The following is a 114,938-nucleotide window of genomic DNA, read 5'->3' as shown; positions in this document are numbered from 1 at the left end:
GCGGCAACCTGCTGGATTAGCTGCTGCCATACCTGCCAGTTTTCTTTATAGTCTGCCTTGATTTGCGGAATGCTTTCAGGCTGGTATTTTTTAAGCTGGGAAAACTGGAAAAAAGGGATATTGAACAAATCGCAACTTTTTGGGGTCAGCATAGTGTATTCCTTGAGACGATTGTTTCAGACGACCTTATTTGCGGCGGCGTGCGGCCATAATTTCGCCGATTTCGGTCAGTTTTTCTTTGGGAATAAAGGTTTTGCCCATATCAAACAGCGGCTCTTCAATCGCCAGATGAACATCATATCCTGCGACAAAGCGTTTGAACGTTTCCGCATCGGGGACATAGGCGTTGTCCGCTTCAAGCTTGGCAAATTCAGCCGCTACGCCGTCCCAGTTGTTGTGCAGGCTGATATGTTGGCGCAAAAGCTCGTCAACGCTTTCTTGAGCTTGCGGCGCATATTGCAATAGAAGCGGGAAGAAATTTTCCTCTTCGTCTTCATGGTGCAACGGCGCGGCAACATTAAAATATTGGGCAATCTGGCAGATGGTTTGCAAAACGATTTGATTGCAGCCGTTTTCGGCAATATAGTCCGACAACATGGCAACCTGGCTGCAGAAACGGCGCACTTTGCCATGACAGGCGTACAGCATTTCAATGGGTTCGGCAAAAGTAACGCTTTTGGTTTCAAACGGATTCATGGTTTTGAGGTTTTATTCTTAAATTAATGTTTCCAGATTATAACAAAACAGCCTGCGCAAGGCAGGCTGTCTGTTTTCGAGCTTTAGACGGATTAGTCAACCAAAGTAACTTTACCGTTCATCAAAGCGCCGTGACCTGGGAAGGTACAAGCGAATTTGTATTCGCCGCCAGCCAATTTAGCAGGATCCAGAGTCAGGGAAGCTTCTTCGCCGCCGCCAACCAGTTTGGTGTGAGCAACAACGCGTGCGTCGTCAGGTTTAACGTAGTCAGTTGCAGCAGCACCGGCACCGTCTTTGAAAATACCGTCCATGTCTTCGGCTTTACCGATGACGATGTTGTGACCCATGCTTTCTTTAGGTTGGGTACCGGTGTGTTTCAAAGTGATGGTGAATTCTTTACAAGCTTTGCTTACTTGGATTTCTTTAGTGTTGAACTGCATAGCGTCGTTGGCTTCAACAGTAGCTGCGCAGTTGCCGGCAGCAGGAGCGGCGGCAGCATCGGCTGGAGCAGCTTCAGAGGCAGGAGCGGCATCGGCAGGTGCAGTAGTTTCTGCAGGAGCAGCTTCAGAAGCAGCGGAAGCAGCAGGTGCTTCAGCAGGTTTTGCAGCTTCTTGAGAGCATGCAGCCAAGCCGATAACGGCAGCGGAAATCAGAGCCAGATAAGCTTTCATTGATGTATCTCCTAATGATGAGAGTCTTGTTAAGTTCCATTAATAGAACCCGCGCGAATATATTAACAAAGGCAAATGTCAAACTTAAACTTATTCACGCAGAGTGATAAGAAATTCAGGCGTTATTTTGCTACAAACTTCACACGAAATCAAAATTTCAGGCCAAGTTTACATCAGTTTACCTAAAAGAAAACAGTTACTGTTTAGGTCGTATTTCTTTAGTATTAGATGCTATCAGTCAAATGAAATAAATTTTAACATTTATTAACCATAACCTCATTCAGCATGATTTTAGCGGCTGTGTTTGCGTACCAATTCTGCCAATGCCGCTGCCAATTCGGGATGCCTGCCTTCCAATTTGGCCGCAGCTGCATCGAAGCTGTCCAAAGCAGCCTCGCTCAATCGCAAGCTGTTGGTTTTCGGCTGAGGAGGCGGTTTGGGGACCACCCTGACCGCCACTTCGCGTATTCCGTCATGCAATGCTTGCAACTTAGGCAACATGGCAGGCAGGATCATTTTTAAACGCGAAGCAGCCATATTGTTGGCAGCAAGCAAAACCAATCTTTCGTCTTCTACGCAGGCCGTCTGAAAATGCGGATGCAGGTTGGCCGGCAAAACCGTTTTGACTTTTGCATCCAATTTCCGCCATTGTTGCGATTGTTGCAACAAACCCGCCAGTAAATGATCGCGCTTGCCCAATTGTGCTAAATCCATATATTTCAGACGGCCTTTCAGTAAATTAACCAAACAATTACAATTGAAATACAGCAAAACCGCCTTTATTTCAAACAGCATTACCGCGTTATACAAGCGCTTGTGTTAAAATCCCAATTTCGCCCACTATTATATCAAGGCGCAGGAATTATTCATGCTGACAAACATTGCTAAGAAAATCTTCGGCAGCCGCAACGACCGCCTGCTGAAACAATATCGTAAATCCGTTGCTAAAATCAATGCACTCGAAGAACAGATGAAAGCGTTGAGCGACGCAGATTTACAGGCCAAAACCGCCGAATTCAAACAACGCCTCGCTGACGGACAAACGCTAGATGATATTTTGGTTGAAGCCTTTGCCGTCTGCCGCGAGGCATCCCGCCGCGTATTGGGCATGCGCCACTTCGATGTACAGCTGATCGGCGGTATGGTCCTGCACAACGGCAAAATCGCCGAAATGCGTACCGGTGAAGGTAAAACATTGGTGGCCACCCTTGCCGTTTACCTGAATGCATTGTCAGGAAAAGGTGTACACGTCGTTACCGTCAACGACTACCTCGCCTCCCGTGACGCAGGCATTATGGAGCCGTTGTATAATTTCTTAGGCTTGAGCGTCGGCGTGATCGTAGCCGATTTGCAACCTTTCGAACGCCAAACCGCTTATGGTGCCGACATTACTTACGGCACCAACAACGAATTCGGCTTCGACTACCTGCGCGACAATATGGTTACCGACCAATACGACAAAGTTCAGCGCGAATTGAACTTTGCCGTTGTCGACGAAGTGGACTCCATTCTGATCGACGAAGCGCGTACGCCGCTGATTATTTCCGGCCAGGCAGATGACAACATCCAGCTCTACCGCGTAATGGATGCCGTTCCTGCCCACCTTATCCGCCAAGAAACCGAAGAAGGCGAAGGCGATTACTGGGTAGATGAAAAAGCACACCAAGTTATCCTGAGCGAAGCCGGTCACGAACACGCCGAGCAAATCCTGACCCAAATGGGCTTATTGCAGGAAAACGATTCGCTCTACTCTGCAGCCAATATTTCCCTGATGCACCACCTCATGGCTGCATTGCGCGCGCACACCCTGTTCCACAAAGACCAACATTACGTCATTCAAGACGGTGAAATCGTGATTGTGGACGAATTCACAGGCCGTCTGATGGCCGGCCGCCGTTGGTCCGAAGGCTTGCACCAAGCCGTTGAAGCCAAAGAAGGCGTAGAAATCAAACGCGAAAACCAAACGCTTGCCTCTATTACCTTCCAAAACTACTTCCGCCTGTACAGCAAACTGTCCGGTATGACCGGTACGGCCGACACTGAAGCCTTCGAGTTCCAAAGCATTTACAACCTCGAAACCGTCATCATCCCGACCAACCGTCCTGTACAACGCAAAGACTTCAACGACCAAATCTTCCGCTCAGCCGAAGAAAAATTTGAAGCTGTTGTCAAAGATATCGCCGAATGCCATAAAAACGGCCAACCGGTTTTGGTCGGTACAACCAGCATCGAAAACTCCGAACTGGTTTCTGACTTGTTACGCAAAGCAGGTCTGCCGCATAACGTTCTGAACGCAAAAGAACACGAGCGCGAGGCATTGATTGTGGCCCAAGCCGGTAAAGTCGGCGCAATTACCGTTGCCACCAACATGGCCGGCCGCGGTACCGATATTGTCTTGGGCGGCAACCTCAAACATCAAATCGAAGCCATCCATGCCGATGAAACCCTGAGCGAACAGCAAAAACAAGCGCAAATTTCTGCCCTTGAAAGCGGTTGGCAAGCCGAACACGACCAAGTTGTGGCCGCAGGCGGTTTGCACATTATCGGTACAGAACGCCATGAAAGCCGCCGTATCGACAACCAGTTGCGTGGTCGTGCCGGCCGTCAGGGCGACCCCGGCTCCAGCCGTTTCTATCTGTCGTTTGAAGACCCATTGCTACGCCTGTTTGCACTCGACCGTGCCGCAGCCATCCTCAACCGCCTGGCACCCGAGCGCGGAGTTGCCATCGAACACGGCCTGCTGACCCGTCAAATCGAAGGCGCACAACGTAAAGTCGAAGGCCGCAACTTCGATATGCGTAAACAAGTTTTGGAATACGATGACGTTGCCAATGACCAACGTAAAGTGATTTACCATCAACGCAACGAAATCCTGACCAGCAAAGACGTCAGCGATTTGACCCGCGAAATCCGCGCCGACGTTATCAGCGACTTGGTTGATTACCACATCCCGCCTGACAGCATGGAAGAGCAATGGGACATTCCGGCATTGGAGCACCAACTTGCCGCCGATTTCCGCCTGCATGTCGATATTAAAGGTTGGCTGAAAGAAGACAGCACTTTGGACAACCAAGACATTAAAGAACGCCTCATCAAGCGCATCGAAGACGAGTATGCCGAAAAAGTCGAATTGGTCGGCAAACAGGCTATGTCAGACTTCGAACGCAATGTTATGCTGCAAGTTATCGACAACCAATGGCGCGAACACCTCGCCGCTATGGACTACTTGCGCCAAGGTATCCATCTGCGCAGCTATGCTCAGAAAAATCCGAAACAGGAATACAAACGCGAAGCTTTCGCCATGTTTGAAAATCTGTGGCGCGGTATCAAACAAAACATTGCCGCTTTGCTGACTGCCGTTCAAATCGAGCGCAACAGCGAATACGACCACACCGCCGCACAAAGCGTCAGCGATGTTCAAACCGTCCACTCCGATGCGCCTGATATGGAAGAATTGCTCGGCCAATCGCAAACCGATTTGGTTACCGAAGCGTTCGACCCTGACGGCACAGACTTCAGCCCTGAAGCGCTTGCACAAAACGGCCTGATTGTTCACCGCAACGATCCCTGCCCTTGCGGCAGCGGCCTGAAATACAAACAGTGCCACGGTAAATTGAACTAAGCAGTCATCTCAAAAGGCCGTCTGAACGGTGAAACGAGAATCTTTGATTTCGTTCTCACATCTGTTCAGACGGCCTGAGAATTATCCAAATCAGCAAAAAATTTCCAAACCCAATTTCAAAAGAGTATCCCTATGGCAGGCAATACCTTCGGACAAATCTTTACCGTTACCACTTTCGGCGAAAGCCACGGCGCAGGCTTGGGCTGCATCATTGACGGCTGCCCACCCGGATTAGAATTGAGCGAAGCGGATATCCAATTTGACCTTGACCGCCGCAAACCCGGCACCAGCCGCCACGTTACCCAGCGCCGCGAAGCCGACCAAGTTGAAATCCTCTCCGGCGTATTCGAAGGCAAAACCACCGGCACACCCATCGCCTTCCTGATCCGCAATACCGACCAACGTAGCAAAGACTATGGCAATATCGCCACCAGCTTCCGTCCCGGACACGCCGATTACACCTACTGGCACAAATACGGTACACGCGACTATCGCGGCGGCGGTAGAAGTTCCGCCCGTGAAACCGCTGCCCGCGTTGCAGCCGGAGCAGTTGCAAAAAAATGGCTGAAAGAAAAATTCGGTACGGAAATCACCGCCTACGTTACCCAAGTCGGCGAAAAAGAAATCCAGTTTGAAGGCTACGAATATATTTCCCAAAATCCTTTTTTTGCAGCCAACCAAAGCCAAATTGAGGACTTGGAAAACTATATGGACAGCGTGCGCAAATCATTGGATTCTGTCGGCGCAAAACTTCATATCGAAGCAGCCAACGTCCCTGTCGGCTTGGGCGAACCGGTTTTTGACCGCCTCGATGCAGAAATTGCCTACGCCATGATGGGCATTAATGCCGTCAAAGGCGTTGAAATCGGTGCAGGTTTTGATAGTGTAACGCAACGCGGCAGCGAACATGGAGACGAGCTCACGCCTCAAGGCTTCCTGTCCAACCACTCAGGCGGCATCTTGGGCGGCATCAGCACCGGACAAAACATTCATGTGAATATTGCCATCAAACCGACCAGTTCCATCGCCACACCGCGCCACAGCATTGATATAGAGGGCAACCCTGTCGAACTTGCTACACATGGCCGCCACGACCCCTGCGTCGGATTACGCGCTGCTCCGATTGCAGAAGCCATGCTGGCATTGGTATTGATTGACCATGCCTTACGCCATCGTGCGCAAAATGCCGATGTTCAGGTTAATACACCAGACATTGCCAAATTGGAAAAATAACCGTTTATTTCTGAATATTCTCAGAAAAATTTAGCCAAATCACAGTCTTTATACTACAATAGCACCTTATTGCCGTATGACGAAAATACGGATTTATATTAGAGGAATACAACCGCAATGGCACAAGAAACCGCTTTGGGCGCTGCGCTGAAATCTGCCGTCCAAACTATGAGCAAGAAAAAACAGACAGACATGATTGCCGACCACATTTACGGCAAATATGATGTATTCAAACGATTCAAACCGTTGGCCGTCGGTATCGACCAAGACTTGGTTGCCGCCCTGCCCCAATACGACCCAGCACTGATTGCACGCGTACTGGCCAACCACTGCCGCCGTCCGCGCTATCTGAAAGCCCTGGCTCGCGGCGGCAAACGTTTTGACTTGAACAACCGCTTCAAAGGCGAAGTCAGTACAGAAGAACAAACCATTGCCCAACAGCACCCAGCCGTTCAACAGGCATTGGCTGCACAAGCCGAACGTCAAGCCGCTAAGGCTACTACAGAAGCAGAAGTAGCTCCTACTCAAGCTGAGACCAACGAAGCTGCTGAATAATGTTCAGACGGCCTGATAAGGCTTGCACTAAATAAATAGAGACCCCAATTCAATACGACATCTTTAACGTCGATGAATTGGGGCTTTTTTATTGCCTTAACCTGATAGTAGGCTGATTAAAAATAGCTTTATTTGCCCTCACTACGCCAAGTTTTGAAACCAAAATCTTTTCTAAAATATTCCCAATAAGGTATTTCTCTATTACCTTGATTATTCTTGTATCAGTTCAAACATTGAACAGCATGATTTATGCATCGTGAAAACAAATTAAAATTTATCCCTTACAAAATTAAGCAAAGGCCGTCTGAAATATCTTTCAGACGGCCTTTTTAAATCAAATAGTCAGTTAAAATACGGCTTGCAAAACCAAATAGCTGACAACAGACAAAACGGCAGCGGCAGGCAAGGTAATTACCCAAGCAAGGCCGATCGGTTTCATCAATTTCCAGTTGGCATTGCGGTTAACCAAGCCGATACCCAAAACTGCACCTACCAAGATATGGGTACTGGAAACAGGCAAGCCCATAAATGATGCGGCCATCACGACGGCGGCAGCAGAAAGCTCGGCTGAGAAGCCTGACGCTGGGTGCATTTCTGCCAAACTGGTGCCTACGGTTTTAATCACTTCTTTGCCGACAAACCACAAGCCGACGATCAAAGCGATACCGAAAGTCAACATGGCAATCGGCGGCACGGCGTTTTGAGCGGTAATGCTGTTGGTACGCAACACATCCATAATCGCGGCAAATGGACCAATCGCATTAGCAATATCGTTCGCACCATGGCTGAATGCGAAACCGCAAGCGGTAAATACCTGCATCCATGAGAACATTTGGAAAGTCGATTTATCCAAATCTTTGCGTTTCAAACTTTTGGCAAATACAAACGTACCCATCCAAATAGCCGCGCCGATCATGAAAATGGTCAGAAAGCTGTTAACATTGCTCATGCCCAAATGCAGATTTTTCAGACCTTTGAAAATCAACATGGCTGCAATCATCATACCGCCGACAGAAGCAATAAACGGTACCCAGGAATGCAGGGCTTTGTAAGAATCCACTTCACCCTTACGGCTATCAAAGCGGTACAGGCCGCGATAATACTCAGACTGCAACTCTTCGGGATCAAAGTCCGGCTCATCATAAATTTGGGCATCGTGCGCCATTTTGGTGGCGTATTCGACTTTTTCAGATTCACTCAAGGCTTCAAAAAACAGGCGGTGTTCTTCTTTATAGGCCTTCTTCTCCAGCTTGATGCCTTTCAGTGTATTATCGGCCCAAGAGTTGTAGTCCAAAACGTTTTTCTTAATTCGTGAAAACAATAGATAGGAAACGATGCCGCCCAATACCGGAGACAAAATCCAAGACAAGGCAATTTCGCCCAACTTGTCCCATTGAATCAGCGCAACGGAATCCACACCGTTCAATGCCGCCATACACAGGGCGCTACCGACGATACCGCCGATAATGGCGTGTGTCGTAGAAACCGGCAGGCCTTTGCGTGATGCGAAAAGCAGCCACAATGCCGCAGCCAAAAGCGCAGACATCATAATAAAGACAAATTGCATCGGATCCAGATGCATGCCGTTCAAATCAACAATACCCTTACGGATGGTATCTGTTACCTCACCGCCGGCAATCACTGCGCCGCTGACTTCAAATACTGCCGCAATCAGCAAGGCTTGCGGAATGGTCAATGTGCCGGAGCCGACACTTGTACCGAAAGAGTTGGCAATATCGTTACCACCCACATTAAACGCCATGAAGACGCCGAAAAAGGTAGCAAGGATAAACAGGCCAGAGTGGTTGTAGTGGGTATAACCCAGGCCCCAATAAATAAAATAGCCGACCATGCTCACAAGCATAGCGGCAAAAACCGTATTAATCAGCTTCAAGTTCGCACTCGACTGAGTTTGAGCCATGGAAAGTTTCCTTTTGGAAAACATGTTGAGTCGCGTTATTTTAACCTTTTTGTAATCTTTCTTGCACCAACTATTTACATTAAATGCCGAAATTCCCGTAAAAACGTCAAAAGGCGTTAAAATGTCGTTTTACCTTCTCTTTCTGTAACCGAAATGCAACCCCAATACTATATCGGCATCATGTCAGGAACCAGCATGGACGGTGCCGATGCCGTACTGATTCAAATGCAGGGCAAGCAATGGCAACGAGCCGTTGCCCACAGCTTTCTACCCTATTCAGACGGCCTGCGCCAAGAATTGTTGGCACTGCAAGACATAGGCGAAAATGAATTGCACAGAAGCAATATCCTGGCGCAAACACTCAGCCGCCTATACGCCCAAACCGTCCAACAACTATTAGCAGAACAAAACCTGTCGGCCAAAGACATTGCCGCGATCGGCTGCCACGGACAAACCATCCGCCATGCGCCTGAACACGGTTACAGCATTCAACTGGTCAACCTCTCCCTGTTAGCCGAACTGACCGGCATTTTCACTGTCGGCGACTTTCGCAGCCGCGACCTTGCCTGCAACGGCCAAGGCGCACCCCTCGTTCCAGCCTTTCACGAAGCGCTGTTTCAAGATGCGAATGAAACCCGCGCCGTACTCAACATTGGCGGCATTTCCAATATCAGCATCCTTCCACCCGACAGCCCTTCTTTCGGCTTCGATACCGGCCCCGGCAATATGCTGATGGATGCATGGATGCAACATATCTGGCAGCAGCCTTACGACAAAAACGGGGAAAAAGCCGCACAAGGCAAAATCCTCCCCGACCTGCTCGCTAACCTACTCGACCATCCTTACTTCAGCCGCCCTTATCCCAAAAGTACAGGCCGAGAGTTGTTTTCCCTAAGCTGGCTTCAAGGCCGTCTGAAAGGTAATGAAAAGCCGGAAGATGTGATACGCACATTGGTCTTTTATACCGCACAAACCATTTTTGATGCGACCAAACAAGCTGCTCCGGAGATTCATCATCTTTATATCTGCGGCGGTGGCATTCGCAATCCGGTTTTGATGCAAGACTTGGAAACCCTGTTTTCTCCCAACACCAAATTGCACAGCACAGCCAAGCTCCATCTTGACCCGCAATGGGTAGAAGCCGCCGCTTTTGCCTGGCTTGCAGCCTGTTGGTGCAATCAAGTCCCGAGCAATCCCCACCATGCAACCGGCGCACATTCACACCGAATCTTAGGCTCAGGACATTACGGCAACTAAAATTGAATCAATAAAAAGGCCGTCTGAACATTTTCAGACGGCCTTTACTATATTAGTCTTTACTTATTCTTCTTCCGGTAAACGATTGATTTTTACACGGGCAATCCGTTGTCCGTCCTTCTCAACCACTTCAAAACGCCAGCCATGATAATCGATGAAATCACCCACATCAGGAATACTTTGCAATTCTTCCATAATCAAACCGGCAACGGTATGAAAGTCCGCGTCTTCCTCTTGAGCAGGTAGATTTAACTGGGAAGCCAATTCCACATACTCCAATGCACCATCCACAGACAGCGTTTCATCCTGGCTGGCTGGAGCAGCTTCCTCTTCCTCACGCTCGAATTCCTCTGGGAACTCACCGGCAATGGTTTCCAACAAATCTTTCATGGTCACCATGCCCAACACCGCACCAAACTCATCCACCACCAAGGCATAATCCGCGCTGCTTTGACGGAACAATTCAATCGCATTCAATGCCGTCGTACTGTCCGGCAAAATCAACGGCTGGCGCAAGGCCGTCTGAATATTGATTTCTCCTGATTCAAGCAGCTGGTTCAGCAAATCTTTTTTACTGATATAGCCCAAAGGCTCATCTACACCTGCCTTACCGACAACCAACAAACGGCTATACGGCGTATTTTTCAGCTGCGCATTTTGCTCTTCCCGACTTTGGGAAATATCCAATTTTTCGATTTCCCGACGCGGAATCATCACACCCATAATCGGACGCTCCGCCAAAGTCAGCACGCTGCGAATCATGGATTTTTCGTTTTCTTCAAAATGCTCGTCATCGCCGCCATTATCGCCTGCTTTTGCCAAAATGCTTTCGCGGATACCCATCATGCCCAACACATTTTCAGCGGTACGCTTACGCCAAGAAGTGCTGATGTAGTCATTTTTGCGGGCATTCTTTTGCGAAACCTGATTAAACAGTTCGATCAAAATCGAGAAACCGATCGCCGCATACAAATAACCTTTCGGAATATGGAAATGGAAGGCTTCCGCAATCAGGCTGAAACCAATCATCAACAAGAAACCCAAACACAACATCACAACAGTCGGATGCTTGTCCACAAAGGCGGTCAACAGTTTGCTGGCGGAAATCATCACCGTCATCGCCACAACCACTGCACCCATTGCCACCACAATATGATCCACCATCGCCACTGCCGTAATAACAGAATCGATAGAGAAAACCGCATCCAAAATCAAGATTTGCGCCACAACACCCCAAAAAGAAGAATGCTTCTTCTGCCCTTCAGCAACCGCAAATTGATTGTGGCCTTCAAGGCGTTCGTGCAGCTCGGTAGTCGCTTTATAAAGCAGGAAAATACCTCCGGCAAACATAATCATGTCTTTACCGGAAATCTCCAAGCCGCCCAGCTCAAACAAAGGACGCGTCAGCGTCATGATGTGCGCCATAAAGCCCAACATGAAAATCCGAATAACGACAGCCAACCCCAAGCCCGTTATCCGCGCCTTATCCCGTTGCGACGGTTTGACCTTGTTTGCCAAAATTGCTACGAAAACAAGGTTATCAATACCTAAAACAACTTCCAAAACCAGAAGCGTGGCAAAGCCTATCCAAGTATGCGGCTCGGCCAACCAACTGAAATCCATAATGATTGCGTTCCTTTAAAATACAAAAAGGCAGCCGTTCCGCTTAAAACGGACAGACTGCCAAATTTCGGGCATAAATAAAGGGAAAGAAGCGGTATAACAACTACTCTGCTCTGCGTCTTTCATGAAAAATTTATGCCCCAGTCAAAAATAATGGCAAACAGTTTATCAGTTTGACGCAAGAAAGGCAAAGTCCGACAGCATATTTTCTTTTAAAAACAGCCTACAGCTGCCAACAAATCACTTTCTCCAGCGTTAACAAAAGGAATCGGTCGATATATTTGGTGATCATGGTTTGTTCGGTTTGCCGAAAGAAGATTCTTATAAGAAACCCCCTAAATGCCTGGGTAAAAACTTAGGTTTTTTTACTAAGGTCTCAAGCCGTCTGAAAAATTGGGATTTTTTCAGACGGCACGGTTTATATAGACAATAATTTTCTTAGAAAATATAACGATTATATTCTTTCAGAAATTACGGATATACTTAATCTCCATACAGTTAAAGTAATTAATCTGCCATCTAAATAAGAATATTCTAATTGAAGAGCATCATCTTCAAAGCAAATATTTCCAGCTGTAAATGTATTGCCATCTAACCTACCTGTTATCTTATATTGTGCACTATCACCTATTCTTTCAAAAGGAATAATAACAGATTCATCTGTATTAACCTCTTCCAATATAAACTCATCAATAATGAAATAGTCAAGTTCCACATTGTAAACTTTATTCACTTCAATAGCCATTGGACAACAATTAAGGAAACAATATAGATTGTTATTTTCTATAGAAAAATATGCAAATTCCTCAATTATTTCATCCATTTTTTTTAGCTTTGCTGAGTAAATCATTTTTAACCTTTCATAAATTATTTTACTTCATAAATTGTTTTATCTTTTGGATTGCTACGATTTATAGATCTTCAAAAGTCTTTTCCACTTTTCACATGGATGGTTGTGATGTAACCTCGATGATTTGTTCCTATAAAGGCTGATGAATTAAGTGTAATCATTTAATCAATTATCATCAAAATATCTTAAAATATTAACCAATAGATAAAATAAAAACCACCATACAAGATGGTGGTTTTCAAATCTGGCTCCCCGACCTGGGCTCGAACCAGGGACCTGCGGATTAACAGTCCGTCGCTCTACCGACTGAGCTATCGGGGAATTAAAGATGGAATTATATAGAAAATATCAGAAACCTGTCAAGCAACAATCTATATAAAAACAAAAATATTTTTATATCTTTTTAATTTATAAAACTTTTATAAGATTTCAGCAATTTGTTTGGCCGCACGTTTCGCATCCAACAAAATCAAGCCCAATTTACCGCTTTCTTTTGCCATCAATGCCAACACTGCATTTTCACCTGCTTGACTCAACAGAATATAGCCATTTTTACCTTTAACCATTACCTGATCCAACTCACCGCAAGCCAACTCATGTACGGAACGATTGCCCAATGCCAGAAGCGTTGCCGACATCGCACCTACACGATCTGCATTCAAGTGGGAAGGCAGCATGGTTGCGATCGGCAGGCCGTCCGTAGAAATAACTGCAGAAGCAGTGATATCAGCAGAGGTATTGTTCAAATCGCTTAATACAGAGATTAATAGTTGTTGCATAGTCGCTCCATTCTAAAATAAATATCGGTCAGGCAAAAATCAACGGCTGCCGTATCGGTGGTACAGCACTTTAACCAAAGTAACAAAAGCCTCTTTATTTAAGTCAGGCATTCCGCCAATTACCAAAATCAGCTTGGTCATGCCAATATACAGCGGGAAAAAGGTCAATTCACTTTGGCCTGAAGGATCACAAATACCCCATGCGCTATTATTGATATGCAGGTTATTGCGAATCAAAAGACGGTGATTGTCTTCCATTTTGGCCACTTCGCTCGCCAAAAGACCCAACTCTTCCGCAGCCTCGTGATGGAAATTGGCATTGGCAAAATACAAACCGTTTTCATCAGCCAATAAAGCTTTGCCAGAATTGGACAACTGTTCCAATAATGTAGGCAATTGCTCGTCAGTCAAATGGATATCGTCTGTGCTGATTTCTTCATCACCATACAAAAATTCCAAGCGTTGGAGGCGGTATAGCAGGTTCAAAGCGGTATTGATGTCGCTGGTATCCGCCCACGCCAAGATTTTTTCGCTGCTGATGGTTTCAGACGGCTCTGCACGCAACAGACCATACAATAAAGTTCTGCTGGCACTGGGCGTATCACTTGAAACAGCATAATACGCACCCGCCGGTGTAATCTTAGGATATAAATTTGCTTGTAAAGAGAGTGTCGCTTCCATCTTATACCTCTAATCCGGGGTCAATTGAGAACAACATGGCAGTAACCAATTGTTTTACATCGTCTTCTCGACGCGCATCAATCTCAAAAACCGGTACATTAAAATTATTCTGTGCTAAATATTTTTGATAAACATCCACGCTTGGTAAAGATCGGATATCCATCTTCGTTACCCCTACAACCAGAGGTGCTTTTTTCAGCAACTCCCGGAATGCATCCAAGAAGAATTGCAAGTCTTTCAATGGATTGCTTCTTGTATTATCCAAAAGAAGCACTAAGCCCATACTGCCTTGGCTCAGAATTTCCCACATGAAATTAAAACGCTCCTGACCAGGCGTACCATAAAGGTGAACCTTAGTTTCCTCATCCAAATGAATGACACCGTAGTCCATTGCTACAGTTGTGTACCCCTTGCGGACAAGTGTCATATCAGATGCAGATGCATCGGTTTGAACCGGTGGTTCATCAGATAAAGCTGAAATTGCAGTGGTTTTACCTACGCCAACAGGACCGGTAAAGATAATTTTATTTTCTTTCATGACGTGTCCTTTACGATTTACCCAGCAACTTACGCATCAGGCGTTGCAACAGACCGCGAGGTTGTTCTTTCGACGGACCGGCAATTTTTTGAGCCTCTTTGCTCATTGCTGTTTCAGGTACGTCTTTGCTATTCACATCAATCTGTTCGTTCAACAAAGGCGTATTGTTCGCATCAGTTGCAAACTCTGTATCTGTCGCCAAAAAGCCTGTCATATATGTTGCCGATAAATAGTTCAAAATATCAGGCATTTCCAAAGGCATGACTTTATAGAGGATGTTCAGATTAACAGATGTTTTCGTCAAAAATGCCGACAAACGCATAGATTCCGGAACATGTGCCAAACGTGTTAAGTTTGGCCAACGCTTGAGTGTAAAGACAGTTTGCGGCGTCATCGGATAAATCAGACGGCCTGATGCAGTCCAAATAGCCATTTGCCACAAGCATGACATAATGGTGACTTTGGCTTTTTCTTTCCATTGAGGATTATCAGGAACAGCCTTACACACAACAGCCAAGTTATCGTTCTTACACAATTTCTCCAACTCATTGGCACTGACTGTCAACAGTACTCGCTGGATACTAGGAAACACGATTAATATCGGCTTACCTTCATGCAAGACGGCAATATCTTGGTGTCCTTGACTGGCAAATTTCAGCGCGCCCAACAAGCCTTTATTTGGATTAAATCGGCGAATGGTTGCTTTTCTTGTGCCATCGGAATTAGATTGTCTTTTATTCTCTTCAGCCGCTTGTTGCTCAGACGGCTCAAAAACATTGCTGCCTTGAGCCAGGCTGCGCAAAACAGGAAACAAGGTATCGAATTTGACCGGCTTAGCCAAATAAGGGGTCGTTACTGTCGGCAACTCGGAAGAAAACATAGCCACAGGTACTTCCGGATAAGTTTTCTTCGACTCTTTCCAAGCTTCTACACCTGCCGGAGTATCGGTATCAACCAATACCAAATCCGGTTTTTCATCAGAATCAGGGGAAACGATGACGTAATTCGTCGTATTGTGCATTTTAAATGCCATACGGAATACCGCCTGCTGTTGCTCACCCATCTCCTGTAACATAACCCGTATGGTTTTAATTTTTGGTAAATGATTATTCATCACTCGTACTTTCTACGATTATCTTATTTTTTTGAATATTGGTTCATTCGTTGCAAGAGACGGCTCATTGCCAAAACAACCTCTTCAGGCAGGCTGACAACACGTTCACGCAACAAGCGCAGAAATTGTTCCAAACGTCCCCAATCTTCAACGCGTTCGTACAAATCAAACAAGATAATGTACAACTGCGATTCTTGAGGATACTGCAAAACAGCCTGTTCCAAAGTACCGATGGCCAAATCCAACTGACCGTAGGCCAACAAAGATTCCACTTCTTTCAGAGCTTCATCAGCTGGTGAAGAGCTGGCGCTGATAATCGAAGAGTCTTTTTGAACCAACTCCCGATATTTGGCTTTCATCTGTAAAGAACTTGGCTGAATATAACCGCGTTTTAAGCCAATCTCTTTAATTTGCTGTTCAGACGGCCCTTTTTCCAAATCATCAAAAATTTCGTGATAACCAAGGCTATAACCCCAACCAAGCATACGTTCTTTTACTTGACGGCCATATTGACCCAAGGAGTGGTAAAGCTTCCACAGATGCTTGGCAAACTGCCCTACTTCTTCATTCTGATAATCCAGACGCAAGGCATCGATAATGAGACCAGCAGGCTTCGCAGAAGTTTGGATTGCTTTGTTGTATTGATGCAAAGCAGTCTCGTAGCTAATCTTGTCTTTCAGGATTTTTGCACTGCGCTCCGGTTTGGCAAAACCAATAACCGCACCCATCTCTTCAGGACTGATTTCGCCAAAATCTTTCTTGCCTAATACGATAGGCGCACGTTTGCCCATACCTGGAACGACAATGCGTTCAACCGAATCGTTCTCAAAGGCAATATGCTCGTCGGAAGCAACTTCCAAACCGCTTTGTTCGCCAATTTGACGGTCCACTTCCTGCATATTCCAACCGAGATAATGCTCAGCGAAAACACGCAGGCGTAGGTTGGTAGAATCCAAAGCCAGACCGGCTTTCAGGTATTCGGCTACGCTGTCTTCAGAAAGGGAAGCACTATGGCGCTCAAGCGTATCCGCCAGCATATCGATGTTGCCAACTCGCAGATTCAAACCAATTAATTCATGAACCAGCTTTTCCGGAGCGCCGTCTTCCAAAGTATTGAGATAACCGGCCAAAGACTCTGCAGCCTTACTCTCATAGCCGAACTGTTTATAAACCTGATATTCGGTCAACGGATCGACTTCTTGTGCGGAAACAGAAGCTGTTGCATCGTTTGAGCCGCTTCCGCCCCATTCCCAGTCTTGATTATCCGCATTGGAAACTGTCTGGTTGACTTTCTCAATCCAGTCGCTTCCATCCTCAGAGGAGGCTGTATAAGCGGCAGATTTATGGCCGCCTTTTGATGCATGCGCGCTTTGTTTGTCTGAATTGTTACTTTGTTTATGACGAACAAAAAACAACACCAGCAAAAAAAGCACCAGCAAAAAAATAGTTAAAAGTTGATAGTTCAAGAACACCTCCCGGTCTTGTGCTGCAAACTGCATTTATTAACATCTGTTGCTTTACACGCAACTTCAACGTTATTCATTCCCCAAACGAATGATGATAACATGAATGCACTCATTTTTACATTAAAAACCCTACTCACATAAAGGACTTGATACCAATTTACAACTCAAACACACCGATGGATTCAACATGCGAGGTTTGTGCAAACATATTCATGATTCCTGCTGCCTTAAACTTATAGCCCTTATCAACCAAGACACCGGCATCTCGTGCAAATGTTGATGGATTACACGAAACATACACTATCTTCTGAGGCAAAAACGGTTTGTGTAGCGATTTGACAACAGCATAAGCCCCGTTTCTCGGCGGATCCAGTAGCATCTTGTCAAATTTTCCCCATGACTCAACAGTTTTTTCATCGGTATCGAACAAGTCGGCAACAGAAAACGTCATATTCTCAGCACAACGATTCAGGCGGGCATTTTCCCTTGCCCTATCTACCAAATAATCAGCGCCTTCAATACCGACAACCGATGCGCCACTTTTTGCCAACGGCAAACTGAAATTGCCCAAACCGCAAAACAGATCGGCAATCCGCTCCCTTTTTTGAGGGTTTAAAAGCCTGACAGCCCTTGCCACCATCACTTCGTTCAGCTGCGCATTAATCTGCGTAAAATCACCGGGTTTGTAAGGCATTTCCACATCAAATTGAGCAAAAGTATAGTTCAGGGCTGGCGCATTCTCAGGGTAAAACGGCAAGGACTCGGCATGATCTTGCAACCATATTTGCCATGCCTTTTCAGTACCCGACAATATCTTATCAAACCAATTACGCAATTCGCTTAATATTTGTCCAAACGGTTGATTTACGAAACGAATGTTGAGCACCGTCAAATTTTTTCCGCAATAAAACTCAACAAATTTTACTTTTACACCGTCATCATGCAGCTTTTGCAGCAAATTACGGACATCAGGCAATCTATCGGACACATGTTTAGGCAAAATCTGGCAATGGCGGATATTGACGACATCATGGCTTTTTTTGGCCTGAAAACCGAGTTTCAGACGGCCTTGCTTATCCACCGAAACACTTAAACGTGCTCTATCGCGATAATACCAGGAGTAACCATATAAAGGAGGTAAAATTATCTCCGGTTTGACCTTACCTATCCGCTCCAACTGCTCTTCCCAAATCCGTTGCTTTAACGCAACTTGCGCTCCGAAAGAAACATGTTGAAGCGAACAGCCGCCACATGTATCAAAATAGCAACACGCCGGCTCGACACGTTCGGAAGAAGCCTTCAAAACCTTTTCAACTTGAGCCTCGGCAAACTGCTTTTTCTCTTTATGTATGACAAACGTTACACGTTCTCCAGGCAGCGCACCGCCGATAAATACAGTCTTCCCATCGACTCTGGCAACACCCCTGCCCTCATAATCCAAAGAAAAAACTTCCGTCTCTTGATACTGTTCTTTCACACCCATACCGTTTCCGTCACTCAGCCGCTACCCGACCGTTTGACTGTCTTCCAATACCGAAAGCGCATATTTTCTCACAAAAACACAGAGTTTCAGGTATCATGCGCCAAAAACTTTCATTTCAAACCCTACAAAAAAAGACGACATGAAAAAAATACTGTTCGGCCTGACAGCCGCCCTTTTAACTTCAGCCGCTGCTGCAAACACACTTATTCCAGACGTTTCCCCCGCTTCTTCCGGACAACACGTCGTTATCAATATTACGCAACAGCGTTTGTTCCTCTACGACAACGGTAAACTGAGCAAAATTTATCCCGTTGCCGTCGGCAAAGCCATGACCCAAACCAATTTGGGTGAGCATAAAATCGGCGCAAAAGCCTACAACCCGGTTTGGCATATCCCTAAATCCATCCAAAAAGAACGCAATGACGGCGTAAAAAGCGTACCGGCCGGCCCAAACAATCCGCTGGGCCCGGTATTTGTCCGTCTTGGCGACCCTAAATTGAGCCTTGGCATTCACGGCACCAATGCCCCTGCCAGCGTACCTGGCGTCCGCAGCCATGGTTGCGTGCGCATGAAATCGCCTGATGCATTGGAATTTGCCAAAACCATCGCAACAGGTTCTCCTGCCTCCGTTATCTACCAAATGGCAAGCCTGAACGAAGATGCCAACCAAAACTTGTGGCTGGCTGCCTATCGTGACCCGTACGACAAGAAAAACCTTGATACGGCTGCCCTGAAAAAAAGCATTGCCGCCTGGGCAAAAGCGCACGGTAAAACCATTCCTGCCGCGCGTGTGGATGCAATCCTGAAAGGACGCACCGGCGCAGCAAACTGTCTGACCTGCGCCAAAGGCGTGAAACTCAAATCGCCTTTAAAATCTTTGGCATGGACCAGTGGCACGGATGCTTACAGCAAACCTAAAGTCATGCCGAAACTAGCTCCTGCTAAAGATGTGGTATTGCCTCAAGGCACTGAAATCGAAGTCGATGCTACCGACGATGCAAACAAGGCAGCATCTGAACCGAAACAAAGCGTTCGTCCGACTCCGGTGAAACCGGTAAAACCTGCTGCCAAACCGGCAACCACTCCGGCCGATGCTCCTGCTTCTGCACCTAAAGCCGCTTCCGAACCGGCTACTGCCCCAGCCTCTGCGCCTGTAAAAGAGGCTCCGGCAAGTAGCGAACCGGCAGATTTGCTGTTCTAAGCAGAACAAAATACATAGCCAAAGGCCGTCTGAAATGAATTTTTCAGACGGCCTTTTCGTACAACTGGATATTAGAAATATATGCCCCTCTTAATTCAGACGGCCTTTTTACTTTCCAAATATTCTGACAAACCGCGCTCGCGCAAAATACAGCTTGGGCATTCATGGCATCCACCGACAACACCGTTATAACAGGTATGCGTATGCTCGCGAATATAATCCAACACACCCATTTCATCCGCCAATGCCCAAGTTTGCGCTTTGGTTAAATACATCAAGGGCGTGTGGATTTGAAAAGCGTAATCCATGGCCAGATTCAGCGTAACATTCATCGACTTGACGAACACATCGCGACAGTCTGGATAACCGGAAAAATCGGTTTCGCACACGCCGGCAATGATATGGCGTATCTCCCGCCCTTTGGCGTAAATGGCGGCGTAAAGTAAAAACAAAGCATTGCGTCCATCTACAAATGTATTAGGCAGGCCGTCTGAAGTTGTTTCAATGGATGCCGTATCATCCATCAAGGCATTATGCGTAATCTGCTGCATCAGGCTCAAATCGAGTACTGTCTGCTTCACGCCCAAATCTTGGGCAATCCAACGCGCGCGCTCCAATTCGATGGCGTGGCGTTGTCCATATTGAAAAGTGATGGCCTGCACATTCTCACGGCCATATGTTTGAATTGCCTGAATCAGGCAGGTTGTTGAATCCTGCCCGCCCGAAAAAATAACGAGGGCTTGCTGTTTTTCCATTGTAAATTCCTAGTTTTGTTAACGCGGGAGGTTTGCGAACCGCGTGATTTGAAGATTGACGAATTATAACGGATTTCGTCTATAATCACGGCACTTCATTTTCTTTTATATAGCATAATTATGAGCATCTACGCCCTGAAACCAAAATTCCAAAACCTGTTGCGTCCCATTGTTAAGCGACTGTATCAAAAAGGCATTACTGCCAATCAGGTTACCCTGTTTGCCTGCGCCGTTTCCATTTTGATCGGTTTGCTTTTAGCATTGTTTGCAGATGTATCCACATTATTCTGGCTTTTGCCGATCTGGTTGTTTGTCCGCATGGCGCTGAATGCGATGGACGGCATGTTGGCACGGGAGTTCGGCCAGCAATCTGCACTAGGCGGTTATTTGAATGAAATCACTGATATTGTCGCCGATGCTGCTTTGTATCTGCCTTTTGCCTTTATCGCGCCCTTCGGCGGCGTACAAATTGCCCTGTTTATTTGGCTGGCGGCAATGACTGAATTTTGCGGCGTTTTGGGACAAGTCCATGGCAACGGCCGTCGTTATGACGGGCCATTCGGCAAAAGCGACCGCGCATTCTTTATCGGCGCATTGGCAGTATGGTATGCAATCGCCGGCAGCTTCCATCTGACTTTCTATATCCTTATGTGGCTGGCCTGCGCGGCATTGGTTTATACCTGCTATAAACGTGTCATCAATGGCTTGAAGGCCGTCTGAAACTTATCCACGTTCTTGGGTTAATCATCATTGATTAGAATATTTAAACCCATCACCCCGTTTTACTGAAAACAAAAAAGGCCGTCTGAAACCATAAACTATCGGTTTCAGACGGCCTTTTATTCAGCAGCCAAGATAACTTACTGTTTACCCAGCTGACTGTAATCTACCAACATATACTTGGCAGTAATTTTCTGCGAAGCATTACCTTCATCGCCCATCAGAATCATCTGTGGCTTGCCGTTAATAGTAATCGAATCGACTGCTTCAACGTTGGTGATGTGTTGCAGATTAGGCAGAGAGATTTTTTGCGGTTCATCGGTCGGATTACCGCTCCAAGTCCACAGTTGTGAGAATTTCTGTCCATTCTCATCCTTCACTTCATTGGCGATAACGTAGGTTTTCAACACAGGATCATAGTTGAGGGAACGGATACCGCCGCCATCAATATCAATCACGGCCACTTCATCAAACTCAGGCTTGGCATTGCGCTCAAATACATCTTTCGGATTGCTGATAAACGCGACCAAAGCCATGTTGTTGAACTCAGGATCACGGAAGCCCAAAACGAGACGTTTTTTCACAGGATCAAACGCCATGCCCTCAATATTGATTTCTTCAAAAGAAACTTCTGCCTTGGTTCGCTCGCGAATCAAATCATGCAGCTTGTGATCGGTTTCCAAAACCTGCGTCAAATTGTCGTAACTGGTCAGCCCCAACACATTGCCGTCTTGGATTTTAAAGCGCATCAGGTGTTCGCGGTCAGGCGAGCGGTTGCCTTTACGGGTGCGCGAGTGTGAAGTCAGCGCGTAGATAAAGCCTTCATCGTCGCGAGCCAAAGCCTCCAAGTCGCTGAGACGGCGTTTGAAACCGGTAATCACGCGTGTATCCAATGCCTCGTCTTCCACAAACTTGCCGGTTTTATCAATGCTGATGATACTGAATGCATGGTTGGGTTCGTCTTCCGCAATCAGCAACTTGCCGTCCGGAAGCTGTTGTACGGCAGAAGGTTCAAATACGCCGTTAAACATATTGATTCCCAGCGAACGCAGCTCTGCCGCGTTGTTGTCCGGAGGCATCAGCAATGACGGCAATGTTTTCACGCCGATAAATGCCGCCAGCGAAGCCAGCAAGCCCCAACGGAATACCGCGTAAGATAAGTTAATGTATTTGAACTGTTTATCCGCCAACAAACCAAGCCAGTAAAGATGGTCGCTCATCTTTTCATAGATTTGTTTACGGTCGCCCATAATCTCCTGCATCATTTCCCAATATTGATCTTTTTGCAGTTTCACACGGTCTTCATAAATCAAAATATTGGGTTGGCTGCCACCAAAAAAGCGCGTTTCGGTACTGCTGAGGCGGGTTTTCAAATCCCGCAGTTTCGAACGTCCGCGGATAAAATCCTTAAACCATGTACGCGCCGCCTGCATTTTGCCGATACGTTCCGGCGAAGCAGAAAGCAATGCAAACACGATAGACGCGGCGGCAGTAATCATAAACGTACTGGCCGGAATCAAAAATTCGGGCGATGATGAAAAAATAAACGCACCCGAAATCATCAGCGCAGAAACAATAAAACCATTCAGCGAAATCATAATATTGGCTTTGGTTGCCGCCAGCGCCAACAATTCCATCTCCGAGCGTACAGCGTTACGGAACATGGTTTCCACGCCCTTATTCGTACCCAACAGATCAGACGCATTCAAATCCTCGGCTTTATTTTTTTTCTTCTTCGCCTTGTCTTTTTTACGTTTGGCCTTCTTCTCACTTTTTTCAGACGGCATCTCAGGATGTTCAACCACTTCCTGACCTTCTACCGTTTCCTGAATTTCTACCGCGTCAGCCACAGCCTCAACTTCGTTTTCAACAACACCGTTTTGATTGTGATCCCAAAAATCAACATCCTGTTGGGATTCGGCAGCTGTGCCGTCGTTTAAAGGTTTTTCTTGGTCGCCCATCTGCTTCGGCCGACCATCTTCCTTCCAATCATTCAAACTCATATCATGACTCCCAACATCAAACACTTTGAATTAAATGGAAAATAAAAAGAATATTTAGTTCATTTATTTTAGATAATTTACATTCTTTAAATGCCTAAATAGCAAACTGTCGCAGAACTAAAAGCCCTGCGACAATCCACTTTATATCGAAATATTAATAATCGATGCGTTCTTTAATAATTTTCAAATCAGGGTAAGACAAAACAATGTCGTACTCACTACCATCTTTAAAAGCCTCGATATCCAATACAGGCTGGCCGCGACGGCTATCGGCTTCAACATCGTGGACTTGATAGCCGCGTTGTTCCAACATTTTTACGGCTTTAGCACGATTTTGCTCGAAGTTTTTGTCGCTGTAGATTTTATGTTCGATATAATCGCTGGCACCGGCAGTAGCAGCAGACAAAGCAACGATGGCGATCAATAAAAATTTTTTCATGTTTGATTTTCTTTTTAAATGTGTATTCGGGTTTCGATGGATGTATTAAAACATGACAAAATTAGCAGTTAATTAGTACTTGGTTAAACGCAGTAAAGGCCGTCTGAAAACTATTCAGACGGCCTAAGCGATTCCCTTCCAGAAGAAATAAGAAAAAAAAATTTGGCAATAATATGATAACGATAAGTCCCGTCTGACTGTATTTCGTAAATTAATGGCGAAACAAAAAGTTTATGATGATATGTCGGTAGTAGTTTGTAAGGTTATCCCCCCCTATCTAACCCTTTTAACAATCACTGTCATCAGTTTTAAGTGAAATTTGAAACCATCTTTTACCATATCTCCCCATCATTTCATTCGTCCGTCTATCGGATAGTCATTGCATTTATTCGATATGTCATGATACTGTTCAAAAAATATGACTATTAGGAGTTTCTCATGTCCGAACAGCAAAAATACTTTTCTACCCAAGACGGTACTTCGCTTTTCTACCGCTATCGCCCTGCTGCCGATGGTTCTTCCGACAAAGCCATTGTGCTGTTTCATCGCGGGCATGAGCATTCCGGCCGGATGATGTTTGTGGCGGATGAGTTGGGTTTTGATGATTTTGCCTATTTTGCTTGGGACGCACGCGGTCATGGTTATAGTCCCGGTGAACGCGGCGATAGTCCGAGTATCGGCACTTCGGTTTCAGATGTGGATGATTTTATCCGACACATCCAAAGCGAATACGGTATCAAACCTGAAAACATCTGCGTGATTGCGCAAAGTGTCGGCGCGGTATTGGTTTCTACTTGGTTGCACGATTACGCGCCGAAAATCCGTTGCGCCGTATTGGCTTCGCCTGCGTTCAAAGTCAAACTCTATGTTCCGTTTGCCCGTACCGGTTTAAAAATCATGCAAAAATGGCGTGGCAATTTCTTTGTCAACAGCTACGTCAAAGCCCACTATCTGACCCACAATGTCGAACGTCAAAAAAGCTACGACAATGATCCACTGATTGCCCGCGCTATTTCTGTGCGCATCCTGCTGGGTTTATATGAGGCGGCCGAGCGCGTCGTGGCCGATGCACAAGCGATTACTACGCCTGTACAACTGTTGATCTCAGGCAGCGATTGGGTTGTTCATCACAAACCGCAACACGATTTCTACAACCGCTTAGGCAGCCATATTAAAGAGCGCCATATCCTGCCCGGTTTCTACCACGATACTTTAGGCGAGCAAAACCGTGAAATTGCATTTGTCGAAATGCGCCGTTTTATCCGCGAGCGTTTCAATCAGCCTTTACAACAAGTCGATCTGACTCAAGCGCACTTATTTGGAGACAGCCGTCGTGAAGCTGACGAACTGGCTACGCCTTTGCCTGTTTGTACGCCTCGTGGCGCATTTTGGGCAACATATCGCGCCTCGCTCAAACTGGGCTCGCGCTGGAGTGAAGGCTTGAGAATCGGTCAAGAAACAGGTTTTGATTCGGGTAGTACACTGGATTACGTTTACCGCAATCAACCGCAAGGCAGCAATGCTTTCGGTGTATGGGTGGACAAATACTATCTCAACGCCATCGGCTGGCGCGGCATTCGCCAACGCAAAGTCAATATCGGCAAAGCCATTCAGACGGCCTCAGCCAAACTGCGTGAAGCAAGGAAACCTGTACACGTTTTGGATATCGCGTCCGGTCATGGCCGCTATGTATTGGACGCACTGACTGCCGACACATTGCCTGATTCCGTACGCTTGCGCGATTACAGCCCGATTAATGTCGAAGCCGGACGCAAGCTGATTGCCGAGCGCGGCTTGCAAAACACGGTAACCTTCAATGAAGTCAATGCCTACGACCGCGCCAATTATCACGATTTGCAGCCGCGTCCAACGTTGGGCATCGTCTCCGGCCTGCACGAATTGTTTGCCGACAACGATTTGATTTTGAACTCACTCTACGGCTTCGGCGAAGCCATCGAAACCGGCGGCTACCTGATTTACACCGGCCAGCCTTGGCATCCGCAGCTCGAAATGATTGCCCGTGCGCTGACCAGCCACAAAGCAGGCAGCCCCAATTGGGTAATGCGCCGCCGCAGTCAGCAGGAAATGGATCAGTTGGTTGAAAAAGCCGGTTTTGAAAAAATCCATCAATGGATAGACGAAGACGGTATTTTCACCGTGAGCTTGGCAGTGAAGAAATAAAAATAAAGGCCGTCTGAACAATTCTTTAACTTTCAGACGGCCTTATTTAAACCATATACCTATCCATGAAACCCTCCCTCAAAACCTCCCTGCTCAAGCTGATTTTAGTCGGTATTCTGTTCTACACCAGCTACGGCCTCTCCAACCATTACGCGGCATCGCTGGACTATGTGCCTGAAATCGCTTTTGCATGGGAGAGCAATATTCCGTTTTGGGCATGGACGATTGTGCCTTATTGGTCGCTAAACCTGATGTATGTAGCGGCATTTTTTCTTTGCCGTGATACACAAGAACAAAGCCGATATGTAGCGCACCTTGTAGCCGCCCAACTGATTGCGACTGTTTGCTTTGTGCTGTTTCCGCTGCGTTTCGGGTGGCATAAACCGCCCGCCGATGGGCTGTCAGGCTGGCTGTTTGATTCATTGGCTGCATTTGATTTGCCATACAACCAAGCGCCATCTTTACATATCGCGTTGGCGGTTATCGTGGGTGCATTTTATTGGACGCGCTTTCCCAAAATCCGCCTGCCGCTTTTCGTATGGCAAAGCCTGATTGCCTTGTCGGTACTGACGACTTATCAACATCATTTTATTGACGTGCCGACCGGAGCATTGCTCGGCTGGCTGGTGTTATGGGCTTTCCCGCATCAGATAACTTCGCCGTTAAAACTGGGCTTGAGTGATATACGCTCAAGAAAGATTGCGCTGCTGTATTTGCTTGGTGCGTGTTTGACGGCGTTACCCGTGCTGCTGGGTGGTGTGTGGCTGTGGTTGATATGGATGAGCGTGTCTTTGCTGATGGTGGCCTTTGCCTATTTGACTGGGAATGTGGCCTTCTTCCAAAAACAGGCTAACGGTAAATTATCGGTGGCAGCGACGGTTTTGCTGTTGCCTTATCTGGTGGGCGTACGGCTAAACATGGCGTATTGGTTACGAGGTAAGGCGAAAACGGCACAAGTCCGCAATGATGTATGGATTGGCAGCGTTTGGGGAATTTCAAACCATCTGCCTGCCGTATTGGATGTATGCGCCGAATATCCCTGCCGTAGCTATCAGGGAGCATATCGCGCTCTGCCTTTACTGGATATGGTAACGCCGTCTGAAAACGATTTGGTTCAGACGGCCTTGATATTGGAAACCTTACGCCAAAAACACGGCAAAGTGCTGGTATGTTGCGCTTTGGGTTATGGAAGAAGTGCCGCAGTGGTGCTGACGTGGCTACTGGTCTATGGTGGCTGCAAAAACTTGGCGCAAGCGAAGGCCGAACTCAAACAGGCTCGGCCGCAAATGGTATTATCGCCGGCCACTGCCCAAGTAGTCCAAGCTGCGGTCAACCGTTTAAAACAAGGATAATGATGGACAACGCAACCGATAGCCGTATTACTGCCCACCTGCTCTCTACCACACATTATGTTGCCGCCTGCAACGCCTTGCTGCTCGCCTTTTCGGCAAAATATGGCGGCGCATGGTTTGCGGTACAACTTGTCTTGGCAGCGGTTTTGCTGTACTGCCATATCCGCATTCACTTCGACCGTCTCGTGTTCCAAGACTTTGCCGACAACCGCTACTCTCCTGAAGACTTTGACCACGCCTTACAGCAAAACGGTTTGCGTCAAATTTCAGGCAGCCGTACTTTGCCCCAACGGATAAACGGCGCACTTTCCTTATGGCGCAAAAGCTTATACCTGACCGCCGCCCAATTTTTAATTTTGCTTATCCAAAGCATTTGATTATTTTGGCTGATTTACCCAAACCAAATCTAGAGCGGTATCTCACTTCAAAAGGCAGAAACAATGAAAAACTTCCTCAAAAAACAACTTGCCTGGCTGACCGACCAAGCCTTGTGTCTGTCGGTCTCTTTCCTTACGGGCGTACGCCCTAAAAGCCCGCGCGAGCTGACATTCAATCAGCACCAAAAAGTCTATTACGCCAATCACGGCAGCCATGGTGATTTTGTATTGGTGTGGATTTCCCTGCCCCGCCGCTGGCGCTTGTCCACGCGCCCTGTCGCCGGTTCGGATTACTGGCTGACGAGCAAACTCAAACGCTACATCATTCAAAATGTTTTCAACGCCTTGCTGATTCCGCGCCATAGCGATAATCCGCAAGCGATTACCGAACAGATGAAAGACGCGCTAAACGCAGGCGACTCCTTGATTATTTTCCCTGAAGGCACGCGCAACACTGACGACAACACCATCCTGCTGCCGTTCAAGTCCGGCATTTATCATCTGGCGAAAAGCAAACCCGATACCGAATTTGTGCCGATTTGGATAGACAACATCAGCCGCGTACTGCCCAAAGGCAAAATCCTGCCTATCCCGCTTTTGTGTGAAGTCCATATCGGACAGCCGCTTACTTTGCAGGAAAACGAAGACAAAGACAGCTTTTTGACACGCAGCCGTAAAGCGTTGCTGGCACTCAGGCCGTCTGAAAACGACCGCAACGAGCTTCGCCAAAATGAACCTGAAGCTCAACAAAACAAAGGAGGACAAGCATGAGCCTTTCTACGACTTCCCAACAAATCATCGTCGAACAAACCGCCGCTCATCTGACTCCTCAAGCCAGCTATATTTTTGTCGGCGTATTTGCCGTATTGTGTTTTGCCAGCATCATCGGACAATGGCTCAAGCGCAAAAACGGCGCAGATAATGCCACCATTGCCAACCTCAACGCCCGTATTTACGCATGGTGGCTGATGACGTTGGTGTTGCTGGGTGCATTTTGGTTCGGCAAAATCGGGACGGTTGTACTGTTTTTCCTGATTTCATTTGCCGCACTACGCGAGTTTATGACCCTCGTCTATCGCCGCCGTAGCGACTATTACAGCATGGTGGTCTGCTTTTACCTGCTGCTGCCGGTGCAATACTATTTCGTCTATGACGGCTGGTACGGCATGTTCAGCATTTTTATTCCGGTTTACGGCTTTTTGATACTGCCGATTATTGCCAGCCTCAGCGGTCAAACCGCGCATTTTTTGGAACGCGCCGCCAAAACGCAATGGATGGCGATGATTTGCATCTTCTGTCTGTCCCATGTTCCGGCGCTGATGTTTCTAGACTTGGACGGATTCGATAATAGTAACAATATCCTGTTGCTGATCTTCCTGATTGGCGTGGTGCAAGTATCGGATGTGTTGCAATACGTTTGGGGCAAACTGATTGGCGGTGCAAAAATCATGCCTTCGCTTTCGCCATCCAAAACCATTTCTGGCACTGTCGGCGGTATTTTATCGGCCACTGCCATTGCCGCGCTGATGGCGCCGATTACGCCGTTCTCCCACGGTCAAGCAGCCGTTATCGGCTTTATTGTCTGCCTGATGGGCTTCTTTGGCGGCCTGGTTATGTCTGCCATCAAACGCGATTACGGTGTCAAAGACTGGGGCAATATGATACGCGGCCATGGCGGTATGCTTGATCGCGTGGATTCAATTTGTTTTGCCGCGCCCGTGTTCTTTCACATCACCCGTTATTTCTGGAATGGCTAAACTTCAGGCCGTCTGAAAGCTGTTTTCAGACGGCATTGAATGTATGAAACTGCCAACCCTGCCGATTCGTTATACAATACTCAACCATTGTTATTACACACACAACATGAATAAACCCTCTCCAATCTTTCCCATTTTTCTTGCTACGATTATCTTCGCCCTTATTGTTTGGTCAGGCATTAATCCTCATGATCGCGCAGTCTGGTACGCCGAAATCATCCCCGTAGCATCCGTATTCTTCCTTCTTGTTACTACCTACCGCATTTTCCGCTTCAGCAACTTGGCCTACTTATTCATGAGTTTTTGGCTGATCATGCATTCCATCGGTGCATACTATACTTTTGCAGATGTACCGTTCGAATCCATCAACCGCTTTGTCGAGCCAATTTTGGGCGAAAACCGCAATCATTACGACCGTATTGCCCATTACATCATCGGCTTCTACGCCTATCCTATGGTTGAGTGGCTGCTGCGCCGCAAGCTGTGTAATCTGCCGCTGGCTTTGTTTTTCGGCCTGTTCTTTATCATGAGCGTGGCTGCCGCCTATGAAATCATCGAATGGCAATATGCCGTCATCGACGGCGGAGAGGCCGGACTGGAATTCTTAGGTTCTCAAGGCGATATTTGGGACGCGCAAAAAGACATGCTTGCCGATACTTTGGGCGCGTTAACTTCTCTGTTTATTTTTGTGTTTACCCGACCCGATAAACGCTTGGGTTTCTCATAAATCTACCCCTTTAAAGCGAAAGGCCGTCTGAAACCAGATTTTCAGACGGCCTTTTTTCATTTTTCTATCGCTATTATTGTAAAAATTAATAAATGCGATAGTTAAAAACATAAGCCGATTTTGAAACAAAATCCGTCATCAAAATTTTTAAGCACATGAAATATATAAAAAACAACATCTGTTAAGATTTTGTAAACAATATGCCTACGTCAACCTGAATTTTTCGATTTGATTTAAGTCAGCATATCTTGTGTCATTAATCCATAAAATATTCAGAATTCTACAAAATATTGATTAACCCGATAGAGGTTATCATCAAGACGAGGAACACAAAATGCAAAAAATTCCAGAATTGGTCTGCCCCGCCGGCAACCTGCCTGCACTGAAAACCGCTGTGGACAACGGTGCGGACACGGTTTACATGGGTTTGAAAGATGCGACCAATGCACGAAACTTTCCGGGACTGAATTTCGATATGAAATCGGCACGGGAAGGCGTAGCTTACGCCCATGCGCGCGGACGCAATGTACTGATGGCCATCAATACATTCGCACAAGCCGGCCAAGTGGAGCGTTGGCACGCTGCTGTGGATACGGCGGCGGATTTGGGGGCCGATGCGATTATTGTTGCCGACCCCGCCATCATGGCGTATGCGGCAGACAAACATCCGAATTTACGCCTGCATATGTCGGTACAAGGTTCGGCCACCAATTACGAAGCCATCAATATGATGAAAGAGCTGTTCGGCATCCGTCGTGCCGTTTTGCCGCGCGTGCTGACCATCGATCAGGTCAAACATGTGATTGACAATACTGATGTGGAAATTGAAGTCTTTGGTTTCGGCAGTTTGTGTGTGATGGTGGAAGGCCGTTGCATCTTGTCGAGCTATGCAACAGGCGAATCGCCCAATATGCAAGGTGTCTGCTCTCCGGCAAAATCCGTCCGCTGGGAACAACTGCCCGACCGCATGAACGTACGTTTAAACCAGGTATTGATAGACCAATACAAACCCAATGAACCGGCAGGTTATCCAACCTTGTGCAAAGGCCGCTTTGAAGTCAATGATGAGACCTACTATGCTTTGGAAGAACCGACCAGCCTAAATGTTTTGGAAATGTTGCCCGAACTCATCAAAATCGGTGTATCCGCCATCAAAATCGAGGGACGCCAACGCAGTCCGATGTATACGGCGCAAGTAACCAAATCCCTGCGCCAAGCACTGGATGCAGCCGCAGCCGACCCGTCTCATTTCAAAGTCAATCCGTCCTGGAACAATGCCTTGAGCAAAGTTTCAGAAGGTCATCAGACAACTTTGGGCGCATACAACCGCCCATGGAAATAAGGGGAAAAAAATGAATTCATTGAAATTGTCGCTGGGCCCTATTTTATTTTTCTGGCAAAAAGAAGCACTACTGGAATTTTACGTTTCCATGCTGGATACGCCGTTGGACACTGTTTATTTGGGCGAGGTAGTCTGCTCACGCCGTCAGAAAATGCGCTTTGCTGACTGGTTCGGACTGGCTGAAGACCTGGCAGAAAGCGGTAAGGAGATTATTCTTTCCTCACAAGTCCTGCTCGAAAGTGAATCTGATCTGAAACGCCTACGCAAAATTACGGAGCAGGGAAAGTTTAAAGTTGAAGCCAACGACATGGGTGCGGTCAAATTGGCACGCGAACATGGCATCCCATTTGTTGCCGGTGCAAGCCTGAATATCTACAACGAAACTACTTTGGACGTATTACGAAAATTAGGGGCATTCCGCTGGATTGCACCGTCCGAGCTGAGCCGCGATAAGGTTGCCGAAATCATCAAGGCTTCAGACGGCATTGAAACCGAACTCTTCGCTTGGGGCAAAATGCCGCTTGCCTATTCATCACGTTGCTTTACCGCCCGCCATTACAATCTGAATAAAGACAGTTGCGAGTTCCGCTGCCTCGATCATGAGCACGGTATGGCTATGAATACGCGAGAAGGCCAGCCGTTTCTCACCATCAACGGCATCCAAACCATGTCTTACGGCTGCCAAAACCTACTGCCCCACCATGAAGACTTGAATAAAATCGGCGTGAATATGCTCAGACTGTCGCCACAAATGCACAGCATGGCTGAAATTATCCAAATTCACCGCGATGTATTGGACGGAAAAGCCACATGGGAAGATGTCCTCCCCGAGTTGGAACGACTGACTACCGGAACACTAGTTGACGGCTATTGGCGCGGTCAGCCCGGTATTGAAACCGTGAAGGAGGCATATTATGGCGCTGCCTGAAATCATATTACCCAAATGGATGGCAAAAATCGGTACCAAACTTCCCGGCAAACCTCCACGCTTTGTTTTGGTCTCCGTATTGAATACCATGCTGAAAAAAGGTTTACTACCTGCCGATATGGAACTTTTTACCGGAAGAAAATTCGAAATCGAAGTTTTGGATGCCGGTATCAAAGTGCGGTTTAGTGCCGATACGGAAAAATTCCTGGACGACAACTTCAGCGGTGCCCCCGATCTGAGGCTGGCCGCCAACGGTATAGACTTCATGCGCATGATGATGCGTGAGGAAGATCCCGATACCTTATTTTTCAACCGTAAATTGCAAATCGAAGGCGATACGGAACTGGGGCTAATTACCAAAAACTTACTCGACAGCGTCGAGTGGCCTTTCAGCGAATGGTTCCTGAAACGCAGTACGTCCACTTTGGATTGATTAATTTTGGTTGAACCAAGAACAAAGGCCGTCTGAATGTTTCAGACGGCCTTATATATTTCACCTCTTTGATATGTCTTCTCTTATTGGTTTTATCAAATATAAAAAAGCGTACCTTGTTAGGTACGCTTTTTTCAATCCGACTCAAAATTAGAATTTTGCACCGGACTCATTTGCCATAAAGTCTACAGCCGCTTTAACCTCATCGTCACTCAAGCTGCTGTTGCCGCCTTTGGCAGGCATTGAATTAAAACCTTCAAGCGCGTGTTTGTGCAAAGTATCTTTACCTTGCTTAATTCGAGGAGCCCAGTCGTCTTTTTTACCGACAACAGGTGCGCCCGGAATCATACCGCCATGACATGTTTTACAGTTGGCTTCAAAAACAGCTTTGCCGTCTACCTTAACCGGAGCCGCTTCTGCTTTTTCAGCAGGTTTGGCTTCAGCAGCCGGAGCAGCTTTAACATCTGAAGCAGCTTTATCGGCAGCAGGAGCTGAAGCAGCCGCCGGAGCAGAAGCATCGGCAGGTTGAGCTACCGGAGCAGGCTCGGCTTTTTTAGCAGGAGCTTTTTTACCGTCTTTGTTGGACAAACCCCAAACATAAGCGGTCATGATGTGCAGCTTATCTTTGTCGAGGAAGTGACCCCAAGCAGGCATTTGGCTGCTGCGGCCGTTGGTAATGGTTTCGGTAATCGCTTTTTGAGTACCGCCCCACAACCATACATCGTCGGTCAGATTCGGGCCGAGGCCTTGGATACCTTGACCTTTGTCGCCGTGACAAGTGAAACAGTTGGCAGGTGGGCCGCTAAACAGGGCTTTACCGCGTTCTGCACGTTCTTCGTCGTATTGACCTTTAGGTTTAGAAAGAGACATAACATATTGTGTTACGTTTTTCACGCCTTCTTCACCCAAAGCTGGACCCCATGCCGGCATAGAGGCAGTACGGCCTTTTTCAATGGTTTCCTGAATTTTTTCAGGTTCTCCACCCCACAACCAATCGTCGTCGGTCAAATTCGGAAAGCCTTTGGAGCCTTTGGCATCTGAGCCGTGACATTGGATACAGTAGGTATTGAAAAGGTTTTGTGCAATAGCACGGGCTTCAGGGTCTTTAGCCACTTTCTCAATCGGCATATTGGAAAATTTAGCATACACTTTACCGTATTGCTGATTGGCTTTGGCAACTTCTTCTTCATATTGACCATGGCTGCTCCAGCCCCACAGGCCTTTGTAATCGCCGATACCTGGATACATAATCAGGTAGCCGACGCCAAACAGCCATGTGCAGACATAAAGCCAAAACCACCAACGTGGCAGAGGGTTATTGTACTCCGAAATGCCGTCCCACTCATGACCTGTGGTTTTTACTTCTTCGCCTTTTTTAGGGCGTTTCACAACGTTTTGCGAAAGCAGAAGCCAAGCCAGGCCGATGAAGCTGAGCACGACGATAACGGCAATATATATACTCCAGAAACTACTGGTAAATTGGGATGTTGTGTTCATTATTTTGCTCCGTGATCACGGACTGACTGAGCTTGATCGTCCTTTTCAGACGGCCTTTGTTCGTCATTATCGAAAATACTGCTGGCAGCATCGTCATAGTTTTTCTTATTGCGTCTATTGAACACAATATAGAGGACTAAAATAAAGCTGATAAATACCCAAACAGTAAAGAGCGAGCGAGCCCAGTTAGCGTCCATGATGTTACCTTACGTTTTTCAATGCCAAGCCCAAGCCTTGCAGATAGGCGATAACAGCGTCCAGCTCTGATTTGTTAGCCAGCATTTCAGGTGCTTTGGCAATTTCTTCATCGCTGTAAGGTGTACCCACTTTACGCAGGGCTTTCATATGCGCCACAGTTGCCTCGGCATCGACTTTATTGCGTGCGAGCCATGGGAATGCAGGCATATTGGACTCCGGCACAACGTCGCGCGGGTTCAGCAGGTGGATGCGGTGCCATTCATCGGAATAACGGCCGCCAACACGAGCCAAATCCGGACCGGTACGTTTAGAACCCCATTGGAACGGATGGTCATAAACAGACTCACCGGCAACAGAGTAATGACCGTAACGTTCAGTTTCTGCACGGAATGGACGAATCATTTGAGAGTGGCAGTTGTAGCAGCCTTCGCGCACATAAATATCGCGACCGGCCACTTGCAGGGCGTTATATGGTTTCACGCCGGGTGCAGGTTCGGTAACTGCCTTGGTGAAGAACAGCGGAACAGCCTCAATCAGAAGGCCGACGCTGACTACAAGCAGGGTGAATACAATCAGTACACCGACTTTTTCTTCAGCTAATTGTTGTAATTTCATTTTGGTAGCCTATCTTTCTTGTCATTAGTGGTGTTGAGTTTGAGAAACCGCAGGAATCTCAGCATCAACTGCTTTACCACTGATAGCAGTACGGTAAACGTTATATGCCATGATGCACATACCGCTCAGGTACAGAAGACCGCCGGTGAAACGAATCATGTAGTAAGGCATGGTACGTTTTACGGATTCAACGAAGGAATAAGTCAGCGTGCCGTCGTCATTCAAAGAACCCCACATCAGACCTTGCATTACGCCGGCAATCCACATTGCAGCGATATACAGAACCACGCCGATGGTCGCGATCCAGAAATGCGCCTCAACCAATTTGGTGCTGTACATTTCATTTTTGCCAAACAAGCGGGGAATCATATAGTAAACGGAACCGATGGTTACAAAGCCCACCCAACCCAATGCGCCGGCGTGAACGTGTGCAACAGTCCAGTCGGTGTAGTGGCTCAGAGCGTTAACGGTTTTGATAGACATCATCGGACCTTCGAAGGTAGACATACCGTAGAAAGACAGAGAAACGATCAAGAATTTCAAAATCGGGTCGGTACGCAGTTTGTCCCATGCACCGGACAGAGTCATGATACCGTTGATCATACCGCCCCAAGAAGGCGCAAACAGGATCAAAGACAATACCATACCCAAAGATTGAGTCCAGTCAGGCAATGCGGTGTAGTGCAAGTGGTGAGAACCTGCCCACATATAAGTGAAAATCAAAGCCCAGAAGTGAACAACGGACAAGCGGTAAGAGTAAATCGGACGGCCCGCTTGTTTAGGCACGAAATAGTACATCATACCCAAGAAGCCGGCTGTCAGGAAAAAGCCCACCGCATTGTGGCCATACCACCATTGAACCATCGCATCAATCGCACCTGCGTAAACCGGATAAGATTTCATCAAACCGGCAGGGATGCTGATATTATTGACGATGTGCAACAGCGCAACGGCCAAAATAAAGCCGCCGTAGAACCAGTTGGCAACGTAAATATGTTTGATTTTACGTTTGGCAATCGTACCGAAGAATACGATAGCGTAGGCAACCCACACCAGCGTAATCAAAATGTCGATAGGCCATTCCAACTCGGCGTATTCTTTACCTTGGGTGTAACCCATAGGCAAGCTGATAGCCGCAGCCACGATAACAGCCTGCCAACCCCAGAAGGTAAATGCAGGCAGCCAACCACCAAACAGACGGGTATTACATGTACGTTGAACAACGTAGTATGATGTACCGATCAAACCGCAACCGCCGAATGCAAAAATAACCGCATTGGTGTGCAGAGGACGCAGGCGGCCGAAGTGGAACCAAGGTCCGATATTGGATAAATCGAGGGCCGGAGCAAAAAGCTGGGCAGCGACGATAACGCCGACCAACATGCCCACAATACCCCAAACTACAGTCATGATGGCGAACTGGCGCACCACTTTGTAGTTATAAGTTTGTGTGTCCATGGAAGTCTCCATAAATTATGGGTATAAAAAATTTTTATCTCACCTCAACCATTACGTTTATGAAAAGCGCAATACGGCTAAGGCTCAAATTTTTCTAAATTTAACATAGACACCACAACATGCCAAGCAAAATTACATTCCATATTGCATAAAACCTTTAGTGAGACATAATCTCATTTCTTTTATAATCAATAAATTATTTAAACATATCCAATAAATCGGGCACAGCATTTTTTCAAGCCCCCTTTTTCGTACAGTTTTATTGATATAGATTAAGCCTACCCTTTAAAACCCCTTCCTCTTAATAAACTTTAGCAAATTAACCAATAGCCATGATTAATTACAAAATTACCCCCAACTTTCTGTCTCATGAATGGCACATCACCTTATCATTCACTCAAACCAATGATTCTGAAACAGAAATCAGCCTGCCGAACTGGGTTCCCGGCAGCTACCTCATCCGTGACTTTGCCCGCCACATCACGCACATCAGCGCGCGTTGCAACAGCAAAGCCCAGCCACTGACGCAAACCAGCAAAAACCATTGGCAAACCCCTGCCCTCAGCGGAGCGTGGGAAATTTACTACACTGTTTACGCATTCGACTTATCAGTTCGCGGCTCATTCCTCAGTACCGAGCGCGGCTTTTTCGACGGCGCGTGTCTATTCTTAAAAGTCCACGGACAAGAATACCGGCCACATCAAATCGAGTTTTCCACCCTGCCGCACACATGGCAGATAGCCACCACCCTACCCCAAACCTCGGCGACCACTTTTCAGACGGCCTCATACGCCGAGCTTATCGACCACCCGGTTGAAACAGGCATCATCGAATTTCTCGAATTTGAAGCACAAGGTATCCCACACCGTATTGCATTAAGCGGTATCTATCCCGATTTTGACCGAGCCCGCTTCCTCGCCGATATTCAAAAAATCTGCGAAACCGAGTTGGCGATGTTCCCCTCCCCTGCCCCGTTTACCGAATACCTTTTCTTACTACATCTGGGCGACAACCTCTACGGCGGGCTGGAACACATCAGCAGCACCGCCCTACTCGCCGACCGCCACAGTCTGCCATCTTACGATATGGGCGAAGCCGACAAAGCCTATACCGAATTGCTCGGCCTTTTCTCCCACGAATACTTCCACGCATGGAACGTCAAATCCATCAAACCGGCCGTATTCGCACCTTACAACCTCGACCAAGAAAACTACACCGAGCAACTTTGGGCATTTGAAGGCATTACCTCCTACTACGACGACCTCTTTCTTGCCCGAAGCAAAACCATCAGCCCCGAAGCCTACCTTACCCTGCTTGCACAAGGCATCACACGCGTCCAGCAGACACAAGGCCGTCTAAAACAAACACTTGCTCAATCCAGTTTCAGCGCATGGGACAAGTTCTACAAACAAGACGAAAACAGCCCCAACGCCATTGTCAGCTACTATCAAAAAGGCGCACTGGCCGCACTTTGCCTCGACCTTATCATCCGTGAAAAAAGCCAAGGCAAATACACCCTCGACAGCGTGATGCAGCAACACTATCGCGACTGGTGCAACACCCATCAAGGCATACCCGAAAAACACTGGCAAATCCGCTGCCAAGAAATAACCGATTTAGATTTAGAAACCTTCTTTCAGACGGCCTTATACAGCACCGAAGACCTTCCACTCGCAGAATACCTGAAAAGCGTAGGTGTCAAACTTGACTTTATCCCACTGCCCCGCCAACACGGAGGAGCATTTGCAAGCGAACCCCAATCGGTTGCCCCCGCCAATGATTTGGGCGCACGTTTCAAACAAAACAGCGACCATGCCGTCCTGACTCATGTATTCAATGGCGGCAGCGCAGAAAATGCCGGACTCTGCCCGCAAGACAAAATCATCGCCTTAGGCGGCTATGCCTGCAACGACCTTGCAACGCAGTGGAGCAAACTGCCTATAGGCACGCGCACCACCATCCATTTCTTCCGCCAAGGCCTATTGCGTGAAACCAGCATCACAGTTCAAGCAGCAGAAGCCAATACTGCCCTGCTGCACATTACCGATCGCCAAAAACTCGAAAACTGGTTGTACAATCATTAAATAAAACTTCAAACGGCCTGCCACTTCCTAGGCCGTCTGAAATCAACATACCCATTTAATATAAAGAAAGGAAAAACTATGCCTATCCGTAAACTGACTGACTCCCTCTATATCGCCCCCCAACTGACCGAAGCAGATGTCCAAGAAGCCGTACGTCTCGGCATCAAAACCATCATCTGCAACCGCCCGGACGGCGAAGAAGAAAACCAACCGGCTTTTGCCGAAGTGCAAAACTGGTTTAAAGAGGCCGGCATCAACCAATTTTCCCACCAGCCCGTCGTTGCGCCTCAAATCAACGCAGCCGATGTTGCAGCCTTCCAAAATCTGTTGCAACAATCTCCGGCTCCCATTCTTGCTTTCTGCCGTACCGGTACTCGCTGCTCCCTGCTTTGGGGTTATCATCAAGTGCAACACGGCGCATCTGTAGCCGAAGTAGTTGCCGCAGCCGAACAGGCTGGCGTCAACCTCAGCAACTTTGAAGCCCGCCTGCAAGAAGCCAAAGATAAAGGTTTGGCTTAATACTTGATTTATATAGTAAGTAGCAGCCTTTAAACCAATCAGGCCGTCTGAAACCAATTCTTTCAGACGGCCTAATGACTTTTATTCACAATCAAACCTTATTTTTAATTTATTTCCACTATCCTAAAAATATATTTTCTAAATCAAGCCCGAATTGACCTGTATCAATACCCTGACCCTATTTTCATTTATAATGCCTTTCAATGCTTCAGGGTCATGCCCGAATCTTCCAGTTTCCTCGATAAGAGCCAGCTCTCTTATTAAATGATTTTTCTTTCCTCTTGATGTGTGTGTGTTTGGGTGTGGCTGAAAGCCACCCCCTTTTTTTTATACCTACCCTCTTGAAGGCCGTCTGAAAACTTTCAGACGGCCTTTCCTTTCCCCTCACAAAAATAGTATAAAATCCCCTTATCGTTCAAACCACAAACTCAAAACACCATGGTCAACAAACTCACTCCCCCTCCAAGCCTGCCCGATCCGCAAGACCTCCGCGCCGTTATCGCTTACAACATGCGCCTCTATCGCGTTAATCACGGCTGGTCGCAAGAAGAACTGGCGCGTCAATGCGGACTTGACCGCACCTACGTTTCCGCCATCGAGCGCAAACGCTGGAACATCGCCCTTTCTAACATTGAAAAAATCGCATCCGCGCTTAAAATCGCCCCTTACAAACTCCTCCTTCCGCCGCAAGAAATGCTCCGCCAAATGACCGAGCCTGCCGACACCCAAGCCTAATTCACAGCCAGACACCATCATGACCGCCGCCCAACAAGCCATCCAAACCTACAAGCAGCAAAAAACCGCAGCAGAAACTGCCTACCGCCAAAACAACCGCCCTACCGTTTACTTCCGCGACCATATCGCCGCTGCCGAAACCCTGCTGCAAACCCTCTGGCAAATCCACTTCCCCGACAGCAACGACATCAGTCTGATTGCCATCGGTGGCTTTGGGCGTTGCGAACTCTATCCCCATTCCGACTGGGATTTAGCGATTATTTCCTCCACTCCTTTTTCAGACGGCCTGCAACAACAAACCGCCCAATTTATCCAAACCCTTTGGGACGCACGCCTCAATCCGGCCATCAAAAGCGGCAGCATAGAAGAAATCCTCCAAAGTACCCAAAACGACATTACCGGCGAAACCGCCTTTCTTGAAGCACGCCACCTACAAGGCAATGCCAACCTTACCACCCAACTTCTAAACAAACTCAACACACGCCGCGACACAGCCGCCTTTATCGAAGCCAAACTCCTCGAAATGGAGCAACGCCATACCAAATCCCAAGGCACAGGCGCACAACTTGAACCCAACATCAAAACCTGCCCCGGCGGCCTGCGCGACATCCACACCCTTATCTGGACAGCCAAAGCACAAGGCATAGACAGCAACCCCACCGCCCTCGTTACCGCCGGCGTCCTCACACGCACCGAAGCCGGCATGCTGGCCCATGGCTACCGCCGTCTCGCCAACATCCGCATTCACCTCCACCTGACCGCCGACCGCCCCGAAGACAGGCTGCTTTTCGACTACCAGTCCCAAGTTGCCGAAAGCTTAGGCTATACCCAACCCGACATCCGCGGCAGAAGCGAAGCCCTGATGCACACCTTCTACCGCGCCACCAAAGCCATCAAACAACTCAACGGCATCCTCATTCCGGTTCTCAAAAACCATCAAACCTCCAGCCGTCCCCAACATATCCATCCTATCGACAGCCGCTACAAACGCATCGGCCACCAAATCGCCGCCAGCGACCTTGCCCTGTTCGAACAAAATCCCGAACACATCTTCACCATCATCCAAACCATGCAGGAGCAAAACATCACCACCATCGAGCCGCAAACCCTGCGCGCATGGTGGGCGGCTACACGAAAAATCAATACCCGTTTCACCCAAAATCCAGAAAACCGCCGCCGCTTTATCCAATTCTTCAAACACGGCACCGGCCTTACCCAAACCCTCCGTTTTCTCAACCTCTACGGCGTACTTGGCCGCTATCTCCCCGCATGGGAAAAAATCACCGGCCTGCTCCAACACGACCTCTTCCATATTTACCCCGTAGACGACCATATCCTGACCGTCGTCCGCAATATGCGCCGTCTCGCCATCGAAACCCACAGCCACGAAATGCCCGAGGCCAGCGCCATCATGCAGGCCTACCCACGACCGCATGTCCTCTACACCGCCGCCCTGCTGCACGACATCGCCAAAGGCCGTGGCGGCGATCACGCCAAAGAAGGCATCAAAGACGCACAACAATTCGCCGCCAACCACTACTACACCGAAGAAGAAAGCCACCTCCTCGCATGGCTGGTTGAAAACCACCTGCTCATGTCCACCGTTGCCCAAAAAGAAGACATCCAAGATCCCCATGTCCTCCAAGCCTTTTGCCGCCGTATTCCCACACGCGAATACCTCGACGCACTCTATCTGCTTACCATTGCCGACATCCGCGGCACCAACCCCAAACTTTGGAACACATGGCGCGCCAGCCTGCTCCAAACCCTCTACCACAGCACCGCCGCCGTTTTAAACAGCAAACACCACGATCCCGAACGCCTCCCAAACCGACGCGAACAAGCCTCGACCGATCAGCTCACACGCGCGGCCGTTCCCCTCAAAAACCAACAAAAACTCCGCCGCATCCTCGGCAGCGCATACTACGTCCGCCATCAGACACGGGAAATCCTCTGGCACACCGCAAACCTCGCCTACGACACCCAAAGTCCGGCCGTCCGCAGCCGCATCCTTCCCCAAAGCAACAGCCTTCAAGTCATGGTGTTCATGCCCAATGGCGACCGCCTCTTCGCACGCCTCTGCCGCATCTTCAGCAGCCACCGCTTCGACATCCAAGCCGCCCGCGCCTTCATTACCGAGCACGACTACATCCTCGACACCTTTATCCTGCAACTTCCCGACAATCTCCCGCCCGAAGAATATCCCGACCGCCAAAGCGCACTCGAAGCCGAACTCAACAGCTTCATCCACGGCAACACCACCGTCCAAAAACAAAGCGGCCGCCCGCACATCAGCCGCCGCATCCGCCACATCCCCATCCCTCCTACCGTAATCATCACCCCCGAAGAAGATTATCCCGGCTGGCACACCATAGACATCACCGCCGTCAACCGCCCCCACCTTCTCGCCGACATCGCCGAGACCTTCTTCGCACACAACATCAGCCTGCGCTACGCCAAAATCACCACCTTGGATCAGCGCATTGAGGACAGCTTCATCACCTACAGCCCATCCCTACAAGACCCGCAAACCCAAAACACCCTAAAACAGGCATTGATCGAAGTCTTGACTCCATAAAGGCCGTCTGAACATCTTAAAAACATAGGGTGAGCATTTTTTACTCACCCTAATCACATCCAAATATATAAACATCCTGAATATACCCTTCTCAAACACTCAAGAAATCCAAAGCCTTAAAATTCGAAACCAAAACTTCCTTCTGACATAAAACTACATTCAAAAATCATAACCCATATGAATATAATTCTAATAAAAATTTTCATTCACCTATTACACCAAACCCTCTTTAAAAATCCTTCCTTCCAAATCTTTTCCTCATCCATATTCAAACAAAATACGCATACAAAATAAAACCTATAAAAAACAAAAAAATAAAATCACAAAATATTAAACTCACCGATTAATCCAAAAAATCACCGCCTATCTAAACCAATTAACATATTATTGAACAAGCTTAATTTCTGACAAAAAACGTCACACACCCAAACTTGCCTCCTTTCCCTGTCACAAAAAACACAAAACTGACAAAAAACGTCAACCACCCAAATTCCCTAAAATCCTGAAACTTTCAAACAAAACCTCATAAAACTTAAAAATTAAAAAATAATCCCAATAAAAACAATAAACAAAAAATAAAAAATAAATTTTTTAATCAGTTTTGCGCACTTGGCACACCGACTGCTTGAAACAACACGTCCGATAAGGCCCAAGCCTCAAAGCAGCAAGCCCGACGGAAGCTGTATATTCCTTCTTACTTTATGGTTTACTCATAATACAAAGTGCCAAGCACATTACGGACTTTTTACTTAAACATAATTATTCACACTTTCAAACTGGAGTTTTAATCAATGAAAGCAATCCAAAAAGGTTTCACCCTGATCGAATTGATGATCGTAATCGCCATCTTGGGCATCTTGGCCGTAATCGCTCTGCCTGCATACCAAGACTACACCATCCGCGCCAAAGTATCTGAAGGCTTGGGTCTCGCAGCTCCTGCAAAATTAGCTGTGGTTGAAACTGCCGCAGCACTCGGTGGTTTGGATAAAGTTAATGCTAATAATGCTGATAATAGTGGTTATAAATTCGTAGAAACCAAGTACGTTAAAAGCATTACTATTGGAGAGAAGGGTGTAATTAAAGTTATAACTAAAGATACTGGAGCAAAAGAAAATCCTGAATTTACTCTGACCCCAAGCCAAGCTTCAGGTAATATTGAAGCACCAATCGAGTGGGCATGCACTAAAGATAAAGGTGAAGAGAAACATTTGCCTGCTAACTGCCGAACTGCTACTCCTGCTCCTAAGAAGCCATAATTTTTACATAAACAGCACATTTCAGATAAAAGCAAATCCCATAAGGCATTTATGGGATTTGCTTTATAAAAATAAGAAAACGATACGCTCAAATGAATACCCCATTTCAAGCCCAAAAAGGTTTTACCCTGATTGAGCTGATGATAGTGATCGCCATCCTCGGTATTCTGGTTGTTGTCGCCGTGCCTACCTATCAAAACTATATCGGCAGGGCGCAAGCCTCTGAAGCACTATACCTTGCCGATGACCTGAAAACCGAAATCAGCATTGCCTCAGCGGTAAATAACCGCCTGCCCAATGCAGAGGATGTCAGCAAACAAGGCGCAATCGGCGTTACCGCTCAACGCATCGGCGGCACATACATCCAAAACGGTGGCGTAACTGTAGAAGCAGATACAGGAAAAATCAGCATTCCTTTCGATAAAGGCCAAAACAAAGGCAAAGTCCTGACCCTGACCCCTTATCGAATTAATAACGATTCGACTTGGTTGCTCAACTGGCAATGCGGCGGAACACTGGATCCGATGATGGTTCCCGCCATGTGCCGTGACAACTCACACGGATAACGGCCAAGCCATACACCTTAAGAAAAACACAAAAATACATTGCGAAGAAAACACCCCAAACAAAGCCAAATACAAACGCGGAAAACGAATCAAAGCAAAAGAACAAAACTCTCCAAAACAAGGTCATTAAGAGCCTGAATAAACACATTACGAAAATAAATGCCGTCTGAAATTCATTTTCAGACGGCCTCTTTATATTTAATCCTAATCCGACAGGAAAGTTTTAACCTGATTGGTTCAGACGGCCTTCATCTTTTCACCACTACATAAAACAAATTCGCAACACTCCTGATAAGACAATTTGTCGCCCATCTGAACTCAATATATAATTTAACCATACAAGTCTTTATTTTTAAGCATTTTTCATTTTCAAAACATACATTGTATACACTGGGAGAACCATCATGCCTCATCTGAACTTGGATAAAACGGATTTAAAGATTCTGCAGGTTTTGCAGGAAAATGGGCGGTTGAGCAATGTTGAGCTTTCTGAAAAGGTAGCGCTCTCCCCTTCTCCCTGCCTACGCCGTCTCAAACAGCTTGAAGATGCGGGCATCATTCAAAAATACGCCGCCCAGCTTTCTCCCGTATCTTTGGGCTTGGGTTTGCAGGCTTTTATCCGTGTATCGATTAGCAAGGCAAAAGATGCGCGCGAGGATTTTTCCGAATCTGTCCGCGCTTGGCCGGAAGTATTGAGCTGCTTTGCATTAACGGGTGAAACCGACTATCTGCTCCATGCCTTTTTTACCGATATGAACGCGTTTTCCCATTTTGTTTTGGACACGCTGCTTTCGCACCACGGCGTGCAAGATGCGCAATCGAGTTTTGTGTTGAAAGAAATTAAAAACACGACCGCTCTGCCTTTGGTTCATTTGGTTCAGGATTAATGATTTGAAACTGATAAAGGCCGTCTGTTGTTCAGACGGCCTTTTAAATTCCAATGGTTTGCTTTCATGTCCATACACTTGTATACTTTTTAAGAATAATTCACATAAGCTTTTACTATGACAGACACCACCCATCTCGATATCGATACTGTTTCAGAACATACCAAACAATGGCTGGAAAAAGCCGTTATCGGCCTGAATCTCTGCCCGTTTGCCAAAGCGCCGCACGTTAAAAACCTGGTTCGCGTCGTTGTCAGCGAAGCCCGTCATTTGGACGGTTTCCTTGAGGACTTGGATCGTGAATTGCAGCTTCTGGGCAATACGCCCACTTCGGAATTGGAAACCACTTTACTGCTTCATCCGACGCTATTCCCTGATTTTGAAACCTTCAACCAAATGCTGGAGATTGCCGACGATGCCGTTGTAGAAAACGAATTGGAAGGCATTGTCCAAATTGCGCCGTTCCATCCCAATTTCCAATTTGAAGGCACTGAGGCCGACGACATCAGCAACTACACCAATCGTTCGCCCTATCCGACTTTGCACTTGATTCGTGAAGACAGTATTGCCAAAGCGGCTGAAGCATTTCCCGATGCCTCGGCAATTTTTGACCGCAATATCGCGCTGCTGGAAAAAATGGGGCACGAAGGCTGGAATAAATTAGACATTCCGCGTTGTCCATTTCCACATCACAAGCCGTCTGAAAACAAATAATTGGTGATGGGAAGATGGTTCGCTATTTATTGATTTTTTGCGGCGCATTGTCGCTCGTCTTGGGCATTATCGGCATTTTCCTGCCATTGCTGCCGACTACACCTTTCATTTTATTGACCGCCGCCTGCTGGGCAAAGGCTTCGCCGCGCTTTCACAATTGGCTCTATCATCACCGCTATTTCGGCCCCATCATACAAAACTGGGAAAACAACGGCGCCGTGCCGCGCAAGGCAAAATTCTTCGCCATTAGCATGATGACTGTTTCTTGCCTGTTTATGTTTTGGCAATTTCCGGAACGCTGGTGGATTGGTGCCGTATCATCAATCTTCTGCAGCTGCGTGGCCGTGTGGATGTGGCTGCGGCCAGAAGCATAAATAAAACAGGTAGGCATTTTTGCTTACCTGTTTTTGTTTTTATACCCAATTTATCCGTCAAAACAATCAGTAACACCTAAATTACCCTATTCAACCCTCATTTTCAGACGGCCTCCATTTATTCAATCAAATGTAAATTTTAGCTAAAATTAATTCAAAGTATTTTTTCGATAGCATTATTTCCGATATTTCAAACTCCTGTTTCAAAACCATTTTTTTACTACCTCCAACTACTCTACTCATTTTGATTCCTTTATTTGTATCAACATTTCTTTTGATTCCAACACCCTAAACCGTCCCTTAACACTTGCTTTGCGTTATACTTTCCCCTGACACAACCGCGCAGTTCGTCTGGATATTTTCAGACGGCCTGAATATTTCACCGCCGTGCTTTCTCGACGAAGTTTCTAACGGCGCAACAGAATAAAAAGGAAATACTATGCGCTCTCTCTCATTTTTACTGCTTCTTGCCGCCTTTCCTGCTGCGGCATCCGATTTTGACGGCTCATCCGCAAGCCTGCTTTGGGGTCTGCCGTTTGCACTGATTCTCTTATCCATTGCACTTGGACCTCTGTTTTTCTCCCGTATTTGGCACCACCACTTTGGCAAAATTACAGCGTTTTGGACGCTGCTGTTTTTGACGCCGTTTATCGTAACCTTTGGTTTCGGAGCTGGCGTACATACCGTTGCCCATGCGTTGGTTGAAGAATATATCCCCTTTATCCTGCTGCTTTTGGCGCTCTATACCATTTCAGGCGGTATTTTTGTCAGCGGCGATTTGCACGGCTCGCCTAAATTGAACACAACCCTGTTGGCAGTCGGTACGGCTTTGTCTTCCATCATGGGGACGACAGGCGCGGCAATGTTGATGATTCGTCCGCTTTTGAAAGCCAATCATAAACGCCATTACCGCGTTCACATTGTGATTTTCTTCATTTTCTTGGTAGCGAATATCGGCGGCGGTCTGACTCCTTTAGGCGACCCTCCTCTGTTCTTAGGATTCCTGAAAGGCGTAGATTTCATGTGGACGGTCAAACACATGCTGATGCCTGTATTGATTAGTTCTGTGGTTTTGCTGGCCGTTTTCTACATCATCGACAGCCGACACTTCAACCGCGAACAAAGCGAACACCTTGCTCCCGCTCCTTCCGATAAAGAAGAAAAAGTCAAAATTTACGGCAAATGGAATTTCCTGTTACTGGCCGGTGTTGTCGGCGCGGTTTTGCTATCCGGTTTGTGGAAACCAAATCATCCGGGCTTTGAAATCTTGGACAGCCATTATGCCTTGCAAAACCTGATGCGCGATGGCATTTTGCTGGCTTTGACCGCCGTATCTTGGATTATCACGCCCAAACAGGTCCGCGCAGGCAATGAGTTCAACTTCGAGCCGATTGCCGAAGTGGGCAAACTGTTTTTGGGTATTTTCATTACCATTTCGCCTGTTTTGGCGATTTTGAAAGCCGGCGAAACAGGTGCATTGGCTTCCGTTGTTTCTTTGGTTCACGACGCAGCAGGCAATCCGATTAATGTGATGTATTTCTGGATGAGCGGCATTTTGTCGGCATTCTTGGATAACGCGCCGACTTATTTGGTGTTCTTCAATATGGCCGGTGGCGATGCCCAAGCCTTGATGACAGGCCACCTGTTCCATTCATTGCTGGCAGTATCCATGGGTTCCGTATTTATGGGCGCGCTCACTTATATCGGTAATGCGCCGAACTTCATGGTCAAAGCCATTGCCGAACAACGCGGCGTACCAATGCCTTCCTTCTTCGGCTATATGGCATGGTCGGTGATTGTATTGGTACCGCTGTTTGCCCTGCATACGATGATTTTCTTCGTTTGGCAGCTCTTTTAAACTTAGAGGCCGTCTGAAATTCAGACGGCCTTTTATTTTCAGCTATACCATCAAATATAGCGTTTAAATATCAATCAATTAAAAATTATTTCCCTTAACACTCGATTACACATCCCTACTTTTTTCCCACTTTTCCCGTAAAAATAAGCGTAAAACTGACATAAAGCAGCCTATACCTGATAAAATCTAAAGCTTTGTTGTTTGCGTTTATTCGTTGTTTTTATAGCAAACCTCTGCTTTTTTCAGACAGCCCATCCTTTGTTTCAAAGCATTACATGCCGTCTGAAAAAACAATCCGACATCCGAATCTCAACCCACCAAAAAGTAACGCATCCTTATGATTAAGATAAAAAAAGGCTTAGACCTGCCTATCGCAGGCAGACCGGAGCAAGTCATTTATGACGGCCCGGCCATTACCGAAGTCGCGTTGCTTGGCGAAGAATATGTCGGCATGCGCCCCTCGATGAAAATCAAGGAAGGCGAAGCCGTCAAAAAAGGCCAAGTGCTGTTTGAAGACAAAAAGAATCCGGGCGTAGTATTTACTGCTCCGGCTTCAGGCAAAATCGCTGCGATTCACCGTGGCGAAAAGCGCGTACTTCAGTCAGTCGTGATTGCCGTAGAAGGCAACGACGAAATCGAGTTCGAACGCTACGCACCTGAAGCGCTGGCAAAATTGAGCAGCGAAGAAGTGCGACGCAACCTGATCCAATCCGGTTTGTGGACTGCGCTGCGCACCCGTCCGTTCAGCAAAATCCCTGCCGTCGATGCCGAGCCGTTCGCCATCTTCGTCAATGCGATGGACACCAATCCGCTGGCTGCCGATCCTACGGTCATCATCAAACAAGCCGCCGAAGACTTCAAACGCGGCCTGTTGGTATTAAGCCGCCTGACCGAGCGTAAAATCCATGTATGTAAAGCAGCTGGTGCAGATGTGCCGTCTGAAAACGCTGCCAACATCGAAACACATGAATTTGGCGGACCACATCCTGCCGGTTTGAGCGGCACGCACATTCATTTCATCGAACCAGTCGGTGCGAACAAAACCGTTTGGACCATCAATTATCAAGATGTAATTGCCATTGGCCGTTTGTTTGCAACAGGCCGTCTGAACACTGAGCGCGTAATTGCCTTGGGTGGTTCTCAAGTCAACAAACCCCGCCTCTTGCGTACCGTTTTGGGTGCGAAAGTATCGCAAATTACTGCGGGCGAATTGGTTGACGCAGACAACCGCGTGATTTCCGGCTCGGTATTGAACGGCGCGATTGCACAAGGCGCGCACGATTACCTCGGCCGCTACCACAATCAGATTTCCGTTATTGAAGAAGGCCGCAGCAAAGAGCTGTTCGGCTGGGTTGCGCCGCAGCCGGACAAATACTCCATCACGCGCACAACCCTCGGCCACTTCCTGAAAAACAAACTCTTCAAGTTCAATACAGCCGTCAACGGCGGCGACCGCGCCATGGTACCGATCGGCACTTACGAGCGCGTAATGCCCTTGGATATCCTGCCTACCCTGCTCTTGCGCGATTTAATCGTCGGCGATACCGACAGCGCTCAGGCACTGGGTTGCTTAGAATTGGACGAAGAAGACCTCGCTTTGTGCAGCTTCGTCTGCCCGGGCAAATACGAATACGGCCCGCTGTTGCGCAAGGTGCTGGAAACCATTGAGAAGGAAGGCTGATTATGGGCTTGAAACATTTTCTGGAAAAAATCGAACCGCACTTCCTGCCGGGCGGCAAACATGAAAAATGGTATGCCCTCTATGAAGCTGTGGCGACGGTTTTCTACACATCTGGCGCGGTAACGCGCAAAGCGGCCCACGTCCGCGATGCGCTCGACTCCAAGCGCATGATGATTTTGGTGTGGCTGGCTTTGTTCCCCGCCATGTTCTACGGTATGTACAACGTCGGCGTACAGGCATTCGGTGCGTTAACGCCTGATTTGCTGCAACAAAACATCGCCAACGACTGGCATTACGCCCTTGCCAACGCTTTGGGCATCAATATGTCGTCTGAAGCAGGCGTGTTGGGCAAAATGCTCTTCGGCGCAATTTTCTTCCTGCCGATTTACGCGACCGTATTTATTGTCGGCATCGCTTGGGAAATATTGTTTGCCTCCGTGCGCAAACATGAAATCAATGAAGGCTTTTTCGTTACTTCGATTCTGTTTGCCTTAATCGTTCCGCCTACCCTGCCGCTGTGGCAGGCTGCATTGGGCATTACGTTCGGTGTTGTTGTGGCGAAAGAAGTGTTCGGCGGTGTGGGTAAAAACTTTATGAACCCTGCTCTTGCAGGTCGTGCGTTCCTGTTCTTCGCCTACCCAGCCAACATTACCGGCGACACCGTTTGGACTGCAGTTGACGGCTATTCCGGTGCCACTGCTTTGGCGCAATGGGCGGCACACGGTGCAGACGGCCTGAAAAACGCTGTAACCGGTCAAAACATCTCTTGGATGGACGCATTTATCGGTAACGTGCCCGGCTCAATCGGCGAAGTATCCACTTTGGCGCTCTTAATCGGCGGCGCGTTTATCGTGTTCACCCGCATTGCCTCATGGCGCATTATTGCCGGCGTGATGATCGGTATGATTGCCATGTCTTCGCTGTTTAACTTCATCGGTTCGGACACCAACGCCATGTTCTCCATGCCTTGGTACTGGCACTTGGTAGTCGGCGGCTTCGCCATCGGTATGCTGTTTATGGCGACCGATCCTGTTTCCGCTTCCTTTACCAATGTCGGCAAATGGTGGTACGGCGCGCTTATCGGTGTGATGTGCGTATTGATCCGCGTGGTCAACCCTGCTTACCCCGAAGGCATGATGTTGGCGATTCTGTTTGCCAACCTGTTTGCCCCGATTTTCGACTATTTCGTCGCACAAGCGAACATCAAACGCAGAAAGGCGCGCAGCAATGGCTAAGAAATTCGATAAAGACAGCTTCAGTGGCACGCTGATTGTGGTATTGGTTGTCAGCCTGATTTGTTCCATCATCGTTGCTGGTGCGGTCGTCGGCTTGAAACCCATCCAAGAGAAACAAAAACTCCAAGACAAACAAGGCTATATCTTGAGCGTAGCCGGTTTGATGGATAAAAACACTGACATCAGCAAAACCTTTGCCGAGCGTATCGAGCAACGTGTCGTGGACTTGGCAACCGGCGAATATGTCGCCGATGCGCCTAAAGACTTCAGCGCACGCGTCGCCGGCAAAGACCCTGCCCAAAGCATCCAAATCAAACCCGAAGACGATTTGGCAGGCATCAAAAGCCGTGCCAAATACACCGAGGTTTACTTGGTAAAAGGCGAAGACGGTAAAGTCAGCCAAATCATCCTGCCTATGCACGGCAACGGTTTGTGGTCTGTCATGTACGGTTTTGTCGCCATTCAACCCGACGGCAACACCATCAACGGCATCACCTACTACGACCAAGGCGAAACCCCGGGCTTGGGCGGCGAAATCGGCAATCCGTTGTGGCAACAAAAATTCGTCGGCAAAAAACTGTTTGACGAACAAGGCAAACTCGCCCTGCACGTCGGCAAAGGCGCAAGTTCGGACAAAGAACACGGCGTAGATGCCCTCTCCGGCGCATCGCTGACATCTAAAGGCGTGCAAGGTTCGTTCGCCTACTGGTTCGGCGAAAACGGCTATATCCCCTACCTGAACAAATTAAAATCAGCAGGAGCACAATAATGGCTGACATGAAACGCTTGAAATATTTGATGTTTTCACCCTTTATCGACAATAACCCGATTGCTTTGCAGGTTTTGGGAATTTGTTCGGCTTTGGCGGTTACCACCAAGCTTCAGACGGCCATCGTGATGGGCATTTCCGTGAGTTTGGTAACCGGTTTTTCCAGTTTCTTCATTTCTTTGGTACGCAACTACATCCCTAACAGCATCCGTATTATTGTGCAAATGGCGATTGTTGCTTCCTTGGTAACGCTGGTTGACCAACTGCTCCAAGCCTTTGCTTATGAGCTGTCCAAACAGCTGTCCGTATTCGTCGGCCTGATTATTACCAACTGTATCGTGATGGGCCGTGCCGAAGCATTCGCCATGAAAGAGCCGCCGCTGGAAAGCTTGGTTGACGGTATCGGCAACGGCGCAGGTTACGGCATGATGTTGATCATCATCGCAACCATCCGCGAACTGATCGGCTCAGGCAAGCTCTTTGGCTACACCATTTTCCAAACTGTACAAGATGGCGGCTGGTATCAAACCAACGGCTTGTTCCTGCTCGCCCCTAGCGCGTTCTTCATCATCGGCTTCTTGGTATGGGGTCTGCGCACTTGGAAACCTGAACAGGCGGAGAAATAACACATGGAACATTACTTAAGCCTCTTTGTAAAATCCGTCTTTCTGGAAAACATGGCACTGTCCTTCTTCTTGGGGATGTGTACATTTTTGGCGGTATCTAAAAAAGTATCCACTGCATTCGGTTTGGGCGTTGCTGTAACTTTCGTACTCGGCCTGTCCGTCCCTGCCAACCAACTTGTTTACTCGCTGTTGAAAGACGGCGCGCTGGTTGAAGGCGTGGACCTGACCTTCCTGAAATTCATCACCTTCATCGGCGTGATTGCCGCTTTGGTGCAGATTTTGGAAATGTTCTTGGACAAATTCGTCCCTGCCCTCTACAACGCATTGGGTATCTACCTACCCCTGATTACCGTAAACTGCGCGATTTTCGGTGCCGTATCGTTTATGGCGCAACGCGAATATAACTTCGGCGAGTCCGTTGTATATGGTTTCGGTGCAGGTTTGGGCTGGCTTTTGGCTATTGTCGCTTTGGCGGGCATTACCGAAAAAATGAAATATTCGGACGTCCCTAAAGGTCTCAAAGGCTTGGGCATTACCTTTATCGCCGCCGGCCTGATGGCAATGGCGTTTATGTCGTTCTCCGGCATCCAGTTATAAGAAAGGAATCGGCATGGAGATTATTTTAGGTATTGTGATGTTTACCCTCATCGTCTTGGTTTTGGCACTGATGATTCTGTTTGCCAAATCCAAGTTGGTGAGCGAAGGCGACATCACCATCAAAGTCAATAACGAAAAAGAGCTGACGATGCCTGCCGGCGGCAAACTGCTGGGTGCGCTTGCCAGCCAAGGTATCTTCGTTCCTTCCGCCTGTGGTGGCGGCGGTTCGTGCGGACAATGCCGCGTTGTCGTGAAAAGCGGCGGCGGCGACATTCTGCCTACCGAGTTGTCCCACATCAGCAAACGCGAAGCGCGCGAAGGCTGCCGTCTGTCTTGTCAGGTCAACGTTAAAACCGACATGGACATCGAAGTACCGGAAGAAGTGTTCGGCGTGAAAAAATGGGAATGCACCGTCATCTCCAATGACAACAAAGCAACGTTCATTAAAGAACTCAAGCTTGCCATTCCCGAAGGCGAAGAAGTCCCTTTCCGCGCCGGCGGCTACATCCAAATTGAAGCCCCTCCTCACACTGTTGCCTACAAAGACTTCGACATTCCTAAGGAATACCACGAAGACTGGGACAAATACAATCTGTGGCAATACGTTTCCAAAGTGGACGAGCCGATTTTGCGTGCCTACTCCATGGCTTCATACCCTGAAGAAAAAGGCATTATTATGTTGAACGTTCGTATCGCTACGCCTCCTCCTCGCGTACCTGATGCGCCTCCGGGACAAATGTCTTCTTACATCTGGTCGCTTAAAGCCGGTGATAAAGTAACGATTTCCGGTCCGTTCGGTGAGTTCTTTGCCAAAGATACCGATGCCGAAATGGTATTTATCGGCGGTGGTGCGGGTATGGCGCCGATGCGCTCCCACATTTTCGACCAGCTGAAACGTTTGAACTCCAAACGTAAGATTACCTTCTGGTATGGTGCCCGTTCTAAACGCGAGATGTTCTATGTCGAAGACTTCGACCAACTCGCAGCAGAATTCCCGAACTTCACATGGCACGTCGCCCTGTCCGACCCATTGCCTGAAGACAACTGGGACGGCTACACAGGCTTCATTCACAACGTGGTTTACGAAAACCATCTGAAAAACCATGAAGCACCGGAAGACTGCGAATTCTATATGTGCGGCCCTCCGATCATGAACCAGTCCGTCATCAAAATGCTCAAAGACTTGGGCGTGGAAGACGAAAACATCCTCTTGGACGATTTCGGCGGCTAACAGACAAAAAGGAAGAAACCTCGGTTTCTTCTTTTTTATTGCCAGGCCGTCTGAAAACCATACTTTCAGACGGCCTGAACCTTTCTTTTACGATACAATAAAGGCTTCAAAAAATAATCTGCACATCCCTTATGCCGCTTCTTTCAAATTCGTTTTACCGTCCGATAATCGGTTGCACCGTTGCCATCGTTTCCACACTCACCCTCTCTGCCTGCCAACCTGAAAAACAACAAACCATTACCCTGCAAGGCGAGACCATGGGCACGACCTATACCGTCAAATATCTTTCAGACGGCCAAGACAAACTCCCCTCACCTGCCGAAATACAAAAACGCATTGATGACGCACTTAAAGAAGTCAATCGGCAAATGTCTACCTACCAGACCGATTCCGAAATCAGCCAATTCAACCAGCTGCGCACCGTCAATCAGGCAATGCCCATTTCCCAAGACTTTGCCTATGTAACCGGCGAAGCCTTGCGTTTAAACAAACTGACACACGGCGCACTAGACGTAACCGTCGGTCCTTTGGTCAACCTCTGGGGATTCGGCCCGCAAAAAGAAATCACGCACGAACCGACTGCACAAGAAATCCAATATGCTTCAGAAATGGTTGGTACGGACAAACTCAAACTTTCCCAAGACGGACAGCAGCCTACACTCGCCAAAACCCATCCCGAAGTCTATTTAGACCTATCCTCCATTGCCAAAGGCTTTGGTGTGGATAAAACCGCCGCCGAACTTGAAAAACTCAATATCGGCAATTATTTGGTAGAAATCGGAGGCGAGTTGCATGGCAAAGGCCGCAATGCACAAGGCAATCCTTGGCGTATCGGCATCGAGCAGCCCAATATCGTTCAAGGCGGCGCCACTCAAATTACCATTCCATTGGACAATAAATCACTGGCCACATCCGGCGACTACCGTATTTTCCATGTCGATAAGTCAGGCCGCCGCCTTTCCCATATCATCAACCCTAAAACCAAACAACCCATCAGCCACAACCTTGCTTCCATCAGCGTAGTAGCAGAAAACGCCACACTTGCAGACGGCCTTTCCACCGGATTGTTCGTTCTCGGAGAAACTGAAGCACTTAAACTTGCCGAGCAAGAAAATCTCGCCGTTTTCCTTATCATCCGGACCCCGCAAGGCGGCTACCATACTAAAATGTCCAACGCATTCAAGAAATTATTAAACTAATCTTCAGGAATACACACATGAAAACCCTTCTTCTGACTTTCGGCATCTTTATCATTGTCATCCTCGGCATGGCAGTCGGCTATATTTTCTCTAAACGCACCATCAAAGGCAGCTGCGGCGGCATTTCCTCGCTCGGCATGAAGAAAATGTGCGATTGCGACACGCCATGCGATACCTTGCAAAAAGAGCTGGATAAAAAACAACATTCCGACAATCAAGGCATCAAGGTTGATCATTAAGTCGTTGTTGAATGTTTATTCATGATTTAAGACAGCTTATCCCCTATCAGGCCGTCTGAAAAATAAAAGAGCGTGACCCAAATGGATACACGCTCTTTTATTTTGCCTCTTCCAAAGCAATCCAAAAATATCTTACACACCCGTTTAAAACAAAGCCACTTCAAACCAATCAGAAAACAAAAAGAAAAGCTCCTGCAAAACAGGAGCTTTTTCTTGGAAGAAACCGGATTATTTCAATTTAGTTTCTTTGTAAATAACGTGTTTACGGGCTACTGGGTCAAATTTTTTGATTTCCAGTTTGCCAGGCATAGTACGTTTGTTTTTAGTAGTTGTGTAGAAGTGACCAGTACCAGCACTGGACTCCAGTTTGATTTTATCGCGCATTGCAGTAATCCTTAATTAATGGTGTTTAAATTAAGCTTCGCCGCGAGCACGCAAATCAGCCAATACGACATCAATGCCTACTTTATCGATGGTGCGCAATGCAGCGTTAGAAACGCGCAGGCGAACCCAGCGGTTTTCACTTTCTACCCAGAAACGACGTGATTGCAAGTTAGGCAAAAAACGACGTTTGGTTTTGTTGTTGGCGTGTGATACGTTATTGCCAGACATCGGGCGCTTACCGGTCACTTTGCAAACTCGTGCCATGGTTAGTCTCCAAACTTCTAAAATAGTAAAACGCGATTTATACCACGAAATCCGCCTTCAGTTCAAGTCGTTTGCTGAAAAAACGGGATTTGTGGAAATAAATCTTCTCAATATGTTGCATCTGCGAAACGGTATTTCGCAAAGCCTTAACTTTTCAATTATAACGGATTTCTTTAAAAAAATCATCTGTCGTTTGCGCGGTCGGCGAAATAAACAGGCCATCTGAACATTTCAGACGGCCTGTTTATCGTCATGCTTTTTTCTTCAACGCCGCATTCAAAATGCAGCCGAGTATAAAGCAGGCTAAAGAAGGAACAACCCACCCTAAACCGATATTGTAAAACGGCAATGCGCGCTCGATGGCGGCGGCGGTATCGGCATCCAATCCAAACGCAGCTTTATAGGCATCGAGCAAACCGACCATAAGGGCCGCCATCATGGTGCAGAAATAGACAATACGGCCGCCGCCGAACAGTTTATCCGTCAAAGCCAGCAGAATGATGACGATGGTCAGCGGATACAACAGCATCAGCATTGGGATGGAAAACTGCAAAATCGCTGAAAGGCCTTTATTGGCCAACAGGATAGACACCACCGTATTCAGTATCACAAAGACTTTATAAGAAATACCCGGGCAAAGACGATTGAAATATTCGGCGCATGAAGTAATCAAACCCACCGCCGTACTCAGACAGGCAAGCAGCACCATGACGCCAAGCAACACAATACCGGCCGTACCGAAATAATGCTGTGCGGTTTTAGACAAAACCAACGCGCCGTTTTCCTGCAAGCCGATACCGGCCACGCCTGTCGCACCCATATAACCGATAAACAGGTAAACCACTGCCAGGCAGGAAGCCGCCAACACACCGGAAATCGTCGTGGTCTTCAGCAAATCCGCACGGTTGTCCACGCCCATGGCGCGAACGGCATCGATGACGATAATGGCAAACACCAGCGAAGCCAGCGCGTCCATGGTGCCGTAGCCTTCCAAAATACCTTTAACCAACGGATGCGCGGCAAAATCGCCTTGCGCCGCCTGTGGCATACCCATCGGGTTAATAGCGGCATAGCCGACCAATATTGCAATTGCCAGCAATAAAACGGGCGTAAGGATTTTACCGATACGATCAACCAGTTTCCCCGGAGAAATCGACAGCCAATAAGTCATGCCGAAAAACACCAGACTGAATACGGCCAATGCGATGCTTTTCCAAGATTCATCAATGAAAGGAGAGATGGCGGTTTCAAAAGATACCGTTGCCGTACGCGGCATGGCAAACAAGGGGCCGATTGCCAGATAAAGCGCAGCGGCAAAAGTCACGCCGTACCAAGGCGCAACACGGGAAGCCAGCGCTTCCACATCGCGCGAGCCGGAATAGCCGACGGCAATCACGCCCAGCAATGGCAACCCCGCACCGGTCAACAAAAAGCCGAACATTGCCGAAAGCCAGTTTTCGCCGGCCTGCTGCCCCAAATAAGCCGGGTAAATTAAGTTACCCGCGCCGAAAAACAGCGCAAACAGCATCAAACCCACCGCCCATAAAGAGGCCTTGCTGCGACTTGTCGTCGAATTCATTTTAGTTCTCTTTTTTCAAATAACCGTTATCGGTTTCATCGATTTCAAGGCCGTCTGAAAGCATTTCGGCTTCGTTTGTTTCCAAACCGTCTTTCAGGCTGATTTCGATTTCGCCATAATTTTCCGGCTGTACGATACGCACCAAGCCTTCTTTGGCCAGTTCCAGTAATGCAATAAAATTGACCACCACATACGTCGCGCCCTGCTCCGGCTTAAACAAATCGCTGAATTTGCTGATGCCGCTTTCGTTCAAACGGCGCAAAATCGCCGTCATCTGCGCGCGCACGGAAATGGTTTCCCGCACCACTTCATGACTGCGCGTATGCTTGGCACGCGACAAAATACCCAACCAAGCCTGCGTCAAATCGGCAACGCACACTTCCGGCAACTTCGCTTCAACCGCAATTTCCAGCGGCAAATACGCCCAAGCGAAATCACGTCCGGCGCGCGGCAACGCGTCCAAGCCTTGAGCCGCCAGTTTCATTTGTTCGTAAGCCAACAGACGGCGCACCAACTCGGCACGCGGATCCGCCTCTTCATCCTCAACTTCTTCAGGACGCGGCAACAGCAGGCGCGATTTAATTTCAATCAGCATCGCCGCCATCAGCAGGTATTCCGCCGCCAAATCAAACTGATATGCCTCCATTTGGGCAATATAGTGCAGATACTGTTCGGTAATCTTCACCATCGGAATATCGAGAACGTCGATATTTTGCTTGCGGATAAGGTACAGCAGCAAATCCAACGGCCCTTGGAAGCTGCTCAATACCACCTTCAACGCATCAGGCGGAATAAACAAATCCTGCGGCAAATCGGTAACAGGCTGACCGAACACCCACGCAACGGTATGTTCAGACGGCGTTGCGGCAGTGGAAGAAATAAGGTGTTCTGAAGGCATGGTTAAAGGGTCTTTTTCTTTTTAAGTTTAGTAAGAAGTTTCATCAACAAAAGGCCGTCTGAAACGAAGACGACCCGTTTTTAATATAAAAATCAGCGGTTTTTACGATTGATTTGCAAAGAAACAATGGCGACGGCAAAGGTCTGCGCCAAGGCCATGCCCAACAGCGGCAGGCTGGCGAAAACTGTACCCGTCAGTACCGAGCCGATATCTCGGGACAACACAAAACCATCTCTCGCAAGCATCGCCACCATCAAAGCCGACAACAGCAAACTTTCGCAGCCGACCAAAAACCAAATCATTTTAACTGAACGGCGTTTGCGCCATTTCATGATACCGGCGTGCACAAGGCTGAAGATCACGATAGACAGAAACGGATAAAGAAAAGTGGTGAATGGGCGGTTATAACCGCTTTGCACACACAAATAATCGCCCGGCAGCGTATTGCATTCCATCACATCAAGAAACATCGGATCGACGGCATACATCAATACGCCGAACCATACCGCATAAATCAGACTGGCAATAAAGTAGGCTTTAAAAAATCGGCTCTTAACCATCTTCCCCTACCCCTCACTTCCGCCCCGCGATATGCTCCACCGCAGCCTGCGCACAATACAGCCCAAACGAAGCCGTCACCAGCATACTCGCCCCATAGCCCGCGCAGGACAAACCTTGCGGCGCGGCATCGGTCGAACACGCTTCGCCGGATTGCGGCGGCGTAATATTCTCAGTTGAATAAACGCAAGGCACGCGCATTTTTTCTTTGGTATCGCGGCTGAAGCCGTAGCGTTTGCGCAGGGTGTAGCGCAAGTTGGAAAGCAGCGGATCGTGGGTAACGCGGCTCAAATCGGCGGTTTGGATTAAAGCCGGATTTTTCTGTCCACCCGCGCCGCCGCTGATAATAAACGGTTGTTTATGTTGCACGAAATACGCCGCCATCGCCGCTTTGACACGGATTTGGTCGATGGCATCGATGACGAAGTCAAAAGGCCGTCTGAAAAGTTCGTCCAGATTGTCTTCGGTAACAAAATCTTCGATTTCCGTCACTTCGCATTGCGGATTGATTTGGGCGATGCGTTCGCGCAAAGCGGTAACTTTTGCCTTACCGAAATCATCGGTCAAAGCGTGCAACTGACGGTTGACATTGGACTCGGCAACATTGTCCAAATCAATCAGCGTTAAACGACCGATACCGCTTCTCGCCAACGCCTCCACCGTCCACGAGCCGACACCGCCGACGCCGACCACGCACACATGCGCACGCGAAAAGCGCGCCAGTGCTTCGTCTCCGTAAAGTCTGGCAATGCCGCCAAAGCGGCGCGAAGAAAGAAAAGCGGCATCCTGCATAAGTAACCTTGTGATATATCAATAAATTAATGAAAAACGCGACAGGCGATTCGGACTGACATTATACTTGAAAGCAGATGGGCTGTTGTACCCGCCCGAAAGAGTTTATAATCGTTTCACATTCAGACAAGTTCTGATTTCATATTAAACGAAAGTGCCGCTACTCGGCGCAAAAGGAGAATAAATATGTACAAACATCTGGTTGTAGCCGTTGACGGTAGCGAGACCTCCCTCAATGCATTGAAACACGCCGCCGAACTGGCAAGCCTCAACAAAGCCCAACTGACTTTGGTTCACGTTGCCAACCCTGCCGAATACATGGCTTTGGCTCCTGAATTCCTGCAACACGAAAGCTACGAAGCTGCCGCAGTGGCTCAAGGCAACGAAGTTTTGGATTTCGCAGAAAAAACAGCGCGTGAAAGCGGCGTTGAAAACATCGTGAAACATCTGTTGGTTGCCAACAAAGGCGCGCGCGAAATGGCGCAAGACTTGGTTGACTACGCCGACAACAACGGTGCAGACCTGCTGGTACTCGGTACACACGGCCGCACCGGCCTGATGCACTTGCTGATGGGCAGCTTCGCCGAGACCGTAATGCGTCAAAGCCACCTGCCTCTGCTGATTATCCGCAGCAAAGCTGAAGAAGCATAATCAAGCATTGATTTAAAATAGCGAAAGGCCGTCTGAATATTTTTCAGACGGCCTTTTTTCACATGACAGCTTCAGCTTTTATTTTGCCATTTCTTTGAACACTTCGTGTGCCACAGCAATGGTTTCGTCAATCAGCTCAGGCGTATGCGCGGCGGAAACAAAACCGGCTTCGTAAGCTGACGGGCCGAATGCGACATTGCGGTCGAGCATACCGTGGAAGAAATGTTTGAAACCGTCGATATTGGAACGCGCCATGTCGGCGTAGTTTTGCGGCGTGTGGCTGGCAAAATACAAACCAAACATACCGCCCACGCTGTCCGCCGTAAATTCAACACCATGTGCTTTAGCCGCGTCGGCAATACCGTTGGCGAGGCGTTGGGTCAGGGCAGTCAGGTTTTCATAGAAGCCTTCGCGCTGAATGATTTCCAGCGTTTTCAAACCGGCGGCAACCGCAATCGGATTGCCGGACAATGTACCTGCCTGATACACGCCGCCCAACGGGGAAATACATTCCATAATATCTTTACGGCCGCCGAACGCCGCCAAAGGCATACCGCCGCCGATCACTTTGCCCATGGTGGTCAAATCAGGTTTGATGCCGTGCAAAGATTGCGCGCCGCCCAGCGCCACGCGGAAGCCGGTCATCACTTCGTCGTAAATCAACACGGCGCCGTGTTTTTCAGTCAATTCACGCAAGGCTTTGACAAAGGCTTCAGACGGCCTAACCAGATTCATATTGCCGACAAAAGGCTCCAAAATCACACAGGCAATGTCATTGCCGCTTTGGGCAAAGGCTTCTTCCAGTTGGGCAATATTGTTGTATTCGAGTACCAAAGTATGTTTGGTAAAGTCGGCAGGCACACCGGCGGAAGAAGGATTGCCAAACGTCAGCAGGCCGCTGCCTGCTTTCACCAACAGGCTGTCGGAATGGCCGTGGTAGCAGCCTTCAAACTTGATGATTTTGTCGCGGCCGGTAAAACCGCGTGCCAGACGGATGGCGGTCATCGTTGCTTCCGTGCCGGAGCTGACAAGGCGCAGCTGCTCGACGGACGGCATGATTTTGGCGATTTCTTCGGCAATGACAATTTCGCCTTCAGTTGGCGCACCAAACGACAAACCGCCCAATGCTGCTTCGCGCACGGCTTCAATGACTTCAGGATGGGCGTGGCCGACAATCGCAGGGCCCCAAGAGCCGACATAGTCGGTATAACGCGTGCCGTTTTCGTCCCAAACATACGCGCCTTCTGCCTTTTTGATAAAGCGCGGTACGCCGCCGACGCTGCCGAATGCGCGCACAGGAGAGTTCACGCCGCCAGGAATAATGGCTTTGGCGCGGTTGAACAAGCTTTCATTACGGTTCATGGTCAATTCTTTCGTAAGAGGTCGTCTGAAAATCAAATCGGTGCCATTTTAACACCAAATCCTTTTCAGACGGCCCAAGCTTCAAAATAAGAATCGGGCGCAAAATCAAAATTATTCTTTAAAAACAAACACTCTATCCACATTTTTCCTGCTTGTGCTATAATCCGCGACCTATTGAAACAATAAAAGAAAAGCATCATGTTACGTGGATTCATACTCAGCCTCGCCCTTTTGGCGTCCTCCCTCGTCCATGCACAACGCAGCCTGCCTGACGATATGGACGTGGCCGTTTTAAAGACTGTCGATTTGCCTTATCTGAAAGTCAGCAAAGGCGGTTTTTCTTGGACGCGCCTGCTGACCTTGGGCATTGTGGACGGCAACGCGGCCAAACTGCAAATCACCCGCTTCACCAAAATCCACGATGAAAACGACCGTTTCATCCCCATGGGCCGCTTGCTGAATCAAACCGGTAAAGCCGTTGCGTTCAAATACAACGAAGAAAGCCGCCTCGTCCGCGAAATCTGGATTTTGACCGATGCCGAAGCCGACAGGTTCATCGAACACGCCAAAAAGCAGAAAAAGGCGGAAGAATAACTTTCAGACGGCCCTGGTATTCAAAGGCCGTCTGAACCCTTTTACAACAAGCAAGTCAATCAAAACAAACCATGAAAAAAGTATTTATCCGCACCTTCGGGTGCCAAATGAACGAGTACGACAGCGAAAAAATGCTGTCCGTCCTCGCCGAAGAACACGGCGGCATCGAGCAGGTTACCCAACCTGACGACGCCGACATCATCTTGTTCAACACCTGCTCCGTGCGTGAAAAAGCGCAAGAGAAAGTCTTCTCCGACTTGGGACGAGTACGCCCGCTCAAAGAAAAAAATCCCGACCTCATCATCGGCGTTGCCGGCTGCGTTGCCTCTCAAGAAGGCGAAAACATCGTCAAACGCGCTCCGTATGTGGACGTAGTTTTCGGCCCGCAAACGCTGCACCGCCTGCCCAAACTCATCGTCGACAAAGAAACCACCGGTCTCTCGCAAATCGATATTTCCTTCCCCGAAATCGAGAAATTCGACCACCTGCCGCCTGCACGCGTAGAAGGCGGTTCGGCGTTCATTTCCATCATGGAAGGCTGTTCCAAATACTGCTCTTACTGCGTCGTCCCTTACACCCGCGGCGAAGAATTCTCCCGCCCGCTCAATGATGTATTGACCGAGATTGCCGGTTTGGCGCAACAAGGCGTTAAAGAAATCAACCTCTTAGGCCAAAACGTCAATGCCTATCGCGGCGAAATGGAAAACGGCGAAATCTGCGACTTTGCCACTTTGTTGCGCATTGTCCACGAAATCCCCGGCATCGAACGCCTGCGCTTTACCACCAGCCATCCGCGCGAATTTACCGACGCAATTATCGAGTGCTACCGCGACCTGCCGAAGCTGGTTTCCCACCTGCACCTGCCGATTCAAAGCGGTTCCGACCGCGTATTGAGCGCGATGAAACGCGGCTACACCGCCTTGGAATACAAATCCATCATCCGTAAACTGCGCGCCATCCGTCCTGATTTGTGCCTCAGCTCCGACTTTATCGTCGGCTTCCCGGGCGAGACCGAGCGCGAGTTCGAGCAAACCTTGAAACTGGTCAAAGACATCGCCTTCGACTTGAGCTTCGTCTTTATTTACAGTCCGCGCCCTGGCACGCCTGCCGCCAACCTGCACGACGACACGCCGCATGAAGAAAAAGTGCGCCGCCTCGAAGCTTTGAACGAAGTTATCGAGGCCGAAACCGCACGCATCAACCAAACCATGGTCGGCACGGTTCAACGCTGCTTGGTTGAAGGTATCTCCAAAAAAGACCCCGACCAACTGCAAGCCCGTACCGCCAACAACCGCGTGGTCAACTTTACCGGCACACCCGATATGATCAACCAAATGATCGATTTGGAAATCACCGAAGCCTACACTTTCTCCCTGAAAGGCAAACCGGTATAAGCACACACAAACAAAGGCCGTCTGAAACTGTTCAGACGGCCTTTATCTTGGTTCGGCCCGGCATTATCTGATTCATGTATTTTTATTACCCGAACAAAAGGCTTTTCAGTATAATACCGCCCGAAAATTCCCTTATCTGTTGAGAAGTTAAGGCCAAAAACCAAACTTTTTGCAGACCAATCCGACGATGCCGTCCCGCAAGTGGCTTTTCCAAAAGGAATATTTTTAAATGAGTTCTTCAAATCAAAGCGTTTTGGAACGATTGTTCAACCTGAGTGCCAATCAGACCAACGTCCGCACTGAAATCATGGCCGGTTTGACCACCTTCCTCGCTATGTGCTACATCATCATCGTCAATCCCCTGATTTTGGGCGAAACCGGCATGGATATGGGCGCAGTATTTGTGGCCACCTGTATCGCCTCCGCCATCGGCTGTTTCGTGATGGGCTTTGTCGGCAACTACCCGATTGCCCTCGCTCCGGGCATGGGTTTGAACGCCTACTTTACCTTTGCCGTCGTCAAAGGCATGGGCGTAGACTGGCGTGTGGCTTTGGGTGCCGTTTTCATCTCCGGCATTATTTTCATCCTGTTCAGCTTCTTTAAAGTGCGTGAAATGCTGGTCAACGCTCTGCCTATGGGCTTGAAAATGTCGATTGCCGCAGGTATCGGCCTCTTCTTGGCATTGATTGCACTCAAAGGCGCAGGCGTGATTGTGGCTAATCCTGCCACATTGGTCGGTTTGGGCGACATCCACCAACCTACCGCCCTGCTGGCGATGGCTGGCTTTGTCATGGTGGTTGCACTTGGCCACTTCCGCGTTAAAGGCTCCATCATCATTACCATTCTGACGCTGACCGCCATCTCCACCATCTTGGGCTTGAGCGAGTTCAAAGGCGTGGTCGGCGAAGTTCCGAGCATTACGCCAACCTTCATGCAGATGGACTTTAAAGGCTTGTTCACCGTCAGCATGGTCAGCGTGATTTTTGTATTCTTCCTGGTTGACCTGTTTGACTCTACCGGCACATTGGTCGGCGTTTCCCACCGCGCAGGCCTGTTGCAAGACGGCAAACTGCCGCGTTTGAAACGCGCCCTGCTTGCCGACTCTACCGCCATTATCGCAGGCGCCGCCTTGGGTACTTCTTCCACTACCCCTTACGTTGAAAGCGCGGCAGGCGTTTCTGCCGGCGGCCGTACCGGCCTGACTGCCGTTACCGTCGGCGTACTGATGCTGGCCTGTCTGATTTTCTCCCCACTGGTTCAAAGCATCCCTGCATTCGCTACCGCACCCGCCCTGCTCTATGTTGGCGCGCAAATGTTGCGCAGCGCGCGTGAAATCGATTGGGACGACATGACCGAAGCCGCACCGGCATTCCTGACCATCGTCTTCATGCCGTTTACCTACTCGATTGCCGACGGTATCGCGTTTGGCTTTATCAGCTACGCACTCATCAAACTCTTGTGCAACCGCACCCAAGACGTACCGCCTATGGTATGGATTGTCGCCGTATTGTGGGCACTGAAATTCTGGTTCTTGGGTTAAACCACTCAAAAGAACAGGCCGTCTGAAAACTTTTCAGACGGCCTGTTTTATTTTACCCAGCGTTTAAAGCTGTCGGTAAAAGATTATTTTTTCACTTTTTTAGCAGCTGGTTTAGCGGCAGCTTTCGCGCCTTTGTCCAATGCGCAGAAGCGGGTAACGATTTGATCAACCACTTCTTGTTTACCGTTTACTTCGGTAGTACCGCGGATAGTCAGCATGTTGCCGTCAACTTTGTCTACGTTGGCTGCAGTAGCTGCTTCAGCAACCCAAGCGACATTGCCGCCCCAGAATGCGTTTACATCTTTGCTGCTGTCAGTGATACGGAACAGGTTTTCAGTTACTTGGCCTTTGTATTTTACTTGTGCAGCAACAACTTCGTTGCCTTTGAAGCCGTACATTACGCTCAGAGGCTCTTTGCCGTCTTTACCGCATTTGTAGTGAACTTCTTTAGTACCGTCGATAGAGTCTACTTTCAAAGTATTAGGTACTGGAGCTTGAGCTTGTTTAGCCTGAGCTTGAGTTTGTTGTTGCGCAGTAGGCGCAGCTTTAGCTTCAGGTTTGGCTTTAGAACCGCTGCTACATGCAGTCAGGGCAACAGCCGCCAAAACGGCAGGAACGATTAATTTAACATTCATATTCATAATTGACTCCCAAATGGTTTCAATAAAAAACCGGCAAACGCCGGCTGACATTTACACATTAACAGAGATATTCCGTCTTGTCTTTATCTCAGACGGCATTTTTTAATAAAAGTTCAAATAAATATTTTTATTTTCTAAAATCAAGAAATTATAAATATGAAATCATGTAAATTCAGGTTTAGGAACTCTTAAGATGAATACTGTTGTCAATAAATTGGGTTTTGGCAATGGTAAAATGAGATTGAAAAGCGCATATAGACGACAAAAAGTCTGGGCAATTTATTTTACACACTTCTGTCTCTTGAATTGCTAAGCGTTTCAGACGGCCTTAGAACACAAACAGTAAATGTAATAAAAAAACGCAATCTGAAACAGATTGCGTTTTTTTGAAAACTGGCACGCCCACGGGGAATCGAACCCCGGTTACCGCCGTGAAAGGGCGATGTCCTAACCGCTAGACGATGGGCGCGGATAAATCTTGTGGCGCACCCGGAGCGATTCGAACGCCCGACCCTCTGGTTCGTAGCCAGATACTCTATCCAACTGAGCTACGGGTGCATCCTCATCACTTCGCTAGTGCGTTGTGAATCAAGAAGACCGAATAATATAGGCTTTACTGAAACCTGTCTACTCTTTTCGCAGATATTTTTTATATTTTTAATTAGATGATTGAAATTAAACAATATAAAATTAACGTAAAATCCCTACTCCTGACAAATCCTGCGCCATTTTGGCGGCGGAGTTATCGGTCATACCGCCGACAAAATCCAAAATCTTCATATAGGCCTGATACAGACTGTCTTCAGGAAGAATCGGATTGTGCTTTTTCAATAATTCCAACGCCAAAGACTGACGCGTTGCCAACTGTTTTTCAGCAATCAGGGCATAAGCGGCAGGAACAAGTAAATCCAAGATGGAGCCTAAACATGGGAACGTGGCAATCTCGGTCAAGAGTTTGGTGTGATGGCGGAAAATCCGTGTTTGCGCCAATTCTTTCGCTTTTGCCAAAGTGTTTTGCACTTGCGGGCTGCACAGAGCAAGCAAGTCTTTGCCTTTGAATGTTCCATCCAGTAAATCGGACTGATGCAGCATAAAGGTTTGCGCAACATCATCAATCGCCTTGCCAATCGCAATGCCGCGCAACATGGCGCAACGCTGACGGCTGGAGCTGGCGTGCCATGCGCTTTCAGCAAAGGTCAGCTCGGACAAGATACTCTCCACTTCCGTATCCGTGAGCAAATCCAATTCGACGGCATCTTCCAAGTCCAGCAAGGCGTAACAAATATCATCGGCAGCCTCCATCAAATAAGACAAAGGATGGCGCGCCCAGCTGTCTTCTCCTGCAGAAACCAGTCCCAATTCGTCGGCAACTTGGCGGATAAATGGCAACTCTGTTTGATAAATATTGAATTTCTTTCTGCCGTTCGGATGTTGCGTTGTCCACGGATACTTCAGCAATGCGCCGATGGCTGCCGCAGTCAGGCGCATTCCGCCCGCCTCCGGATACATTTCAAGGCTGGCAACGATACGCAGGCTATGCGCATTGCCTTCATAGGTTTGAATATCGTTGCGTTCCGCTTCGTTTAATGTGTTCAGATAAATTTGATGTTCAGGCCGTCTGAACCAATCGCGCAAAGCATCTTCGCCGGTATGGCCAAACGGCGGATTGCCCAAATCATGCGCCAAACAGGCAACCTGCACCACGGCACCAATATCGCTGGGCGTATTGCCCTGCGGCAGAAAACCGCCGTTGTGCAACATCACGCCCACGCGGTTGCCTAAGCTCCTGCCCACGCTGGCAACTTCAACGCTGTGCGTCAGGCGGTTGTGCGTCAAGTCATGTTGCGCCAGCGGATGCACCTGAGTTTTACGGCCAAGGCGGCGAAAGGCTCCGGAAAAAACAACCCGGTCGTAGTCGATATGGAAATCCGTACGCAAAGCATCGGCACCTTCCTGAGTCGAAGGGGTAACAGTCGGCACGATTTCGCCGTTTTTGGTACGGAAGCGTTGGGTGGACAATAAGTTTTGCCAATTCATTCGGATGGTCATAAAGGTTCCTTAAGCAAAGTAAAGGCCGTCTGAAACATATTCAGACGGCCTTATGTTTATTTACCGCGCATCAATTCAAAGAAATCGTCATTGTTTTTGGAGTCTTTGAGTTTGCCCACCAAAAACTCGGTCGCTTCGATTTCGTCCATCGGATGGAGGAATTTACGCAAGAGCCACATGCGCTGCAACTGATCGTTCGGCACCAGCAATTCTTCGCGGCGCGTACCGGATTTATTGATGCTGATGGCCGGGAACAGGCGTTTTTCTGCCATTCGGCGGTCAAGGTGCAATTCCATATTGCCCGTGCCTTTGAACTCTTCGTAAATCACGTCGTCCATGCGGCTGCCGGTTTCGACAAGCGCTGTCGCAATAATGGTAAGCGAACCGCCCTCTTCCACATTACGCGCTGCACCGAAGAAGCGTTTCGGACGGTGCAAAGCGTTGGCATCGACACCGCCGGTCAGAATTTTGCCCGAAGTCGGCACGACGGTATTGTAGGCGCGCGCCAAACGGGTAATCGAATCCAGCAGGATTACCACGTCTTTTTTGTGTTCGACCATGCGTTTGGCTTTTTCAATCACCATCTCGGCCACTTGTACATGGCGTTGCGCAGGCTCATCAAACGTAGAGGAAACCACTTCGCCGCGTACAGAACGGCTCATTTCGGTCACTTCTTCCGGACGCTCGTCAATCAACAGGACAATCAGCTCGACATCGGGATAATTGGCGGTAATGGCGTGGGCAATGTTTTGCAACATCACGGTTTTACCGGTTTTAGGCGGCGCAACCAACAATGCACGTTGGCCTTTACCGATTGGGGAAACCAAGTCGATGGCGCGGCCGGTCAGATTCTCTTCGGCTTTGATGTCGCGCTCGAGCTTGAATTGTTCGGTTGGGAATAAAGGTGTGAGGTTTTCGAAGAGGATTTTGTGTTTGCAGACTTCGGGCTGATCACCGTTGATGGTATCGAGGCGGACAAGCGCGAAATACCGCTCGTTGTCTTTAGGTACGCGCACGCTGCCTTCGATGGTATCGCCGGTGTGCAGATTGAAGCGGCGGATTTGCGTGGGCGAAACATAAATATCGTCAGGACCGGCAAGATAAGAAGTATCTGCGCTGCGCAGGAAACCGAAGCCGTCGGGCAGGATTTCGAGCGTACCGGAACAGGTAAAGCTGACATTCTGCTTCATCATCTGACGGACGATGGCAAAAACGAGGTCTTGTTTGCGGAAACGGTTGGCGTTTTCAATGCCATGTTCTTCTGCCATTTCCAAGAGTTTGGAAATGTGGAGGGTTTGGAGTTCTGAAACGTGCATAGTATTGATATATTTTGGATGGTATCAGAGAGATGGCACACAGGCCGTCTGAAAGTATGAAATCGTGCCGCAGGATACGGTAGATTTTTGAGAAAGTTGAATTTTAGGCAGTTGGAAGCGGGGTGTCAAATTTTTAAATCGAACACTAAAGCCGTGACTTGGTCTTATCCTGCAATAAGATTACGGCTGGAAGTAACGTGGCAACCGCAATCTTATCATCAAAAATCCGAGTATTTACCCAACTTCAGACGGCCCTCTGCCCGTACCGCATCAGCGTCATGCCGCCGACCGCCGCCGCGCAGCCTGCAACCAGAGAAATATGCAGCGGTTCGCCCAAAAACCACGCCGAAGACAGCACACCGAAAATCGGCACGAGCGTAATATACGCCGCCGCGCTGCCTGCACCCAAAGTCTTCACGCCTTCAAAATACCACGCATAGGCCAATACCGTCGCGCCGATGACCAGCCACGCTAAGGCTGTCCAGCCTCGCCCATCCATTGCCGCTATCGCCTCAAACGGCATTCCGTCCGTCCACAACGCCACCACCGACAACATCAACGCACCGATGAACGATGTTGCCGTCGTTACCGTCAGCGCATCTATCCCGCGCAAAACCGCGCGCCCGATTAAAGTATAGGCCGCCCAACAGACCACGCAGCCGAAAATCAACCACTCTCCTGCCTTGATGCCGCCGGATAATACCGTCAACGGCTGCCCTTGCGTTACCACCATAATGGCACCGCCGACCGCCAGCAGCATGCCCGCCAAAATCTTCGCATTTAAACGCTCGCCGAAAAACCAAGTCGCCAACAGCAGCGTCAGCACGGGATTTATCGCCACGACCACCGCCGCCTTGCCTGCCGGCATAGTCTGCAAACCCAGCATAAAAAACACCGCATAGCCGCACACGCCGACGGAAGCAGCCGCCGTCAAACCCAGCCATTGCCGCACCGACAAAGCCGCCAAAGTCGCGAACCTGCTGCGCGCAAACAACCAGCCCAACAACAAAACCGAAGCCAGTACAAACCGAACCGCCCCGCCCGTCAGCGGTGGCAACGACTGCCCGAGCATACGCCCCATCGGCCAGGATGCGCCCCACAACACCGCCATTCCCAGCAGTTTCAAATGTACAGAATAACGTTCCATCTCATCCCTTTATCGACAAAGGCCGTCTGAAAACCAGATTTCACGTTTTCAGACGGCCTTCAATACCTCTATTCTGCCGCCTTTGATTTGGGCCGGACAACTTTTTTACCCCAGCACAATTCAGGCAAATCAACAGTGCTTGCTACTGTAACGATATCCGGTTTACCCCTATCCCATTCCAGCGTAACACCGTCATCATCAATCGCACAGCCTGGCAAGTTTTTCTGTGCTAATGTCAGCTCAATGTTTTTTAACTGTTTATTTGAATCAAGAATGACGTTTCCCCAATAAGGCTGATCATTGGAAGCAATATTTACCTGCCAATAACCGTCACGTTCAGTGCGCATCACTCGCATAAAATACAATTTCCCATCCACAAACCACTCAGGCAGGGACACTTCGGCTGATTCGTTTAACATGCAACTTGATAGGAAATAATCAGCAGGACTGGACGGCACCTTGCCACCTTTAGTCAATGCTTGCCACTCTATCTCTCCGTCACGCCGGCAGGACCACCCTTCCACATCAACCGTCCTGACTTCCTCGATAGCATTTATCGTCAGTGTTGCTTGATAACCATCTTCAGTCTGGTACGCAGAACGATTCATTCCATTAACTTCGATACCTTTCCATTCAACAGGGTGAGAAAATGTAACTTCGCTAAAAGTAGAAAAATCAGGCTTTTCCGATACTCCATCCTGAGGAGCTACGGTCAGCTTAGAGCCTGCCGGGATTCGTATACCATCAATCACCAACTCCTCTTTAGCCGTTTGATAACTTGAATCATTATATCTTTGAGTTTGCCATGCCTTAACCATATACATGCCAAACAATGACACCAAGATCAAATTGAAAATGATGGCTGAATTCCTAATCAGCGGATTTTTGGATTTAACAATTGCCACAATACTGGCAATCCAAACTATGGCGGCCATAACCAATAAAGCCATGACAATAAGAATTAAACTATCCAAAACACGTATTTCCTTTTCTTTGTATTCAGAAAATAGGCCGTCTGAAAACCGGATTTCACGTTTTCAGACGGCCTTCAATTTAACGACTGCAAACAGATTACTTAGGCTGCCAAGAATCTTTCAGCGTTACCGTGCGGTTAAACACCGGCATGTCTTTGCTGTGGTCTTTGCGGTCGGTCACGAAATAGCCGATACGCTCGAACTGCCAACGGCTCTCCGCCGGCAAATCTTTTGCGACAGGCTCGGCGTAGGCGGTGATTTCCTTGATGGATTCTGGATTGAGGAAATCGGTAAACGGCAGGTAGTTGCCGTCTTCGCCGCGCACGGCATCGGGACGCTCGACGGTAAAGAGGCGGTCATAGAGGCGGACTTTGATTTCGGCGGCATGTTCGGCAGACACCCAATGAATCACGCCTTTGACTTTTCGGCCTTCGGGATTTTTGCCCAAGGTATCATGGTCGATGCTGCACTTGAGCTCAACCACATTGCCTGCTTCGTCTTTTACTACTTCGTCGCACTTGATGACATAGCCGTGGCGCAAACGCACTTCGCCGCCGAGAATTAGGCGTTTGAAGCCTTTGGGCGGATTTTCGGCAAAGTCGTCGGCTTCAATGTAGATGGTTTGGGAAATAGGTACTTCGCGATCGCCCATTTCTTCGTGGTTCGGATGGAACGCGGCACGGCGGCTTTGGGTTTTACCGGTTTCAAAGTTGGTCAGGGTCACTTTGAGCGGGTTCAAAACCGCCATCAGGCGCGGGGCGGAGTTTTCCAGCTCTTCGCGAATCGCGCCTTCCAACACGCTCATATCGACGATGTTTTCAGATTTGGAAATACCGGCGCGTTTGGCAAACAGGCGCAGGCCTTCGGGCGTGTAGCCGCGGCGGCGCATACCGGAAATGGTCGGCATACGCGGGTCGTCCCAGCCGGAAACATGACCTTCTGAAACCAGTTGGTTCAGCTTGCGTTTGGAGGTGATGGAATACAAAAGCTCCAAACGGGAAAACTCGTATTGGCGCGGACGCGTGGCGTGCGGCGCAGGAATGTTGTCCAACACCCAGTCGTAAAGCGGGCGGTGTGCTTCAAACTCGAGCGTACACAGGGAATGCGTGATTCCTTCGATGGCATCGGAAATGCAATGCGTGTAGTCGTACATCGGATAGATGCACCATTTGTCGCCGGTGTTGTGGTGATGGGCGCGGCGGATGCGGTAGATGACGGGGTCGCGCATATTGATGTTGCCCGATGCCATGTCGATTTTCAGGCGCAAGGTTTTGCTGCCGTCTGGAAACTCGCCGGTTTTCATACGCGTGAACAGGTCGAGGTTTTCTTCGATGCTGCGGTCGCGGTAAGGGCTGTTTTTGCCTGCTTCGGTCAGCGTACCGCGGTATTCGCGCATTTCTTCAGGGGTCAAATCATCGACATACGCTTTGCCGTCTTTGATTAAACCGACGGCGTAATCGTAAAGCTGGTCGAAATAGTTGGAAGCAAAACGCGGCTCGCCCGCCCAATGGAAACCCAACCACTCAACATCTTCTTTGATGGCGTTGACGTATTCGTCGTTTTCTTTTTCAGGGTTGGTATCGTCAAAACGCAGGTTGCACAAACCATCATAAATATAAGCCAAACCGAAGTTCAAGCAGATGGATTTGGCGTGGCCGATGTGCAAATAACCGTTCGGCTCGGGCGGGAAACGGGTTTGGATGGCTGTATGTTTACCGCTTTTGAGGTCTTCATCGATAATGGTGCGGATAAAGTGGTTGTCCGCGAATTGGTCTTTATTCAACATAATATTTCTTTGATGGGAAAATGATTTTCTGTTTTCAGACGGCCTGAGTATTCAATCAGGCCGTCTGAAAGGAATGGAATGATGGCTCAATTGTACCCGACTTGGCTACTTTGATACAGGGTCGGCAACCTGCCACGCTACGCCGCGCTCGTTTAGGGTTTTCTGCATGGCGGCGGATGGTGGGCGGTCGGTAAACAGCTTATCGAATGCGCCGATATCGCCCAGTCTGACCAAGGCATTGCTGTTGAACTTGCTGTGGTCGACGCCAAGATAGCGCACGCGGGCATTGTTCACCATCGCCTGCATGACGCTGACTTCCTTGTAATCGTCATCCAAAAGCGAGCCGTCGTTTTCTATGCCGTGGGTACTCATGATGGCATAGTCAACTTTGAATTGGTTGATGAAATCGACGGTTGCCACGCCGGTAATACCGCCATCCAAGGGGCGGACCACGCCGGAAGCGATGATGACCGTGTAGTCGGTACGTGCCGCAGTGATGGAGGCGGCGTAGATATTGTTGGTGATAATTCGCAGGTTTTTACGCTGTCTGACCAACTCGGCGGCGACGGCTTCCATGGTGGTGCCGATGCTGATAAACAGCGAGGCATTATCGGGAATGGTGGAAGCAATCAATCGGGCAATGGCATTTTTTTCCTGCTGCTGATGGTTGCGCCGCTCCTGCCCTGCCGTTACGACTGAAACGTCGCCCAAAGATGCGCCGCCGTGATAGCGTTTGAGCTGTCCGGTTTCGCTCAACTCCTGCACATCGCGGCGTATGGTTTGCGGCGTAACATCCAAATTCGCCGCCAATTCTTCCACCGTCATAAAGTTATGTTCGCGGACAAGGGTGAGGATATGTTCGTGTCTTTGGATTTTGGGTTTCATGGCGTTTCGCTTTGTAGGGATAAACCAATGGCCGTCTGAATATTTCAGACGGCCTTTTTATTGTCAAACCGATTACATCTCGAGTTTCTGTTCCAAGCGTTCCATACACGCGCCCAAGTGACGGCGCATGACTTTGGTCACACGGTTGCGCTTGCCTGCCAGCAACAAATCGAGGATTTCTCGGTGTTCATGGTGCGAATTGGAATCGATGTTGCGCTTTTCTTTGCGAAGCGGATCGGAAACAGCCACAATCAATGAAGAACGCGCGCACAAGGTATTCATGATTTCAAACAGGACATCGTTGTCCAGCAGCCGCGCCAATTCGACATGGAAGGCATTGGACAGGCGGTTCCAACCCACGCGGTCGCCGCTTTCGGAGGCTGCGCCCTCTTGCTCAATCATGGCGTAAAGCGGTTGCAGACGCGTTTCCAAATCAGGCATATCGATGAGGACGCTTAAAATCATGCTTTCCATTTCAATACGCGTGTTGAACACGTCTTTCATTTCTTTCAAGTCCGGCACATGGACAAATGCGCCGCGATTGGGCTGCAAATCGACGATTTTATCATGCGCCAAAAGCGACAATGCGCCACGCACGGTATTGCGCGAGCAAACCATTTGTCGGCAAAGCTCGGACTCGGTCAGTTTTTTGCCCGGCAGCAGCAGATGGTCGGTAATGCCGTCCAAAATCAAGGCGTACACGCGGAAGAGTTCGGAATCGTGACGCTCTTCCAAAATAAGCGATGAAGTTGCAGGCGCAACGTTGGTATTATTTTCGTAATCCATACTGTTTCCCCTGTATCCGTATTAAGGCGCAAGCGTTTACAAACCTGCAGCTTTCGGGGTTGTTTAAAATATAATTAAAAATTGTTGACAATGTTAAACGAAACTTGCACAATGAGATCAACAAGCCAAGTTATAAAGGCTGATAGAGAGAGAGAAAAAGGAATAAAAAGCAAGCAGATATATTCATGTTAATGCGTGAATATATCTGCTTTTTTGTGGGTAGCAGATTCACGCTCCTGCACTCCCATCCTGAAACCGCCCTATTCTGTTTCGACGATCTCGAAGCTATGGCTCATTTTTGCCGCTTTGCCCAGCATAATCGATGCGGAGCAATATTTTTCGGCAGACATCTGTACGGCACGTTCGATCGCGCTTTCTTGCAAATCCCGACCATACACTTTGAAGTGGATATGGATTTCGGTAAACACGCGCGGCGCGGTGTCGGCGCGTTTGGCAGTCACTTCGGCACGGCAGTCGGTGATTTTTTGGCGTTGTTTCTCGGCAATCATCACGACATCGATGCTGGAACAGCCTGCTACACCCAACAACAGCATTTCCATCGGGCTGGGGCCGCGTTTGACTTCGCCTTCAGCCGCCGCGCCTTCCATCACAACGCTGTGTCCGTTTGCCGTTGTACCGACGAAGCACATTCCGTCTATCCATTTTGAAGTAACTTGCATGGTGTCTTTTTTATCCGTAAAAGCATTAATCCGATATTGTAAACAATTTCAAGTGATAAACCTAGTCAGGCCGTCTGAAAAATACAATCAATTACAATCGGCCTGAACGCATTATTCGTCCCGATACGCCCAATGGTTGACCGGCCCGTGCCCTGCCCCGATGCCCAAAGGATGGGAAATGGCGGCGGCAATATAGTTTTTTGCCGTTTGAACCGCCTCGGGTACGCTAAACCCTTTTGCCAACTCGGCAGTAATGCAGGCCGAAAACGTGCAGCCCGTGCCATGCGTATGCGGCGTCGGGAAACGTTTGCTGTTTAGCTCAATGGTTTCGTATGGCGTAAACAGCCAGTCGGTGCAATATTCGCTTTGGCTGTCGGCAAGATGGCCGCCTTTAATTACCACATTTTTCACGCCCCAATCCTGAAGAATTTTAGCGGCGCGTTCCGCATCTTGGCGCTTTTCAATATTGATACCCGTCAACGCCTGCGCTTCGGGCAGATTGGGGGTCAAGACGTCCGTATGCGGCAGCAGCAGGCGTTTCATGGCTTCGACGGCTGAGTTTTCCAACAACGGCGCGCCGCCTTTGGCAATCATGACCGGATCCAACACGCGTTTGCCAAAATCGCATTCGGCGGTTTGTTCCGCCACGCATTCGATGATTTCCGCCGTACCCAGCATGCCGATTTTATAGGCACGGATTTGGAAATCCTCCTGAATCGCGGCAATTTGTGCGGTAATCATGTCGGTCGGTATTGGATGCACTGCCGATACGCCCAAGGTATTTTGTGCAGTAACCGCGGTCAGTACGCTGGTGCCGAACACGCCGCGCATTTGAAATGTCTTCAAATCCGCCTGTATACCCGCGCCACCGCCGGAATCTGAGCCGGCAATCGTCAGCGTTTGAATAAAAAGTTCGTCCATCGTGTCCTCCTGTTTTTCAGACGGCCTTGTGTTTATCGTTGTTGAGAGCAGTTTGGTTTTATCCGCAAACAAAGGCATTCGCCGTCTATTTTTCCGAATGCCTTATCTGTTGTTTTACCAAAAACAAACGTACGTTCTCGGGCGGAATATCTTAACAAACAAAAGGCCATCTGAAAACTATTTTCATTTTCAGATGGCCTGTTCAATTTTAAACCTATTCAGGCTTAATCTTCATATGCATCAATCGGCAAGCAGGAGCAAACCAGATTGCGGTCGCCATACACTTCATCTACCCGTTTGACGCTCGGCCAGAATTTGTTTTCGCGCACGAAAGGCAGCGGGAAGACGGCTTCTTCGCGGGAGTACGGATGCGCCCATTCGCCGGTTACGTCGGATGCGGTATGCGGAGCATTCACTAGCGGATTGTCCTCTTTCGGCCATTCGCCGCACTCGACTTTCAGCACTTCCTGTTTGATTTGTTTCAGGGCGGCGATGAAGCGGTCGAGTTCGGCTTTGCTTTCGCTCTCGGTCGGCTCGATCATCAGCGTACCGGCAACAGGGAAGGAAACCGTCGGTGCGTGGAAGCCATAGTCCATCAGGCGTTTGGCGATGTCGGTTTCGGTGATGCCGCTTTCGGCTTTGAGCGGACGCAAATCGACGATACATTCGTGCGCGACGCGGCCATTTTTGCCTGTATACAGAATCGGATAGTCTTCGCTCAGACGTTTGGCAACGTAGTTGGCGTTGAGCAATGCCCAGCGTGTTGCCTGCTCCATGCCTTGTTTGCCCATCATGGTCAGGTACATCCAAGTAATCGGCAGGATGGACGCAGAACCGAAGGCCGCAGCAGCAACGGCGGTTTGGTCGGCACTGGCGCTGTGGGTGTCGGTCAAAGCGTGTCCCGGTGCAAACGGGGCAAGGTGGGCTTTCAAACCGATAGGGCCGACGCCCGGACCGCCGCCGCCGTGAGGGATACAGAAGGTTTTGTGCAGGTTCATGTGCAACACGTCCGCGCCGACTTCGGCAGGCTGCATGATGCCGATTTGGGCGTTGAGGTTGGCGCCGTCCATGTAAACCTGTCCGCCGTTTTCATGGATGATGCGGCAGATGTCGCGGATGCCTTCTTCGTACACGCCGTGGGTGGACGGGTAAGTAATCATGATAGCGGACAAAGCGTCGCGGTATTGTTCGGCTTTGGCTTTCAAATCGTCGATGTTGACGTTGCCGTGTTCGTCGGTATCGACAACGACGACTTTCAAACCCAGCATAGCGGCAGTCGCAGGGTTGGTGCCGTGGGCGGATTTAGGAATCAGACAGATGTTGCGGTGTCCCTCGCCGTTGGCTTCTTGATAGCGGCGGATGGAGAGCATGCCGCTGTATTCGCCCTGCGCGCCGGAGTTGGGCTGGAAGGAAATCGCGTCAAAGCCGGTGATGGCTTTCAGGCTGTTTTCCATGTCGGTCAAAAGCGCGCGGTAGCCTGCGGCTTGGTCTTTGGGGGTGTAGGGGTGGATATCGGTGAACTCTGCCCAAGTAATCGGCAACATTTCTGCAGTCGCATTGAGTTTCATGGTACAGCTGCCCAATGAAATCATGCTGCGGTTCATCGCCAAATCGCGGTCTTCGAGTTTCTTCAGATAGCGCAGCATTTCGTGTTCGGTGTGGTAACGGTTGAACACGGGATGTTGCAGAATGTCGTCCTGACGCAGCAATTCGGCGTTCAGACGGCCTTTGACATCATCGGCAAATGTGAACGTATCCTTGCCGGTAAACGCGCGGTACAAATCAACCAAATCTTCGTATGCCGATGTTTCATGGAATGCAGCCGCAACTTGAGTATCGTTGACGCGGCGCAGGTTGTAACCCGACTCCAAAGCAGCGGCAAACACTTGGTCTGCTTTCTCTTTGCTGCCGAAATCAACGGTAACGGTATCGAAGAAGACTTTGTGAACCATATTCAGGCCGTCTGAAACCAGCGCATCGGCAAAGACAGAAGCCAACGCATGGATACGGTTGGCAATGCGTTTCACGCCTTCAGGACCGTGATAAACGGCATACATACCGGCCAAGTTCGCCAGCAATGCCTGTGCGGTACAAATATTGGACGTGGCTTTTTCGCGGCGGATGTGTTGTTCGCGGGTGGACAACGCCATGCGCAGCGCGGGTTTGCCCGATGCGTCTTTGGATACGCCGATGATGCGGCCCGGAGCGGAGCGTTTGAACTCGTCTTTAAATGCGAAATAAGCGGCGTGCGGCCCGCCGAAGCCCATCGGCACGCCGAAGCGTTGGGTGTTGCCCAACGCAATATCTGCACCCAATTCAGCCGGAGACTTCAGCAAAACCAAACTCATGATGTCGGCGGCAACGGCCACGATTGTGCCTTTGGCTTTCAGACGGCCGATAACGTTCTGCAAGTCTTGCACGTCGCCGTCTTTACCGACGTATTGGAACAGCGCGCCGAAGTATTCGCCGTCATCAGCTTGGGCAAAATCTCCGACCACCAATTCAAAGCCGAAATATTTGGCGCGGGTTTTCATCACGTCCAAAGTTTGCGGATACACGCGCGCATCCACAAAGAAACGCTCGGATTTCACTTTGCCCACGCGGTGCGCCATCGCCATCGCTTCGGCGGCGGCAGTTGCCTCATCCAGCAAAGACGCGCCTGCCACAGGGAAACCGGTCAAATCGATACACACTTGTTGGAAGTTCAACAAAGCTTCCAAACGACCCTGGGCAATTTCCGCCTGATACGGGGTGTAGGCGGTGTACCAACCCGGATTTTCCAATACGTTGCGCAAAATCACGTTCGGCACGCGGGTCGGGTAATAGCCCAAACCGATATAGGATTTGTTGATCATGTTTTTCGACGCGATGCCTTTCAATTTCGCCAACGCGTCCGCCTCGGTCAAAGCTTCGGGCAAATCGAGTTCGGACGGCATACGGATGCTTTGCGGCACAGTATTGCCGACAAAATCGTCCATGCTCTTCTCGCCGAGCGCTTCCAAAAGCGCAGCCTCGTCGCCAAAGCTCAAATGGCGCGCGGCAAATTCGTTCGGGTTGAACAATTCAGATAGTTTCATTTCTACTCCTTCGGTGTTATCGATATCAACACTGTTTTTTCTTGCAGATGTTGTTTCAGACGGCCTCCGCCCACTTTGGACGACATGCCAATATTTCCCTATAAACCGGACAGGTTTCCACATGCGCGCCGGGCAGGTAGCCGGTACTCATCAGAAATTCGCCGACGATTTCGCCGCCGACAAATTTGAAATGTTTTTTAAACAGCTTCACCCATTCAGCCTTGTCGAACGGATGGTGTGTATCCAGCCAGTTTTTAAATGAACCGTATTCTTGCTGTATTTGTTTGATTTGTCGCGCGTTATAAATGGCTGCGTTGATTTTCAGGCGGTTGCGGACGATGCCCGCATCGGCAAGCAGTCTCTCAATATCGGCTTCGTCAAATGCGGCGACCGTATCGATGTCAAAACCTTTAAATGCCGTCTGAAATGCCTGCTGCTTCTTCAGCATCAGCGTCCAGCTCAATCCTGCCTGATTGATTTCCAACACCAGCCGCTCAAACAATTCATTGTCATCCTCAATCGGAAAACCGTATTGCGTGTCGTGATAATGTTTGTTGGGGTTGTCCGTATCGTCAGGAAGCGTGGCGACAAATTCGCAGTAATTCATGTTTGTTGAGGGAAAATTGAAACAAAGGCCGTCTGAAAGCATTTTTCAGACGACCTAAGACCTGCAATATCAAACAGGCACAAAACCTGTTTAGATGTTTGCAAAAATCAAGCTACTTCGCCTGCGTATTGTTCGGCAGTCAGCAGACCGTCGTAATCGGCAGGGTTGGCAGGTTTGATTTTGAAGAACCAGCCTGCGCCGTAAGGATCGCTGTTGGCAGTTTCCGGAGCGCTTGGCAGATCTTCGTTGACAGCAACGATTTCGCCTGCAATCGGCGCGTATACGTCAGATGCGGCTTTTACAGACTCAACCACACCGGCTTGCTCTTCGGCAGCCAGGTTTGCACCGACTTCAGGCAGCTCGACAAACACGATGTCGCCCAACAGCTCTTGCGCGTGGTGGGTAATGCCGACGGTGATGGTACCGTCTTCTTCAAGGCGCAGCCATTCGTGACTGGCAACGTATTTCAGTTCTGCTGGGATATTGCTCATGGTTTGATACTCCATTGATAGGGGTTATTTTCAGACGGCATCTGCACAGCTTAGCGTGCGCAGATACCTCGTGCGATTAATTCTTCCAAGCGTCCGTAATGGACGGCAATCATATTGTTTTTATCTTGTTCCAATTTTTGCTTTTGAGCGGAAGGAAGTTTAGGGGATGCAGAATAATCCAAATATGCTTCGTTTATCTTGCGCTTGTTACTTGCCATTACTCCGCTTGCACGGAATACAATGATTCCTTGTTTGGATCTCATATTGTCTGCAACGGCAACCTTCAGGCCTTTGCTGCGGTAATCTGCACAAATGCCTGTAACTGCCGATACTTTATCCACTTCAACTGTTCCCGCATAACGGCTGAACGCATACAGGGTAAATGATTTCGCTTGCGACAATGATTTCAGGTCGGAAGCACGGCTTCTACCCTTATTATCTTGCACGGCAATACTCAAATCATCATTCATGCGGATAATATCAAGGGCATATTCCCTGTCTATCGTCACCTCGCCGGCAATCTTTCCATTGCCGCCAACGGTTTTCATAAATATTGCAGTACGAGATTTTCCTTCTGTATCGAAAAACATCAATCCGCGCTCGCCGGCAGACGAAGCGCAAGCCGATAACATCAATAACAACAATAAATTGCAGAAGGTTACTTTCATAGGAAATAACAATTCCTTAAAACCTGCTTTCAGACGGCCCTTAACAAATAAAGGCCGTCTGAACCGATATTAATCAAACTGTTTTTGACCATTTCGGACAAACGGCAGCTTCAGTACACGTACGTCCACTTCTTTACCGCGCATCAGCACTTTGGCGATATCGCCGTCAAAATCTTTCGGTACGCGAGCGATGGCGATGGATTGTTTCAGGCTTGGAGAGAATACGCCGCTGGTGGTTTCGCCTTGGCCTTTGTCGGTCAACACTTCCATATGCGCGCGCAGGATGCCGCCTTTTTCGAGCAACAGGCCGACCTGTTTGACGGCAACGCCTTTTTCTTTCAATGCCAGCAAGGCGGCTTTGCCGACGAAATCGCGGCTTTCGTCTTTCAAATCAACGGTCCAGCCCATACCTGCTTCGAGCGGGCTGGTGTCGTCGTCCATATCGTTGCCGTAGAGGTTCATACCGGCTTCCATGCGCAGGGTGTCGCGCGCGCCGAGGCCGCAAGGCTGTACGCCTGCTGCTTGCAGGGCTTTGAAGAATGCGACGGCTTCGGTGCCCGGCAGAATCACTTCGACGCCGTCTTCACCGGTGTAGCCGGTGCGGGCAACAAACCAGTCGTTGCCCAAATCCGCGCCTTGGAACGGTTTGAGGCCGTGAATTACGTCTGCCCATTCAGGTTTGACGGTCAGGAGTTTTTCGATGGCTTTAGGACCTTGTACGGCAAGCATGCCGAGGTCGTAGCGCGGGTTGAAGGCGACGCCGAACTCTTGTCCAACTTTGTGGAATTGCGCCGTGTCTTTTTCGCGGGTCGCGCCGTTGGACACGATGCGGTATTGGGTTTCGGCTTCGTTGGTGCGGTAAACAATCAAGTCGTCAATCACGCTGCCGTTGTCGTTGAGCAAAGCGGAATAAAGGGCTTTGCCGACAAAAGCGAGTTTGGCGACATCGTTGGCAATCAATTTGCGGAAAAAGGCTTTGGCATTTGCGCCTGCTACGTCGGTAACAAGCATATGTGATACATCGAACATGCCGGCGTCGGTGCGCACGGCTTCGTGTTCGGCGATTTGTGAACCATAATGGATGGGCAGCTCCCAGCCGGCAAAATCTACCAGCTTCGCGTCTGCATCTTGATGGGCTTGATGAAATGGGGTGGTTTTCAGAGCAGTCATTCTCAAGTTTCTCCGGATTTTTTGTTCAGATGCCGCCCGCGCACCTGTGCGCGGATGACCCTATCTGTCCTTGAACCTGAGATTTTCGGCCGTATCCGCATGATGGCAAACCAGTCTGCTCACTGTTTTGCGCGGTTGTCTGAATGGTGGTTCAGACGGCCTTCTCCCCTTCGGTGGACGTTATTCAAACGCCGCTCTCCAGATTGTTTGTTTCAATGTGCAGTCCCTGATACCTGAGCGATTTAAGGGTGTCTGCGCCTTCGGTGGTTACATTGTAGTTAGGTGTAACACTCTCCTGCACATTTCCCGATTATGTCTTGAATCGGCGGTTTGGGCAAGTAGCCGACGAATATTTATGATGTGAATATTCGTCTTTTTATTGGGGCGGCAAAATCTGAGCCTTTATAAAATTGTTAACTATGCGGCAAATGTTTTTGCAAAAGTCTCAGGCCGTCTGAAGCCCTTACCTGTTTTTCCTATATAATTCTGTTTTTTCGATTTATCTGCGTCCATCATGAACCGCCTCAAACGCATTAAAACCATCCTCTGCACGCTCTACCGCTACCGCCTTGCCGAGCTGATTGCCTCGCTGGTCCGTCCGGGTTGGGCGCGGACTTTCCTCAATATGCTGCCGCAGTCGTCCAAGTTCAAACACGAGACGCCTGCCGTGCGCCTGCGTTTGGCTTTGGAAAGCCTGGGGCCGATTTTCATCAAATTCGGACAGGTATTGTCCACGCGCCCCGATTTGATTCCGCACGATTACGCGGTCGAACTGGCAAGGCTGCAAGACAAAGTGCCGCCGTTTGACGCGCAACTTTCACGCTCGCAAATCGAAAAATCACTGGGACAATCCATCGACACTTTATACGCGGAATTTGAAACCGAGCCTGTCGCCAGCGCGTCCATTGCCCAAGTACACAAAGCCCGCCTGCATTCGGGCGAACAGGTCGCCGTGAAAGTCTTGCGCCCCAACCTTTTGCCCGTTATCGAACAGGATTTGTCGCTGATGCGCTTTGGTGCAGGCTGGGTAGAACGTTTGTTTTCAGACGGCAAGCGTTTGAAGCCGCGCGAAGTGGTGGCCGAATTTGACAAATACCTGCACGATGAATTGGATTTAATGCGCGAAGCCGCCAATGCCAGCCAGCTCGGACGCAATTTCCAAAACAGCAATATGCTGATTGTGCCTAAGGTGTTTTACGACTACTGCACCAGCGATGTGCTGACCATCGAATGGATGGACGGCACACCGGTATCCGATATTGCCAAACTCAAAGCCGACGGCATTGATTTGCACAAACTTGCCGATTACGGCGTGGAAATCTTCTTCACGCAAGTATTCCGCGACGGCTTTTTCCATGCGGATATGCACCCCGGCAATATCTTGGTCGCTGCCGACAACCGCTACATCGCCCTCGATTTCGGCATCGTCGGCACGCTGACCGATTACGACAAACGCTATCTCGCCATCAACTTCCTTGCCTTCTTCAACCGCGATTACCACCGCGTCGCCACCGCCCACATCGAATCGGGCTGGGTGCCTGCCGACACGCGTGCGGAAGAATTGGAAGCCGCCGTCCGCGCCGTGTGCGAACCGGTGTTCAACAAACCGATTTCGCAAATTTCCTTCGGCTTGGTGCTGATGCGCCTGTTTGAAGTCAGCCGCCGCTTCAATGTCGAAATCCAACCGCAGCTGGTATTGCTGCAAAAAACGCTGCTCAACATCGAAGGTTTGGGCCGCCAACTCGATCCCGATTTGGACTTGTGGAAAACCGCTAAACCGTTTTTGGTGCGCTGGATGAACGAACAGGTCGGCCCCAAAGCCCTTTGGCGCAACCTCAAAAACGAAGCCCCCGACTGGGCGCAAATCATCCCTTCCCTGCCGCGCAAAATCAGTGCGCTGGTTGACGAAAACCGCCAACAGGAAATGCGCGATGCCTATGTGCATCTGGTCAAAGTACAGCAACGCCAAAGCCTTTGGTTGGCTGTGATTGCGGTTGTTTTGCTGCTGATTTTGCTGTTTAAGTAAACTGTAATACAGCTTTAAACGACATAATAAAGGCCGTCTGAAATCGATTTTCAAACGGCCTTTTATATGCCGACCTATTCTTTTTTCTCGTGTTGAACATATCCGCTCTCAGCTTCGATATGCCGTCTGAAGCGCAAACCTGCGGCATGGTAAAACGGATGCGGCGAGAATTGGCGTGATACTTGCGAAGCGAAGATGCACGTCAGCAGCATCCAAAACAGTAAATTCTGTCCGCCCGTCATTTCCATTACCACCACGGCGGCGGTCAACGGCGATTGGGTCGCGGCGGCAAGGAACGCGGCCATGCAGAGCAAAACCGCGACATTGGACGCGTCGCCCAGTTGCGCGAAAGAAGCCATGTGTTCGCCTATCATCGCGCCGATAGTTAACGACGGCGTGAAGATGCCGCCGGGAATGCCTGCCCAGTAGCTGAACACGGTTGCCGCCCATTTCGCGGCGGCCAAACCAAACGGCGCTTCATACGCGCCTTTGAGTGCGGCTGCGGCTTCGTGATAGCCCGTACCATAGGTTTTGCCTTGATAAAACGTGCCGAGCAGCGCCAGCAAGATACCCATTACAAAGGCGACCACCAACAAATGACGGCGGATGAAACTGCGCCAGCGTACCGGTGCGAATGCCGCCGCACCGCGATACAAAAAGCTGCCGAACAATCCGCCTGCCACACCGCAGACGATGCCCGACACCGCGGCCCACATCAGCATGTTTGGCAGCTCATGCCCTTGAAAACCTGAAAAATACGGGTTGTTGCCCTGTATCGCCACTTGAATGAAACCGGCTGCCAACACGCCCATCAGGATTTGGCGCTCCCAACGCAAAAGCACGCCGCGCCCCAATTCTTCGATGGCAAACACCACGCCGGCCAAAGGTGCGTTAAACGCTGCCGCCAAACCACCAGCCGCACCTGCGGCAATCAAATCGTTTTCCTGCATGCCCCTAAACGCCAGCCCGTGCTTTTTACACCACGCGCCCCAAGCGTTCATGACCGCCGCGCCCACTTGTACAGACGGCCCTTCCCTGCCGATCGACGCTCCCAAAATCATGCCCAAAAACGTCAGCGGAATCTTAAAAAAGGTTTCGCCCAGACGAATCAAACGGGTTTTCTGCGCGCCATAAGGCAAAGACAACGAAGCGATGACCTGCGGAATACCGCTGCCGGAAGTGTACGGCGCAAATTTGCGCGTAAACCATGCCAAAAGCGGCAAACCCAGCGGCAAAGCCACCCACGCAAACCACGGATATTTGCCCGCCAGCAAAGCATTCCATTCCAAAGCCAAATCCGCCAAGTACGCAAACATCAAAGCCGTCAGGGCAACCAGTGCCGAGCCTGCCAGCAAAAACAGAAGGGCAATGCTCTTTTTCGACAGGCGTTTGGTTTGGCGGATTTTGTGGGCGAGGCGCGCCGCCCAAGTCTGGGGAAATTTCATCATAAACACGCAGTCAATGTGTTCAGACGGCCTTGATACTTTTCTCAAAGGCCGTCTGAACACAAGAATAAAGGTTTTTAAGAACGGTAATCCGCGTTAATCGACACATACTCGTGCGACAAATCGCAGGTATAGACGGCCGCCGTCGTATCGCCGCGTTGCAAATCGATGCGGACGGTGATTTCCGGACGGTCCATCACCGCTTGTCCTGCTTCTTCGGTATAGCTTTCCGCGCGGCCGCCGTTTTCAGCCACCAACACGTCATCCAGCCACATTTTCAAAGCATCGACATCCAAGTCTTCAATACCGGCATAGCCGACGGCTGCCAACAGACGGCCCAAGTTCGGGTCGGAGGCAAAGAAAGCGGTTTTCACCAAAGGCGAATGAGCGACGGCATAAGCCACTTTGCGCGCCTCTTCGCGGTTTTTTGCGTTTTGCACTTCAATCGTGATGAACTTGGTCGCACCCTCGCCATCACGGACAATCGCCTGCGCCAGTTCCAAAGCCAGCGAACCGAGCAAGGCTTTGAGCTGCGCATAGCGCGGATCGGCGGTATTGTCGATTTCGCTCTGACCGCAACGGCCTGTCGCCATAATCACGAAGCTGTCGTTGGTGCTGGTATCGCCGTCCACGGTAATCGTATTGAAACTTTCGTCTGCGATTTCTTGCGTCATCAGCTGCAAAATCGGTTGGGACACTTTGGCATCGGTAGCGATAAACGACAACATGGTCGCCATATTCGGATGAATCATGCCCGAACCTTTGGCGATGCCGGTAGCGCGGACTGTGTGTTTCTCGCCGACCAGACCTGTGCGTGAAGCAGCTTTCGGCACAGTATCCGTCGTCATGATGGCACGGGCCGCGTCCGACCAAAATGCAGGGCGCACTTGCGGCAAAGCGGCCACGATTTTATCCACAGGCAGCGGCTCCAAAATCACGCCGGTCGAAAACGGCATAATCTGATTGGATTGGCAGCCGACCTGTTCCGCCGCCGCTGCACACACTTTAATCGCGTCCAAACGGCCTTGTGCGCCGGTACCCGCATTGGCATTGCCCGTATTAATGACCAAGGCACACACACCGTCTTGGTCAAACAGATGCGACTTGGCGATATGCACCGGCGCGGCGCAGAAACGGTTTTGCGTAAACACCGCGCCCACCGTATGTCCGCCGCCCAACACCATCAGCGTCAAATCGTCGCGGTCTTGTTGCTTGATGCCGGCACGACCTGTAAACAGACGGATGCCGTCGATTTCCAACAATTCGTCTGCACGTTTTTCAGTCAAATTTACAGCCATATCATTTTCTCCTGTTTACACTATTTTCAGACGGCCTAAACGCTATACGCCCAATAAGGGAATCAAGATAGGCACCAATATCGCCGTCAACACGCCGTTGAGCGTCAAGCCCAAGCCGGCATATGCGGCCATACGGCGGCCGTATTCCAAAGACGCTGCAATACCCATCGCATGGGAAGCCGTCCCTAAAGACATTCCCACTGAAGAAGGCATATACAACGTCCCTTTCAACACTTTATATCCGGCCATCTGTCCAAAAAGTCCGGCAATAATCACCGTTGCCGCCGTAATCGCCGGAATACCGCCGACCGATGCCGTGATTTCAATCGCAATCGGGTTGGTCACGGATTTGGAAGCCAGCGACAGAATCACTTCGCGCGAAGCGCCCAGCCATTTGGCAAAATACACGCCCGTAACAATACCTGTCACGCTGCCCGCTAACTGCGACAGCACCACCGGCAACCACTGGCTGCGGATACGGTCCCAATTTCGATAAAGCGGAACCGCCAGCAACACGACTGCCGGTTTCAACCAAAAATCAATAAAATGCGAAGCAGAATGGTATTGCTCGTAATCGATGGCAAATACCTTCAAATAACCCATCAACACCAGCGTACTGATCAATACCGGATTACACAGCACATTCCCCGTGCGCGCCCGAATCTGCACCGCCAAAGCATACACGGCCAAAGTCAGGAACAACATGACCGAGGGCATACGCAACAGCCCGTCTATGTTCATCACATCCACCTCCTGACCCACTCATGCACTTTGCCGGTCACCAACAATACGCAGATCGTACTGCCGATTGTGGCCGTCAAAATCGAAAACCAGTCGTTTGCAATCACGTCCAAATAGCTGATGACGGCCACGCAAGGAGGCACCAAAAACAAAGTCAGGTTTGCCATCAAAATGTCTGCCAGCTCTCCCACCCAAGACAATTTGACCCAGCCGGCCTGAAGCGCGACAAACAGCAAACCCATGCCGACAATACTGCCCGGCAGTTTCAACCCCAAAATCCAAACGGTTGCCTCGCCCAAAGCCAAGCAACCCAATACCACCAATAAGGCACGAATAATATTCATTAAGCCGGTTTCTCCTTATCCTTTTTCAGACGGCCTCAAAAAATTTATTAATCATTGAATCATATCGTGCCACAGGCCGTCTGAAAAGGGAAGAAACGCCTTCCTACAAGTTTAATGAAAGATAAGTATGATTACTCTAGCGGATTGGCTTAGGCAATGTCGAAACCCCTACCCTGCTTTTTGTCTTTAACGGCCGCTGCAAACCGGGCATTCGGGATTACGTCTCACTCCGTATTGCCGCCATTGTCCGCTCAATGCATTGTAGGTAGAAAGTTTGCCGTGCGACGGCGTACCGATACCGGTCAGCACTTTGAGCGCTTCGGCGGCTTGGGTCGTTCCGATAACGCCGACCAATGGCGAAAAAACGCCGAACAATGCACAAGCGCCGTCGCTGGCTTGTTCGCCGTCAAACAGACAGGCATAGCAAGGCGTATCGGGAAGATCGGGACGGTACACGGCGATTTGTCCGTCAAAGCCGACGGCCGCGGCGGAAACCAAAGGCGTGCGCGTGGCAACGGCGGCGCGGTTGACCGCCTGCCGCGTGGGATAATTGTCGGAACAATCGAGGATGATGTTGGCGGCGTTTGCCAATTCAACAAGCTTGGCTTCATCGAGAAATTCGACAATGGCGGTAATGTGTGTTTGGCTGTTGATCTGTTTCAGACGGCCTTGCATCACCAAAGCCTTGTTTTTACCGATGTCGGCTTCGGTAAACGTGATTTGGCGTTGAAGGTTGGTCTCGTCGATGGTATCGGCATCGGCAATCGTCAGGCTGCCGATACCGGCAGCGGCAAGATACGGCAAGGTCGCCGCACCCAGTCCGCCGCAACCGACAACAAGCACATGGGCGGCCAAGAGTTTTTCTTGGCCTTCGATACCGATTTCGTCAAGCAGGATATGGCGGCTGAACCGCAAGAGTTGTTGATCGTTCATCATAATAATAAGGCCGTCTGAAATCCAATGTTCAGACGGCCTGAATGGTTTAGAAATTAATATTTTCGTATGCGTTGTCAAACAGGAAAGGACGGCCTTCGCTGCTGGTTTCGGATTCGAGGCGGATGCCGCTGAGCATCATATTGCGGTCAACGTCTTTCATCATGTCGTAAACGCTCAAGAGCGCCAAATTGAGGCCGGTCAGGGCTTCGGTGGCAATGCTGCCGTTGCTGTTCGCTTGGACGGTTAGCGTGGCCTTCAGGCAGGCCAGCTCAACGTTAATATCGAAATCAACCTGCACGCCGATGATGCGTCCGGGCAGGTGCAGCGGAATCAGGTTGGCGGTCTGTTTGATGCTCTGAATGGCGGCAACGCGGGCGATGGTCAGGATACTTGCCTTTTCGGTGGCATTCTCTATCAACACCCGTATCGCCTGCTGGCTCATGTTGACGGTGCCGACGGCGACGGCGGTGTGTTGTTCAGGAAAATCGGGCTGGTTGGGAAATTCAATCATGGGTTTCTCGCCTCTGTTTTGATGGGCAATATTTTACGGCATTTTACAGACAGCGACCACGCAGCGGATATGGACGGCTTTTTTCCGGTTTGAAATGTATCGGACGGCAGCATTGGCAGTTTACAAAAATTTGCTATACAATGGATTCACGATACACCCAAATTAACATTTAAATAAGAGAAAAATCATGCAACTGCATATCTTAAATAATCCAAAAGATGCCGCTCTGGCGGCGGATGCGGAATTTTTAAAACAGTCTCTTTTCAATCTGCTGCATGAGGAAGCGTCGCCTTTGGTGGTCGAAACTGTTAAGTTATTATCGACTTCAGACGACAGCGCTGCCTTGATTGAGAAGGTGTTGCCGCAATTGGACGAACAACAAACCCACGATTTAACCTTAGCCTGCGGCCTGTTCGCACAGATTTTGAACATCGCCGAAGACGTGCACCACGAACGCCGCCGCCAAATCCACGAAGATGCCGGCCACAGCGCAGCAGAAGGCAGTCTGACGGAAACAGTGCGCAAGCTCAAAGCCGGAAAAGTCAACGGCAAAGCGTTGCAACAACAACTGGACAACACAGTCGTTACCGCCGTTTTGACCGCGCACCCGACCGAAGTGCAACGCCAAACCGTCTTGAGCTTCAACCGCCGCATCCGCGCGCTGCTGCCGCAACGCGAACGCTGCACTAATCCTGATGCGCTGGCTCAGTTGCGCCGCGAAATCGACACAGTCCTTTTGGGCTTGTGGCAGACCAGCGAAACGCGCCGCCACAAACTTAGCGTCAACGACGAGATCAACAACGGTGTATCCATTTTCCCAATGAGCTTCTTTGAAGCCCTACCCAAGCTCTACCGCACAATGGAACGCGATTTTCAGATGGCCTATCCCGGCGTCCGCGTTCCGAATATCCTTAAAATCGGCGGCTGGATCGGCGGCGACCGCGACGGCAACCCGTTCGTTTCTGCCGAAACCTTGCGTTTTGCGTTCAGACGGCATGCCGACGCAGTGTTCCGTTTCTATCGCGGCGAACTCGACAAACTTTACCGAGAATTGCCGCTCTCCATCCGCCGCGTCAAAGTCAACGACGACGTGATGGCACTGGCTGCCCTCTCGCCTGACGAAGAAATCGCCCGCACTGAAGAACCCTACCGCCGCGCCATCGCCTACATCATGGCACGCGCCATGGGCAAGGCACGCTCACTCGGTTTGGGCATGGGCTGCAAATTCGGCTTCCTCGAGCCTTATGCTACGGTTGAAGAGTTCCTCAACGACCTGAAAAAACTGCAACGCTCGCTCCACGAAAACGGCAGCCAACTGCTGGCAGAAGGCCGTCTGGCCGACATTATCCGCAGCGTGTCCGTGTTTGGCTTCCACATGATGCCGCTCGACCTGCGCCAACACGCAGGCAAACACGCCGATGTGGTTGCCGAGCTTTTCCAACACGCAGGCTTGGAAGACTACAACAGCCTGAACGAAGAGCAAAAACAAGCCGCCCTGTTGCGCGAATTGAGCCATCAACGTCCGCTGTACAGCCCGTTCATCACATACAGCGACCATACCCGTCACGAACTGGCAATTTTCAACGAAGCGCGCAAAATCAAAGACGAATTCGGTGAAGATGCCGTTACACAAAGCATTATTTCCAACTGCGAACAACCCAGCGACCTGCTCGCCTTGGCCTTGCTGCTGAAAGAAAGCGGCCTGTTGGTGGTGGAAAACGGCAAACCGCACAGCCGCATCAATATCGTGCCTCTGTTTGAAACCATCGAAGCGCTCGAAAACGCCTGTCCGGTCATGGAAACCATGTTCCGCCTCGACTGGTATGATGCCCTGCTCGAAAGCCGCGGCAACATTCAAGAAATCATGCTCGGCTACTCCGACTCCAACAAAGACGGCGGCTACGTTACCAGCTCATGGTGTCTGTATCAGGCCGAATTGGGCTTGGTCGAACTCTTCAAAAAATACGATGTCCGCATGCGCCTGTTCCACGGCCGCGGCGGCAGCGTAGGTCGTGGCGGCGGCCCTTCTTACCAAGCCATCTTGGCGCAACCTGCAGGCAGTGTTGCCGGACAAATCCGCATTACCGAGCAAGGCGAAGTCATTACCGCCAAATACGCCGACCCGGGCAATGCCCAACGCAACTTGGAAACCTTGGTTGCCGCGACTTTGGAAGCCAGCATCCTGCCGGATAAAAAAGACCCTGATGCCAAACTGATGCAGGATTTGTCGGACGTATCGTTCAAATACTACCGCGAACTGATTACCCACCCCGACTTCATCGACTACTTCCTGCAAACCAGCCCGATCCAGGAAATCGCCACCCTCAACCTCGGCAGCCGTCCCGCCAGCCGCAAAACCTTGGCGCGGATTCAAGACTTGCGCGCGATTCCGTGGGTATTCTCATGGATGCAAAACCGCCTCATGCTGCCGGCTTGGTACGGTTTCGGCAGCGCAGTGGAAACCTTGTGCGAAGGCAAACCCGAAACGCTCGCCGCCCTGCGCGAACACGCCCAAAGCAACCCATTCTTCCAAGCCATGCTCTCCAATATGGAGCAAGTGATGGCGAAAACCGACATCACCTTGGCGGAAAACTATGCTGGCTTGAGCGAATCGCCCGATAAAGCAAAAGTCATCTTCGGCATGATCAAGGAAGAATACCAACGCAGCCGCAAAGCACTGCTCGACTTGCTGCAAACCGAAGAGCTCCTGCGCGACAACCGCAGCCTCGCCCGTTCGCTTGCCTTGAGGATTCCATACCTGAACGCCCTCAACGGCCTGCAAGTCGCCATGCTCAAACGCCTGCGCAAAGAGCCCGACAATCCGCACGCCCTGCTGATGGTTCACTTGACCATCAACGGCGTGGCGCAAGGTTTGCGTAATACCGGTTAAGGCAGCACGGAAAGGCCGTCTGAAACAATTTTCAGACGGCCTTTTATCATAAAAACACACCAGCATTGCGGCTGTTTTGAGTACCTTCACAATATGCTATAATCCGCCGTTAAACTTTTATCTTTTCAGGAAAAACCATGAGCTTGAAATGCGGCATCGTCGGTTTGCCCAACGTCGGCAAATCCACCCTCTTTAACGCGCTGACCCAATCGGGTATCGAAGCGGCAAACTATCCTTTCTGTACCATCGAACCCAACGTCGGCATCGTTGAAGTCCCCGATCCGCGTATGGCTGAATTGGCAAAAATCGTCAATCCGCAAAAAATGCAGCCTGCCATCGTCGAATTCGTCGATATCGCCGGTTTGGTTGCAGGCGCGAGCAAAGGCGAAGGCCTGGGCAACCAGTTCCTCGCCAACATCCGCGAAACCGACGCGATTGTTAACGTCGTGCGTTGCTTTGACGACGACAACATCGTCCACGTTGCAGGCAAAGTCGATCCGATTGCCGACATCGAAACCATCGGCACCGAGTTGGCACTGGCTGACTTGGCCAGCGTCGAAAAAGCCATCGTCCGCGAAGAAAAACGCGCACGCTCAGGCGACAAAGACGCGCAAAAACTGGTCGATCTGTGTAAAAAACTGCTGCCGCATTTGGACGAAGGCAAGCCTGTACGCTCCTTCGGTTTGGACGCAGAAGAACTCGCCATGCTCAAGCCGCTGTTCTTGCTGACTGCCAAACCCGCCATGTACGTCGGCAACGTTTCCGAAGACGGTTTTGAAAACAACCCGCACCTCGACCGCCTGAAAGAATTGGCTGCAAAAGAAAACGCGCCGGTTGTGGCAGTATGCGCTGCAATGGAAAGCGAAATCGCTGAATTGGAAGACGACGAAAAAGCCGAATTCCTCGCTGAAATGGGCTTGGAAGAACCGGGCCTGAACCGCCTGATTCGTGCCGGCTACGACCTCTTGGGCCTGCAAACCTACTTCACCGCCGGTGTCAAAGAAGTCCGCGCTTGGACCATCCACAAAGGCGACACAGCCCCACAAGCCGCCGGCGTGATTCACACTGACTTTGAACGCGGCTTCATCCGCGCCCAAGTTATCTCCTACGAAGATTTCATCGCTTTAGGCGGCGAAGCCAAAGCCAAAGAAGCCGGCAAAATGCGTGTGGAAGGCAAAGAATACGTCGTACAAGACGGCGATGTGATGCACTTCCTCTTTAACGTATAAACCCAGCATAACGCTTTTTCAGACGGCCTTTTCTAAGATTAAGGCCGTCTGAATTTATTTTCAGACGGCCTCATGTCTTGAAATATCAACAAAATATCATCTCCATAATAAATGCGGGCATAACCCGTAATTTTTCTCTCTTAAAATCTCGCGTTTCTTACCTACGCCTCACCTAAAAATAGCGCAAAGTTACATCATCAATAACAATACCACTGATATGACAATAAATAATTAAACAATACCACATCGTATTGATTCATTATAAAAACAACATATTAAACATTATGTTGAAACTATCAACCGTATTCCTACTCTAATCTATTACTATTCAAACGCATATCATCAGCAATCATTCTAAGAAGGCAAACAAACTGCCCAGTACTGACAAACGATGGCCGACCTCCTAAATACTGCCATTCTCGGCAGGAATCACTTTTCAGACGACGCCATTAAAATAAACTAATTAAAATCAAAATATTATGAGCAAAGTTTTATCTTACCGCCCAGATATTGATACATTGCGTGCCGTTGCTGTTCTATCCGTTGTCGTTTTCCATATTGAAAAAAACTGGCTGCCTGGCGGCTTTCTTGGTGTTGATATCTTTTTTGTCATTTCCGGCTTTCTGATCACGATGATTATCCATCGTGAAATGAGCAGTGGAATTTTCTCGTTCAAAAAGTTTTACATCCGCCGTATCAAGCGGATATTGCCCGCATTTTTTACCGTATTGACGGTAACGCTGATATGCGGCTTTCTTTTATTCACCAAAGATGATTTTTTCCTTTTATGGAGGACGGCACTGTCCACCTTGGGGTTCATCTCCAATATCTTTTTCGCAAAGGGGCAGGGCTATTTCGACCCCATACAAGAAGAAAAACCTTTGCTTCACATTTGGTCTTTATCGGTCGAAGAACAATATTATTTCATCTTCCCGATATTGCTGTTACTGGTTGTCCGCAAAAGCTGGCGCACCCAGTTTGCCTTCCTCATCACGCTATGCGTATTCAGCATTTTGGCTTCTTTTATACCGACTGCACTGGATAAATATTACCTTCCCCATCTTCGCGCCTGCGAAATGCTGATCGGCTCGTTGACGGCAGTATGGATGCAATACCGGCAACAGCAAGCGCTGGATACCAGCAAACAATATGCAGCGGCAGGCGCATTACTTTCCGTATGCGTACTGTTTGCCTGCCTGTTTACCTATACGGAAAAAACCGCCTATTTCCCGGGGCCTGCCGCCATGATTCCTTGTTTGGCCGCCGCCGCATTCATTTATTTCAATCAATTTGAACACCGGTTGAAAAAATTCTTCCAATGGAAGATTACTGTCGGCATAGGCTTGATTTCCTATTCATTGTATCTGTGGCATTGGCCTATATTGGCTTTTATGAGATACATCGGTTCAAATAATCTGCCTTCGTATTCGACTGCGGCCGCGATTGTCTTAATGTTTGCACTCTCTCTGCTTTCTTATTATTTTGTCGAGAAGCCGTTTAAAAACTGGAAAGGCTCTTTTGCCCAATCTGTTACATGGGTTTATGCTGCCCCCATGCTTGTTTTGGCCATTACGCCTTTTCTTGCCATGAAGCTTCCGTTTATGGAGCAATACGACCGTATGGGATTGGCGCGTTCCTACACTTCTTGTCACAACAATACCGACAAACAGTGTGTTTGGGGCGATACCGACAAACAGCCGGAATTACTGATTCTAGGCGATTCCCATGCCGACCAATATAAAACGTTTTTTGATACCGTCGGCAAAAAAGAAAACTGGTCGGCAGCAATGGTTTCTGCGGACAGTTGTGCCTATGTAGAAAATTATGCCGCGCCCGTATTCAAACAAAACGCCTCCTGCCGTGCCGTTTATGAATACGCCAAAGAGCATCTGCCCCAATACTCAAAAGTGCTTTTGGCCATGCGCTGGGGCAGCCAAATGCCTGAAAACAGCCACTCCCTTGCTTACGATGCCGATTTTTTCAAAAAATTCGACCTCATGTTGCAAAAACTTTCTTCGGAAAAACAAGCGGTTTACCTGATGATAGACAACCCTAATCTGTCATACAACGGCTTGCGTGCCTATATTCTGTCTTACCGCATACCGGGATTTAGTCAAAATCTTGACATTGATGAAACAGTCACTTCAAAAGGAAATGAACGCATCAAAGAATTGGCAGAAAAATATGCCAATGTACACATTATCGATGCCACTGCCTATATTCCAGAGAACTTCAAAATCAACGGATTACCGGTTTATTCCGATAGAGACCACATCAACCCTTACGGCGGCAGAGAACTGGCCAAACGTTTTTCTGAAAAACACACGCTTCTTCAGTAAGCCATAGCCATTCATCCGATGAAATTTGTTACAATTAGCGGTTTATAAAACTGCTAATTTTTTTGGAAGATAACAATGAGCGTCATCAAAGACCTACAATCGCGTGGCTTAATCGCCCAAACTACCGACATCGAAGCCTTAGACGCTTTGCTAAACGAACAAGAAATTTCCCTCTATTGCGGTTTTGACCCGACAGCCGACAGCCTGCACATCGGCCACTTGCTGCCTGTATTGGCATTGCGCCGTTTCCAACAAGCCGGCCATACGCCGATTGCTTTGGTGGGCGGTGCGACCGGCATGATCGGCGACCCAAGCTTTAAAGCCGCTGAACGCAGCTTAAATTCCGCCGAAACCGTTGCCGGCTGGGTAGAAAGCATCCGCAACCAACTGAAACCTTTTTTGAGCTTTGAAGGCGAAAACGCCGCCATTATGGCGAACAACGCCGACTGGTTCGGCAGCATGAACTGCCTCGACTTCCTGCGCGACATCGGCAAGCATTTCTCTGTCAACGCCATGCTGAACAAGGAATCCGTCAAACAGCGTATCGAGCGCGACGATGTGGGGATTTCCTTTACCGAGTTCGCCTACTCCCTGCTGCAAGGCTACGATTTTGCCGAACTGAACAAACGCCATGGCGCGGTTTTGGAAATCGGCGGTTCCGACCAATGGGGCAACATCACTGCCGGTATCGACTTGACCCGCCGTCTGCACCAAAAACAAGTATTCGGCCTGACCCTGCCTTTGGTAACCAAATCCGACGGCACCAAATTCGGTAAAACCGAAGGCGGCGCGGTATGGTTGAACGCGAAGAAAACTTCTCCGTATCAGTTCTACCAATTCTGGCTGAAAGTGGCCGATGCCGATGTATATAAATTCCTGAAATACTTTACCTTCCTGTCCATCGAAGAAATCGATGCCATCGAAGCCAAAGATAAAGCCAGCGGCACCAAGCCAGAAGCGCAACGCATTCTCGCCGAAGAAATGACCCGTCTGATTCACGGCGAAGAGGCCCTTGCCGCCGCCCAACGTATTTCTGAAAGCCTATTTGCCGAAGACCAAAGCCATCTTACCGAAAGCGACTTCGAGCAGCTGGCACTCGACGGCCTGCCGACTTTTGAAGTTCCCGAGAGCCTCAATGTGGTTGAGACTTTGGTAAAAACCGGTTTAGCGTCTTCCAACAAAGAAGCGCGCGGTTTTGTTAACAGCAAAGCGGTTTTGCTCAACGGCAAACCTGCTGAAGCCAACAATCCAAACCATGCCGCTGAAAAACCTGACGATGCCTACATGCTGACCGACGAACACAAACGTTTCGGTAAATACACCATTGTCCGCCGCGGCAAACGCAACCACGCTTTGTTGGTTTGGAAATAATCTTTAAACATTAAAACGCATCGTTTAAAACAATCATGCCGTCTGAAATCAGCCACGCTTTTTTCAGACGGCATTTTCTATTGATGATATTCAGTTTTCCCAAAAAGAAAGGGCAGGTTTTGCACCTGCCTTTCTATTAAGCCAATTTCCTTAAGAAACTTTTATCCCGTGCTTACTGCAAACGCTCATTTTCTTGACGGACGGCATTCACCACATCCGCGCCAAACAAAGCGTTGACATCGGTTTCATCAAACACATACTTGGTATGGCAGAAATCGCAATCGATTTGAATGCTGCCTTGTTCCGCCACTACGCCGCCGACTTCCTGACCGCCAAGCATCAACAGCATATCGCTGACTTTGCCACGGGAGCAGGTGCAGGCAAATTCAATAGCCTCCGGTTCAAAAACGCGAGGCGGGGTTTCATGATAAAGACGGTAAAGGGCGTGATGAGCGTCCAAACCGGTCAATTCTTGCGGAGTAAGCGTTTGCGCAAGCGTGGTCACATGCTCCCAAGCGGCATCATCCAATTCTTCTTCCGGCAGACGTTGCAGCAATAATGCACCTGCTGCTTGGTCGTCGGCGGCAAGCGTAATATAGGTATCGAGCTGCTCGGAACGTTTCATATAGTTGACCAGCATTTGCGCAATGCTGTTGCCTTCCAGCGGGACAACACCTTGCCATGGGTCGGCATCTTTAGGCTGATGGGTCAAAACGAACACGCTGTTTTCGCCCAACAGCGCAGTCAGGCTTTCATCATCACGGATTTCAGCGTTTTCGTCCCATCGCGCGGTAGCACGGACAGTATTTTCAGAAGTCGCTTCCACCACCAACATTTTCAGACGGCCCTGACCTTGAACCTGAACAATCAGCGTGCCTTCATTTTTAAGGTTGGCAGACAATAAAGAACCGGCGGCCAACAATTCTCCCAATGCACGACGGATGGCGACAGGATAATGTTTTTGGTTGACGATGTGGTGCCAAACTTTTTCGAGGCGGATGTGCATACCGCGGATAGGCATATCGTCAAAGATAAAGCGTGTACGGATATCGCTGTGATTTTGTGTCATGTCAGTCTCTGAAAATAAATCAATGAATGCCGCTTATATGGTTGCAGCGGCGGATAAATCAAGCGAAACCGCGTTTAATGTTTTTCTAGTTTGTTTGGAAACAAGGGTTTAACGCAAAATAACAGCAGTTTTTTTGCCAAAAAGACGGTTTTTGAATACAATCAAGCAGATAACAAGAGAATGATACGGGATAACATCTCAGAAACCGGCAATGTGCCTGCAATCGGCAGGGAATGCCTTCTGAAACGGAAGTTTTTACAATGAATTTTTTACTCCGGCTCGCAGCAGTTTGGACTTCGGTCGCCATGCTTGCGAGCGTCAATTTTTCTTACGCCGATGATTTGGAAAACCTGATTACCACCCGTCAGCGTGTTTTAAACCAATTCAACGATAACGCCAACGTTTACGGCAATACGCGTCAGGCAACCCCTGTCCATCCCACCAATACCTATCCTGCCGCAAGCAACAATACGCGCGCACCTTCGGGCAATGCAGATGAGTTAATCGGCAGCGCCATGGGCTTGCTCGGCGTGGCCTACCGCTACGGCGGCACATCAGCCTCTACCGGCTTTGACTGCAGCGGCTTCATGCAACACATCTTTAAACGCGCCATGGGCGTGAACCTGCCGCGCACCTCTGCCGAACAAGCGCAAATGGGCGTTGCCGTGAACCGTTCCGAGTTGCAGCCGGGCGACATGGTCTTTTTCCGCACCATGGGTCGCGGCCGTATTTCCCACGTCGGCCTTTACATCGGTAACAACAATTTCATTCACGCGCCGAGAACGGGCAAACGTATCGAAATTACCAGCCTCGGCCACAAATATTGGAACGGAAAATATGCCTTTGCCCGCCGCGTGAAGAAAAACGACCCATCCCGTTTCTTGAATTGAGGTGCACGATGGCGATGCCGCAAATGCCCAAATGGTATGACGACGACGGTCAGATTGTTTCCTGCACCGAAAAAGTCAAAGTCATGACCGAAAACTTGAACGAACTGTACCAAATAGCGCAGGACGCATTTGAAGACGCGCTGCTGATGGGTTGTTCCGAAAAACAGTTGCGCGAATACTTCCGCGCCTTAATGGCCGGACTGGAAAACCCTTATCAAAAAAACGGGTAGTTATTCGATCCATACAAAAAAGGCCGTCTGAAAGTTTTTCAGACGGCCTTTTTTATCGGGCAGATCCCCTACCCTATTGCTAACATTCCACCACGCGCACGGATACGGGGACGGCTTTTTTCTGCAAGGTAACGGCCAGGCCTGCGAGTGAGGTTTCTTTGTAGGTTGCCTTCATATCGCGGCCGGTTTGCAGCATGGTTTGAATCACTTCATCAAGTGAAACTTTTTTGTCTGTGCCGTCTTCCAAAAGCGCGAGGGTGGCGAGCTTGAGGGCTTTTTCGGCGGCGATGCCGTTGCGTTCGATGCAGGGGATTTGCACCAATCCGCCGACAGGGTCGCAGGTCAGGCCCAAGTGGTGTTCCATGGCCATTTCGGCGGCGTTTTCCACTTGTTTCGGTGTACCGCCGATAACTTCGGCGTATGCGCCTGCCGCCATAGAACACGCCACGCCGACTTCGCCTTGGCAGCCGACGTCCGCGCCGGAAATCGACGCATTGGTTTTGTACAAAATGCCGATGGCGCCGGCAGTCAGCAGGAAGTCCTCGACACGCGATTGGTTGGCGTGCGGATTAAATTTTCGGAAATAGTGTAAGACAGCAGGAATAATGCCTGCCGCGCCGTTGGTCGGTGCGGTAACGACGCGGCCGCCGGCGGCGTTTTCTTCATTAACCGCCATGGCGTACACCATCGGCCAAAGTTGGGTATTGACGATTTCGCTCTCACGCAGGACTTTGAGTTTGGCTGCCAACTGCGGCGCACGGCGGCGGACGTTCAATCCGCCCGGCAACTGCCCTTCCGCACCCAAGCCGCGCTTGATGCAGTTTTCCATCACATCGGCCACGGCAGCCACACGGCGGCGGACTTTCTTCTCATCGCAACCTGCCAACGCCGCTTCATTGGCCAACACGACTTCGGAAATATTCAACTGGTTCAGACGGCATTGTGCAAGTAACTCGTCGCAGTTTTTGTAAGGATATGGCACGTCCGAATTTTCCTGCGCTTCTTGTGCAAACCCTTCATCTGTCACGATAAAACCGCCGCCGACCGAATAATAAATCTGTTCTTTCAGCTTCTGGCCGTATGAATTGTAGGAGATAAAGTTCAAACCGTTAGGATTTTTGGGTAACACTTTGTCGCCGCGGATATCCAAATCTTTTTCGGGATTGAAGGCCATTTCGCGGCCGTTGAGTTTTAAAACGTGTTGCGTGCGGATGCGTTCCAAGCGTTGGGGGATGTCTGCCAGCGGAATATCGTGCGGCAGGCTGCCTTCCAAACCGAGCAATAATGCGTCGAATGTGCCGTGTCCGATGCCGGTCAAAGCAAGTGAGCCGTACACTTCAATAACAATGCGCGCCACTTGTGTATCCAAGTTTTCGGCATTCAGCAAATCAGCAAAAGCGGCCGCGGCCTTCATCGGGCCGACAGTGTGCGAGCTGGACGGGCCGATGCCGATTTTGAAAATATCGAAAATACTGATCATGGGGTTTTCCCTTATAGTCTGAAAAGGCCGTCTGAATATTTCAGACGGCCTGTTGTTTGTAAAGCTTAAACAGTCTCTATCCAACCGGCAATGCGTTTTTCAACGGCTTCGGCATTCAGCCCCAAATCGGCTAAGAGTTTTTTCGGGTCGCCGTGTTCGGTAACTTTGTCTTCTACACCCAGCAGCAATACCGGTTTGCAGATGCCGTGTTTCGCCAACACTTCCAACACCGCACTGCCTGCGCCGCCTTGTTCGGCATTTTCTTCAGCAGTAACGATGTAATCGTGGCTTCGGGCGAAACGGACGATCAGTTCTTCGTCTATCGGTTTGACAAAGCGCATATCGGCAACGGTCGCGTTCAGCTTGTCGGCAGCGGCCAATGATGGGGCAACCATGCTGCCAAAGGCGATAACGGCAATTTTCTCGCCTTCGCGACGGATGATGCCTTTACCGATTTCAACGGTTTCCAGGCCGTCTGAAACGGTTGCGCCCGTGCCTGTACCGCGCGGATAACGGACGGCAGACGGCGAATTTGCCTGATAGCAGGTTGAGAGCAACAGGCGGCATTCGTTTTCGTCGCTGGGTGCGGCAATAATCATATTCGGCACGCAACGCAAAAAGCTTAAGTCGTACAAACCGGCATGGGTCGGGCCGTCTGCACCGACAATACCTGCGCGGTCAATGGCGAACAAAACAGGCAGGTTTTGCAGGGCAACGTCGTGTACCAACTGGTCGTAAGCGCGTTGCAGGAAAGTGGAGTAAATCGCCACGACAGGCTTGATGCCTTCGCATGCCAAACCGCCGGCAAAAGTAACGGCGTGTTGCTCGGCGATGCCGACGTCGAAATAGCGGTCGGGGAATTGCTGTTCAAACTCAACCAAGCCGCTGCCCTCGCGCATGGCAGGCGTGATGGCAACCAAACGCTCGTCCGCTGCCGCTTGGTCGCACAGCCATTGGCCGAATACTTGCGTATAAGTCGGTTTGGCCGCGGCAGGTTTCACTTCCGGGGCAGGCACTTCGCTCGGCAGCTTGGCGACAGCGTGGTATTTGACAGGATCGTTTTCGGCGAATTTGTAGCCGTTGCCTTTTTTGGTGATGACGTGCAGCAACTGAGGGCCTTTGCGACCGCGCAAGTCTTTTAATACGTCCACCAGATTTTCAACGTTGTGGCCGTCAACCGGGCCGGTGTAACGGAAACCGAAGTTTTCAAACAAAGACAGCGACTGTTTGGCGTGTTCCGCTTCGCCTGCCAAGGTTTTGATTTTGTTTTCGACTTTTTGGGCAAGCTCCATCGCGCCGGGCAATTTGTCTAATACTTTGCTTGATTGGGCTTTGATGGTACTCAACAGGCCGTGCATATCGCGCACGACGTTGCTGGCGAGGTATTTCGGCAGTGCACCGACATTGGGGGAAATCGACATTTCGTTGTCGTTGAGGATGACCAGCAAATCGACATCCATATCGCCTGCGCAGTTCAGGGCTTCAAACGCCTGACCCGCCGTCATGGCTCCGTCGCCGATGATGGCGACGCTGCGGCGGTTGTTGCCCAACTGCTTATCCGCAACGGCCATGCCCAAGGCCGCGCCGATGGATGTGGAAGAATGCCCCACGCCGAACGCGTCGTATTCCGACTCGCTGCGTTTTGGGAAACCGGCCAAACCGCCGTATTGGCGCATGGTGTGCATTTGATTTTTGCGGCCGGTCAGGATTTTGTGCGGATAGCTTTGATGGCCGACATCCCAGACCAAATGGTCTTCGGGCGTGTCGTACACATAATGCAGTGCCACCGTCAGCTCGACCGCGCCCAAGTTACTGGCGAAATGGCCGCCCGTCTTACCGACGGAATCCAACAGAAATTCGCGCAATTCGGCGGCGACTTGCGGCAGCTGTTTTTTCTCCAGATGGCGCAAATCCTGAGGCGTATCGATAATATCGAGCAAAGGGCTTGGGTTCATGATTTTTGGCGGTGATTTTTTGTGTAACGGACGATTATATCAAGAGATTGCACAACTTGTTACAAATGCTTTCAGACGGCCCGAACCTTTATCCTTTATAATACTGCCAACTGAAAACACAAGGCCGTCTGAAATGACCCAAAACGCAAACAATCTCTGCTGGCTCGATATGGAAATGACCGGCCTCAACCCGGAACACGACCGCATTATCGAAGTCGCCATGATCATTACCGATTCCGATTTAAACGTACTGGCGCAATCGGACGTATACGTCATCCATCAAAGCGACGAGTTGCTCGACGGCATGGACGAGTGGAACACCGCCACCCACGGCCGCACCGGCCTGACCCAACGCGTGCGCGAATCCAAACTGACCGAAGCCGAAGTCGAGCAAAACCTGTTGGACTTCATGTCCGCATGGATACCCGAGAAATCCACGCCCATGTGCGGCAACTCTATCCATCAAGACCGCCGCTTCATGGTCAAATACATGCCGCGTTTGGAAGCCTATTTCCACTACCGCAACTTAGACGTATCCACGCTGAAAGAATTGGCTAAACGCTGGAATCCTGCCGTTGCCAAAAGCGTGGTCAAACGCGGTTCGCACAAGGCATTGGACGACATCCTCGAAAGCATCGAAGAAATGCGTCATTATCGCGAGCATTTCCTCAAACTCCCTTCCGAACAATAATCTTAAGGCCGTCTGAAACAGGTTTTACAGCGTTCAGACGGCCTCATCGGCTTCCTTCATCTCATGAAAATCACCAAAATCTTTACCTTTGATTCCTCGCACATGCTCGACGGGCATGACGGCAAATGCCAAAACCTGCACGGCCACACCTACAAACTCGAAATCACCGTCTCCGCGCCCGTTATCCAAGGCGGCGCAAAAGACGGCATGGTGATGGACTTTACCGACTTGAAAGCCATCGTCAAACAACACATTACCGACCCGTTCGACCATGCCTTCATCTATCACGGCAACAACGAACGCGAAAACCAAATCGCCGCACTTTTGGAAGGCTGGAACATGAAAACCCTGCGCCTGCCCTGCCGCACCACCGCCGAAAACATGAGCGTAGAAATGTATGGCCGTCTGAAAAACGCCGGTGTCAAAGTGTGCAGCGTGAAACTATGGGAAACGCCGACTTCGTGTGCGGAATATGAAGGGGAATAAACCGGCATTTTGTATTTTTCAGACGGCCTGTTCCCAAAACACACCCATCCGCTAAACATCAAAAGGAATCTTCATGAAAATCATCTCCACCCTCCTCGTCCTCTTCGTCGCTGTCGAACACTTCTACATCGCCTGGCTCGAAATGACGCAAATCCCAAGCGAAAAAGCGTCAGAGCTGTTCAACATGCCTTACGAATTTATGGAACAAAAGCGCGTACAAACCCTGTTTTCCAACCAAGGCCTGTACAACGGCTTCCTCGCCATCGGCTTAGTATGGGCGCGCTTTGCCGCACCCGACAACGCCGTTTACGGCGCAACCATCCTGTTCCTCGGCTTCGTCCTCATCGCCGCCGCATGGGGCGCGTTTTCATCCGGCAACAAAGGCATTTTGCTCAAACAAGGCTTGCCGGCATTTTTGGCCGCCGCAGCCGTCATTGCCGCTTAAGCACACACCAGCCATTCTTTCCTATTGAACCAACAGAAAGAATGGCTGCCTCAACCAATTTCTCAAAACGCTTCACCACAATAATTACATCCTGCACACCCGACATTCATGACCATTCAAATCACCCCGAACAATCCCCAATACCGCATTGTCGAAATCTTTGAAAGCCTGCAAGGCGAAGGCTGGAATACAGGCATGCCCGCCGTTTTCATCCGTTTGGGCAAATGCAATCTCGCGTGCAACTGGTGCGATACCGACTACCTCAAATTCGGCATGATGAGCCTTTCCGATATTTTAGGCCGTCTGAAAACCTACACGGCGCGCAACATTATCATTACCGGCGGCGAGCCCACCATCCAACCGCATTTGGATACCCTGCTCAATACACTCAAAGCCGAAGGCTATTTTCTCTGTATCGAAACCAACGGCCTCAACCCCGCGCCGCCGCAAATCGACTACGTTGCCACCAGTCCTAAAGCCTGCTATGCCACCAAATATGAATCTAGTTGCATCGAGAAAGCCGACGAAGTGCGCATTGTTGCCGATGGCGATGTCATTGCATTTTGCCAAGAGATGGAACGCAAAATCCTTGCCCAACATTACTACCTCTCGCCTTGCGAACAAGACGGTGTGATGAATATCTACGACACCATCCGCCAAATCGGCGTATTAAACAGCCGACCAGACGCTCCTGTTCATTGGCAACTGAGCGTACAGACGCATAAATGGGCAGGAATAAAATAATTCGTTTGAAATCAATTAAAAACAAAACCTTTACAAAATATTGAATGTAAATACCATTCGATATTCGACCAAATGCACTACTGGCAATGCTCTCAGGCCGTCTGAAAACCCTATTTCAGACGGCCTTTTTTGTTACAAACCTCTTGACCGATTACATAAGATTACGTAAAGTGTGCAACAGTTTTCATAAATTGGTAAAACCAATTTACCTGATAACTGGTTGCATCTAAAAAGATAGCAATCCTTATTCGAAAAACATCTATTACTCAACACATCGCATCAAACCGCCATTGATTGACGGTTATGGTGCCCGTTGCCCCGAGGATATTCCTATGGCTCTCTTTCTCAGCATTTTCCCCATCATCCTACTGATTTGGCTGATGGTTAAGAAAAACAGTATGCCGTCTTACATTGCGCTGCCGATTACCGCCGCGCTGATTTATGCCATCAAACTGTTTTATTTCGGCGACAACGCCATGTTGCTCAACGCAACGGCAGCGTCAGGCCTCGTTTCTACCCTGACCCCGATTACCGTGATTTTCGGTGCCATTATGTTCAACCGCATGATGGAAACCACCGGCTGTATCGACGTCATCCGCAAATGGCTGGCCACCATCAGCCCGAATCCAATTGCCCAATTGATGATCATCGGCTGGTCTTTCGCCTTTATGATTGAAGGTGCGTCCGGTTTCGGTACGCCTGCCGCCATTGCCGCGCCAATCCTGATGAGCTTGGGCTTCAACCCGTTAAAAGTAGCCATCTTCGCTTTGGTCATGAACTCCGTACCTGTTTCCTTCGGTGCAGTAGGTACTCCGACTTGGTTCGGCTTCGCACCTTTGGGCTTGGATCAAAAGAGCATTATGGAAATCGGTATGCAAACCGGCGTAATGCACTTCTTTGCAGGTTTCATCATCCCTGTTATCGGTTTGAGCTTCATTGTACCTTGGGCTGAAATCCGCAAAAACTTGGGCTTCATCGGCATCGCCGTATTCTCCTGTACCCTTCCTTATGTTGCATTGGCAATGGTCAATGAAGAGTTCCCTTCTCTGGTTGCCGGCGCAATCGGCCTGTTGGTATCCGTATTCGCCGCAAACCGCGGCTGGGGCTTGAGCAAAGATTACGCCAAAGACCCGAACGCAGAAAAAGTACCTTTCGCCCAAGTTGCCAAAGCACTGGCCCCTTTGGGTATGCTGATCGGCATGCTGGTGGTCACCCGCATCAAACAGCTGGGCATCAAAGGCCTGCTGACCAGCAAAGAAGAATGGTTCAGTTTCCAACTGCCGTTTGATTTGTCCAAAATCACCGTCAGCGACTCCCTGACCATCACCTTCGGCAACATCTTCGGCCAAGGCGTAAACGCTTCCTACCAAACTCTCTACGTTCCGGCCTGGATTCCGTTTGTCTTCACTGTTTGGATCTGCATCCTGCTGTACAAAACCAAATTCAAAGATGCGTGGTCTTTCTACGCTGCAACCTTCAACCAAACCAAAAAACCTCTGCTTGCCCTGATGGGTGCGCTGATTATGGTTCAACTGATGATGGTTGGCGGCGATGACTCCATGGTGAAAATCATCGGTAAAGAATTTGCCGCGATGGCAGGCGAACACTGGGTGTACTTCTCCCCATACCTTGGCGCAATCGGTGCATTCTTCTCAGGCTCCAACACTGTATCCAACCTGACCTTTGGTCCGATTCAACAACAAATCGCGCTTGATACCGGCCTGTCCGTTACCCTCATCCTCGCCCTGCAATCCGTCGGCGGCGCAATGGGCAACATGGTCTGCATCAACAACATCATCGCCGTGTGCAGCGTATTGAACGTGAACAACGCCGAAGGCGCCATCATCAAGAAAACTGTCATCCCGATGACCATCTACGGCATCATCGCCGTGACTGTGGCTGCAATTTTCTTCTTGTAAACCGCTTCATATCAAAGGCCGTCTGAACATTCAGACGGCCTTTTTTTGTATTCTTTCGCTATATTTCTTAAAGAATCATTAATGTATATATTCCGAAACAACCCGCATAACCACTTTGCAACACCAAATTACAAACAACTTTCTATTAATAAACAATCGGGTAATCATAAGTAAACACTGTTTTGCAATTTACCTAATTGCCACTACCGACAAAACGCCTAAAATACGCTTCATCTGCAAACGGAAACCCTTTCTCACTTTGCAAGATAACACACAACCCTCATATGGAGCTTAGATCATGAAATTACTTTCTGTTATCACTGCAGCCGCATTGGCTACTGTTTCCTTCTCTGCTGCCGCTGCACCTGCCGGCTTCGTTTCTTACCGTTGTGACGGTGGCAAATCACTGAACGTGATGTACGGCTTTGACCGTAGCGGCCGTGCAGTTACTGCCGACGTAAACGCCGGTGGCAAAAAAGCCTCTTTGGTTGTCGACAAAAAACGTTCTGACAGCACTGGCACTACTTTCACCAACCGTCGCGGCTATGTAATGTCTGCCGGTTTCATCGACAAAAACACCCACACTACTTCTGAAGTAGTTGGCGTGAACGCCCCTAACGGCTCATTCCTGGTGAAAAACTGCGAACCACGTCCACGTTAATCCCAGTTTTCCTATTTAACCGAATCATCTCGGTTTGATAGAAAGGCCGTCTGAAAAACAATTTTCAGACGGCCTTTTGATTCAAGCCTATAAAAAAGAGTGTGTACCGTACACGCTCTTTTTATTTGTTCACACACCAATTAGATACGCATCGGCATCACGATGTATTTGAAGTTAGGATTGTTCGGCACGGTAAACAGCGTTGAACGGTTGGCATCGCCGAAAGCAAGCTGCATATCGTCGGAGTGGATATTACGCAACACATCCATCAGGTAGCCGATGTTGAAACCGACTTCGAGCTCTCCGCCTTGGTAAGCGATTTCCAGCTCTTCGCGCGCTTCTTCCTGCTCGTTGTTGCTACATACGACACTCAGCAAACCTGGCTGCAAGAACAGTCGTGCGCCGCGGAATTTTTCATTGGCAAGAATGGCGGCACGTTCGAGCGCACCCAAAAGCTGAGTACGGGATACGAGGAAAATCTTGTCGTTATCCAAAGGAATCACGCGGTTAAAGTCAGGGAATTTGCCGTCGATGACTTTGCTGACAATAGTCGTGCCATTGCATTGGAAGCGTACTTGATTGTCCAAAAGCTCAACGGTGATGGACTCGGACGGATTGTTCAACAGCTTGAAGAGTTCCAATACCGTTTTGCGCGGCAGGATTACTTCCGTTTTCGGCAGTTCTGCTTCAATTTGGCTGGCCGCATAAGCAAGGCGGTGGCCGTCGGTTGCAACAAGGCGCAGTTGGTTACCCTCAACCTGCATCAGTAAGCCGTTGAGGTAATAGCGGATATCTTGAACCGCCATGCTGTATTGCACTTGCGAAAGCATGGTTTTGAAGGTTTCTTGAGTCAGCGAGAAAGTCGCGCTGACGTCGCTGCCGACATTCATCAACGGAAAGTCTTCGGCCGGCAGGGTTTGCAGGGCAAAACGGGATTTGCCCGCGCGCAGAGTCAAACGGTTGTCTGCCCAATCCAGTGACACCAGCGCACTGTCAGGCAGGGCGCGCAAAATGTCTTGGAATTTTTTAGCGTTGGTCGTAATACGGAAATCACCTGCCTGACTTTCAGGGCCGGCGGTATTAATTTGGATTTCCAAGTCGGTTGCCAAAAGTTTGGTCTGTCCGTCTTTGCTTTCTAGCAACACATTGGACAAAATCGGCAGAGTATGGCGACGTTCGACAATACCGGTAACGGCTTGCAACGGCTTAAGCAGACTGTCGCGATCGGCTTGTAAAATCAGCATGTTCCATTCCTTTGAATTTGAAATCGGTTGATTTGGGTATTTTAAAATATTTTTTGTTTTCAGACGGCCTCACATTGACATCAGGCCGTCTGAATATTGCATTGGGTCAGTTCTGAATCAAAATCAGCAGTTTCTCGTAGTCTTGCGCCAATTCGGGATCTTCTTCGCGCAGTTTCGCCACCGCTTTGACACCGTGCATCACGGTTGTATGGTCGCGACCGCCAAAGGCATCGCCAATAGAAGGTAGGCTGAGCGTGGTCAGCTCTTTGGTCAGGCTCATGGCAACTTGGCGAGGACGGGCGATGTTGCGCGTACGTTTTTTGCCTAATATATCGCTGATTTTAATACGGTAGTATTTGGCTGTCGCATCGATGATGATGTCAGCGGTAATGACTTTGTGTTTTTCGGCAATAATATCCTGTAAAGCCGTACGCGCCAAATCCATATCGATGACTGGACGGTTCATAAAACGGCTGCTGGCGCTGACACGGTTAAACGCGCCTTCCAGCTCACGCACATTGGAGCGGATCAGATTGGCAATAAATAGAGCAGCTTCGTCTTCGATACTGATACCGGCTGCTTCTGCCTTTTTCTGCAAAATCGCCACGCGCATTTCCAATTCGGGCGGCTCGAGTTCCAAAGTCAAACCCCATGAGAAACGGGATTTGAGACGGTCGTCCATGCCCTCGATTTTGGCAGGCAATACGTCGCACGTCAGGATCAGTTGTTTTTTCTCATTGTGGAAATGGTTGTACAGATAGAAGAACTCTTCCATCGTACGGTCTTTGCCTTTAATGAACTGAATATCGTCGATAATCAGCAGGTCATATTGCTTGTATTGTTGCTTGAACACATCGTAAGTGTTGTTGCGCACAGCCTTCATAAAGCTGCGGATATAGTCGTCCGAGTGCATATAGCGCACTTTGGCATCAGGACAGTTTTTCAGCAATTCGTTGCCGATGGCTTGCACCAAGTGGGTTTTACCCAAACCGGTACTGCCGTATAAGAAAAACGGGTTGTAGCCCTGCCCTGGATTTTCAGCAATGGCTTGGGCGGCTGCGGCGGCAAGGCGGTTGCCCTTACCTTCCACCAAAGTTTCAAATGTATAGTCGCGCGACAGATTGGTCTGTTCGTAGCGTGCCTCTTCTGCATCGTGTTGCGCGTCGGTTTTGGCTTTGGCAACTGCTTTAGACTCAGCCGGAGCGGCAGTTTGTACTTGAGGCTCATGCGGCAGGTTTTTCATGCGTTGCGCCAAAATCTCGGCAGCCGTCATGGCAGCGGCAGGCTTGGAAACCGTTTCAGACGGCCTATCTTCTTCCATTGGCGCAGCAGTTTGCAAAGACATTTGAACAGACTCTACAAACTCTTCAACTTCAATGACCTCTTGCACTTGCACCGGCGCGACAGCCTGAGCCGCCATTTCATAATGCGTACCTACGCCCGGCTTAAATGCGAAAGCAGCCTGCTGAGGCACCAACTCGGCACGCACGGCATCAATTTTGGCAGCAAACTGGCTTTTGAGCATATTGCAGGCAAATTGGTTTTTACCATACACCACCCATACGCCGTTTTCTTCGCCCACGGTCAAAGGCGCAATCCATTGCGCAAACTGCCCGGCAGGCAACATTTCGTGAAGGCGGCAAAGGCACAGCGGCCAAAATTCAGCTAACGTCATGAGATTAAGCTCGGAAAATGGAAGATTTGGGAAATACAAGAAGGCAGAGCAGACAGGCAATCCGATAAAAATCAAATTTTTACGATACTCCCGCTGCTTTCAGACGGCCTTGCGCACAGAGAAAAGCAAGGTTGGGCGATTATACCCATTCCGCTCTTTTTTATCCACAATCGCCGCAAAATTTTATCCACAAATTCTATTAATGCATAAAACCCATTGTTACACTTTAGTCAACGAAAAGTTTTTATATTGATTGACAAAAGCAGTAAATTAGAGTGTAATTCACGGTTTAATTATCTACCAATTTTTAGGAAACATCATGAAACGCACTTATCAACCTTCCGTTACCAAACGCAAACGCACCCACGGCTTCTTGGTTCGCTCCAAAACCCGCGGTGGTCGCGCAGTATTGGCTGCCCGTCGCGCCAAAGGCCGCAAACGCCTGGCTGTATAATTTTGAATTACGGCTTCTCGAAGCAGTATCGCTTATTAAAAACGGATGATTTTTCATCCGTTTTTGCGTTGAAAAACCGACGCAGCCGCGATTTACTGCAAGTCTCCCAGTCCGCGGACAACGCGCTCGGCCATCCGCGCCTTGGTTTGGTCGTCAGCAAAAAGACCGCCAAACGCGCCCATGACCGCAATTATATGAAGCGCGTCATCCGCGACTGGTTCAGGCTGAATCAACACCAGCTGCCGCCGCATGATTTTGTTGTGCGCGTGCGTCAGGCGTTTAATCGGGAAACAGCCCCGGAAGCCCGAAACCAACTTGCCCAGCTGATGAAAAAACGCCGATGAACACCCTGCTTTCCAAGCTCCTCCTTGCACTCATCCGCTTTTACCAATACTGCATCAGCCCCCTCATTCCGCCGCGCTGCCGCTACACCCCGACCTGTTCACAATACGCAGTCGAAGCCGTCAAAAAATACGGCGCACTCAAAGGCGGATGGCTGGCAATCAAACGCATCGCACGATGCCATCCTTTCGGCGGACACGGACATGACCCTGTTCCATAATGCTGCTGTCAACCATTTAAAGAACACGATTTTCTTTAATTTCCCGTCGGTTTCTATATAATGCCGTCTGAAGCAGTTTTCATCTTGATTACCTATCCGTCAATTCCAGGAATCTCTTATGGATTTTAAAAGACTAATGGCATTTTTTGCCATTTCAGTGGCAATCTTTGCCGGCTGGGAACATTTTTTTCCCAGCCCCAAACCTAATCCGGCGCAACAAGCCGCGCAACAGCAAACGGCCGCTGCTCCGGCAAAAGCCGCTGCCGAAGCCGCGCTTACCCCGGCCTCTCCTATTACCGTTACCACAGACACGGTTAAAGCCGTCATCGATGAGAAAAGCGGCGACCTGCGTCAGCTGACCCTCTTGCAATACAAAGCAACCGGTGACGAACACAAACCTTTCGTCCTGTTTAACGACGGCAAGGAATACACCTACGTTGCCCAATCCGAGCTTTTGGACGCACAAGGCAACAACGTACTAAAAGGCATCAGCTTTACCGCTCCGCAAAAACAATACAGTTTGGAAGGCGACAAAGTTGAAGTCCGCCTGAGCGCACCTGAAACCAACGGCCTGAAAATCGACAAAGTTTATACTTTCACCAAAGGCAGCTACTTGGTTAACGTCCGTTTCGACATCACCAACAGTAAAGGCCAACCCGTCAACCTGAGCGCAGACTACCGCATCGTCCGCGACCACAGCGAACCCGAAGGCCAAGGCTACTTCACCCGTTCTTACGTCGGCCCTGTTGTTTACACCCCTGAAGGCGGCTTCCAAAAAGTCAGCTTCTCTGATTTGGACGACGATGCCAAATCCGGCAAATCCGAAGCCGAATACATCCGCAAAACCCCGACTGGCTGGCTCGGCATGATTGAACACCACTTCATGTCCACTTGGATTTTGCAGCCTAAAGACGGCCAAAGCGTTTGCACCGCAGGCGACTGCCGTATCGACATCAAACGTCGCAACGACAACCTGTACAGCGCAAGCGTCAGCGTGCCTTTAGCCGCCATCCAAGCCGGTGCGAAAGCTGAAACCGCCATCAACCTGTATGCCGGTCCGCAAACCACTTCCGTTATCGCCAATATCGCCGACAAACTGCAACTGGCCAAAGACTACGGCAAAGTACACTGGTTCGCCTCCCCGCTCTTCTGGCTCTTGAACCAACTGCACAACATCATCGGCAACTGGGGCTGGGCAATCATCGTTTTGACCATCATCGTCAAAGCCGTACTGTATCCATTGACCAACGCCTCTTACCGCTCTATGGCAAAAATGCGTGCCGCCGCACCTAAATTGCAAGCCATCAAAGAGAAATACGGCGATGACCGCATGGCGCAGCAACAAGCCATGATGCAACTTTACAAAGACGAGAAAATCAATCCGCTGGGCGGCTGTCTGCCTATGCTGTTGCAAATCCCCGTCTTCATCGGTCTGTACTGGGCATTGTTCGCCTCCGTAGAATTGCGCCAAGCGCCTTGGTTGGGTTGGATTACCGACTTGAGCCGTCCGGATCCTTTCTACATCCTGCCTTTGATTATGGCGGTAACCATGTTTGCACAAACTTATCTGAATCCGCCGTCAACCGACCCAATGCAGGCGAAAATGATGAAAGTCATGCCTTTGATTTTCTCCATCATGTTCTTCTTCTTCCCTGCCGGCTTGGTTCTGTACTGGGTAGTCAACAACCTCTTGACCATCGCCCAACAATGGTACATCAACCGCAGCATCGAAAAACAACGCGCCCAAGGTGAAGTTGTTTCTTGATAAAGGCTTAGGCAACACAAAGGCCAGACCTTTGCAAAATTCCCCAAAATCCCCTAAATTCCCACCAAGACATTTAGGGGATTTCTCATGAGCACCTTCTTCCAGCAAACCGCACAAGCCATGATTGCCAAACACATCGACCGCTTCCCGCTATTGAAGTTGGATCAAGTGATTGATTGGCAACCGATCGAGCAGTACCTGAACCGTCAAAGAACCCGTTACGTCCGAGACCACCGCGGCCGTCCCGCCTATCCCCTGCTGTCCATGTTCAAAGCTATTCTGCTCGGACAATGGCACAGCCTCTCCGATCCCGAACTCGAACACAGCCTCATCACCCGCATCGATTTCAACCTGTTTTGCCGTTTCGACGAACTGAGCATCCCCGATTACAGCACCTTATGCCGCTACCGCAACTGGCTGGCGCAAGACGACACCCTGTCCGAATTACTGGAACTGATTAACCGCCAACTGACCGAAAAAGGCCTAAAAGTAGAGAAAGCATCCGCCGCCGTCGTTGACGCCACTATTATTCAGACCGCCGGCAGCAAACAGCGTCAGGCCATAGAAGTTGATGAAGAAGGACAAATCAGTGGCCAAACCACACCGAGTAAAGACAGTGATGCCCGTTGGACAAAGAAAAACGGCCTCTACAAACTCGGTTACAAACAACATACCCGTACCGATGAGGAAGGCTATATCGAGAA

General features: G+C 49.3%; 108 protein-coding genes, 3 tRNA genes and 2 riboswitches (1 of these 113 running past the window's edge). Of the genes, 55 read left to right on the top strand and 56 right to left on the bottom strand.

Features of this window, described 5'->3' with window-relative positions:
* The 4 genes from ACTHR2_RS07500 to ACTHR2_RS07485 form a co-directional block, all read right to left on the bottom strand.
* On the bottom strand, positions 1-152 hold the beginning of the coding sequence (locus tag ACTHR2_RS07500) for a glucose-6-phosphate 1-dehydrogenase family protein (RefSeq protein ID WP_063075616.1). Its footprint begins 469 nt before the window's first position; the window shows 152 of its 621 coding nt (coding positions 1-152); its start codon is at positions 150-152; its stop codon lies beyond the left edge, outside the window.
* 34 nt (positions 153-186) lie between these two features.
* Positions 187-696: a hemerythrin domain-containing protein gene (locus ACTHR2_RS07495; protein ID WP_263337968.1), complete on the bottom strand. Its 510-nt coding sequence runs from the start codon at positions 694-696 to the stop codon at positions 187-189.
* A gap of 92 nt (positions 697-788) precedes the next feature.
* Complete coding sequence (gene azu, locus ACTHR2_RS07490; RefSeq protein WP_263337972.1) at positions 789-1,367, bottom strand: azurin; 579 nt, start codon at positions 1,365-1,367, stop codon at positions 789-791.
* Between the two features lie 291 nt (positions 1,368-1,658).
* A complete protein-coding gene (locus ACTHR2_RS07485) occupies positions 1,659-2,081 on the bottom strand; it encodes a DciA family protein (RefSeq protein ID WP_263337975.1) in 423 nt (140 codons plus the stop codon).
* Positions 2,082-2,235: 154 nt separating this feature from the next.
* Here ACTHR2_RS07485 and secA point away from each other — a divergent pair, with 154 nt between their 5' ends.
* The 3 genes from secA (at position 2,236) to ACTHR2_RS07470 (ending at position 6,777) form a co-directional block, all read left to right on the top strand.
* A complete protein-coding gene (gene secA / locus ACTHR2_RS07480) occupies positions 2,236-4,989 on the top strand; it encodes a preprotein translocase subunit SecA (RefSeq protein WP_440375569.1) in 2,754 nt (917 codons plus the stop codon).
* 132 nt (positions 4,990-5,121) lie between these two features.
* Positions 5,122-6,222, top strand: coding sequence for a chorismate synthase (gene aroC, locus ACTHR2_RS07475; protein ID WP_440375568.1), 1,101 nt, complete (start codon positions 5,122-5,124; stop codon positions 6,220-6,222).
* Positions 6,223-6,339: 117 nt separating this feature from the next.
* Positions 6,340-6,777, top strand: a complete 438-nt coding sequence (locus ACTHR2_RS07470; protein ID WP_070460131.1) for a ProQ/FINO family protein — start codon at positions 6,340-6,342, stop codon at positions 6,775-6,777.
* Between the two features lie 346 nt (positions 6,778-7,123).
* Here the strand turns inward: ACTHR2_RS07470 and ACTHR2_RS07465 are convergent, their stop codons facing one another.
* A complete protein-coding gene (locus ACTHR2_RS07465) occupies positions 7,124-8,698 on the bottom strand; it encodes an inorganic phosphate transporter (protein ID WP_063069138.1) in 1,575 nt (524 codons plus the stop codon).
* Positions 8,699-8,851: 153 nt separating this feature from the next.
* Between ACTHR2_RS07465 and ACTHR2_RS07460 the strand changes: the two genes are divergently transcribed.
* Positions 8,852-9,955 carry an anhydro-N-acetylmuramic acid kinase gene (locus ACTHR2_RS07460; RefSeq protein ID WP_440375567.1) on the top strand — a complete coding sequence of 368 codons (1,104 nt, stop codon included), beginning with the start codon at positions 8,852-8,854 and terminating at the stop codon, positions 9,953-9,955.
* A 63-nt stretch (positions 9,956-10,018) separates the two neighbouring features.
* Here the strand turns inward: ACTHR2_RS07460 and ACTHR2_RS07455 are convergent, their stop codons facing one another.
* From ACTHR2_RS07455 to rlmD, 9 genes are all read right to left on the bottom strand, one after another.
* Positions 10,019-11,578, bottom strand: a complete 1,560-nt coding sequence (locus ACTHR2_RS07455; protein ID WP_263337993.1) for a TerC family protein — start codon at positions 11,576-11,578, stop codon at positions 10,019-10,021.
* A 454-nt stretch (positions 11,579-12,032) separates the two neighbouring features.
* Positions 12,033-12,428, bottom strand: a complete 396-nt coding sequence (locus tag ACTHR2_RS07450) for a hypothetical protein (RefSeq protein ID WP_440375566.1) — start codon at positions 12,426-12,428, stop codon at positions 12,033-12,035.
* A gap of 245 nt (positions 12,429-12,673) precedes the next feature.
* Positions 12,674-12,749: transfer RNA gene (locus tag ACTHR2_RS07445), tRNA-Asn, on the bottom strand.
* A 98-nt stretch (positions 12,750-12,847) separates the two neighbouring features.
* Entirely contained in the window at positions 12,848-13,207 is a 360-nt protein-coding gene (locus ACTHR2_RS07440) for a roadblock/LC7 domain-containing protein (protein WP_003679682.1), read from the bottom strand.
* Between the two features lie 39 nt (positions 13,208-13,246).
* Complete coding sequence (locus tag ACTHR2_RS07435) at positions 13,247-13,888, bottom strand: hypothetical protein (RefSeq protein WP_003679679.1); 642 nt, start codon at positions 13,886-13,888, stop codon at positions 13,247-13,249.
* A gap of 1 nt (position 13,889) precedes the next feature.
* Positions 13,890-14,426, bottom strand: coding sequence for a GTP-binding protein (locus tag ACTHR2_RS07430; RefSeq protein WP_003748733.1), 537 nt, complete (start codon positions 14,424-14,426; stop codon positions 13,890-13,892).
* Between the two features lie 10 nt (positions 14,427-14,436).
* Complete coding sequence (locus ACTHR2_RS07425) at positions 14,437-15,540, bottom strand: response regulator (protein ID WP_263338008.1); 1,104 nt, start codon at positions 15,538-15,540, stop codon at positions 14,437-14,439.
* Between the two features lie 23 nt (positions 15,541-15,563).
* The gene (locus ACTHR2_RS07420; protein ID WP_440375565.1) at positions 15,564-17,039 is read right to left on the bottom strand and encodes a 23S rRNA methyltransferase; all 1,476 of its coding nucleotides are present in this window, start codon (positions 17,037-17,039) and stop codon (positions 15,564-15,566) included.
* Positions 17,040-17,163: 124 nt separating this feature from the next.
* A complete protein-coding gene (rlmD, locus tag ACTHR2_RS07415) occupies positions 17,164-18,489 on the bottom strand; it encodes a 23S rRNA (uracil(1939)-C(5))-methyltransferase RlmD (protein WP_263338014.1) in 1,326 nt (441 codons plus the stop codon).
* A gap of 139 nt (positions 18,490-18,628) precedes the next feature.
* On the opposite strand from rlmD, the gene ACTHR2_RS07410 reads away from it, so the two are divergent.
* Entirely contained in the window at positions 18,629-19,690 is a 1,062-nt protein-coding gene (locus ACTHR2_RS07410; RefSeq protein WP_263338016.1) for a L,D-transpeptidase, read from the top strand.
* Positions 19,691-19,785: 95 nt separating this feature from the next.
* On the opposite strand, the gene queC is transcribed toward ACTHR2_RS07410, so the two are convergent.
* Positions 19,786-20,445 (bottom strand): 7-cyano-7-deazaguanine synthase QueC, encoded by a 660-nt coding sequence (gene queC / locus ACTHR2_RS07405; RefSeq protein ID WP_263338019.1) that lies wholly within the window; start codon positions 20,443-20,445, stop codon positions 19,786-19,788.
* 3 nt (positions 20,446-20,448) lie between these two features.
* A riboswitch (PreQ1 riboswitch) is annotated at positions 20,449-20,494 on the bottom strand.
* Between the two features lie 71 nt (positions 20,495-20,565).
* On the opposite strand from queC, the gene ACTHR2_RS07400 reads away from it, so the two are divergent.
* Positions 20,566-21,165 (top strand): CDP-alcohol phosphatidyltransferase family protein, encoded by a 600-nt coding sequence (locus tag ACTHR2_RS07400; protein ID WP_263338023.1) that lies wholly within the window; start codon positions 20,566-20,568, stop codon positions 21,163-21,165.
* Positions 21,166-21,305: 140 nt separating this feature from the next.
* Here ACTHR2_RS07400 and ACTHR2_RS07395 read toward each other — a convergent pair whose 3' ends face one another.
* Together ACTHR2_RS07395 and ACTHR2_RS07390 are read right to left on the bottom strand one after the other, a co-directional pair.
* Positions 21,306-23,126 carry a Pycsar system effector family protein gene (locus ACTHR2_RS07395; protein ID WP_440375588.1) on the bottom strand — a complete coding sequence of 607 codons (1,821 nt, stop codon included), beginning with the start codon at positions 23,124-23,126 and terminating at the stop codon, positions 21,306-21,308.
* A gap of 196 nt (positions 23,127-23,322) precedes the next feature.
* Positions 23,323-23,607: a PepSY domain-containing protein gene (locus ACTHR2_RS07390; RefSeq protein ID WP_263338036.1), complete on the bottom strand. Its 285-nt coding sequence runs from the start codon at positions 23,605-23,607 to the stop codon at positions 23,323-23,325.
* 438 nt (positions 23,608-24,045) lie between these two features.
* Between ACTHR2_RS07390 and ACTHR2_RS07385 the strand changes: the two genes are divergently transcribed.
* The 9 genes from ACTHR2_RS07385 (at position 24,046) to ubiT (ending at position 32,704) form a co-directional block, all read left to right on the top strand.
* A complete protein-coding gene (locus tag ACTHR2_RS07385) occupies positions 24,046-25,788 on the top strand; it encodes a bifunctional alpha/beta hydrolase/class I SAM-dependent methyltransferase (protein WP_263338039.1) in 1,743 nt (580 codons plus the stop codon).
* Positions 25,789-25,853: 65 nt separating this feature from the next.
* Entirely contained in the window at positions 25,854-27,140 is a 1,287-nt protein-coding gene (locus ACTHR2_RS07380; RefSeq protein WP_263338042.1) for a phosphatase PAP2/dual specificity phosphatase family protein, read from the top strand.
* A 2-nt stretch (positions 27,141-27,142) separates the two neighbouring features.
* Positions 27,143-27,517: a hypothetical protein gene (locus ACTHR2_RS07375; protein WP_263341835.1), complete on the top strand. Its 375-nt coding sequence runs from the start codon at positions 27,143-27,145 to the stop codon at positions 27,515-27,517.
* Positions 27,518-27,580: 63 nt separating this feature from the next.
* Positions 27,581-28,288 carry a lysophospholipid acyltransferase family protein gene (locus tag ACTHR2_RS07370; RefSeq protein WP_440375564.1) on the top strand — a complete coding sequence of 236 codons (708 nt, stop codon included), beginning with the start codon at positions 27,581-27,583 and terminating at the stop codon, positions 28,286-28,288.
* Positions 28,285-29,274, top strand: coding sequence for a phosphatidate cytidylyltransferase (locus ACTHR2_RS07365; protein WP_263338047.1), 990 nt, complete (start codon positions 28,285-28,287; stop codon positions 29,272-29,274). The genes ACTHR2_RS07370 and ACTHR2_RS07365 overlap by 4 nt, the downstream gene beginning before the upstream one ends.
* 106 nt (positions 29,275-29,380) lie before the next feature.
* Complete coding sequence (locus ACTHR2_RS07360; RefSeq protein ID WP_263341837.1) at positions 29,381-30,001, top strand: DUF2238 domain-containing protein; 621 nt, start codon at positions 29,381-29,383, stop codon at positions 29,999-30,001.
* A gap of 334 nt (positions 30,002-30,335) precedes the next feature.
* Entirely contained in the window at positions 30,336-31,343 is a 1,008-nt protein-coding gene (gene ubiU, locus ACTHR2_RS07355; protein WP_003748766.1) for a ubiquinone anaerobic biosynthesis protein UbiU, read from the top strand.
* A 10-nt stretch (positions 31,344-31,353) separates the two neighbouring features.
* Positions 31,354-32,271: a U32 family peptidase gene (locus ACTHR2_RS07350; protein WP_263338052.1), complete on the top strand. Its 918-nt coding sequence runs from the start codon at positions 31,354-31,356 to the stop codon at positions 32,269-32,271.
* Positions 32,258-32,704 carry a ubiquinone anaerobic biosynthesis accessory factor UbiT gene (gene ubiT / locus ACTHR2_RS07345; RefSeq protein WP_263338055.1) on the top strand — a complete coding sequence of 149 codons (447 nt, stop codon included), beginning with the start codon at positions 32,258-32,260 and terminating at the stop codon, positions 32,702-32,704. The genes ACTHR2_RS07350 and ubiT overlap by 14 nt, the downstream gene beginning before the upstream one ends.
* Before the next feature lie 150 nt (positions 32,705-32,854).
* Here ubiT and ccoP read toward each other — a convergent pair whose 3' ends face one another.
* From ccoP to ccoN, 4 genes are read right to left on the bottom strand one after another with little or no spacing between them, the layout of a single operon-like run.
* Positions 32,855-34,201, bottom strand: a complete 1,347-nt coding sequence (gene ccoP, locus ACTHR2_RS07340) for a cytochrome-c oxidase, cbb3-type subunit III (RefSeq protein ID WP_440375563.1) — start codon at positions 34,199-34,201, stop codon at positions 32,855-32,857.
* The gene (locus tag ACTHR2_RS07335) at positions 34,201-34,398 is read right to left on the bottom strand and encodes a cbb3-type cytochrome oxidase subunit 3 (RefSeq protein WP_003748776.1); all 198 of its coding nucleotides are present in this window, start codon (positions 34,396-34,398) and stop codon (positions 34,201-34,203) included. Before ACTHR2_RS07335 ends, ccoP begins: the two co-directional genes overlap by 1 nt.
* A 4-nt stretch (positions 34,399-34,402) precedes the next feature.
* Positions 34,403-35,014 carry a cytochrome-c oxidase, cbb3-type subunit II gene (ccoO, locus tag ACTHR2_RS07330; protein ID WP_003748778.1) on the bottom strand — a complete coding sequence of 204 codons (612 nt, stop codon included), beginning with the start codon at positions 35,012-35,014 and terminating at the stop codon, positions 34,403-34,405.
* Between the two features lie 24 nt (positions 35,015-35,038).
* On the bottom strand, positions 35,039-36,472 hold the full coding sequence (gene ccoN / locus ACTHR2_RS07325) for a cytochrome-c oxidase, cbb3-type subunit I (RefSeq protein WP_003748780.1): 1,434 nt from the start codon (positions 36,470-36,472) through the stop codon (positions 35,039-35,041).
* A gap of 332 nt (positions 36,473-36,804) precedes the next feature.
* On the opposite strand from ccoN, the gene ACTHR2_RS07320 reads away from it, so the two are divergent.
* From ACTHR2_RS07320 to nqrM, 18 genes are all read left to right on the top strand, one after another.
* On the top strand, positions 36,805-38,556 hold the full coding sequence (locus ACTHR2_RS07320; protein ID WP_440375562.1) for a M61 family metallopeptidase: 1,752 nt from the start codon (positions 36,805-36,807) through the stop codon (positions 38,554-38,556).
* Positions 38,557-38,634: 78 nt separating this feature from the next.
* A complete protein-coding gene (locus ACTHR2_RS07315) occupies positions 38,635-39,075 on the top strand; it encodes a TIGR01244 family sulfur transferase (protein ID WP_440375561.1) in 441 nt (146 codons plus the stop codon).
* 438 nt (positions 39,076-39,513) lie between these two features.
* Positions 39,514-39,810, top strand: a complete 297-nt coding sequence (locus tag ACTHR2_RS07310; RefSeq protein WP_036493031.1) for a helix-turn-helix domain-containing protein — start codon at positions 39,514-39,516, stop codon at positions 39,808-39,810.
* A gap of 19 nt (positions 39,811-39,829) precedes the next feature.
* Complete coding sequence (gene glnD / locus ACTHR2_RS07305) at positions 39,830-42,388, top strand: [protein-PII] uridylyltransferase (RefSeq protein WP_440375560.1); 2,559 nt, start codon at positions 39,830-39,832, stop codon at positions 42,386-42,388.
* Between the two features lie 791 nt (positions 42,389-43,179).
* The gene (locus tag ACTHR2_RS07300) at positions 43,180-43,644 is read left to right on the top strand and encodes a pilin (protein WP_440375559.1); all 465 of its coding nucleotides are present in this window, start codon (positions 43,180-43,182) and stop codon (positions 43,642-43,644) included.
* A 92-nt stretch (positions 43,645-43,736) separates the two neighbouring features.
* On the top strand, positions 43,737-44,210 hold the full coding sequence (locus ACTHR2_RS07295) for a pilin (RefSeq protein WP_440375558.1): 474 nt from the start codon (positions 43,737-43,739) through the stop codon (positions 44,208-44,210).
* A gap of 404 nt (positions 44,211-44,614) precedes the next feature.
* Positions 44,615-45,097 carry an Lrp/AsnC family transcriptional regulator gene (locus tag ACTHR2_RS07290; protein ID WP_003684427.1) on the top strand — a complete coding sequence of 161 codons (483 nt, stop codon included), beginning with the start codon at positions 44,615-44,617 and terminating at the stop codon, positions 45,095-45,097.
* 117 nt (positions 45,098-45,214) lie between these two features.
* Positions 45,215-45,811, top strand: a complete 597-nt coding sequence (locus tag ACTHR2_RS07285; protein WP_440375557.1) for a DUF1415 domain-containing protein — start codon at positions 45,215-45,217, stop codon at positions 45,809-45,811.
* Between the two features lie 14 nt (positions 45,812-45,825).
* Positions 45,826-46,185: a YbaN family protein gene (locus ACTHR2_RS07280; protein ID WP_440375556.1), complete on the top strand. Its 360-nt coding sequence runs from the start codon at positions 45,826-45,828 to the stop codon at positions 46,183-46,185.
* Between the two features lie 439 nt (positions 46,186-46,624).
* Positions 46,625-48,043: a sodium:proton antiporter gene (locus ACTHR2_RS07275; RefSeq protein ID WP_440375555.1), complete on the top strand. Its 1,419-nt coding sequence runs from the start codon at positions 46,625-46,627 to the stop codon at positions 48,041-48,043.
* A gap of 337 nt (positions 48,044-48,380) precedes the next feature.
* Complete coding sequence (locus ACTHR2_RS07270; protein WP_440375554.1) at positions 48,381-49,724, top strand: Na(+)-translocating NADH-quinone reductase subunit A; 1,344 nt, start codon at positions 48,381-48,383, stop codon at positions 49,722-49,724.
* Between the two features lie 2 nt (positions 49,725-49,726).
* A complete protein-coding gene (locus ACTHR2_RS07265; RefSeq protein WP_440375553.1) occupies positions 49,727-50,959 on the top strand; it encodes an NADH:ubiquinone reductase (Na(+)-transporting) subunit B in 1,233 nt (410 codons plus the stop codon).
* A complete protein-coding gene (locus tag ACTHR2_RS07260; RefSeq protein WP_070765262.1) occupies positions 50,952-51,728 on the top strand; it encodes a Na(+)-translocating NADH-quinone reductase subunit C in 777 nt (258 codons plus the stop codon). Before ACTHR2_RS07265 ends, ACTHR2_RS07260 begins: the two co-directional genes overlap by 8 nt.
* Positions 51,728-52,354 carry an NADH:ubiquinone reductase (Na(+)-transporting) subunit D gene (locus ACTHR2_RS07255; RefSeq protein ID WP_036493003.1) on the top strand — a complete coding sequence of 209 codons (627 nt, stop codon included), beginning with the start codon at positions 51,728-51,730 and terminating at the stop codon, positions 52,352-52,354. Before ACTHR2_RS07260 ends, ACTHR2_RS07255 begins: the two co-directional genes overlap by 1 nt.
* A 3-nt stretch (positions 52,355-52,357) precedes the next feature.
* Positions 52,358-52,951, top strand: coding sequence for an NADH:ubiquinone reductase (Na(+)-transporting) subunit E (nqrE, locus tag ACTHR2_RS07250; protein ID WP_003684365.1), 594 nt, complete (start codon positions 52,358-52,360; stop codon positions 52,949-52,951).
* A gap of 13 nt (positions 52,952-52,964) precedes the next feature.
* Complete coding sequence (gene nqrF / locus ACTHR2_RS07245; RefSeq protein WP_049333900.1) at positions 52,965-54,182, top strand: NADH:ubiquinone reductase (Na(+)-transporting) subunit F; 1,218 nt, start codon at positions 52,965-52,967, stop codon at positions 54,180-54,182.
* A 131-nt stretch (positions 54,183-54,313) separates the two neighbouring features.
* A complete protein-coding gene (locus tag ACTHR2_RS07240; RefSeq protein WP_263338107.1) occupies positions 54,314-55,381 on the top strand; it encodes an FAD:protein FMN transferase in 1,068 nt (355 codons plus the stop codon).
* A gap of 17 nt (positions 55,382-55,398) precedes the next feature.
* Positions 55,399-55,620: a (Na+)-NQR maturation NqrM gene (gene nqrM, locus ACTHR2_RS07235; protein ID WP_003680888.1), complete on the top strand. Its 222-nt coding sequence runs from the start codon at positions 55,399-55,401 to the stop codon at positions 55,618-55,620.
* 228 nt (positions 55,621-55,848) lie between these two features.
* On the opposite strand, the gene rpmG is transcribed toward nqrM, so the two are convergent.
* The 6 genes from rpmG to ACTHR2_RS07205 all read right to left on the bottom strand — a co-directional run bounded on the left by rpmG (position 55,849) and on the right by ACTHR2_RS07205 (position 60,095).
* Entirely contained in the window at positions 55,849-56,004 is a 156-nt protein-coding gene (gene rpmG / locus ACTHR2_RS07230) for a 50S ribosomal protein L33 (RefSeq protein ID WP_003684373.1), read from the bottom strand.
* Between the two features lie 30 nt (positions 56,005-56,034).
* Positions 56,035-56,268: a 50S ribosomal protein L28 gene (gene rpmB, locus ACTHR2_RS07225; protein WP_002216391.1), complete on the bottom strand. Its 234-nt coding sequence runs from the start codon at positions 56,266-56,268 to the stop codon at positions 56,035-56,037.
* Positions 56,269-56,518: 250 nt separating this feature from the next.
* Positions 56,519-57,847 (bottom strand): branched-chain amino acid transport system II carrier protein, encoded by a 1,329-nt coding sequence (brnQ, locus tag ACTHR2_RS07220; protein WP_263338127.1) that lies wholly within the window; start codon positions 57,845-57,847, stop codon positions 56,519-56,521.
* Between the two features lies 1 nt (position 57,848).
* Complete coding sequence (locus ACTHR2_RS07215) at positions 57,849-58,745, bottom strand: segregation and condensation protein A (RefSeq protein WP_263338130.1); 897 nt, start codon at positions 58,743-58,745, stop codon at positions 57,849-57,851.
* 92 nt (positions 58,746-58,837) lie between these two features.
* Positions 58,838-59,305, bottom strand: coding sequence for a hypothetical protein (locus ACTHR2_RS07210; RefSeq protein ID WP_263338133.1), 468 nt, complete (start codon positions 59,303-59,305; stop codon positions 58,838-58,840).
* A gap of 13 nt (positions 59,306-59,318) precedes the next feature.
* On the bottom strand, positions 59,319-60,095 hold the full coding sequence (locus ACTHR2_RS07205) for a tRNA threonylcarbamoyladenosine dehydratase (RefSeq protein WP_263338136.1): 777 nt from the start codon (positions 60,093-60,095) through the stop codon (positions 59,319-59,321).
* Between the two features lie 186 nt (positions 60,096-60,281).
* Between ACTHR2_RS07205 and ACTHR2_RS07200 the strand changes: the two genes are divergently transcribed.
* Entirely contained in the window at positions 60,282-60,746 is a 465-nt protein-coding gene (locus ACTHR2_RS07200) for a universal stress protein (RefSeq protein ID WP_003680896.1), read from the top strand.
* 78 nt (positions 60,747-60,824) lie between these two features.
* Here ACTHR2_RS07200 and hemL read toward each other — a convergent pair whose 3' ends face one another.
* Entirely contained in the window at positions 60,825-62,108 is a 1,284-nt protein-coding gene (gene hemL / locus ACTHR2_RS07195) for a glutamate-1-semialdehyde 2,1-aminomutase (RefSeq protein WP_049336068.1), read from the bottom strand.
* A gap of 198 nt (positions 62,109-62,306) precedes the next feature.
* Between hemL and ACTHR2_RS07190 the strand changes: the two genes are divergently transcribed.
* The 3 genes from ACTHR2_RS07190 (at position 62,307) to ACTHR2_RS07180 (ending at position 65,636) form a co-directional block, all read left to right on the top strand.
* On the top strand, positions 62,307-62,702 hold the full coding sequence (locus ACTHR2_RS07190; RefSeq protein ID WP_049333912.1) for a hypothetical protein: 396 nt from the start codon (positions 62,307-62,309) through the stop codon (positions 62,700-62,702).
* A gap of 71 nt (positions 62,703-62,773) precedes the next feature.
* Complete coding sequence (gene miaB / locus ACTHR2_RS07185) at positions 62,774-64,096, top strand: tRNA (N6-isopentenyl adenosine(37)-C2)-methylthiotransferase MiaB (RefSeq protein WP_036492978.1); 1,323 nt, start codon at positions 62,774-62,776, stop codon at positions 64,094-64,096.
* 229 nt (positions 64,097-64,325) lie between these two features.
* Positions 64,326-65,636 (top strand): NCS2 family permease, encoded by a 1,311-nt coding sequence (locus ACTHR2_RS07180; protein ID WP_263338153.1) that lies wholly within the window; start codon positions 64,326-64,328, stop codon positions 65,634-65,636.
* An 83-nt stretch (positions 65,637-65,719) separates the two neighbouring features.
* Here the strand turns inward: ACTHR2_RS07180 and ACTHR2_RS07175 are convergent, their stop codons facing one another.
* From ACTHR2_RS07175 to gcvT, 17 genes are all read right to left on the bottom strand, one after another.
* Complete coding sequence (locus tag ACTHR2_RS07175; RefSeq protein WP_263338156.1) at positions 65,720-66,277, bottom strand: hypothetical protein; 558 nt, start codon at positions 66,275-66,277, stop codon at positions 65,720-65,722.
* A 394-nt stretch (positions 66,278-66,671) separates the two neighbouring features.
* Positions 66,672-66,746, bottom strand: a tRNA-Glu gene (locus ACTHR2_RS07170).
* 12 nt (positions 66,747-66,758) lie between these two features.
* Positions 66,759-66,835 (bottom strand) — tRNA-Arg (locus ACTHR2_RS07165).
* Positions 66,836-66,967: 132 nt separating this feature from the next.
* Positions 66,968-68,326: a deoxyguanosinetriphosphate triphosphohydrolase gene (locus ACTHR2_RS07160; protein WP_263338159.1), complete on the bottom strand. Its 1,359-nt coding sequence runs from the start codon at positions 68,324-68,326 to the stop codon at positions 66,968-66,970.
* A gap of 56 nt (positions 68,327-68,382) precedes the next feature.
* On the bottom strand, positions 68,383-69,642 hold the full coding sequence (gene rho, locus ACTHR2_RS07155; protein WP_003680905.1) for a transcription termination factor Rho: 1,260 nt from the start codon (positions 69,640-69,642) through the stop codon (positions 68,383-68,385).
* Between the two features lie 244 nt (positions 69,643-69,886).
* Positions 69,887-70,789, bottom strand: coding sequence for a DMT family transporter (locus ACTHR2_RS07150; protein ID WP_263338164.1), 903 nt, complete (start codon positions 70,787-70,789; stop codon positions 69,887-69,889).
* A 68-nt stretch (positions 70,790-70,857) separates the two neighbouring features.
* Positions 70,858-71,763 carry a hypothetical protein gene (locus ACTHR2_RS07145; RefSeq protein ID WP_263338167.1) on the bottom strand — a complete coding sequence of 302 codons (906 nt, stop codon included), beginning with the start codon at positions 71,761-71,763 and terminating at the stop codon, positions 70,858-70,860.
* A 97-nt stretch (positions 71,764-71,860) separates the two neighbouring features.
* Positions 71,861-73,549, bottom strand: coding sequence for a glutamine--tRNA ligase/YqeY domain fusion protein (locus ACTHR2_RS07140; protein WP_440375552.1), 1,689 nt, complete (start codon positions 73,547-73,549; stop codon positions 71,861-71,863).
* Between the two features lie 105 nt (positions 73,550-73,654).
* A complete protein-coding gene (locus tag ACTHR2_RS07135; RefSeq protein ID WP_063068458.1) occupies positions 73,655-74,434 on the bottom strand; it encodes a DeoR/GlpR family DNA-binding transcription regulator in 780 nt (259 codons plus the stop codon).
* Between the two features lie 72 nt (positions 74,435-74,506).
* On the bottom strand, positions 74,507-75,220 hold the full coding sequence (locus ACTHR2_RS07130; protein ID WP_004519550.1) for a GntR family transcriptional regulator: 714 nt from the start codon (positions 75,218-75,220) through the stop codon (positions 74,507-74,509).
* 260 nt (positions 75,221-75,480) lie between these two features.
* The gene (locus tag ACTHR2_RS07125; protein WP_003679886.1) at positions 75,481-75,900 is read right to left on the bottom strand and encodes an OsmC family protein; all 420 of its coding nucleotides are present in this window, start codon (positions 75,898-75,900) and stop codon (positions 75,481-75,483) included.
* 111 nt (positions 75,901-76,011) lie between these two features.
* Positions 76,012-76,821, bottom strand: coding sequence for a bifunctional hydroxymethylpyrimidine kinase/phosphomethylpyrimidine kinase (gene thiD, locus ACTHR2_RS07120; RefSeq protein WP_440375551.1), 810 nt, complete (start codon positions 76,819-76,821; stop codon positions 76,012-76,014).
* 224 nt (positions 76,822-77,045) lie between these two features.
* Complete coding sequence (gcvP, locus tag ACTHR2_RS07115) at positions 77,046-79,898, bottom strand: aminomethyl-transferring glycine dehydrogenase (protein ID WP_440375550.1); 2,853 nt, start codon at positions 79,896-79,898, stop codon at positions 77,046-77,048.
* 55 nt (positions 79,899-79,953) lie between these two features.
* Complete coding sequence (locus ACTHR2_RS07110) at positions 79,954-80,505, bottom strand: DNA-3-methyladenine glycosylase I (protein ID WP_263338186.1); 552 nt, start codon at positions 80,503-80,505, stop codon at positions 79,954-79,956.
* 107 nt (positions 80,506-80,612) lie between these two features.
* On the bottom strand, positions 80,613-81,011 hold the full coding sequence (gene gcvH, locus ACTHR2_RS07105; protein WP_063068454.1) for a glycine cleavage system protein GcvH: 399 nt from the start codon (positions 81,009-81,011) through the stop codon (positions 80,613-80,615).
* Positions 81,012-81,046: 35 nt separating this feature from the next.
* Complete coding sequence (locus tag ACTHR2_RS07100; RefSeq protein ID WP_349306313.1) at positions 81,047-81,586, bottom strand: hypothetical protein; 540 nt, start codon at positions 81,584-81,586, stop codon at positions 81,047-81,049.
* A gap of 147 nt (positions 81,587-81,733) precedes the next feature.
* The gene (gcvT, locus tag ACTHR2_RS07095; RefSeq protein ID WP_440375549.1) at positions 81,734-82,834 is read right to left on the bottom strand and encodes a glycine cleavage system aminomethyltransferase GcvT; all 1,101 of its coding nucleotides are present in this window, start codon (positions 82,832-82,834) and stop codon (positions 81,734-81,736) included.
* 210 nt (positions 82,835-83,044) lie between these two features.
* Positions 83,045-83,142: riboswitch (glycine riboswitch) on the bottom strand.
* Between the two features lie 206 nt (positions 83,143-83,348).
* Between gcvT and ubiB the strand changes: the two genes are divergently transcribed.
* The gene (gene ubiB, locus ACTHR2_RS07090; RefSeq protein ID WP_440375548.1) at positions 83,349-84,860 is read left to right on the top strand and encodes a ubiquinone biosynthesis regulatory protein kinase UbiB; all 1,512 of its coding nucleotides are present in this window, start codon (positions 83,349-83,351) and stop codon (positions 84,858-84,860) included.
* Between the two features lie 74 nt (positions 84,861-84,934).
* Here the strand turns inward: ubiB and ACTHR2_RS07085 are convergent, their stop codons facing one another.
* The 6 genes from ACTHR2_RS07085 to ACTHR2_RS07060 form a co-directional block, all read right to left on the bottom strand.
* A complete protein-coding gene (locus tag ACTHR2_RS07085; protein WP_440375587.1) occupies positions 84,935-86,305 on the bottom strand; it encodes a chloride channel protein in 1,371 nt (456 codons plus the stop codon).
* A 77-nt stretch (positions 86,306-86,382) separates the two neighbouring features.
* Entirely contained in the window at positions 86,383-87,603 is a 1,221-nt protein-coding gene (gene argJ, locus ACTHR2_RS07080; RefSeq protein ID WP_440375547.1) for a bifunctional glutamate N-acetyltransferase/amino-acid acetyltransferase ArgJ, read from the bottom strand.
* Between the two features lie 42 nt (positions 87,604-87,645).
* Positions 87,646-88,344 (bottom strand): LrgB family protein, encoded by a 699-nt coding sequence (locus ACTHR2_RS07075; protein WP_440375586.1) that lies wholly within the window; start codon positions 88,342-88,344, stop codon positions 87,646-87,648.
* Positions 88,344-88,688 (bottom strand): CidA/LrgA family protein, encoded by a 345-nt coding sequence (locus ACTHR2_RS07070; protein WP_440345618.1) that lies wholly within the window; start codon positions 88,686-88,688, stop codon positions 88,344-88,346. Before ACTHR2_RS07070 ends, ACTHR2_RS07075 begins: the two co-directional genes overlap by 1 nt.
* A 186-nt stretch (positions 88,689-88,874) precedes the next feature.
* A complete protein-coding gene (locus ACTHR2_RS07065) occupies positions 88,875-89,621 on the bottom strand; it encodes a HesA/MoeB/ThiF family protein (protein WP_440375585.1) in 747 nt (248 codons plus the stop codon).
* A gap of 49 nt (positions 89,622-89,670) precedes the next feature.
* Positions 89,671-90,135, bottom strand: coding sequence for a cyclic pyranopterin monophosphate synthase MoaC (locus ACTHR2_RS07060; protein WP_004519536.1), 465 nt, complete (start codon positions 90,133-90,135; stop codon positions 89,671-89,673).
* A 187-nt stretch (positions 90,136-90,322) separates the two neighbouring features.
* Here ACTHR2_RS07060 and ppc point away from each other — a divergent pair, with 187 nt between their 5' ends.
* From ppc to tyrS, 4 genes are all read left to right on the top strand, one after another.
* Positions 90,323-93,025 carry a phosphoenolpyruvate carboxylase gene (gene ppc, locus ACTHR2_RS07055; RefSeq protein ID WP_263338211.1) on the top strand — a complete coding sequence of 901 codons (2,703 nt, stop codon included), beginning with the start codon at positions 90,323-90,325 and terminating at the stop codon, positions 93,023-93,025.
* Between the two features lie 137 nt (positions 93,026-93,162).
* Positions 93,163-94,254: a redox-regulated ATPase YchF gene (ychF, locus tag ACTHR2_RS07050; protein ID WP_049330669.1), complete on the top strand. Its 1,092-nt coding sequence runs from the start codon at positions 93,163-93,165 to the stop codon at positions 94,252-94,254.
* A gap of 479 nt (positions 94,255-94,733) precedes the next feature.
* Entirely contained in the window at positions 94,734-96,593 is a 1,860-nt protein-coding gene (locus ACTHR2_RS07045) for an acyltransferase family protein (protein WP_440375546.1), read from the top strand.
* A 75-nt stretch (positions 96,594-96,668) separates the two neighbouring features.
* Complete coding sequence (tyrS, locus tag ACTHR2_RS07040; protein WP_263338221.1) at positions 96,669-97,964, top strand: tyrosine--tRNA ligase; 1,296 nt, start codon at positions 96,669-96,671, stop codon at positions 97,962-97,964.
* A gap of 172 nt (positions 97,965-98,136) precedes the next feature.
* Here tyrS and hslO read toward each other — a convergent pair whose 3' ends face one another.
* The gene (gene hslO / locus ACTHR2_RS07035) at positions 98,137-99,033 is read right to left on the bottom strand and encodes an Hsp33 family molecular chaperone HslO (RefSeq protein WP_263338224.1); all 897 of its coding nucleotides are present in this window, start codon (positions 99,031-99,033) and stop codon (positions 98,137-98,139) included.
* 260 nt (positions 99,034-99,293) lie between these two features.
* On the opposite strand from hslO, the gene ACTHR2_RS07030 reads away from it, so the two are divergent.
* Together ACTHR2_RS07030 and ACTHR2_RS07025 are read left to right on the top strand one after the other, a co-directional pair.
* On the top strand, positions 99,294-99,923 hold the full coding sequence (locus tag ACTHR2_RS07030) for a C40 family peptidase (protein WP_039862067.1): 630 nt from the start codon (positions 99,294-99,296) through the stop codon (positions 99,921-99,923).
* 8 nt (positions 99,924-99,931) lie between these two features.
* Positions 99,932-100,153 carry a hypothetical protein gene (locus ACTHR2_RS07025; protein WP_263338227.1) on the top strand — a complete coding sequence of 74 codons (222 nt, stop codon included), beginning with the start codon at positions 99,932-99,934 and terminating at the stop codon, positions 100,151-100,153.
* Between the two features lie 79 nt (positions 100,154-100,232).
* Here the strand turns inward: ACTHR2_RS07025 and ACTHR2_RS07020 are convergent, their stop codons facing one another.
* Both ACTHR2_RS07020 and dxs read right to left on the bottom strand, forming a co-directional pair.
* On the bottom strand, positions 100,233-101,633 hold the full coding sequence (locus ACTHR2_RS07020; protein ID WP_440375545.1) for an L-serine ammonia-lyase: 1,401 nt from the start codon (positions 101,631-101,633) through the stop codon (positions 100,233-100,235).
* A 65-nt stretch (positions 101,634-101,698) separates the two neighbouring features.
* Positions 101,699-103,588, bottom strand: a complete 1,890-nt coding sequence (gene dxs / locus ACTHR2_RS07015) for a 1-deoxy-D-xylulose-5-phosphate synthase (RefSeq protein WP_263338233.1) — start codon at positions 103,586-103,588, stop codon at positions 101,699-101,701.
* Positions 103,589-103,721: 133 nt separating this feature from the next.
* On the opposite strand from dxs, the gene orn reads away from it, so the two are divergent.
* The 6 genes from orn to ACTHR2_RS06985 all read left to right on the top strand — a co-directional run bounded on the left by orn (position 103,722) and on the right by ACTHR2_RS06985 (position 108,534).
* Positions 103,722-104,279: an oligoribonuclease gene (gene orn / locus ACTHR2_RS07010; RefSeq protein WP_039862353.1), complete on the top strand. Its 558-nt coding sequence runs from the start codon at positions 103,722-103,724 to the stop codon at positions 104,277-104,279.
* A gap of 63 nt (positions 104,280-104,342) precedes the next feature.
* Complete coding sequence (gene queD / locus ACTHR2_RS07005; RefSeq protein WP_263338237.1) at positions 104,343-104,765, top strand: 6-carboxytetrahydropterin synthase QueD; 423 nt, start codon at positions 104,343-104,345, stop codon at positions 104,763-104,765.
* Positions 104,766-104,838: 73 nt separating this feature from the next.
* Positions 104,839-105,210: a DUF1304 domain-containing protein gene (locus tag ACTHR2_RS07000; protein WP_070713595.1), complete on the top strand. Its 372-nt coding sequence runs from the start codon at positions 104,839-104,841 to the stop codon at positions 105,208-105,210.
* A gap of 108 nt (positions 105,211-105,318) precedes the next feature.
* Positions 105,319-105,954, top strand: coding sequence for a 7-carboxy-7-deazaguanine synthase QueE (locus tag ACTHR2_RS06995; protein ID WP_440375544.1), 636 nt, complete (start codon positions 105,319-105,321; stop codon positions 105,952-105,954).
* Between the two features lie 332 nt (positions 105,955-106,286).
* Complete coding sequence (locus tag ACTHR2_RS06990; protein ID WP_440375543.1) at positions 106,287-107,873, top strand: L-lactate permease; 1,587 nt, start codon at positions 106,287-106,289, stop codon at positions 107,871-107,873.
* Between the two features lie 298 nt (positions 107,874-108,171).
* Positions 108,172-108,534, top strand: a complete 363-nt coding sequence (locus tag ACTHR2_RS06985; protein ID WP_003748906.1) for an ACP-like domain-containing protein — start codon at positions 108,172-108,174, stop codon at positions 108,532-108,534.
* 140 nt (positions 108,535-108,674) lie between these two features.
* On the opposite strand, the gene dnaN is transcribed toward ACTHR2_RS06985, so the two are convergent.
* Both dnaN and dnaA read right to left on the bottom strand, forming a co-directional pair.
* Entirely contained in the window at positions 108,675-109,778 is a 1,104-nt protein-coding gene (dnaN, locus tag ACTHR2_RS06980; RefSeq protein ID WP_004520410.1) for a DNA polymerase III subunit beta, read from the bottom strand.
* 106 nt (positions 109,779-109,884) lie between these two features.
* Entirely contained in the window at positions 109,885-111,453 is a 1,569-nt protein-coding gene (dnaA, locus tag ACTHR2_RS06975; RefSeq protein WP_440375542.1) for a chromosomal replication initiator protein DnaA, read from the bottom strand.
* A gap of 319 nt (positions 111,454-111,772) precedes the next feature.
* Between dnaA and rpmH the strand changes: the two genes are divergently transcribed.
* From rpmH to ACTHR2_RS06950, 5 genes are all read left to right on the top strand, one after another.
* Positions 111,773-111,907 carry a 50S ribosomal protein L34 gene (gene rpmH / locus ACTHR2_RS06970; protein ID WP_002214728.1) on the top strand — a complete coding sequence of 45 codons (135 nt, stop codon included), beginning with the start codon at positions 111,773-111,775 and terminating at the stop codon, positions 111,905-111,907.
* Positions 111,908-111,909: 2 nt separating this feature from the next.
* Positions 111,910-112,251: a ribonuclease P protein component gene (gene rnpA, locus ACTHR2_RS06965; protein WP_003748912.1), complete on the top strand. Its 342-nt coding sequence runs from the start codon at positions 111,910-111,912 to the stop codon at positions 112,249-112,251.
* The gene (gene yidD, locus ACTHR2_RS06960; protein ID WP_440375541.1) at positions 112,248-112,469 is read left to right on the top strand and encodes a membrane protein insertion efficiency factor YidD; all 222 of its coding nucleotides are present in this window, start codon (positions 112,248-112,250) and stop codon (positions 112,467-112,469) included. Before rnpA ends, yidD begins: the two co-directional genes overlap by 4 nt.
* A 118-nt stretch (positions 112,470-112,587) precedes the next feature.
* Positions 112,588-114,234: a membrane protein insertase YidC gene (yidC, locus tag ACTHR2_RS06955; RefSeq protein WP_440375540.1), complete on the top strand. Its 1,647-nt coding sequence runs from the start codon at positions 112,588-112,590 to the stop codon at positions 114,232-114,234.
* A gap of 87 nt (positions 114,235-114,321) precedes the next feature.
* The coding region (locus ACTHR2_RS06950; RefSeq protein WP_440375539.1) for a transposase at positions 114,322-114,938 on the top strand (617 nt) is incomplete at its 3' end.

Source organism: Neisseria sp. P0006.S004 (assembly GCF_051963015.1).
Classification (GTDB): Bacteria; Pseudomonadota; Gammaproteobacteria; order Burkholderiales; family Neisseriaceae; genus Neisseria.
Note: the sequence above shows the minus strand (reverse complement) of the source record. Positions and strands in the feature narration are given on the sequence as shown.

Excerpts from the sequence above, each read along its gene's own strand:
- ACTHR2_RS07495 (WP_263337968.1), bottom strand. The coding sequence starts at position 696 with ATGAATCCGTTTGAAACCAAAAGCGTTACTTTTGCCGAACCCATTGAA.
- azu (WP_263337972.1), bottom strand. The coding sequence starts at position 1,367 with ATGAAAGCTTATCTGGCTCTGATTTCCGCTGCCGTTATCGGCTTGGCT.
- ACTHR2_RS07485 (WP_263337975.1), bottom strand. The coding sequence starts at position 2,081 with ATGGATTTAGCACAATTGGGCAAGCGCGATCATTTACTGGCGGGTTTG.
- secA (WP_440375569.1), top strand. The coding sequence starts at position 2,236 with ATGCTGACAAACATTGCTAAGAAAATCTTCGGCAGCCGCAACGACCGC.
- aroC (WP_440375568.1), top strand. The coding sequence starts at position 5,122 with ATGGCAGGCAATACCTTCGGACAAATCTTTACCGTTACCACTTTCGGC.
- ACTHR2_RS07470 (WP_070460131.1), top strand. The coding sequence starts at position 6,340 with ATGGCACAAGAAACCGCTTTGGGCGCTGCGCTGAAATCTGCCGTCCAA.
- ACTHR2_RS07465 (WP_063069138.1), bottom strand. The coding sequence starts at position 8,698 with ATGGCTCAAACTCAGTCGAGTGCGAACTTGAAGCTGATTAATACGGTT.
- ACTHR2_RS07460 (WP_440375567.1), top strand. The coding sequence starts at position 8,852 with ATGCAACCCCAATACTATATCGGCATCATGTCAGGAACCAGCATGGAC.
- ACTHR2_RS07455 (WP_263337993.1), bottom strand. The coding sequence starts at position 11,578 with ATGGATTTCAGTTGGTTGGCCGAGCCGCATACTTGGATAGGCTTTGCC.
- ACTHR2_RS07450 (WP_440375566.1), bottom strand. The coding sequence starts at position 12,428 with ATGATTTACTCAGCAAAGCTAAAAAAAATGGATGAAATAATTGAGGAA.
- ACTHR2_RS07440 (WP_003679682.1), bottom strand. The coding sequence starts at position 13,207 with ATGCAACAACTATTAATCTCTGTATTAAGCGATTTGAACAATACCTCT.
- ACTHR2_RS07435 (WP_003679679.1), bottom strand. The coding sequence starts at position 13,888 with ATGGAAGCGACACTCTCTTTACAAGCAAATTTATATCCTAAGATTACA.
- ACTHR2_RS07430 (WP_003748733.1), bottom strand. The coding sequence starts at position 14,426 with ATGAAAGAAAATAAAATTATCTTTACCGGTCCTGTTGGCGTAGGTAAA.
- ACTHR2_RS07425 (WP_263338008.1), bottom strand. The coding sequence starts at position 15,540 with ATGAATAATCATTTACCAAAAATTAAAACCATACGGGTTATGTTACAG.
- ACTHR2_RS07420 (WP_440375565.1), bottom strand. The coding sequence starts at position 17,039 with ATGCAGTTTGCAGCACAAGACCGGGAGGTGTTCTTGAACTATCAACTT.
- rlmD (WP_263338014.1), bottom strand. The coding sequence starts at position 18,489 with ATGGGTGTGAAAGAACAGTATCAAGAGACGGAAGTTTTTTCTTTGGAT.
- ACTHR2_RS07410 (WP_263338016.1), top strand. The coding sequence starts at position 18,629 with ATGAAAAAAATACTGTTCGGCCTGACAGCCGCCCTTTTAACTTCAGCC.
- queC (WP_263338019.1), bottom strand. The coding sequence starts at position 20,445 with ATGGAAAAACAGCAAGCCCTCGTTATTTTTTCGGGCGGGCAGGATTCA.
- ACTHR2_RS07400 (WP_263338023.1), top strand. The coding sequence starts at position 20,566 with ATGAGCATCTACGCCCTGAAACCAAAATTCCAAAACCTGTTGCGTCCC.
- ACTHR2_RS07395 (WP_440375588.1), bottom strand. The coding sequence starts at position 23,126 with ATGGGCGACCAAGAAAAACCTTTAAACGACGGCACAGCTGCCGAATCC.
- ACTHR2_RS07390 (WP_263338036.1), bottom strand. The coding sequence starts at position 23,607 with ATGAAAAAATTTTTATTGATCGCCATCGTTGCTTTGTCTGCTGCTACT.
- ACTHR2_RS07385 (WP_263338039.1), top strand. The coding sequence starts at position 24,046 with ATGTCCGAACAGCAAAAATACTTTTCTACCCAAGACGGTACTTCGCTT.
- ACTHR2_RS07380 (WP_263338042.1), top strand. The coding sequence starts at position 25,854 with ATGAAACCCTCCCTCAAAACCTCCCTGCTCAAGCTGATTTTAGTCGGT.
- ACTHR2_RS07375 (WP_263341835.1), top strand. The coding sequence starts at position 27,143 with ATGGACAACGCAACCGATAGCCGTATTACTGCCCACCTGCTCTCTACC.
- ACTHR2_RS07370 (WP_440375564.1), top strand. The coding sequence starts at position 27,581 with ATGAAAAACTTCCTCAAAAAACAACTTGCCTGGCTGACCGACCAAGCC.
- ACTHR2_RS07365 (WP_263338047.1), top strand. The coding sequence starts at position 28,285 with ATGAGCCTTTCTACGACTTCCCAACAAATCATCGTCGAACAAACCGCC.
- ACTHR2_RS07360 (WP_263341837.1), top strand. The coding sequence starts at position 29,381 with ATGAATAAACCCTCTCCAATCTTTCCCATTTTTCTTGCTACGATTATC.
- ubiU (WP_003748766.1), top strand. The coding sequence starts at position 30,336 with ATGCAAAAAATTCCAGAATTGGTCTGCCCCGCCGGCAACCTGCCTGCA.
- ACTHR2_RS07350 (WP_263338052.1), top strand. The coding sequence starts at position 31,354 with ATGAATTCATTGAAATTGTCGCTGGGCCCTATTTTATTTTTCTGGCAA.
- ubiT (WP_263338055.1), top strand. The coding sequence starts at position 32,258 with ATGGCGCTGCCTGAAATCATATTACCCAAATGGATGGCAAAAATCGGT.
- ccoP (WP_440375563.1), bottom strand. The coding sequence starts at position 34,201 with ATGAACACAACATCCCAATTTACCAGTAGTTTCTGGAGTATATATATT.
- ACTHR2_RS07335 (WP_003748776.1), bottom strand. The coding sequence starts at position 34,398 with ATGGACGCTAACTGGGCTCGCTCGCTCTTTACTGTTTGGGTATTTATC.
- ccoO (WP_003748778.1), bottom strand. The coding sequence starts at position 35,014 with ATGAAATTACAACAATTAGCTGAAGAAAAAGTCGGTGTACTGATTGTA.
- ccoN (WP_003748780.1), bottom strand. The coding sequence starts at position 36,472 with ATGGACACACAAACTTATAACTACAAAGTGGTGCGCCAGTTCGCCATC.
- ACTHR2_RS07320 (WP_440375562.1), top strand. The coding sequence starts at position 36,805 with ATGATTAATTACAAAATTACCCCCAACTTTCTGTCTCATGAATGGCAC.
- ACTHR2_RS07315 (WP_440375561.1), top strand. The coding sequence starts at position 38,635 with ATGCCTATCCGTAAACTGACTGACTCCCTCTATATCGCCCCCCAACTG.
- ACTHR2_RS07310 (WP_036493031.1), top strand. The coding sequence starts at position 39,514 with ATGGTCAACAAACTCACTCCCCCTCCAAGCCTGCCCGATCCGCAAGAC.
- glnD (WP_440375560.1), top strand. The coding sequence starts at position 39,830 with ATGACCGCCGCCCAACAAGCCATCCAAACCTACAAGCAGCAAAAAACC.
- ACTHR2_RS07300 (WP_440375559.1), top strand. The coding sequence starts at position 43,180 with ATGAAAGCAATCCAAAAAGGTTTCACCCTGATCGAATTGATGATCGTA.
- ACTHR2_RS07295 (WP_440375558.1), top strand. The coding sequence starts at position 43,737 with ATGAATACCCCATTTCAAGCCCAAAAAGGTTTTACCCTGATTGAGCTG.
- ACTHR2_RS07290 (WP_003684427.1), top strand. The coding sequence starts at position 44,615 with ATGCCTCATCTGAACTTGGATAAAACGGATTTAAAGATTCTGCAGGTT.
- ACTHR2_RS07285 (WP_440375557.1), top strand. The coding sequence starts at position 45,215 with ATGACAGACACCACCCATCTCGATATCGATACTGTTTCAGAACATACC.
- ACTHR2_RS07280 (WP_440375556.1), top strand. The coding sequence starts at position 45,826 with ATGGTTCGCTATTTATTGATTTTTTGCGGCGCATTGTCGCTCGTCTTG.
- ACTHR2_RS07275 (WP_440375555.1), top strand. The coding sequence starts at position 46,625 with ATGCGCTCTCTCTCATTTTTACTGCTTCTTGCCGCCTTTCCTGCTGCG.
- ACTHR2_RS07270 (WP_440375554.1), top strand. The coding sequence starts at position 48,381 with ATGATTAAGATAAAAAAAGGCTTAGACCTGCCTATCGCAGGCAGACCG.
- ACTHR2_RS07265 (WP_440375553.1), top strand. The coding sequence starts at position 49,727 with ATGGGCTTGAAACATTTTCTGGAAAAAATCGAACCGCACTTCCTGCCG.
- ACTHR2_RS07260 (WP_070765262.1), top strand. The coding sequence starts at position 50,952 with ATGGCTAAGAAATTCGATAAAGACAGCTTCAGTGGCACGCTGATTGTG.
- ACTHR2_RS07255 (WP_036493003.1), top strand. The coding sequence starts at position 51,728 with ATGGCTGACATGAAACGCTTGAAATATTTGATGTTTTCACCCTTTATC.
- nqrE (WP_003684365.1), top strand. The coding sequence starts at position 52,358 with ATGGAACATTACTTAAGCCTCTTTGTAAAATCCGTCTTTCTGGAAAAC.
- nqrF (WP_049333900.1), top strand. The coding sequence starts at position 52,965 with ATGGAGATTATTTTAGGTATTGTGATGTTTACCCTCATCGTCTTGGTT.
- ACTHR2_RS07240 (WP_263338107.1), top strand. The coding sequence starts at position 54,314 with ATGCCGCTTCTTTCAAATTCGTTTTACCGTCCGATAATCGGTTGCACC.
- nqrM (WP_003680888.1), top strand. The coding sequence starts at position 55,399 with ATGAAAACCCTTCTTCTGACTTTCGGCATCTTTATCATTGTCATCCTC.
- rpmG (WP_003684373.1), bottom strand. The coding sequence starts at position 56,004 with ATGCGCGATAAAATCAAACTGGAGTCCAGTGCTGGTACTGGTCACTTC.
- rpmB (WP_002216391.1), bottom strand. The coding sequence starts at position 56,268 with ATGGCACGAGTTTGCAAAGTGACCGGTAAGCGCCCGATGTCTGGCAAT.
- brnQ (WP_263338127.1), bottom strand. The coding sequence starts at position 57,847 with ATGAATTCGACGACAAGTCGCAGCAAGGCCTCTTTATGGGCGGTGGGT.
- ACTHR2_RS07215 (WP_263338130.1), bottom strand. The coding sequence starts at position 58,745 with ATGCCTTCAGAACACCTTATTTCTTCCACTGCCGCAACGCCGTCTGAA.
- ACTHR2_RS07210 (WP_263338133.1), bottom strand. The coding sequence starts at position 59,305 with ATGGTTAAGAGCCGATTTTTTAAAGCCTACTTTATTGCCAGTCTGATT.
- ACTHR2_RS07205 (WP_263338136.1), bottom strand. The coding sequence starts at position 60,095 with ATGCAGGATGCCGCTTTTCTTTCTTCGCGCCGCTTTGGCGGCATTGCC.
- ACTHR2_RS07200 (WP_003680896.1), top strand. The coding sequence starts at position 60,282 with ATGTACAAACATCTGGTTGTAGCCGTTGACGGTAGCGAGACCTCCCTC.
- hemL (WP_049336068.1), bottom strand. The coding sequence starts at position 62,108 with ATGAACCGTAATGAAAGCTTGTTCAACCGCGCCAAAGCCATTATTCCT.
- ACTHR2_RS07190 (WP_049333912.1), top strand. The coding sequence starts at position 62,307 with ATGTTACGTGGATTCATACTCAGCCTCGCCCTTTTGGCGTCCTCCCTC.
- miaB (WP_036492978.1), top strand. The coding sequence starts at position 62,774 with ATGAAAAAAGTATTTATCCGCACCTTCGGGTGCCAAATGAACGAGTAC.
- ACTHR2_RS07180 (WP_263338153.1), top strand. The coding sequence starts at position 64,326 with ATGAGTTCTTCAAATCAAAGCGTTTTGGAACGATTGTTCAACCTGAGT.
- ACTHR2_RS07175 (WP_263338156.1), bottom strand. The coding sequence starts at position 66,277 with ATGAATATGAATGTTAAATTAATCGTTCCTGCCGTTTTGGCGGCTGTT.
- ACTHR2_RS07160 (WP_263338159.1), bottom strand. The coding sequence starts at position 68,326 with ATGACCATCCGAATGAATTGGCAAAACTTATTGTCCACCCAACGCTTC.
- rho (WP_003680905.1), bottom strand. The coding sequence starts at position 69,642 with ATGCACGTTTCAGAACTCCAAACCCTCCACATTTCCAAACTCTTGGAA.
- ACTHR2_RS07150 (WP_263338164.1), bottom strand. The coding sequence starts at position 70,789 with ATGGAACGTTATTCTGTACATTTGAAACTGCTGGGAATGGCGGTGTTG.
- ACTHR2_RS07140 (WP_440375552.1), bottom strand. The coding sequence starts at position 73,549 with ATGTTGAATAAAGACCAATTCGCGGACAACCACTTTATCCGCACCATT.
- ACTHR2_RS07135 (WP_063068458.1), bottom strand. The coding sequence starts at position 74,434 with ATGAAACCCAAAATCCAAAGACACGAACATATCCTCACCCTTGTCCGC.
- ACTHR2_RS07130 (WP_004519550.1), bottom strand. The coding sequence starts at position 75,220 with ATGGATTACGAAAATAATACCAACGTTGCGCCTGCAACTTCATCGCTT.
- ACTHR2_RS07125 (WP_003679886.1), bottom strand. The coding sequence starts at position 75,900 with ATGCAAGTTACTTCAAAATGGATAGACGGAATGTGCTTCGTCGGTACA.
- thiD (WP_440375551.1), bottom strand. The coding sequence starts at position 76,821 with ATGGACGAACTTTTTATTCAAACGCTGACGATTGCCGGCTCAGATTCC.
- gcvP (WP_440375550.1), bottom strand. The coding sequence starts at position 79,898 with ATGAAACTATCTGAATTGTTCAACCCGAACGAATTTGCCGCGCGCCAT.
- ACTHR2_RS07110 (WP_263338186.1), bottom strand. The coding sequence starts at position 80,505 with ATGAATTACTGCGAATTTGTCGCCACGCTTCCTGACGATACGGACAAC.
- gcvH (WP_063068454.1), bottom strand. The coding sequence starts at position 81,011 with ATGGAGTATCAAACCATGAGCAATATCCCAGCAGAACTGAAATACGTT.
- ACTHR2_RS07100 (WP_349306313.1), bottom strand. The coding sequence starts at position 81,586 with ATGTTTTTCGATACAGAAGGAAAATCTCGTACTGCAATATTTATGAAA.
- gcvT (WP_440375549.1), bottom strand. The coding sequence starts at position 82,834 with ATGACTGCTCTGAAAACCACCCCATTTCATCAAGCCCATCAAGATGCA.
- ubiB (WP_440375548.1), top strand. The coding sequence starts at position 83,349 with ATGAACCGCCTCAAACGCATTAAAACCATCCTCTGCACGCTCTACCGC.
- ACTHR2_RS07085 (WP_440375587.1), bottom strand. The coding sequence starts at position 86,305 with ATGAAATTTCCCCAGACTTGGGCGGCGCGCCTCGCCCACAAAATCCGC.
- argJ (WP_440375547.1), bottom strand. The coding sequence starts at position 87,603 with ATGGCTGTAAATTTGACTGAAAAACGTGCAGACGAATTGTTGGAAATC.
- ACTHR2_RS07075 (WP_440375586.1), bottom strand. The coding sequence starts at position 88,344 with ATGAACATAGACGGGCTGTTGCGTATGCCCTCGGTCATGTTGTTCCTG.
- ACTHR2_RS07070 (WP_440345618.1), bottom strand. The coding sequence starts at position 88,688 with ATGAATATTATTCGTGCCTTATTGGTGGTATTGGGTTGCTTGGCTTTG.
- ACTHR2_RS07065 (WP_440375585.1), bottom strand. The coding sequence starts at position 89,621 with ATGAACGATCAACAACTCTTGCGGTTCAGCCGCCATATCCTGCTTGAC.
- ACTHR2_RS07060 (WP_004519536.1), bottom strand. The coding sequence starts at position 90,135 with ATGATTGAATTTCCCAACCAGCCCGATTTTCCTGAACAACACACCGCC.
- ppc (WP_263338211.1), top strand. The coding sequence starts at position 90,323 with ATGCAACTGCATATCTTAAATAATCCAAAAGATGCCGCTCTGGCGGCG.
- ychF (WP_049330669.1), top strand. The coding sequence starts at position 93,163 with ATGAGCTTGAAATGCGGCATCGTCGGTTTGCCCAACGTCGGCAAATCC.
- ACTHR2_RS07045 (WP_440375546.1), top strand. The coding sequence starts at position 94,734 with ATGAGCAAAGTTTTATCTTACCGCCCAGATATTGATACATTGCGTGCC.
- tyrS (WP_263338221.1), top strand. The coding sequence starts at position 96,669 with ATGAGCGTCATCAAAGACCTACAATCGCGTGGCTTAATCGCCCAAACT.
- hslO (WP_263338224.1), bottom strand. The coding sequence starts at position 99,033 with ATGACACAAAATCACAGCGATATCCGTACACGCTTTATCTTTGACGAT.
- ACTHR2_RS07030 (WP_039862067.1), top strand. The coding sequence starts at position 99,294 with ATGAATTTTTTACTCCGGCTCGCAGCAGTTTGGACTTCGGTCGCCATG.
- ACTHR2_RS07025 (WP_263338227.1), top strand. The coding sequence starts at position 99,932 with ATGGCGATGCCGCAAATGCCCAAATGGTATGACGACGACGGTCAGATT.
- ACTHR2_RS07020 (WP_440375545.1), bottom strand. The coding sequence starts at position 101,633 with ATGATCAGTATTTTCGATATTTTCAAAATCGGCATCGGCCCGTCCAGC.
- dxs (WP_263338233.1), bottom strand. The coding sequence starts at position 103,588 with ATGAACCCAAGCCCTTTGCTCGATATTATCGATACGCCTCAGGATTTG.
- orn (WP_039862353.1), top strand. The coding sequence starts at position 103,722 with ATGACCCAAAACGCAAACAATCTCTGCTGGCTCGATATGGAAATGACC.
- queD (WP_263338237.1), top strand. The coding sequence starts at position 104,343 with ATGAAAATCACCAAAATCTTTACCTTTGATTCCTCGCACATGCTCGAC.
- ACTHR2_RS07000 (WP_070713595.1), top strand. The coding sequence starts at position 104,839 with ATGAAAATCATCTCCACCCTCCTCGTCCTCTTCGTCGCTGTCGAACAC.
- ACTHR2_RS06995 (WP_440375544.1), top strand. The coding sequence starts at position 105,319 with ATGACCATTCAAATCACCCCGAACAATCCCCAATACCGCATTGTCGAA.
- ACTHR2_RS06990 (WP_440375543.1), top strand. The coding sequence starts at position 106,287 with ATGGCTCTCTTTCTCAGCATTTTCCCCATCATCCTACTGATTTGGCTG.
- ACTHR2_RS06985 (WP_003748906.1), top strand. The coding sequence starts at position 108,172 with ATGAAATTACTTTCTGTTATCACTGCAGCCGCATTGGCTACTGTTTCC.
- dnaN (WP_004520410.1), bottom strand. The coding sequence starts at position 109,778 with ATGCTGATTTTACAAGCCGATCGCGACAGTCTGCTTAAGCCGTTGCAA.
- dnaA (WP_440375542.1), bottom strand. The coding sequence starts at position 111,453 with ATGACGTTAGCTGAATTTTGGCCGCTGTGCCTTTGCCGCCTTCACGAA.
- rpmH (WP_002214728.1), top strand. The coding sequence starts at position 111,773 with ATGAAACGCACTTATCAACCTTCCGTTACCAAACGCAAACGCACCCAC.
- yidD (WP_440375541.1), top strand. The coding sequence starts at position 112,248 with ATGAACACCCTGCTTTCCAAGCTCCTCCTTGCACTCATCCGCTTTTAC.
- yidC (WP_440375540.1), top strand. The coding sequence starts at position 112,588 with ATGGATTTTAAAAGACTAATGGCATTTTTTGCCATTTCAGTGGCAATC.